70 protein-coding genes and 3 tRNA genes are annotated in these 84,167 nt (G+C 63.6%); 35 read left to right on the top strand and 38 right to left on the bottom strand.

Translation table 11 applies throughout. The features are described from left to right. From BG57_RS20045 to gcl, 3 genes are all read right to left on the bottom strand, one after another. Positions 1 to 691: NAD(P)-binding domain-containing protein (locus BG57_RS20045; protein ID WP_035967476.1), on the bottom strand; the 691-nt coding region annotated here is incomplete at its 3' end. Between the two features lie 20 nt (positions 692 to 711). After that, entirely contained in the window at positions 712 to 1,512 is an 801-nt protein-coding gene (gene hyi, locus BG57_RS20040; RefSeq protein WP_035967474.1) for a hydroxypyruvate isomerase, read from the bottom strand. Between the two features lie 48 nt (positions 1,513 to 1,560). Then, a complete protein-coding gene (gene gcl / locus BG57_RS20035) occupies positions 1,561 to 3,336 on the bottom strand; it encodes a glyoxylate carboligase (RefSeq protein WP_035967473.1) in 1,776 nt (591 codons plus the stop codon). 176 nt (positions 3,337 to 3,512) lie between these two features. Here gcl and BG57_RS20030 point away from each other — a divergent pair, with 176 nt between their 5' ends. The 8 genes from BG57_RS20030 to BG57_RS19995 all read left to right on the top strand — a co-directional run bounded on the left by BG57_RS20030 (position 3,513) and on the right by BG57_RS19995 (position 9,467). Further along, positions 3,513 to 4,466 carry a LysR family transcriptional regulator gene (locus BG57_RS20030; protein ID WP_035967472.1) on the top strand — a complete coding sequence of 318 codons (954 nt, stop codon included), beginning with the start codon at positions 3,513 to 3,515 and terminating at the stop codon, positions 4,464 to 4,466. Between the two features lie 123 nt (positions 4,467 to 4,589). Then, positions 4,590 to 4,961, top strand: a complete 372-nt coding sequence (gene rpsF, locus BG57_RS20025) for a 30S ribosomal protein S6 (RefSeq protein WP_035967471.1) — start codon at positions 4,590 to 4,592, stop codon at positions 4,959 to 4,961. A gap of 45 nt (positions 4,962 to 5,006) precedes the next feature. Further along, positions 5,007 to 5,306, top strand: coding sequence for a primosomal replication protein N (gene priB / locus BG57_RS20020; RefSeq protein WP_014191232.1), 300 nt, complete (start codon positions 5,007 to 5,009; stop codon positions 5,304 to 5,306). Between the two features lie 2 nt (positions 5,307 to 5,308). Next, a complete protein-coding gene (gene rpsR, locus BG57_RS20015; RefSeq protein WP_007000150.1) occupies positions 5,309 to 5,584 on the top strand; it encodes a 30S ribosomal protein S18 in 276 nt (91 codons plus the stop codon). 28 nt (positions 5,585 to 5,612) lie between these two features. Next, complete coding sequence (rplI, locus tag BG57_RS20010) at positions 5,613 to 6,068, top strand: 50S ribosomal protein L9 (protein ID WP_035967470.1); 456 nt, start codon at positions 5,613 to 5,615, stop codon at positions 6,066 to 6,068. Between the two features lie 122 nt (positions 6,069 to 6,190). Further along, positions 6,191 to 7,582, top strand: a complete 1,392-nt coding sequence (locus tag BG57_RS20005) for a replicative DNA helicase (protein ID WP_035967468.1) — start codon at positions 6,191 to 6,193, stop codon at positions 7,580 to 7,582. A gap of 147 nt (positions 7,583 to 7,729) precedes the next feature. Then, positions 7,730 to 8,356, top strand: a complete 627-nt coding sequence (locus BG57_RS20000; protein ID WP_035967466.1) for a DUF47 domain-containing protein — start codon at positions 7,730 to 7,732, stop codon at positions 8,354 to 8,356. A 100-nt stretch (positions 8,357 to 8,456) separates the two neighbouring features. Further along, positions 8,457 to 9,467 (top strand): inorganic phosphate transporter, encoded by a 1,011-nt coding sequence (locus BG57_RS19995; RefSeq protein ID WP_035967464.1) that lies wholly within the window; start codon positions 8,457 to 8,459, stop codon positions 9,465 to 9,467. A 50-nt stretch (positions 9,468 to 9,517) separates the two neighbouring features. On the opposite strand, the gene BG57_RS19990 is transcribed toward BG57_RS19995, so the two are convergent. The 12 genes from BG57_RS19990 to BG57_RS19935 form a co-directional block, all read right to left on the bottom strand. Continuing rightward, positions 9,518 to 10,324, bottom strand: a complete 807-nt coding sequence (locus tag BG57_RS19990; protein WP_035967461.1) for an SDR family oxidoreductase — start codon at positions 10,322 to 10,324, stop codon at positions 9,518 to 9,520. A gap of 79 nt (positions 10,325 to 10,403) precedes the next feature. Next, positions 10,404 to 11,564, bottom strand: a complete 1,161-nt coding sequence (locus tag BG57_RS19985) for a C40 family peptidase (protein WP_035967486.1) — start codon at positions 11,562 to 11,564, stop codon at positions 10,404 to 10,406. Positions 11,565 to 11,761: 197 nt separating this feature from the next. Continuing rightward, a complete protein-coding gene (locus tag BG57_RS19980) occupies positions 11,762 to 13,648 on the bottom strand; it encodes a PhoH family protein (RefSeq protein ID WP_035967460.1) in 1,887 nt (628 codons plus the stop codon). 399 nt (positions 13,649 to 14,047) lie between these two features. Beyond that, positions 14,048 to 14,509, bottom strand: a complete 462-nt coding sequence (locus tag BG57_RS19975; RefSeq protein WP_035967459.1) for a peroxiredoxin — start codon at positions 14,507 to 14,509, stop codon at positions 14,048 to 14,050. Between the two features lie 71 nt (positions 14,510 to 14,580). Beyond that, positions 14,581 to 15,477 (bottom strand): polysaccharide deacetylase family protein, encoded by an 897-nt coding sequence (locus BG57_RS19970; RefSeq protein WP_035967458.1) that lies wholly within the window; start codon positions 15,475 to 15,477, stop codon positions 14,581 to 14,583. A 10-nt stretch (positions 15,478 to 15,487) separates the two neighbouring features. Beyond that, positions 15,488 to 16,543 carry a bifunctional UDP-4-keto-pentose/UDP-xylose synthase gene (locus BG57_RS19965; protein WP_052005905.1) on the bottom strand — a complete coding sequence of 352 codons (1,056 nt, stop codon included), beginning with the start codon at positions 16,541 to 16,543 and terminating at the stop codon, positions 15,488 to 15,490. After that, positions 16,540 to 17,526, bottom strand: coding sequence for a formyltransferase (locus tag BG57_RS19960; RefSeq protein WP_035967457.1), 987 nt, complete (start codon positions 17,524 to 17,526; stop codon positions 16,540 to 16,542). Before BG57_RS19960 ends, BG57_RS19965 begins: the two co-directional genes overlap by 4 nt. After that, on the bottom strand, positions 17,523 to 18,563 hold the full coding sequence (locus tag BG57_RS19955) for a glycosyltransferase (protein WP_035967456.1): 1,041 nt from the start codon (positions 18,561 to 18,563) through the stop codon (positions 17,523 to 17,525). The genes BG57_RS19960 and BG57_RS19955 overlap by 4 nt, the downstream gene beginning before the upstream one ends. A 16-nt stretch (positions 18,564 to 18,579) precedes the next feature. Continuing rightward, positions 18,580 to 19,737, bottom strand: a complete 1,158-nt coding sequence (locus BG57_RS19950; protein ID WP_035967455.1) for a DegT/DnrJ/EryC1/StrS family aminotransferase — start codon at positions 19,735 to 19,737, stop codon at positions 18,580 to 18,582. 37 nt (positions 19,738 to 19,774) lie between these two features. Continuing rightward, positions 19,775 to 20,146 (bottom strand): DMT family transporter, encoded by a 372-nt coding sequence (locus BG57_RS19945; protein WP_035967454.1) that lies wholly within the window; start codon positions 20,144 to 20,146, stop codon positions 19,775 to 19,777. A gap of 60 nt (positions 20,147 to 20,206) precedes the next feature. Continuing rightward, a complete protein-coding gene (locus BG57_RS19940; protein ID WP_035967452.1) occupies positions 20,207 to 21,880 on the bottom strand; it encodes a glycosyltransferase family 39 protein in 1,674 nt (557 codons plus the stop codon). Between the two features lie 379 nt (positions 21,881 to 22,259). Next, positions 22,260 to 22,634: an Mth938-like domain-containing protein gene (locus BG57_RS19935; protein ID WP_035967449.1), complete on the bottom strand. Its 375-nt coding sequence runs from the start codon at positions 22,632 to 22,634 to the stop codon at positions 22,260 to 22,262. A gap of 420 nt (positions 22,635 to 23,054) precedes the next feature. Between BG57_RS19935 and BG57_RS19930 the strand changes: the two genes are divergently transcribed. From BG57_RS19930 to BG57_RS19915, 4 genes are all read left to right on the top strand, one after another. Next, the gene (locus BG57_RS19930; protein ID WP_174447237.1) at positions 23,055 to 24,293 is read left to right on the top strand and encodes a pyridoxal phosphate-dependent aminotransferase; all 1,239 of its coding nucleotides are present in this window, start codon (positions 23,055 to 23,057) and stop codon (positions 24,291 to 24,293) included. A gap of 24 nt (positions 24,294 to 24,317) precedes the next feature. Further along, complete coding sequence (locus BG57_RS19925) at positions 24,318 to 25,634, top strand: homoserine dehydrogenase (RefSeq protein WP_035967443.1); 1,317 nt, start codon at positions 24,318 to 24,320, stop codon at positions 25,632 to 25,634. Between the two features lie 13 nt (positions 25,635 to 25,647). Then, a complete protein-coding gene (gene thrC / locus BG57_RS19920; RefSeq protein WP_035967441.1) occupies positions 25,648 to 27,093 on the top strand; it encodes a threonine synthase in 1,446 nt (481 codons plus the stop codon). A 203-nt stretch (positions 27,094 to 27,296) separates the two neighbouring features. Further along, positions 27,297 to 28,889 (top strand): ABC-F family ATPase, encoded by a 1,593-nt coding sequence (locus BG57_RS19915; protein WP_035967439.1) that lies wholly within the window; start codon positions 27,297 to 27,299, stop codon positions 28,887 to 28,889. Between the two features lie 122 nt (positions 28,890 to 29,011). Here the strand turns inward: BG57_RS19915 and BG57_RS19910 are convergent, their stop codons facing one another. The 3 genes from BG57_RS19910 to BG57_RS19900 all read right to left on the bottom strand — a co-directional run bounded on the left by BG57_RS19910 (position 29,012) and on the right by BG57_RS19900 (position 31,920). Continuing rightward, complete coding sequence (locus tag BG57_RS19910; protein ID WP_035967438.1) at positions 29,012 to 29,215, bottom strand: DUF1289 domain-containing protein; 204 nt, start codon at positions 29,213 to 29,215, stop codon at positions 29,012 to 29,014. Between the two features lie 25 nt (positions 29,216 to 29,240). Beyond that, the gene (locus BG57_RS19905; RefSeq protein ID WP_035967434.1) at positions 29,241 to 30,419 is read right to left on the bottom strand and encodes a phospholipase A; all 1,179 of its coding nucleotides are present in this window, start codon (positions 30,417 to 30,419) and stop codon (positions 29,241 to 29,243) included. A 166-nt stretch (positions 30,420 to 30,585) separates the two neighbouring features. Next, complete coding sequence (locus BG57_RS19900) at positions 30,586 to 31,920, bottom strand: Nramp family divalent metal transporter (protein WP_035967433.1); 1,335 nt, start codon at positions 31,918 to 31,920, stop codon at positions 30,586 to 30,588. A gap of 589 nt (positions 31,921 to 32,509) precedes the next feature. On the opposite strand from BG57_RS19900, the gene BG57_RS19895 reads away from it, so the two are divergent. From BG57_RS19895 to BG57_RS19880, 4 genes are all read left to right on the top strand, one after another. Then, entirely contained in the window at positions 32,510 to 33,565 is a 1,056-nt protein-coding gene (locus tag BG57_RS19895) for a polyamine ABC transporter substrate-binding protein (protein ID WP_052005906.1), read from the top strand. Positions 33,566 to 33,686: 121 nt separating this feature from the next. After that, positions 33,687 to 34,844, top strand: a complete 1,158-nt coding sequence (locus tag BG57_RS19890) for an ABC transporter ATP-binding protein (RefSeq protein ID WP_035967482.1) — start codon at positions 33,687 to 33,689, stop codon at positions 34,842 to 34,844. Beyond that, a complete protein-coding gene (locus BG57_RS19885) occupies positions 34,841 to 35,743 on the top strand; it encodes an ABC transporter permease subunit (RefSeq protein WP_035967480.1) in 903 nt (300 codons plus the stop codon). Before BG57_RS19890 ends, BG57_RS19885 begins: the two co-directional genes overlap by 4 nt. Next, positions 35,743 to 36,561 carry an ABC transporter permease subunit gene (locus BG57_RS19880; protein ID WP_035967479.1) on the top strand — a complete coding sequence of 273 codons (819 nt, stop codon included), beginning with the start codon at positions 35,743 to 35,745 and terminating at the stop codon, positions 36,559 to 36,561. Before BG57_RS19885 ends, BG57_RS19880 begins: the two co-directional genes overlap by 1 nt. A 45-nt stretch (positions 36,562 to 36,606) precedes the next feature. Here the strand turns inward: BG57_RS19880 and BG57_RS19875 are convergent, their stop codons facing one another. From BG57_RS19875 to mfd, 3 genes are all read right to left on the bottom strand, one after another. Then, on the bottom strand, positions 36,607 to 37,611 hold the full coding sequence (locus tag BG57_RS19875) for a threonine/serine dehydratase family protein (protein ID WP_035967431.1): 1,005 nt from the start codon (positions 37,609 to 37,611) through the stop codon (positions 36,607 to 36,609). A gap of 21 nt (positions 37,612 to 37,632) precedes the next feature. Beyond that, entirely contained in the window at positions 37,633 to 38,856 is a 1,224-nt protein-coding gene (gene argE, locus BG57_RS19870) for an acetylornithine deacetylase (protein ID WP_035967429.1), read from the bottom strand. 900 nt (positions 38,857 to 39,756) lie between these two features. Then, the gene (mfd, locus tag BG57_RS19865; protein WP_035967428.1) at positions 39,757 to 43,236 is read right to left on the bottom strand and encodes a transcription-repair coupling factor; all 3,480 of its coding nucleotides are present in this window, start codon (positions 43,234 to 43,236) and stop codon (positions 39,757 to 39,759) included. A 201-nt stretch (positions 43,237 to 43,437) separates the two neighbouring features. Between mfd and ispD the strand changes: the two genes are divergently transcribed. Together ispD and ispF are read left to right on the top strand one after the other, a co-directional pair. Next, entirely contained in the window at positions 43,438 to 44,097 is a 660-nt protein-coding gene (ispD, locus tag BG57_RS19860; RefSeq protein ID WP_229753808.1) for a 2-C-methyl-D-erythritol 4-phosphate cytidylyltransferase, read from the top strand. Between the two features lie 46 nt (positions 44,098 to 44,143). Beyond that, entirely contained in the window at positions 44,144 to 44,635 is a 492-nt protein-coding gene (gene ispF / locus BG57_RS19855) for a 2-C-methyl-D-erythritol 2,4-cyclodiphosphate synthase (RefSeq protein WP_035967426.1), read from the top strand. Between the two features lie 40 nt (positions 44,636 to 44,675). Here the strand turns inward: ispF and BG57_RS19850 are convergent, their stop codons facing one another. The 4 genes from BG57_RS19850 to ompR all read right to left on the bottom strand — a co-directional run bounded on the left by BG57_RS19850 (position 44,676) and on the right by ompR (position 48,205). Beyond that, positions 44,676 to 45,200 (bottom strand): carboxymuconolactone decarboxylase family protein, encoded by a 525-nt coding sequence (locus BG57_RS19850; RefSeq protein WP_035967425.1) that lies wholly within the window; start codon positions 45,198 to 45,200, stop codon positions 44,676 to 44,678. 109 nt (positions 45,201 to 45,309) lie between these two features. Then, positions 45,310 to 45,858, bottom strand: coding sequence for a peroxiredoxin (locus BG57_RS19845; protein WP_035967424.1), 549 nt, complete (start codon positions 45,856 to 45,858; stop codon positions 45,310 to 45,312). Positions 45,859 to 46,039: 181 nt separating this feature from the next. Next, the gene (locus tag BG57_RS19840; RefSeq protein WP_035967422.1) at positions 46,040 to 47,410 is read right to left on the bottom strand and encodes an ATP-binding protein; all 1,371 of its coding nucleotides are present in this window, start codon (positions 47,408 to 47,410) and stop codon (positions 46,040 to 46,042) included. A gap of 69 nt (positions 47,411 to 47,479) precedes the next feature. Beyond that, the gene (gene ompR / locus BG57_RS19835) at positions 47,480 to 48,205 is read right to left on the bottom strand and encodes an osmolarity response regulator transcription factor OmpR (RefSeq protein WP_008349770.1); all 726 of its coding nucleotides are present in this window, start codon (positions 48,203 to 48,205) and stop codon (positions 47,480 to 47,482) included. A gap of 240 nt (positions 48,206 to 48,445) precedes the next feature. Between ompR and BG57_RS19830 the strand changes: the two genes are divergently transcribed. Both BG57_RS19830 and BG57_RS19825 read left to right on the top strand, forming a co-directional pair. Beyond that, the gene (locus tag BG57_RS19830) at positions 48,446 to 48,832 is read left to right on the top strand and encodes a hypothetical protein (RefSeq protein ID WP_035967421.1); all 387 of its coding nucleotides are present in this window, start codon (positions 48,446 to 48,448) and stop codon (positions 48,830 to 48,832) included. Positions 48,833 to 48,852: 20 nt separating this feature from the next. Further along, positions 48,853 to 49,851 carry a DUF1501 domain-containing protein gene (locus tag BG57_RS19825; RefSeq protein ID WP_035967420.1) on the top strand — a complete coding sequence of 333 codons (999 nt, stop codon included), beginning with the start codon at positions 48,853 to 48,855 and terminating at the stop codon, positions 49,849 to 49,851. Positions 49,852 to 49,854: 3 nt separating this feature from the next. Here BG57_RS19825 and BG57_RS19820 read toward each other — a convergent pair whose 3' ends face one another. After that, on the bottom strand, positions 49,855 to 50,691 hold the full coding sequence (locus BG57_RS19820) for a squalene/phytoene synthase family protein (RefSeq protein ID WP_035967419.1): 837 nt from the start codon (positions 50,689 to 50,691) through the stop codon (positions 49,855 to 49,857). Between the two features lie 202 nt (positions 50,692 to 50,893). Between BG57_RS19820 and BG57_RS19815 the strand changes: the two genes are divergently transcribed. Then, positions 50,894 to 51,280: a DUF5594 family protein gene (locus BG57_RS19815; protein WP_035967418.1), complete on the top strand. Its 387-nt coding sequence runs from the start codon at positions 50,894 to 50,896 to the stop codon at positions 51,278 to 51,280. A gap of 56 nt (positions 51,281 to 51,336) precedes the next feature. Here the strand turns inward: BG57_RS19815 and BG57_RS19810 are convergent. Continuing rightward, positions 51,337 to 51,423: transfer RNA gene (locus BG57_RS19810), tRNA-Leu, on the bottom strand. A gap of 249 nt (positions 51,424 to 51,672) precedes the next feature. Between BG57_RS19810 and BG57_RS19805 the strand changes: the two genes are divergently transcribed. From BG57_RS19805 to BG57_RS19795, 3 genes are all read left to right on the top strand, one after another. Beyond that, positions 51,673 to 52,140, top strand: a complete 468-nt coding sequence (locus tag BG57_RS19805) for a DUF2946 family protein (RefSeq protein WP_035967416.1) — start codon at positions 51,673 to 51,675, stop codon at positions 52,138 to 52,140. A 90-nt stretch (positions 52,141 to 52,230) separates the two neighbouring features. Continuing rightward, positions 52,231 to 54,603 carry a TonB-dependent receptor gene (locus BG57_RS19800; RefSeq protein WP_035967413.1) on the top strand — a complete coding sequence of 791 codons (2,373 nt, stop codon included), beginning with the start codon at positions 52,231 to 52,233 and terminating at the stop codon, positions 54,601 to 54,603. A 41-nt stretch (positions 54,604 to 54,644) separates the two neighbouring features. Next, positions 54,645 to 56,087: a PepSY-associated TM helix domain-containing protein gene (locus tag BG57_RS19795; protein WP_035967409.1), complete on the top strand. Its 1,443-nt coding sequence runs from the start codon at positions 54,645 to 54,647 to the stop codon at positions 56,085 to 56,087. A 21-nt stretch (positions 56,088 to 56,108) separates the two neighbouring features. On the opposite strand, the gene BG57_RS19790 is transcribed toward BG57_RS19795, so the two are convergent. Continuing rightward, positions 56,109 to 57,263: a glycerate kinase gene (locus tag BG57_RS19790; protein ID WP_035967408.1), complete on the bottom strand. Its 1,155-nt coding sequence runs from the start codon at positions 57,261 to 57,263 to the stop codon at positions 56,109 to 56,111. Positions 57,264 to 57,772: 509 nt separating this feature from the next. Between BG57_RS19790 and tig the strand changes: the two genes are divergently transcribed. The 7 genes from tig (at position 57,773) to BG57_RS19755 (ending at position 66,536) form a co-directional block, all read left to right on the top strand. Continuing rightward, positions 57,773 to 59,119, top strand: coding sequence for a trigger factor (tig, locus tag BG57_RS19785; RefSeq protein WP_035967406.1), 1,347 nt, complete (start codon positions 57,773 to 57,775; stop codon positions 59,117 to 59,119). Between the two features lie 138 nt (positions 59,120 to 59,257). Beyond that, positions 59,258 to 59,911 carry an ATP-dependent Clp endopeptidase proteolytic subunit ClpP gene (gene clpP / locus BG57_RS19780; RefSeq protein WP_014191278.1) on the top strand — a complete coding sequence of 218 codons (654 nt, stop codon included), beginning with the start codon at positions 59,258 to 59,260 and terminating at the stop codon, positions 59,909 to 59,911. Between the two features lie 170 nt (positions 59,912 to 60,081). Continuing rightward, the gene (clpX, locus tag BG57_RS19775; RefSeq protein WP_035967405.1) at positions 60,082 to 61,353 is read left to right on the top strand and encodes an ATP-dependent Clp protease ATP-binding subunit ClpX; all 1,272 of its coding nucleotides are present in this window, start codon (positions 60,082 to 60,084) and stop codon (positions 61,351 to 61,353) included. A 187-nt stretch (positions 61,354 to 61,540) separates the two neighbouring features. Beyond that, the gene (gene lon, locus BG57_RS19770; protein ID WP_035967403.1) at positions 61,541 to 63,964 is read left to right on the top strand and encodes an endopeptidase La; all 2,424 of its coding nucleotides are present in this window, start codon (positions 61,541 to 61,543) and stop codon (positions 63,962 to 63,964) included. Positions 63,965 to 64,183: 219 nt separating this feature from the next. Next, positions 64,184 to 64,259, top strand: a tRNA-Val gene (locus tag BG57_RS19765). A gap of 35 nt (positions 64,260 to 64,294) precedes the next feature. Beyond that, a tRNA-Asp gene (locus BG57_RS19760) sits at positions 64,295 to 64,371 on the top strand. 242 nt (positions 64,372 to 64,613) lie between these two features. After that, a complete protein-coding gene (locus BG57_RS19755; RefSeq protein WP_035967401.1) occupies positions 64,614 to 66,536 on the top strand; it encodes a SurA N-terminal domain-containing protein in 1,923 nt (640 codons plus the stop codon). A 114-nt stretch (positions 66,537 to 66,650) separates the two neighbouring features. Here BG57_RS19755 and BG57_RS19750 read toward each other — a convergent pair whose 3' ends face one another. Beyond that, the gene (locus BG57_RS19750; RefSeq protein WP_035967400.1) at positions 66,651 to 66,992 is read right to left on the bottom strand and encodes a hypothetical protein; all 342 of its coding nucleotides are present in this window, start codon (positions 66,990 to 66,992) and stop codon (positions 66,651 to 66,653) included. A 129-nt stretch (positions 66,993 to 67,121) separates the two neighbouring features. Then, entirely contained in the window at positions 67,122 to 67,775 is a 654-nt protein-coding gene (locus BG57_RS19745; RefSeq protein WP_371875835.1) for an arylesterase, read from the bottom strand. 40 nt (positions 67,776 to 67,815) lie between these two features. Here BG57_RS19745 and BG57_RS19740 point away from each other — a divergent pair, with 40 nt between their 5' ends. Then, on the top strand, positions 67,816 to 68,517 hold the full coding sequence (locus BG57_RS19740) for an ABC transporter ATP-binding protein (protein WP_035967395.1): 702 nt from the start codon (positions 67,816 to 67,818) through the stop codon (positions 68,515 to 68,517). Positions 68,518 to 68,547: 30 nt separating this feature from the next. On the opposite strand, the gene pgi is transcribed toward BG57_RS19740, so the two are convergent. From pgi to BG57_RS19725, 3 genes are all read right to left on the bottom strand, one after another. Beyond that, a complete protein-coding gene (gene pgi, locus BG57_RS19735) occupies positions 68,548 to 70,170 on the bottom strand; it encodes a glucose-6-phosphate isomerase (RefSeq protein WP_035967393.1) in 1,623 nt (540 codons plus the stop codon). Between the two features lie 181 nt (positions 70,171 to 70,351). Beyond that, complete coding sequence (locus BG57_RS19730) at positions 70,352 to 71,899, bottom strand: bifunctional ADP-dependent NAD(P)H-hydrate dehydratase/NAD(P)H-hydrate epimerase (RefSeq protein WP_035967392.1); 1,548 nt, start codon at positions 71,897 to 71,899, stop codon at positions 70,352 to 70,354. 74 nt (positions 71,900 to 71,973) lie between these two features. Then, complete coding sequence (locus tag BG57_RS19725; RefSeq protein ID WP_035967391.1) at positions 71,974 to 73,266, bottom strand: FAD-dependent oxidoreductase; 1,293 nt, start codon at positions 73,264 to 73,266, stop codon at positions 71,974 to 71,976. 390 nt (positions 73,267 to 73,656) lie between these two features. On the opposite strand from BG57_RS19725, the gene purL reads away from it, so the two are divergent. Together purL and BG57_RS19715 are read left to right on the top strand one after the other, a co-directional pair. Next, the gene (purL, locus tag BG57_RS19720) at positions 73,657 to 77,694 is read left to right on the top strand and encodes a phosphoribosylformylglycinamidine synthase (protein WP_035967390.1); all 4,038 of its coding nucleotides are present in this window, start codon (positions 73,657 to 73,659) and stop codon (positions 77,692 to 77,694) included. A gap of 202 nt (positions 77,695 to 77,896) precedes the next feature. Continuing rightward, positions 77,897 to 78,661, top strand: coding sequence for a bestrophin-like domain (locus BG57_RS19715; RefSeq protein ID WP_035967389.1), 765 nt, complete (start codon positions 77,897 to 77,899; stop codon positions 78,659 to 78,661). Positions 78,662 to 78,744: 83 nt separating this feature from the next. On the opposite strand, the gene BG57_RS19710 is transcribed toward BG57_RS19715, so the two are convergent. The 5 genes from BG57_RS19710 to BG57_RS19690 all read right to left on the bottom strand — a co-directional run bounded on the left by BG57_RS19710 (position 78,745) and on the right by BG57_RS19690 (position 82,690). Then, on the bottom strand, positions 78,745 to 79,527 hold the full coding sequence (locus tag BG57_RS19710; protein ID WP_035967388.1) for a peptidylprolyl isomerase: 783 nt from the start codon (positions 79,525 to 79,527) through the stop codon (positions 78,745 to 78,747). A gap of 94 nt (positions 79,528 to 79,621) precedes the next feature. Beyond that, complete coding sequence (locus BG57_RS19705; protein ID WP_035967387.1) at positions 79,622 to 79,936, bottom strand: BolA family protein; 315 nt, start codon at positions 79,934 to 79,936, stop codon at positions 79,622 to 79,624. Next, on the bottom strand, positions 79,933 to 80,472 hold the full coding sequence (locus tag BG57_RS19700) for a septation protein A (protein ID WP_035967386.1): 540 nt from the start codon (positions 80,470 to 80,472) through the stop codon (positions 79,933 to 79,935). Before BG57_RS19700 ends, BG57_RS19705 begins: the two co-directional genes overlap by 4 nt. A 126-nt stretch (positions 80,473 to 80,598) precedes the next feature. Next, complete coding sequence (gene msrB, locus BG57_RS19695; protein WP_035967385.1) at positions 80,599 to 81,021, bottom strand: peptide-methionine (R)-S-oxide reductase MsrB; 423 nt, start codon at positions 81,019 to 81,021, stop codon at positions 80,599 to 80,601. 67 nt (positions 81,022 to 81,088) lie between these two features. Next, complete coding sequence (locus BG57_RS19690; protein WP_035967382.1) at positions 81,089 to 82,690, bottom strand: protein adenylyltransferase SelO; 1,602 nt, start codon at positions 82,688 to 82,690, stop codon at positions 81,089 to 81,091. A gap of 130 nt (positions 82,691 to 82,820) precedes the next feature. On the opposite strand from BG57_RS19690, the gene BG57_RS19685 reads away from it, so the two are divergent. After that, a partial coding sequence (locus BG57_RS19685; protein WP_035967380.1) for a 3-(methylthio)propionyl-CoA ligase occupies positions 82,821 to 84,167 on the top strand: 1,347 nt, incomplete at its 3' end.

Below are 84,167 nucleotides of genomic sequence, written 5' to 3'. Positions count from 1 at the left end.
GGAAGCCCGGATTGAACGTGCGCTTCGTCATGCGCTCGCCATGCACTTCGAGAATGCGCGACGAGGCGAAACCGCCCATCAGCGCCTTGCGCACACGCTCGGGATCGGCGCCCGAGCGCGATGCGAACAGCAGTGCTTCCGCGACCGCTTCGATATTCAACGCGACGATGATCTGATTGGCGACCTTGGTCGTCTGCCCCGCGCCGTTGTCACCGATGAGCGAGATGTTCTTGCCCATCAGTTCGAAGAGCGGCTTCGCGATGTCGAACGACTTCTGCGGGCCGCCTACCATGATCGTCAGCGTGGCTTCACGTGCGCCGACTTCGCCGCCGGACACGGGCGCATCGAGATAATCGCAGCCGAGCGCGTTGATCTTCTTCGCGAACTCCTGCGTATCGAGCGGACTGATCGAACTCATGTCGATCACGAGCTTGCCCCTGGTCAGGCCGTGCGCGACGCCATCGTCGGCGAACAGTACGTTGGCGACATCGGGCGTGTCGGGCACCATCGTGATGACGATCTCGCTGGCTTGCGCGACGGCCGCCGAGTCCGCGACGACTTGCGTTTGTCCACGGATATCGTCGGGGACCGGATACTTGCCGTTCACGACGAGCGTGTGGCCGCCCTTGAGAAGATTGCGCGCCATGTGCGCGCCCATGATGCCAAGCCCGATGAAACCGATCGTTGCCATACTGTGTGCTCCTCCTTTATTCAAGCGGTAACGGCAGCTTCGACACCGCCGATGTTTTGCAGCCAGCCCAGGCCCGCTTCGGTGCCATTGAGCGGCTTGTATTCGCAGCCGACCCATCCTTCGTAGCCGATCGAATCGAGCAGCCCGAACAGGAACGGGTAGTTGATTTCGCCCGTGCCCGGCTCGTTGCGGCCGGGGTTGTCGGCAAGCTGAATGTGCCCGATCGACGGCAGGTTCTTCCTGATGGTCGCGGCCAGTTCGCCTTCCATGCGCTGCATGTGATAGATGTCGTACTGCAGGAACAGATTGTCCGATCCGACCGCGCGAATCACATCCAGCCCTTCCTGCGAACGGTTCAGCGCGAAGCCGGGAATGTCGTACGCATTGCACGGTTCGACGAGCAGCCTGATGCCTTCTCGCTTCAGCGCATCGGCGGCGAAGCGCAGGTTCTCGATGATCGTCGCGCGCGCCTGATCCGCCGATACGCCCGCCGCCGGAATCCCGACGAGGCAGTTCAGTTGCGGCACCTTCAGCGCCTTTGCATATTCGATCGCGCGCGGCACGCCTTCACGAAACTCCGCGACGCGATCGGGCAGGCACGCGATGCCGCGCTCGCCCGCATCCCAGTTGCCAGCGGGAAGGTTGTGCAGGACGATCTGAAGGTCGTTGTCCTTGAGGCGCGTCTGAATGTCGCTGATCGAGAAGCCGTAGGGGAACAGGAACTCGACCGCTTTGAAGCCCGCGTTCGCGGCCGCGGCGAAGCGGTCGAGGAAGGGGACTTCAGTGAAAAGCATCGTCAGATTCGCGGCAAATTTCGGCATGTGTTGTCCTGATTGTCTTGCTGATGGTCGGTCAGTGGCGTAGCGCGTTCAATCGAGCGGCATCACGGCGGTCGGTGCATCGGCCTTGCTTTCGGCGAGTTCCTCGAATTCGTTGATCGCGTCGATCTCGGTGCCCATCGCAATGTTCGTCACGCGTTCGAGAATCATCTCGACGACGACCGGCACCTGATGCTCCGCCGCCATTGCCTGCGCCTGCTTCAGCGCCCCGGCGATGTCTTCCGGCTTGAACACGCGCAGCGCCTTGCAGCCGAGGCCTTCGGCGACCGCGACGTGATCCACGCCATAACCGTCGAGTTCGGGCGCGTTGATGTTGTCGAACGCGAGCTGCACGCAGTAGTCCATATCGAAGCCGCGCTGCGCCTGACGGATCAAGCCGAGATATGAGTTATTCACGACGACATGCACATAAGGCAGCTTGAACTGCGCGCCCACGGCCAGTTCTTCGATCATGAACTGGAAGTCGTAGTCGCCGGACAGCGCGACGATCTTGCGCTGCGGGTCCGCCGCGCGCACGCCGAGCGCAGCCGGAATCGTCCAGCCGAGCGGGCCGGCCTGTCCGCAATTGATCCAGTTGCGCGCCTTGAACACATGCAGGAACTGCGCACCGGCGATCTGCGAAAGGCCGATCGTCGTCACGAAGCAGGTGTCGCGATCGAACGCCAGATTCATCTCTTCGTAGACGCGCTGCGGCTTCATCGGCACGTTGTCGAAGTGCGTCTTGCGCAGCATCGTGCGCTTGCGCTGCTGGCAATCGGCGACCCACGCGCTGCGGTCCTTGAGCTTGCCCGCGGCCTTCCATTCCTTCGCCACTGCCACGAAGAGTTCGAGCGCCGCCTTTGCATCCGACACGATTCCGAGGTCCGGTCCGAACACGCGGCCGATCTGCGTCGGCTCGATATCCACGTGCACGAACTTGCGGCCCTTCGTATAGACCTCGACACTGCCCGTATGACGGTTCGCCCAGCGATTGCCGATGCCGAGCACGAAGTCCGACGCCAGCATCGTCGCGTTGCCGTATCGATGCGATGTTTGCAGGCCGACCATGCCGGCCATCAGCGGGTGATCGTCGGGAATCGCGCCCCAGGACATCAGCGTCGGGATGACCGGCACGCCGAGCGTTTCCGCGAACGTCACGAGCAGGTCTTCCGCCGCCGCGTTGAGCACGCCGCCGCCCGAGACGATGAGCGGCTTCTCGGCGTCGTTGAGCATCGTGAGCGCCTTCTCGACCTGCGCGCGCGTCGCCTTCGGCTTGTAGACCGGCAGCGGCTCGTAAGTCTCGATATCGAATTCGATTTCGGCGAGCTGGACGTCGATCGGCAGATCCACCAGCACCGGACCCGGACGGCCCGAGCGCATCAGATGGAACGCCTGCTGGAACACGCGCGGCACGAGCGCCGGTTCGCGCACGGTGACGGCCCACTTCGTGACCGGCTTCGCGATCGATTCAATGTCGACCGCCTGGAAGTCTTCCTTGTACAGACGCGCGCGGGGCGCCTGACCGGTGATCGCGAGAATCGGGATGGAATCGGCGGAGGCGGAATAGAGACCCGTGATCATGTCCGTGCCCGCCGGCCCCGACGTGCCGATGCATACCCCGATGTTGCCGGGCGCGGCGCGCGTATAGCCTTCTGCCATATGCGACGCGCCTTCGACGTGGCGCGCGAGCACGTGGCTGATGCTGCCCGAGCGCTTCATCGCCGAGTAGAACGGGTTGATCGCGGCGCCCGGCACGCCGAACGCGGTGTCGATGCCTTCTTTCTCCAGCACGAGAACGGCTGCGTCGACGGCTCTCATCTTGGCCATGATTGTCTCCTTCGTTTGTCTCTATCCGTGAATGCTGTCTGCATCGAAGCAGGGTTTCGTTGCACTTTAGAACTGTGAAAAAGGTTTGATAAGATCAGCACGAGTCGCTTTTTCCCAAACTAAAAGTATCGAATGCAGATGTTGCGCGACTCGCTTCGAAGTCAGGAGACACGGAAATGGACCGCTTCAAGCAGATCGAAACCTTCGTGCGCGTTGCCGAGGCGGGCAGCCTCGCCGCTGCGGCGCTGGAAGAGGGCGTGTCGCCGGTGATTCTCGGACGGCGCATCGACGCGCTAGAGAAGCGTCTCGGCGTCAAGCTGATGTATCGCTCGACCCGGCGTCTCGTAGTAAGCGAAGAGGGCGCCGCGTTTCTCGACCGCTGCAAGAATCTGCTCGCGGAGTGGGATCAGGCGGAGAACGAACTCGCGGCGGGGCGTCGCGCGGTGGGCGGGCATCTGATCGTGTCGGCGCCGGCGGCGTTCGGGCGCATGCACGTCGCGCCGCACGCGCCCGCGTTCATCGCCGACAAGCCCGAATTGCAGATGTCGTTCAATCTGACCGATCGCGTCGTCGATCTGTTGCGCGAGGGCTATGACCTGTCGATTCGCATCGGCGGAGCGGTCGATCCGAATTTCGTCGCGGTGAAGCTGGCGGGCAACCGGCGCGTCGTCTGCGGCACGCCGGCGTACTTCAGGAAGCACGGCAAACCGAAGACGCTCGACGATCTGCCGAATCACAACTGCCTCGCGTTCAACCTGCAGGGCGGGCAGAACCGCGGCTGGTACTTTCAGCGCAATGGCAAGCTCGTGACCGTGCGCGTGGCCGGCAACCTCGATTGCAACGACGGCGAACTGCTGCATCGCTGGGTATCGGAAGGGCTCGGACTCGGCTGGCGATCCACATGGGAAATCCAGCGGCAACTGGAGGCGGGCGAACTGGAAACCGTGCTCGACGACTTCGAATTGCCCGCTTACGACATCCTCGCGGTCTACCCGCAACAGCGCTACGTACCGGCGCGAGTTCGCTACTTCATTGATTATCTGAAGGAAATCTACGCGCAGCCGGGATACTGGAGCAGGCGTCTGACCTTGCCCGGCGAGCCGCAGCCGCTCTACGCCCAGTCAAGCTAACTGCTTGAAAAGGCGTTTGAAATCGCATTTGCGTGAGCGCAGACAAGAAGCTATAATCTTCGGCTTCTCACTTGCCGCACCGGTCCGACGCCCGGGTGGCTTCTATCCACAAGGAGTGAATCTATGCGTCATTACGAAATCGTCTTCATCGTGCATCCGGATCAGAGCGAGCAAGTGCCCGCCATGATCGAGCGCTACAAGACCACGATCACGTCGCACGGTGGCCAGATCCACCGCGTCGAGGACTGGGGCCGCCGCCAACTGGCCTACATGATCGAGAAACTCGCGAAAGCTCACTACGTCTGCATGAACATCGAATGCGACCAGGCGACGCTCGAAGAACTGGAACACGCGTTCAAGTTCAACGACGCCGTTCTGCGCCATCTGATCGTCAAGATGAAGAAGGCCGAAACCGGCCCGTCGCCGATGATGAAGGAAGTGCAGCGCGAAGAAGCCAAGAAGGCGGCTGCTCAGCCGACCGAAGCGCAGGCTTAACGACAGCTCATCACTGTCAAGCCACCAGGAAACCGAAACGCTCTCGTGAACCGGCTGCAACTGACAGCAAGCGTCGTGGAACGCGAACCGGTGCGGTACACGCCCGCCGGCATCCCGATCGCAAGCTGCACGTTGCAACACGCAGCGGAAGTCGTCGAAGCGGGCATCGTCCGCAAGATCGAACTGACCCTGCAAGCGGTCGCGGCCGGCGAAGCGAGCGGCAAGCTGGAAAGCTGTCCGATGGGCGTCGAAACACGCTTCACCGGCTTTCTGGCGAAACGAAGCCGTAACGCGCGGACCCTGGTGTTTCACATCACAGAATTGCAGGACATTGGAAAGGACTGAACATGCCCCGCCCGACTGGTAAGAAATTCGACAAGCGTCGTCAGCAACAAAACCCGCTCTTCAAGCGCAAGAAGTTCTGCCGTTTCACGGCAGCCGGTGTCGAGTACATCGACTACAAGGACACGGAAACGCTGAAGGACTTCATCGGCGAAAACGGCAAGATCACGCCGGCTCGTCTGACTGGCACGAAGGCGCACTATCAGCGCCAGCTCGACACGGCAATCAAGCGCGCGCGTTTCCTGGCGCTCCTGCCGTACACCGACCTGCACAAGGCCTAATCAGACGACGCACTAAGGAAAGCCAAAAATGCAAATCATTCTTTTGGAAAAGGTCGTCAACCTGGGCAACCTGGGCGATATCGTCAAGGTCAAGGACGGCTACGCACGTAACTTCCTGATCCCCGGCAAGAAGGCTCGCCGCGCAACGAAGGACGCAATCGCCGAATTCGAAGTCCGCCGCGCCGAACTCGAAAAGAACGCCGGTGAAAAGCTGGCTGCTGCGCAAGCACAAGGCGAAAAGCTGAACGGTTTCACCGTGCAGATTTCGCAGAAGGCTGGCGTCGACGGCCGTCTGTTCGGTTCGGTCACGAACGCGGACATCGCTCAAGCGCTGAAGAAGCAAGGCTTCGCTGAAGTGGAAAAGGCGCAAGTGCGCCTGCCGCAAGGCCCGCTGAAGATGGTCGGCGACCATCCGATCCAAGTGGCGCTGCACACGGACGTCCTCGTCGACGTGACCGTGTCGGTGCTCGGCGAGCACGCGTAAGTCATCGTCGAGGCTTCGTGCCTCGCGAGCAGGAAAGAAGGGCAGGAACCTCCATTGGTTCCTGCCTTTTTTGTTGTCTGATTGAAGCACCGGCCGTCTGATTTCGTCGATAATTCCACCCCATGAACGCACCGTCAAAAGATCCGCAACTCGACGCGCTGAAGGTTCCGCCGCACTCCATTGAAGCCGAGCAATCGGTGATCGGGGGCCTGCTTCTGGACAATGCGGCATGGGACCGAATCGCCGACGTGATGGCGCAAAGCGACTTCTATCGCTATGACCATCGCATCATCTTTGAGCATATCGGCAAGCTGATCGCGGCGACGCGCCCGGCAGACGTCATTACCGTCTACGAATCGCTCAACATGGCCGGCAAGGCCGAGGAAGTCGGCGGGCTCGCGTATCTGAACGCGCTCGCGCAGAACACGCCGAGCGCCGCGAACATCCGGCGCTATGCCGAAATCGTGCGCGACCGCGCGGTGTTGCGCCGCCTCGTTTCCGTCGCCGATGAAATCTCCGCCGACGCCTTCAATCCGCAAGGCAAGGAAGTCCGGCAGATTCTGGACGAGGCCGAATCGCGCGTGTTCTCCATCGCCGAGGACGGTGCACGCGGCACGCAGGGCTTCCTCGAAATCGGCCCGCTCCTGACGCAAGTGGTCGAGCGCATCGACACGCTTTATCACACGGCCAATCCGAGCGATGTGACCGGCACGCCGACAGGCTTCGTCGACCTCGACCGCATGACCTCGGGCATGCACGGCGGCGAACTGATCATCGTCGCGGGACGTCCGTCGATGGGTAAGACTGCGTTCTCGATGAACATCGGTGAATACGTGGCGGTGGAGTATGGTCTGCCCGTTGCCGTGTTCTCGATGGAAATGCCCGGCACGCAACTGACGATGCGTATGCTCGGCTCGGTCGGCCGCCTCGACCAGCATCGCATGCGTACGGGCCGCCTCACCGACGAGGACTGGCCGAAGCTCACGCACGCGGTGCAGAAAATGAGCGAGGCGCAGCTTTTCATCGATGAAACCGGCGGTCTCAACCCGATGGAACTGCGCTCGCGCGCCCGCCGTCTGTCGCGGCAGTGCGGCAAGCTTGGGCTCATCATCGTCGATTATCTGCAGCTGATGTCCGGTTCCGGCAGCGGCGGCGAAAACCGCGCTACCGAAATCTCCGAAATCTCGCGTTCGCTCAAGAGTCTCGCGAAGGAACTCGATGTTCCCGTGATCGCCTTGTCGCAGTTGAACCGTGGTCTCGAACAGCGCCCGAACAAGCGTCCGATCATGTCGGACCTGCGCGAATCCGGCGCTATTGAGCAGGACGCGGACGTCATTCTCTTCATCTACCGCGACGAGGTCTACAATCCCGACAGCCCCGACAAAGGCACCGCCGAAATCATCATCGGCAAGCAGCGTAACGGTCCGATCGGGCCGGTGCGCCTGACCTTCCACGGGCAGTACACGAAGTTCGACAACTTCGCGGGCGTGCAGAACTTCTACGGCGGCGAGTAAGGCCCATCGGCCTTCCTTCGCTGCAAACTGTCAGACCGTTACGACACCTCGTTCGCGCGTCTCCATGGCGCGGTGCGCCACGTGCACCGCGCGGGTACAATACGACGGTTTGATGACAGCCTCATTGACCCATCTATCGGGATTTTCATGTTCGGTCGTTTCATGCCCACCGAGGGCAAATTCTTCGAGATTTTCAACGCCCATGCGAAATGCATGGTCGACGCCAGCCGCGAGCTCGAACTGCTGATAGACAACCTCCCCGAAGCCGAGGTCCACAAGCAGAACGTCCAGGCGAACGAGAAGCGTGCTGACAAGCTCACGCACGAAACCATCGACCTGCTGCACAAGACGTTCATCACGCCGCTCGACCGCGACGAAATCCACAAGCTCATCACGACGATGGACGACATCCTCGATCTGATGGAGGACGTCGCCACGGCCATTTCGCTGTACGACGTGCGCGCGGTGACGTCGGAGGCGAGCCAGCTTGCGCATATCTGCACGGCCACCTGCTTGCGCGTGCAGACCGCGGTCAGCCTGCTCGAGGACATGAAGCGCGCGAGCGAGATCCTCAAGATCTGCGAAGAGATCGACCGTCTGGAGTCGGACGCGGACCGCGTGCTGCGCTCGGCCATGTCCAAGCTCTTCCGCGAGGAAGACGACGTGAAGACGCTCATCAAGCTCAAGGCGATCTACGAGCTTCTGGAGACGATCACCGACAAGTGCGAGGACGTCGCCAACATCATCGAAGGCATCGTGCTGGAAAACGCCTGATCATGCCGCCCGAGCCCGCATGCGCAAGCTGAATATGCGCGGCGGGTCCTGACGACACAGACAGGCCCGTATCTGAGGCCAGTCAAAACAACACCAACTGATGCATTCGATTCAACTCGCCCTCTGGGCTGTCGCTACGCTCGTCATAGTCGCACTCGTGTTCGACTTCATGAACGGCTTCCACGACGCTGCCAACTCAATTGCGACGGTCGTATCGACCGGCGTGCTCAAGCCCCAGCAAGCCGTCGCGTTCGCGGCCGCGTTCAACGTTATTGCGTATTTCATTTTCCACCTGAAGGTCGCCGCGACCGTGGGCAAGGGGACGATCGACCCGAACATCGTCGATCACTACGTCATCTTCGGGGCGCTCGTCGGGGCCATCGGCTGGAACATCGTGACTTGGGTGTACGGCATTCCGTCGAGTTCGTCGCACGCGCTGATCGGCGGGCTGGTCGGCGCGGCGCTCGCCAAGTCGGGCTGGGGGTCGCTGAACTGGGACGGGCTGCTGAAGACCGTTGCGTTCATCTTCATCTCGCCGGTGCTCGGCTTCGTGCTCGGCTCGTTCTTCATGCTGCTCGTGTCGTGGATGTACTTCCGCACGCCGCCGTCGAAGGTCGACCGGCGCTTCCGCCGCCTGCAGCTCGTCTCGGCGGGCCTGTATTCGCTCGGTCACGGCGGCAACGACGCGCAGAAGACCATCGGCATCATCTGGATGCTGCTGATCGCCACCGGCTACTCCTCTGTCGGAGCCGACGCACCGCCGATCTGGGTGATCGCGCTCTGTTACCTGTCGATGGGCCTCGGCACGCTGTTCGGCGGCTGGCGTATCGTCCGCACGATGGGGCAGAAGATCACGAAGCTCAAGCCGGTCGGCGGCTTCTGCGCGGAGACGGGCGGGGCAATCACGCTGTTCGTCGCGTCCATGCTGGGCATCCCCGTTTCCACGACGCACACGATCACCGGCGCAATCGTCGGCGTCGGCGCGACGCAGAAGTTCAGCGCGGTGCGCTGGGGCGTCGCGGGCAACATTGTGTGGGCTTGGGTGCTGACCATTCCCGCGTCCGCCGCGCTCGCCGCTGCGGGCTGGTGGGTCGGCCATCACATTTTCTAGGCACCTGCTCTGCATTCGCCTGCGGCCCGGTCGTTCCGGGCCGCAGCGCATCAAATGATCGGCGACGACACCCCGTCCATCGGGATGATCGCGCCCGACACGTAACTCGCGCGGCGGCTCGCCAGAAATAGGGCGACGTCGGCGATTTCCTCCGGTTTCGCGTAACGTCCGAGCGGCACATTGGCCTGACTGTCGGCCAGCACCTGATCCCGCGTGACGCCTTGTCGCTGCGCCTCCAGTTCGAGCGCCTCTTCGACGCGCTCGGTGAGCGTCGCGCCCGGATTGATCGCGTTAATGCGGATGCCGAGCTTCGCGTAGTGATGCGCGAGGCCGACGGTATTCAGCATCAGCGCCGCGTTGGCCGCGCCGCCTGCGATATGAATGTCCGTCGCGATCTTGCCGCCCATCCCGATGATATTGACGATCGCGCCCGGCTCCGCGTCCGGCTCGTTGCGCAGGCGCTCGGCCATGCGCTTCAGCACGACTTGCTGCGGATAGACGTAGGAGAAGTATTTCGCGTCCATCGCGGCTTTGTAGGCGGCGGCATCGAGCGAATCGGGATCGTAGCGGCGGGCGGCGCCAGCGCTGTTGATCAGGACGTCGATGGGGCCGAGCGCCGCGCTCGCTTCCTCGACGACGTCCTCCGCGCTGTGCGCTTCGTGCAGATCGGCGCGGGCGAGATGGACGTGATGGCCGTCGGCGGCGAGCTGCTCGCGCGCCCGGGCGAGGTTGGCGGCGTCACGCGAGACGATCGCGACTTTGGCGCCTTCACGCGCGAATGCTTTCGCGCAGGCAAAGCCGATGCCCTTGCTGCCGCCCGTGATCAGGACGACCTTGCCAGCAAGACCCAGATCCATGGTGATTCGCTCCTATCGGTTCTTTCGTGCCGCTGTTGAAGATGAACCGGAACACGATAGCAGAGAGGCGCGGCGGGCGTCAGTCGCTGCCGGCCGCGAAGCGGGCAATGGGGTCGTCGCTCTGGGCGGGACGCGCCGGGACGAGCGAGCCGGTCGACGCACGCATCACGCGGACCGGCGGCTCGGCGGGTTCGGCCGGAACGGTCGCCGTTGCGGTGGCCTGTGCCGCGCGAGCCTGCTGGCGTGCGGCGCGCGAGGTGGGCGGCGGCGGCTCGAAGGCGTCGGCGGCAGCCTGGATGGGATCGGGCGCAGCGTCGATGACGACCGCGGCTTGCGCCTGTCGCCTGGCTGCGCTCGACGATGACGGCGGCGGCTCGAAAGCGTCGGCGCTGGCGGGTTGACGAGCGTACGAAGAAGCCGCGGTCGATGTTGGAACTGAACTCGGCGACGCCGATGGCGGCTCGAACGGGTCGACGCCAGCCGTTTGCCGCGCCGGTGCAGAAGCCGAAGCCGCCGCGACAGATTGGCTTCGCGCCGCGCTCGACGACGAGGGCGGCGGCTCGAACGCATCGGCGCGAGCGGCGATCGGGGAGGGCATCGGGCTAGACGCGGGAGCCGCCTGTGACCGCGCCCCCGGCTGAGGTTGCGACGCGATATAAGTCGGCTGATCGAACGGCGTCGGCGCTGTTTTCGCCGACGCGACACGGCGGATTCCGTCGAAACGCTTCGCCCAGTAGGGATTCGTCAGGTAATCGAGCCGCACGGTGCCGCCCGTCGAAGGCGCGTTCACGAACCGCAGCTTGCCCACGTAGATGCCGACATGGGAATGCGGCCGGCCTGTCGTGTTGAAGAAGATAAGATCGCCGGGCGCGACCTCGTCGGGCTGAATCGACTCGCCGCGCCCGCTCATCTCGGCGGTCGTGCGCGGCAGATTCACGGACGCAGCCCGATCGACGACATAGCGCACGAGCCCGCTGCAATCGAAGCCCGCGTCCGGCGTATTGCCGCCCCAGCGATACGGCACGCCGACGAGCGACATCGCCTGAATGGAGATTTCCTCGCGCCCGACGCTGTGATCGACGAAAGTGGGAAAGCCGGGCGGCGGCGCATAGGCCCGGGACGCGGCGCCGCTGCTGGTGCTGCTGCCGGCCGAGGCAGGTTTGCGCATAGCCTGCTGCGGCGCGGTTCCACACGCGGCAAGCATAACGGTGACGATGAGCGGCAGCCAGATTCGACGCATTTCGAGCATGCGGCGAGCCATGCTCGCCGGAACAAATCAATCCGCCGATACTAGCCCGCCGCACGGCCGTGCCGCAACAGGTCGTGACATTTCACTTTAAGTTTCCGCCCTGACTGTTGCGGCTTCGGGACGTTCGGACGAAAAAAAGCCCGATAAATTGCTCCACCGGGCTTTCGCAGCGAACGCGGTTCGACCGCTTAGAGAATGTCCGAAGCGTAGTCCGCGAGACGCGAGCGCTCGCCGCGCGCCAGCGTCACGTGACCGCTATGCGTCCATCCCTTGAAGCGATCGACGACATAGGTAAGCCCGGAACTGCCTTCGGTCAGATACGGCGTGTCGATCTGCGCGATGTTCCCGAGGCAAACGATCTTCGTCCCCGGGCCCGCGCGCGTGACGAGCGTTTTCATCTGCTTGGGCGTCAGGTTCTGCGCTTCGTCGATGATCACGTACTTGTCCACGAACGTGCGGCCACGCATGAAGTTCATGCTCTTCACCTTCAGGCGCGAGCGGATCAGTTCCTGCGTCGCGGCGCGGCCCCATTCGCCAGCGGCATCGTCGGTCTTTTGCAGGACTTCGAGGTTGTCGTCGAATGCGCCCATCCACGGCTGCATCTTCTCTTCCTCGGTGCCCGGCAGGAAGCCGATGTCTTCGCCGACCGGCACCGTCGCGCGCGTCACGATGATCTCGTTGTAGCGCTTGTCGTCGAGCACTTGCGCGAGGCCGGCGGCGAGCGCCATCAGCGTCTTGCCAGTGCCGGCCTGACCGAGCAGCGTGACGAAATCGACTTCCGGGTTCATCAGCAGGTTCAGCGCGAAGTTCTGCTCGCGATTGCGCGCCGTGATGCCCCAAACGTTGTTCTTGTGATGCCCGTAGTCACGCAGCGTCTGCAGGAGCGCGGTCTTGCCGTTCAGCTCGCGCACGACCGCGTGGAACGACGGCTCGCCGTTCTGAGGCTCGAGATAGACGAACTCGTTGACGAGCATCGACGAGCAGAGCGGCCCGGTCACGCGGTAATACGTGGTGCCGGTCTTGGTGTCCTGCCAGCTTTCCATGCCCTTCGCGTGCTTCGTCCAGAAGTCCTGCGGCAGCGGCCGGACGCCGGAGTAGAGCAGGTCCTTGTCTTCGAGAACCTGATCGTTGAAGTAGTCCTCGGCGGGCAGGCCGAGCGCATGCGCCTTGATGCGCATGTTGATGTCTTTCGACACCAGCACGACCTGACGATCCGGCCGCTCCTTCTGCAGCGCCCGCACGACGCCCAGAATCTGGTTGTCCGCCTTGCCGACGGGCAAACCCTCGACCGGCTCGATATCGGTGAGCGTCGTCTGGAAGTACAGGCGGCCGAGCGCGTCGCGATTGCCTTGCGCGGCAAGCGGGATGCCTTCGGACATCTGCCCGCCGTTGGCCACGAGACCATCGAGCGTGCGGCTCACCTGACGCGCGTTGCGCGCCACTTCCGACATGCCCTTCTTGTGATTGTCGAGTTCCTCCAGCGTCATCATCGGCAGATAGATGTCGTGTTCCTCGAAGCGGAACAGGGAACTCGGGTCGTGCATCAGCACGTTGGTATCGAGCACGAAGAGCTTGCGCAGTTCGTCCTCGACCGCGCCGCGCTGGCGGCGCCGGGTCTGCGTGCGGGAATCTTTAGCCGGTGCGGCGCTCGGGGCGGCAGGCGTCGTCGCGGGCTCTTCCGTGCGCGCTTCGCGTCTGGCGCGAGGCGCTTCGTTGCCGGCGTCGTCCGCCTGGCCAGCTTTGTCGTCGGCCTGATCGTTTTTCGCGTGCGCGTCCGGCACGCGCTGCAGCAGCGCGGCAGTCTGTTTCGTGCGGCGTCCGCGCGCAGCCGGCGCGGGCGTTTGCGTCGACGGTTCCGGCGCCGTCTGCGTCAGCACGTCGCTCGCGATGGCGCGCAGCGTATGCGCCGCGTTGGCTGCCTGGGGACGCTCGCTGGCGACGGTCTCGACGGAGCCGTTGGCGTCGTCATCGCTCGTCGCGCCTTTTTTTACTTGCTTCGATGGCCGGGCTTTGGCCTTGTACTCGTCGGCCGGAAGGAGATGGCCGAGCTTGGCCGGGGCGGTAGGCAAAGGCATGGTGTTCCCTCAGAAGGAATCGGGTCATGTATCGTGCGCCGCCTGTCGCATCCTGCTCGTTCGCCCATCTAGCGTTTAGCGCTAAGTGTCCCGCAGTTTGCGCCTGGTGGCGCGCTTCGTTGTCGAAAACGCCGGTCGCCTAGGTTTCGATCTGCTCCTCGGTGCGTGACTCGCGACGCACAGGCCGCCGATCCACCCGGCCGCCGCGCGACGCCAATAAAAAAGCCGCCGTCCGTGTTACCGGAACCAGCGGCTGACTTCTCTTTCGGAGCGCCTGCGCCGTGCCCGTCCCACGTAGCCCGGGTCCATGCCGACGGCGCCGGAAGGCGCGCGGCGGCAGGCGCGAAGGCGAAGGGAATGGGGTGGACAGGCGCTCATTGCAAACCAATATAACGTGCCTCAAATCGCTTGTACAGCCTCGACGATAGCCTCTACGTGCCCCGGCACCTTGATGCCGCGAAACTCGCGGCGCAGCACACCGTCCGCGTCCACCAGAAACGTCGAGCGCTCGATGCCGCGCACTTCCTTGCCATACATCTTCTTCATCTTGACGACGTCGAAGAGCGAGCAGATTGCCTCGTCGGAATCGGAGACGAGCGTGTACGGCAGCTCGAGCTTCGCCTTGAAGTTGTCGTGCGACTTCACGCTGTCACGCGAGATGCCGACGATTTCCGCCCCTGCGGCCTTGAACTGCTCGTAGTGGTCGCGAAAGCCGAGACTTTCCGTCGTGCAGCCGGGCGTATTGTCCTTCGGATAGAAGAACAGCACGACCTTCTGGCCGCGCAGGTTCGAAAGCGTGAACTCGCCGCCCGTCGCGGGCGCGGTGAAGTCGGGAACGGGCTGGTCGACTGCGACTGGCACGTAGGTTTCTCCTGTTGTCGTTGATTCTTGTTGAGCGGACGGGCGCGCGGCGCGATTTCGCTGTGTTTCGTTCAGCCGGCCTGGACGATCAGTTCGCCCGCACGGCCGGGAATCTCGCCCCACGTCACCGGATACGACGGCAGCGTGGCGCGATCCAGCGTCGCATGATAGTCGCCCATCGTGGCGAAGCTGTGTCCCTGCGCGCGCCAGCCGGCGAGCAATTGCTCGAACACCGGCGCGAGTTTCTGGCCTTCGAGTTCCGCATGCAGCGTGAACACCTGATCATGCGGGTTGTTCATCGTATGCCGCAAGACATGCGCCGCGACGTTGCTCACGTCGACGCCATCCACGCCCAGCACTTCGTCGAGCGTCGGGAGCGTGGTCGGCATCTGGATGTGATCGAGCGTGCGGCCATCCAGCACGGGAATATACGGCGTGTGCCCGCGTCCATCGGATGCATACCGCATGCCCCATGCGTCGATCTGCTCGAACGCATAGCCGTTCATCTGCCAGCCGGCCGCGCCGTGCGTGACGGGCGGTGCGCCGAAAATCTCGATGAAGCGTGCATGGCTCTGCTGCATCTGCGCGACGGTCCACGCGCGGTCGCGCGCGCGCACGTTGTCCTGCCAGTAGACGTGATCCCACGTGTGGATGCCGCATTCGAAGCCGGCTTCGTGGATTGCGCGCATCTCCGATACCGCCTGCCTGCCGATGTCCGGCCCCGGCAGCAGCACGCCATACATGAGCGTCTTGATGCCGTAGTGCTCGACCACCGACGTGCGCGACACCTTCTTGAGAAAGCCCGGCCGGAACACGCGGCGCAGCGCCCAGCCGGTGTGATCCGGACCGAGGCTGAACAGGAAGGTCGCGCGGGCGCTGTATTTGTCGAGCAGACGCCCGAGATTGGGCACGCCTTCGCGGGTTCCGCGCAGCGTATCGACGTCGATCTTCAGGACGATGCGAGCCACCCGTCGTCCCTCAGTTCTGGTCGGCCTGTTCGACCAGCTTGCGTGCCTCGCCCACGATCCCGCGATACGCTTCGAAAATCTTGCGCAGCGCGTCGTCCATGGTGGCGTGCGGGGCCCAGCCGAGTTCCTGCATCGTGTTGTCGATCTTCGGCACGCGATTCTGCACGTCCTGATAACCCGCGCCGTAGTACGCGCCCGACGATGTCTCGACGAGTTGCACCTGCTTCGCCGTTTCGGCGTATTCGGGGAACTCGTTTGCGAGCGTCAGCATCTTGTTCGCAAGCTCGCGCACCGAGAAGTTGTTCTTCGGATTGCCGATGTTATAGATCTTGCCCGTCGCGACGCCGCCCTTGTTCTCGATGATCTTCATCAGCGCGCCGATGCCGTCGTCGATGTCCGTGAAGGCACGCTTTTGCGCGCCGCCATCGACGAGGCTGATGTTCTCGCCGCGCACGATGTGGCCGAGAAACTGCGTGACCACGCGCGACGAACCTTCCTTCGGCGTGTAGATGGAGTCGAGGCCCGGGCCGATCCAGTTGAACGGACGGAACAGCGTGAAGTTGAGGCCTTCCATGCCGTAGCCCCAGATCACGCGGTCCATCAGCTGCTTCGAGCACGCATAAATCCAGCGCGGCTTGTTGATCGGGCCGTAGGAGAGCGTGGAGTTCTCCGGGTCGAACTGCTCGTCGGTGCACATGCCGTAGACCTCGGAGGTCGACGGAAACACCAGATGCTTGCCGTACTTCACGGCCGAACGGACGATCGGCAGGTTCGCCTCGAAGTCCAGCTCGAACACGCGCAGCGGCTGCTTCACGTAGGTCGCGGGCGTGGCGATGGCGACGAGCGGCAGAATCACGTCGCACTTCTTCACGTGATACTCGACCCACTCCTTGTTGATCGTGATGTCGCCTTCGAAGAAGTGCATCCGCTCGTGATTCGCGAGCTCGCCCAGGCGATCGGTTTGCATGTCCATCCCGAAGACTTCCCAGTCGGTGGTTTCGAGGATGCGCTTGGACAGGTGATGGCCGATGAAGCCGTTGACACCCAGGATGAGGACTTTTTTCATGAATGACGATTGGATTGAATGAGTCGGCCGAATTCGGCGGGATCGACGGCGCGTTCTTCGCCTAAGGGATGCGAAGCGGCGTCGAGCAGCCGATGGCGCAGTTCGTGCACGGCGATCACGCGGCCGTCGCCGCAGACGCCAAACAGCGCATTATCCGTCACCCTTAGGCCTGGCGGCAAACTCCGCAGTTCGGCGAGCTTCTGCGGCGGTGTGCCTGGCGCGCCGGTTTCGGGCACGAGGCGCGCGCGCGCGACGATGAAACGATGCTCGCCGATATCCGTGAAAGCGCCGGGATAGGGCGGGGCGACGGCGCGAATCAGGTTGTAGACGCGCTGCGCCGGCTGCGTCCAGTCGATGCGCCCGTCTTCCGGCTTGCGCCCGCCGTAGTAGCTGCCGGCGGCGAGATCGTTCGGCAGATGCGGCGCTTCGCCGGCGAGCAGCGCGGGCAGCACGCGCCAGAGCGTCTGCTCGGCGGCGACGACGGTTTTGTCGAAGACCTGGGCGGCGGTATCGTCGGGGAGGATAGGCACGGGCGTCTGCGCGACGATCGCGCCGGCGTCGGGCTTGGCCGCCATTTCGTGCAGCGTCGCGCCGGTCTCGGTCTCGCCGTTGATCACCGCCCAGTTGGTCGGCACGCGGCCGCGATACTTCGGCAGCAGCGAGCCATGCATGTTGTAAGCGCCGCGTCTGGCGAGCGCGAGCAGCGCGACCGGCAGCATGTGCCGGTAATAGAACGAGAAGATGAAATCGGGCGCGGCTTTCGCGACGGCGTCGTGCACGTCGGGCGACTTGGGATCGGCGGGCGTGATCACGTCGATGCCATGCTCCGCCGCGACCTGCGCCACGCTGCCGAACCAGATGTTCTCGCTCGCGCTGTCCTCGTGCGTGACGACGAGCGCGACATCGACGCCACGCGCGAGCAGCACTTGCAGGCAGCGCACACCGACGTTGTGATAGGCGAAGACGACGGCGCGCGGCTTCATCGGCCGTTGTCCTCGCGGCTGACGACGGCGGCGATCGGCTGCATCACGTTCTGCATCGGCCTTTCCGCGACCGGCAAGCCGTCGCGCTGTTCGAGGATCGTCTGCACGAGATAGCGCGGCCGTGCACGCACTTGCTGATAAATGCGGCCGATGTATTCGCCGAGCAGCCCGAGCGCGAAGATGATCACGCCGAGCATGAAGAACGTAATGGCGAACAGCGTGAACACGCCCTGGACTTCCGCGCCGAACATGAAGCGGCGAATCAGCAGCAGCACGAAGAGGCCCGCCGAGCCGACCGACAGGATCACGCCGATGAACGACAGCCATTGCAGCGGCACCACCGAGAAGCCGGTGACGAGATCGAAGTTGAGCCGGATCAGGCTGTAGAGCGAATACTTCGATTCGCCCGCGAAGCGCTCCTCGTGCGCCACGTCCACTTCGATCGGATTCTGCGCGAAGGTGTACGCGAGCGCGGGGATGAACGTATTGATCTCGCCGCACCGGTTGATCGTGTCGATGATGTGCCGGCTATAGGCGCGCAACATGCAGCCCTGATCGGTCATCTTGATCTTCGTGATGCGCTCGCGCAGGCGGTTCATCGCGCGCGACGCCTTCTTGCGCCACAGGCTGTCCTGACGCTGCTGACGGATCGTGCCGACGTAGTCGTAGCCTTCGCGCATCTTGGCGACGAGCTTGCCGATTTCTTCGGGCGGATTCTGCAGGTCGGCATCGAGCGTCACGACGATGTCCCCGCGCGATTGCTCGAAGCCCGCGAGAATCGCCATGTGCTGCCCATAGTTGCCATTGAGCAGGATCACGCGCGTGGTATCGGGACGCAAGTGGAACTGCTGCGCGAGCAGCGCGGCCGACTTGTCGCGGCTGCCGTCGTTGATGAAGATGACTTCATACGACGTGCCGAGCGCATCGAGCGCCGGGTAAAGGCGCTCGAACAGCGCGGCGAGGCCGTCCGCCTCGTTGTACACCGGAATGATGACCGAGACTTCGGGCGAATTCGCCGGAAAATCCGAATGACTCATGTGGCTGTGCATTTCGTTAACGGTTGAGGCCAAACTGTTCGCAGATTTCATCGACCGACTTCACGACATGCGCGACATCGTCCTCGCTCATCAGCGTGAAGAGCGGCAGCGTGACCGTCGATGCGCCGTATCGCTCGGCGTGCGGGAACATGCCTTCGGCAAAGCCGCGCGCGCGATACAGCGAAAACAGATGCAGCGCCGGATAGTGCACGCCCGCGCCGACGCCGCGTTCCTTCAACTGTTCCATGAATTGCGCGCGCGTCAGTTGCAGCTTGTCGAGCGGCAGCGCGATCTGGAACATGTGCCAGTTGCTGTCGGTGAAGTTGCGCGGCGGCAGTCCGGCGCCGAGCCGCACCGCCGCGCCGCCTTCGAACGCGTCGAAGTAGGCGCGCGCCAGTTCGCGGCGCTTCTGGGTGAAACGTTCCACTTGCCGCAACTGCCCGAGACCGACGCGCGCCGCGACATCGGTCAGGTTGTACTTGCCGCCGAGCACGTCGCAGTCCATGCCGTCGAATCCCGTGCGCGTGATGCCTTGCAGCCGGTACTTGCGCGCCAGTTCCGCTTCGTCCTCGTTGTTCATGATGAGGGCGCCGCCTTCGATCGACGTCACGTTCTTGTTCGCGTGAAAGCTGATCGACACCAGATCGCCGAACGAGCCAATCCGCTTGCCCTTCCACGTCGAGCCGAACGCCTGCGCCGCGTCTTCGATCACGCGCAGCTTGTGCTCGCGCGCAATCTCGTAGAGCCGGTCCATATCCACCGGCAAGCCCGCGAGATAAACCGGCATGACCGCTTTCGTGCGCGGCGTGATGGCCTTTTCTAGCAAGTTCAGGTCCATGTTCCGCGTGACCGGATCGATATCGACGAACACCGGCGTCGCGCCGACTTCGAGGATCACGTTCGCGGTCGAGACCCACGTCATCGGCGTGGTGATGACTTCGTCGCCCGCGCCGACGCCCGCGATGCGCAGCGCGATTTCCATCGTGCAGGTGCCGGAATTGAACGCGCGCACCGGGCGCCCGCCGAAATATGCCGACAACTCGGCTTCGAATTGCTGATTCTGCGGACCGGTCGTGATCCAGCCGGAACGCAGCACGTCGACGACGCCCTGAATGGTTTCCTCGTCGATCTCAGGCTTGACGAAGGGCAGGAACGGCCGCGAGGTCTGAGTCATGGAATGTCTGCTTAACAAAAAGGGAGTGAAACGGGAATCAGCCGCGCGCGAGCACGGCCACGCCGACGAGAATGATGCCGATACCGATGAGCCGCTGCACCGACAGCACTTCGCCGAACAGATACCACGCCGCGAATGCGTTGACGACGTAGCCGAGCGAGAGCATCGGATACGCGACCGACACATCGACCCGCGACAACCCGACGATCCACACGACGACGCTGACCACATAGCACGCGAGCCCGCCGATGATGGGCCATTGCGTCGCGATCCGGAAACCGACGGGCAGAATGTTCGCCGGGGTCATATCGAAATGGCCGACGGCGTTGACGCCTGCCTTGAGCAGCAACTGGGCGCACGCGTTCAACAATACGCCGATGACGATGCAAGTGAAGGAAATCGGATTCATCGATTGGACAATAAGGATACTCGGTTCATTGGCGGATGCCGGCGTCATCGACGCGCGCCGTCACGGCTGCGGCTTCTCGACGATCACGCGCCGCGCATCGCGGGCGATGACCTGCATCGGCACCCCGCGCGCGAGCATTTCGTCGTAGCGCCCCGGCGGCAGCAGCGCCAGCGCGTAACGATCGGCGTTCCAGCGCCGCACCCAGTCGTCAATGGTCGGCAGCCACTTCTGCGGTTCCGTCGTGACGCCGAACCTCAGTTCGTCGGATTCCTGCACCATCGTCATCGTGCGGCCGAGGTAGAAGGGCATCGTGTGGTCGAGCTTCGCGATCGAATAGAAGGGCGTGTCGGGCGGCAGCTTGGCCATCGCGGCCTTGACGGCCGGCACGAGTTTCACGCCGGAACTTTCGGTGCCGAAGACGTCGTGCCCCGTGCCCGCGATCGTGCCGAGCAGCAGCCACGCCGCGCCGAGTCCCGCCGCGCCCGCCAGCACACTGCGGCGGTTGAGCCACAGCGCGAAGATCGTCACGACGAACGCCACCGCAAGGCCCGCATACACCCAGACCTGAAACGCGCGATACAACGCGTTCGGCGTGCCCGCGCTTCCCGCCCGGCCGAGGAAGATCGCGCCGAACGCCGCCGCGATCAGCAACACCGCGTATCCGATCAGATGTCTGCGGTACTGGCTCTTCGTGAGCGACGGCAGATAGAGGCCGAGCACGAGCGCGATGGCCGGCGCGATCGGCAGCACGTACGACAGCAGCTTCGAATGCGACGCGCTGAAGAACAGGAAGATGAACGCCGACCAGACGAGCAGCATCGTGACGGGCGCGAAGCCGTTGGGCTGGCGCGGCGTTTTCACGCCGTGGCGCACGCTCTGCACCACGATCGACAGCCACGGCAGGAAGCCCACGATCAGCACGGGCACGAAGTAATAGAACGGCCCCGGACGGTTCTGCTCGGGCGTCAGATAGCGCTTGAACTGCTGCACGATGAAGAAGAAATCGAAGAACTCGGGGTTCTTCATCTGCACGAGCACGAACCACGGCGCCGCGACGATCAGAAACACGATCAGCCCGCTGCCGATATAAAGGCGCTTCCACAGCGCCCAGTCGCGCGACACGATCGAGTAGATGACGAGCACCGCGCCCGGCAGGATGAGGCCGACGAGCCCTTTCGAGAGCACGGCGGCGGCCATCGCGGCCCAGCAGAGCCACATCCAGAGCCGCACCTGGCGCGCGGGCAGGCCGGGGCGCTGGGCGAGCAGCAGGGCGCAGAGCGTCAGCTCCATCCAGAACGACAGGCCCATGTCCAGCGCGTTGAAGTGGCCCATCAGATTCCAGTAGGGGCACGTCGCGAGGATGACAGCGGCGGCGAAGCCCGTCATCGCGTTGAACACGCGCTTGCCGGTGAAGCCGATGAGCAGCACGCCAGCGAAGCCCGTCAGCGCCGTATAGAGGCGCGCCTGCCATTCGCCGATGCCGAACCACGCGAAGGTGAGCGCGTTGGCCCACGTCTGCAGCGGCGGCTTCTCGAAATACTTGTAGCCGTTGTAGCGCGGCGTGATCCAGTCGCCGGTGACGAACATTTCTCGCGCCATTTCGGCGTAACGGCCTTCGTCGCTCGGAACGAGATGGCGCAGACCGAGCGGCGCGAACCAGATGATCGCGAGCGCGAGGATGAGAAGCGTGAGCGAAAGGCGTGTGAGCGGTAGCCGCGAAGGCGTATCGTTCATGAAGTCGACCTGTCCGATGCCGCGATGCGGCGCTAGTGAATCAAGAAGGGCTTTGACGTTGTCGTGCTGTCGTGCTGCCGCGCCCGCGTGCCGGGGCGCGACTGCGCGCGTTCCGCATCCTCAGGCATGAAAATACGGCGCAAGTTCTCGCGCACGCTGCTCGAAGTGGGAAACCCAACGGAAAGCCCGATGAAAGGGCATGGCGCCGCCGCGCATGAGGCCTCGGCGCGAGCGCGACGGACGCCGGGCGGGAGTGTATCGCACGGCCGCCCCGATTCGTCATTTTGGCGAACGGCTGCCACTGGGGCGGCGTCCGGCCGCGCCGCGCGAGTGTCGCCGATGCTGGCTTAACGGACGCTTATCCGCGGCGAGTCGACACTCACGCCTCGATCAGCAACGCGGCCGCGACGCGCCGGCCTTCGGACATCAGAATGTTATAGGTGCGGCAGGCCGCGCCGAAGTCCATCGTTTCCACGCCGATGCGGTGCTTCGCCAGTTGCGCGACGAGGCGCGGATGCGGGAAGCGCAGCTTCGTGCCGCTGCCGAAAATCACGACCTCGGGCGCGGCCTCGACGAGGGCCTGGAAGTGTTCGGGGGTGAGCGCGTCGAACGACGAGACCGGCCAGTTCGTCACGGGCGCGTCGGGCATCACGAGGACGCTGCCTTCGTGCCGTTGCAGATTGATCGCGACGAAACCGTCTCCGTAACTCGTGATCGTATTGAGTGCGCCGCTCGATTCCTGATGAAGTTTCAAAACGAAGTTCCGGCAAGAGAAGAAGGGCGGACGCGGCTCCGAGGCAAGGCTGCGCGGCTAAGTTCGCGGCGCGCTTTGGTGCATTGCGGAACCGGGCCATAATCGGTAAATTATAACTTTCCGGCCGCCCGGTCTGCTTGCGCGGCAACCGTTGCGCTCGCGTGCCGCCACAAGCCGCCATCGACACGCAATCCGGCCGGCAGCGCCCGCGCCCTATCTGGCGGGGCGTCATCCGCAGCGCCGGAAGGCGCGAAATCCTGGCCGTGTCGGTTCCGCACAACCCCGTATCACCCGCTTTCGTCGATACTTCCAAGCGGTGCGCCGGCGTCCGCGCGTATCGCCGCGGCGAGCCGCGCCGCAAAAACCGCAAGCACGCCGCAAGAACCGCACCGTATTTGTCCATCATCAGAGCCGCCCGCCGTGAAACCGATCCTCAAATCCAATAAGCTGCAAAACGTCTGTTACGACATTCGCGGACCCGTGCTCGAACACGCGAAGCGCCTCGAGGAAGAAGGGCATCGCATCATCAAGCTCAACATCGGCAATCTCGCGCCGTTCGGCTTCGAAGCGCCCGACGAGATCATTCAGGACATGATCCGCAATCTGCCGGGCTCGTCGGGCTATTCGGATTCGAAGGGCGTCTTCGCCGCGCGCAAGGCGATCATGCATTACACGCAGCAAAAGGGCGTGACGGGCGTGGAGCTGGACGATATCTACATCGGCAATGGCGCGTCCGAGCTGATCGTGATGGCCATGCAGGCGCTCCTGAACGACGGCGACGAAGTGCTGCTGCCCGCGCCGGACTATCCGCTGTGGACGGCGGCCGTGAGCCTTTCGTCGGGCACGCCGCGCCATTACATGTGCGACGAGAGCAACGGCTGGATGCCAGATCTCGACGACATTCGCGCGAAGATCACGCCGAACACGAAGGCGCTCGTCGTCATCAACCCGAACAATCCGACCGGCGCGCTGTATTCGGACGAACTGCTGCAAGAACTCATCGGCATCGCGCGGGAGCACGGGCTCATCGTTTTCGCCGACGAGGTCTACGACAAGATCGTGTACGACGGCAAGACGCACACGTCGATGGCCGCGCTCTCGGAAGACGTCATCACCGTGACGTTCAACAGTTTGTCGAAGAGCTATCGCTCGTGCGGGTATCGCGCGGGCTGGATGGCGATTTCCGGGCTGATCGAAGAAAATCGCCGCCGCGCGAAGGACTATCTGGAAGGTCTCGGCATTCTGGCGTCGATGCGCCTGTGCCCGAACGTTCCCGGTCAATATGCCATTCAGACGGCGCTCGGCGGCTATCAGAGCATCAACGACCTGATCGTGCCGGGCGGGCGTCTTTTCAAGCAGCGCGACCTCGCGTACGACATGCTGACCGCCATTCCGGGCGTGACGTGCGTGAAGCCGCAGGCCGCGCTCTACATGTTCCCGAAGCTCGACCCGAAGATGTACCCCATCGCCGACGACCAGCAGTTCATCACCGACCTGCTGCTCGAAGAGCGCGTCCTGCTCGTGCAGGGCACGGGCTTCAACTGGCCGACGCCGGACCACTTCCGCGTGGTCTTCCTGCCGAACGTCGACGACCTGGCCGATTCGATCAATCGCATCGCGCGCTTCCTCGACGGCTATCGCAAACGGCACTCCGCTTAATCTCTCTATAAAGACTCGCGCAGTATGGAACCGATCAAAGTAGGACTCTTGGGCTTCGGCACGGTAGGCAGCGGCACGTTCACGGTGCTCAAGCGCAACCAGGAAGAAATCAAACGGCGCGCGGGACGCGGCATCGAAATCACGCGCGTTGCCGTGCGCACGCCGGCGAGGGCGCAGGCCGCAGAGGGCGTCGCGATTACCGATGACTTCCGCGCGGTCGTCGACGATCCTTCCATCGACATCGTGTGCGAAATGATCGGCGGAACCGGCTTTGCGCGCGAACTAGTGTTGCGCGCGATCGCGAACGGCAAGCATGTCGTGACGGCGAACAAGGCGCTGCTCGCGGTCCACGGCACGGAGATCTTCGAGGCGGCGCGCGCGAAAGGCGTGATGGTCGCGTTCGAAGCGGCGGTGGCGGGCGGCATTCCGATCATCAAGGCGCTGCGCGAAGGCCTGACGGCCAATCGCATCGAAGCTATCGCGGGCATCATCAACGGCACGACGAACTACATCCTGTCGGAGATGCGCGACCGGGGCATCGACTTCGCGACCGCGCTCAAGGGCGCACAGGAACTGGGCTACGCCGAAGCCGATCCGACCTTCGACATCGAAGGTGTCGACGCCGCGCACAAGGTCACGATCATGAGCGCGATCGCGTTCGGCGTGCCGGTGCAGTTCGATCGCGCGCATGTCGAGGGCATCAGCAAGCTGGCGGCCATCGACATCCGCTATGCGGGCGAGCTCGGCTATCGCATCAAGCTGCTCGGCATCGCGCGGCGCACGGAGAAGGGCATCGAGTTGCGCACGCATCCGACGCTGGTGCCGGAGAAGCTGCTGCTCGCCAACGTCGAAGGGGCGATGAACGCGGTCGTCGTCCAGGGCGATGCGGTCGGCACGACGCTCTACTACGGCAAGGGCGCGGGCGCGGAGCCGACGGCGTCGGCCGTGGTCGCGGACCTCGTCGACGTGACGCGCCTGCATACCGCCGATCCGGAGCATCGCGTGCCGCATCTCGCCTTCCAGCCGGATAGCCTGTCGAATACGCCGATCCTGCCGATCGAGGACATCACGAGCGGCTATTACCTGCGCCTGCGCGTGGCCGATGTGACCGGCGTGCTCGCCGACATCACGCGCATTCTCGCGCACAAGGGCATCTCCATCGACGCGCTCCTGCAGAAGGAATCCGAGCAGGTCGACGGCGGCAACAAGGGCGAGACGGACATCATCCTCATCACGCACGAGACGGTGGAAAAGAACGCGAACGCGGCGATCGCGGAGATCGAAGCGTTGTCCACGGTCGTCTCGAAGGTTACGAAACTGCGCATGGCAGTGCTGCACTAAACAGGTACGCGACATGAACTACATTTCGACGCGCGGCGCCGGCACGAACGAGCGCCACACGTTCTCGGACATTCTGCTGGGCGGCCTCGCGAAAGACGGCGGTCTCTATCTGCCGGCCGAGTATCCCCGCGTATCCGCCGATGAACTCGCGCGCTGGCGCACGCTGTCGTACGCGGACCTCGCGTTCGAAGTGCTGTCGAAGTTCAGCGACGACATTCCCGCCGACGACCTGCGCTCGCTCACGCGCAAGACATACACCGCGCAGGTCTACAGCAATGTGCGCCACGAAGAAGCCGCCGTGCAGATCACGCCGCTGAAGACGCTGGGCGTCGAGAACGGTGCGCCGCTGTCGCTGCTGGAGTTGTCCAACGGGCCGACGCTCGCCTTCAAGGACATGGCGATGCAACTGCTCGGCAATCTCTTCGAGTACGCGCTGGCCAAGCACGGCGAGACGCTGAACATTCTCGGCGCGACCTCGGGCGATACCGGCAGCGCCGCCGAATACGCGATGCGCGGCAAGACCGGCGTGCGCGTCTTCATGCTGTCGCCGCATAAGAAGATGAGCGCGTTCCAGACGGCGCAGATGTTCTCGCTGCAAGACCCGAACATCTTCAATCTGGCCGTGGAAGGCAACTTCGACCACTGCCAGGACATCGTGAAAGCCGTCTCGAACGACCACGCGTTCAAGGCGACGCACAAGATCGGCACGGTCAATTCGATCAACTGGGCGCGCGTCGTCGCGCAGGTCGTCTATTACTTCAAGGGCTATTTCGCCGCGACGAAGACCAATGACGAGCGCGTGTCGTTCACGGTGCCGTCGGGCAACTTCGGGAACGTGTGCGCGGGGCATATCGCACGCATGATGGGGCTGCCGATCGAGCAGCTGGTCGTCGCGACCAACGAAAACGACGTGCTCGACGAGTTCTTCCGCACGGGCGTGTATCGCGTGCGCGGCGCGGCGGAGACGTATCACACCACGTCGCCGAGCATGGACATCTCGAAGGCGTCGAACTTCGAGCGCTTCGTGTACGACCTGCTCGGCCGCGATCCGGCGCGCGTGTTGCAGCTTTTCCGCGACGTCGAAGAGAAGGGCGGCTTCGATCTGGCGGCAAGCGGCGATTTTGCGCGCGTGAAGGAATTCGGCTTCGTGTCGGGCAAGAGCGGTCACGACGATCGCGTGCAAACCATCCGCGACGTCTTCGAGCGCTACGACACCATGATCGACACGCACACCGCCGACGGCGTGAAGGTGGCGCGCGAAAACCTCAAACCGGGCGTGCCGATGATCGTGCTCGAAACTGCGCAGCCGATCAAATTCGGCGAAACGATCCGCGAGGCGCTCAATCGGGAGCCGGAGCGTCCGGCGGCATTCGTGGGACTTGAAAAACTGCCACAAAGGTTCGATATCGTTCCGGCAGACGCAGCCGTCGTGAAGGCGTTCATCGCCGAGCGCACCTGAGTTTCCAGATTCGCCGCTGTGACGCGCGGGGCGCGGTCCGGAAGGGGCCGCGCCCCGCGCTGCTTTTATCGCGGCGCTGCTGCTCCGTCTGCCGCGTGCACGATCCGGGTAGCCGCCCCGCTTGCGCCCCAACGCCGGAAAGCCCGGCTAAAAGCTGCTAAACTCTTAGGTTTTTCGTCGTACACCATTCAAAAGGACGCGCCGTGCTGTCTACCGCCAATATCACCATGCAATTCGGGCCGAAGCCTCTCTTCGAGAACATTTCGGTCAAGTTCGGCGAAGGGAACCGCTACGGCCTGATCGGGGCGAACGGCTGCGGCAAGTCGACCTTCATGAAGATCCTCGGCGGCGACCTGGAGCCGAGCTCCGGCAACGTCATGCTCGAGCCGAACGTGCGCCTCGGCAAGTTGCGCCAGGACCAGTTCGCGTACGAAGACATGCGCGTGCTCGACGTGGTGATGATGGGCCACACGGAAATGTGGGCCGCGATGACCGAGCGCGACGCGATCTACGCGAACCCCGACGCCACCGACGACGACTACATGCGCGCCGCCGAACTCGAGGCGAAGTTCGCCGAATACGACGGCTACACGGCCGAAGCGCGTGCGGGCGAACTGCTGCTGGGCATCGGCATCAATATCGCCGATCACACCGGGCCGATGAGCAACGTCGCGCCGGGCTGGAAACTGCGCGTGCTGCTCGCGCAGGCGCTGTTTTCGAAGCCGGACGTGCTGCTGCTCGACGAGCCGACCAACAACCTCGACATCAACTCGATCCGTTGGCTGGAAGACGTACTGAACCAGTACAACTCGACGATGATCATCATCTCGCACGATCGACACTTCCTGAACCAGGTCTGCACGCACATGGCGGACATGGACTACGGCACGTTGAAGGTCTATCCGGGCAACTACGACGACTACATGCTCGCCAGCACGCAGGCGCGCGAGCGCCAGCAGGCGGCGAACGCGAAGGCGAAGGAACGCGTGGCCGACCTTCAGGACTTCGTGCGCCGCTTCTCGGCGAACAAGTCGAAGGCGCGTCAGGCGACCAGCCGCCTGAAGATGATCGACAAGATCAAGATCGAAGAATTCAAGCCGTCGTCGCGGCAGAATCCGTTCATCCGTTTCGACTTCGAGAAGAAGCTGCATAACATCGCGGTCGTGGCCGATGGCATCACCAAGAAATACGACCGGACCATCTTCGAGAACTTCAGCCTGAGCGTGCAGCCGGGTGAGCGCATTGCGATCATCGGTGAAAACGGCGCGGGCAAGACGACGCTCCTCAAGTCGCTGAAGGGCGCCGTGGAACTGGACGGCGGTACGGTCAAGTGGGCGGAGAACGCGAACGTCGGCTACATGCCGCAGGACACGTACGAAGAGTTCCCGAAGGACGAGACGCTGACCGAGTGGATCGATCAGTATCGACAGGAAGGCGACGACGACCAGATGGTGCGCGGCACGCTCGGCCGGCTGCTGTTCAACGCAGACGACATCCGGAAGAACGTGAAGGTGCTGTCGGGCGGCGAGAAGGGCCGCATGATCTGGGGCAAACTGATGCTCGGCCGCCACAACGTGCTGCTGATGGACGAGCCGACCAATCACATGGACATGGAGTCCATCGAATCGCTGCAGATCGCGCTGGACAAGTACGAGGGTACGCTGGTGTTCGTGTCGCACGACCGCGAGTTCGTGAGCGGGCTGGCGAACCGCATCATCGAAGTGCGCACGGATGGCACGCTGCGCGACTTCGGCGGCAATTACGAAGATTTCCTGACGAGCCAGGGCATTCAGTAAGAAGCCGCAGGTTAAGACGCAGAATCGAAAAAAGCCGCGAAAGCGGCTTTTTTCGTTTGGAGCGCGGGTTTCGTCGTTGCTGGCAAGCCCACAACTCCGAGTTCACTCCGCCTAAAGGCGTCTCAGAGCTTGTCGTTTCTGAAGCGCATGGCCGTTCCCTCGCGCGTGATCCGCTCCCAGATCGCGCGCTTCTCTTCATCGTTCAGAAAGACCCAGTTCGATACTTCGCCGGCCGTGCGGCCGCAGCCCTTGCAGACGTCGTCGAAAAGCGTGGAGCAAACGCCGATGCACGGGCTGTCGGGGAGGTCGTGGAGAATCGAAGCCATGAGCGTAGAGGTCGGGAAAAAAGAATTAGCGGGCAATACTGTAGCCTATCCGCGCGATCCAGTGATGGCGCTGGTTGTAGTCCAGAATGTCCTCGCCATAGCCGTTGAAGTAGCTGACGAACACGTATCCGCCCCAGGCGCTGCCGATCAGCTTGGCGAGCGGATATGTCACGTTCGAATCGATGCTGCCGTACCAGTGCTTCGTGCCCTTGCGCAGCGTGGTCGCGAGCTGCCAGCCGTCGGGGCTGCCATATTTCACGAGAAAATCGACGTAGCCGCGATAGTCGGCGATATCCTCGTTACCGCTCTTCGACAGGTAGTAATAGAACTTCGGCGACAGCGTCAGGTGATTGCTTGCGATATCGCCGAAGTCCCACGTCGGCCGGACGAACGCGATGTTGATCGCACGCGACTCGTCACCGCTCTTGCCATTGGATTCATGTCCGATGCCCGCCGCCACGCCCATGCGCGTGAAGAGCGGGCTTTTCCAGCCGGTGTCGTCGACGGAATAGAAGACTTGAGGTTGATAGCTCGTGTCGCGAAACGGAGCAGACGGCGCGGACAGGTTCCAGATGGACGTCTGCGTGTAGGCGAAATAGAGGTTGTCGAGAAAGCCCCGCGAGCGCGGATCGTCGGGCAGATGCAGCCGGTACTTGAAGCTGAACTGGAACTTGGCGAGGTTGTCGCCGTTCTTGCCATCGGCGAAGTAGATCGGATCGAAGGTCGAGAAGCGGCCCGCGAGCATCGTATCGACGGTGGCCGGCGGCGTGTCGACCCGCGCAGCGGCGCTCGCCAGTTGCGCGGGCGTCGCCGCTTGCGCTTCGCGTTTTTCGGCCGCAACGACCTGCGTCTGGTTCTCGCCCCGGTTCAACGTGACGAGCATCGGCGATACGTCGAAGCCGACCGGATCGATCTTGACCGTGCCGCGCGCCGACTCGGGCCACGGCGCCGAATAACGGACCCGGCGATACTGCCCCGGCGCCAGGCGCAGACGATCGGGCGTCGCCGCATCGCGGGTCAGCACGAGCGGCGCGGGCGGCAAATCGCCGTTCGTCAGTTGCACGGTGAGTTGTTTCGGCAGGTCGATGGTGAGCGGCTGTTTGTCGTCGTCGGTGTAGAGCAGCGTGAGTTCGAGCGGTTGCGAGGCAGCCGCTTCGCGCGGCGGTTGCAGCACTGCGACTGTCGCTTGCGCGTGGGTCGCCATTACGAGAAGCGCGAATGCGAGACGCGCGTGGCGTCGAACAGGCGGGAAGGAGAGCATCGGTGAATCCAAAGCCATCAGGCGGGCATCCTTTGTCGAAGAGCGACGGTGCGCGACGAGGCGTCATCGTAACTGCGCGTCGCGAAACCTGCCTGTTACAGCGCAAACGTCATTGCCCGACCGCGGCCTGCCACAGCATCGAGGCATTGAGCACCACGATGAGCCCTGCGCACGTCCACGCGAGCGCGAGCGGCACCCGGGCGACGCGCCAGCGGCCCATCAGACCCGCATCGGAGGCGAAGCGCACGAGCGGAATCACCGCGAGCGGCAATTGCAGGCTCAACACGACCTGCGTGGCGACCAGCAGCGCGTTCGAGCCGTGCTGGCCGAAGCTCGCCACAGCCGCGAGCGCCGGGCCGATCGCCAGTCCACGCGTGAGCAGCGCCCGCGCCCAGCGAGCCATCTTCAGTTCGAGGAAGCCCTCCATCACCGCCTGGCCGGCCAGCGTGCCGGTGACGGTCGCGTTGAGTCCGCAGGCGAGCAGGGCCGTCGCGAACGCGATGCCCGCCCAATGACTGCCGACGAGCGGCGCAATGAGCCGATGCGCGTCCGCCAGATCGTCGACCTGGGAATAGCCGGACGTATGAAACACCGCCGCGGCGACGATCAGCAGCGACGCATTGACGATGAACGCAATCGCGAGCGAGGCAAACGTGTCGATGTTCACGCCGGTGAGCGCGTCGCCGATGGTCTCGTCGTCCCGCTGCGGCGCATGGTGCTTCACCAGCGACGAGTGCAGATACAGGTTATGCGGCATCACCGTCGCGCCGAGCACGCCGGCTGCGAGCCAGAGCATGCCGGCATCGCGCAGCAGCGCCGGCGGCGGCGCAAAGCCCATGAGCGCGTCGTGCCAGACGGGATGCGCGAGAACAAGCTGAACCACGAAGCAGAAGCTCACGAACAGAATCAGTGCGGTCACGGCGCGTTGCAGAGGCCGCTTGCCGCCGCGTTGCAGCGCGAGCATTGCGAAGGTGCCGACGGCCGAGCACAGCACGCCTGCCGTCAGCGAGAGCCCGAACAGCATCTGCAACGCGACCGCGCTGCCGACGACTTCGGCTACATCGCACGCAATGATCGCGACTTCGCACGCGAGCCACAAGACGACGGTCGTGCGCCGGCTATAACGCTCGCGGCAAAGCTGGGCGAGGTCGCGCCCGGTGACGACGCCCACGCGCGACGCGACCCACTGCAGCAGCATGCCCATCAGGCTCGCGAGCAGGACGACGAAGAGCAGTTGATACCCGTAGCGCGCGCCGCTCGACAGCGCCGTCGCCCAGTTGCCGGGGTCCATGTAGCCCACGGCGACGAGCGAGCCTGCGCCGGCAAACGAGTACCAGCGGCCGCGTGCACGGCGAGGCCGGTCGTCGCGCGCGCCAGAAGCCGGCGACGGCGCGCCGGACTTGGCGTTGGATAGCTGGGCAAGCGCGGACGGATTGGTGTTCATGCGGACGTTGGCCTCGAATAGCGGTGCAACGGCGCACTCGGGCGGCGGCGGGAACGCCGTGCCACGGTAGCGTGCGTTGCGGGTGATGGCGACGCTTTTCGCGACGCACGTCGAACTGGCTAGCAACGACTGTTCCGCTGGCTATTCGTCAGGCTGGCGCGTTCCCTTTATTCGCGATGCCGGCGAGCGGCGCGGCACAGGAACGGCCGTCACGAATAATGACATCGCAGAGCGTCCGCACACTGTCGTTCCACTTGAGCAAAGTGGTTTTATCGGGTGCCGCACGGCGGGATTAGGGGCTAAAATGCGCGCACTTTCCGTGGGCGGCAACGGCCAGCCGCAGCGCGAGGGGCGTTCGCTTCGTGTGCTTTGCGCGACAGGCGGCGCATTATTTTTTGTCGGCCTTCGGTTTAATGGTAGTTTTCGGGTTTTTAGGGGCGCTGCGAGCGGCACGCGCACGACAGAATCGCGCGGCGACGTCGTCGACCAAGTCGGACAAGGGAGAAAAGAGATGAACGGAAAACTGGCGGCTTGCGCTTTGAAGCGAGTCAGGCTGGGACAACTCGCGGGTGCGCTCGCCTGCGCGGCGATGCTGCTTCCGCTCGCGGCATCGGCGAAAGACACGCAGCTCAACGTGTACAACTGGTCGGACTACATCGCCAAGGACACGATCCCCAACTTCACCAAGCAGACCGGCGTCAAGGTGAAGTACGACAACTACGACAGCGACGATACCCTGCAGGCCAAGCTGCTGACCGGCAATTCCGGCTACGACATCGTCGTGCCGACGAGCAATTACGCCGGCAAGCAGATCGCAGCGAACATCTTCTCGCCGCTCGACAAGTCGAAGCTGCCGAACCTGAAGTATCTCGATCCCGAACTGATGAAGCTGGTCGCGGGCGCAGACCCGGGCAACCAGTACTCGGTGCCCTGGGCTTACGGCACGACCGGACTCGGCTATAACGTCGACAAGGCCAAGCAGATTCTCGGCGCGAACACCGCGCTCAACAACTGGGACATCCTCTTCAAGCCCGAGAACATCTCGAAGCTGAAGGCGTGCGGCGTCTCGGTGCTGGATGCGCCCGACCAGATGTTCGCGGCGGCGCTGCACTACCTCGGCAAGGATCCGATGAGCACGAATCCGGCCGATTATCGCGAAGCGCTCGCGATGCTCAAGAAGATTCGCCCGTACATCACGCAGTTCAACTCCTCCGGCTATATCAACGACATGGTCGGCGGTGATATCTGCTTCGCGTACGGCTGGTCGGGCGACGTGGTGATCGCGAAGCATCGCGCGATCGAAGCGAAAAAGCCGTTCAAGATCGAGTACTACATTCCGAAGGGCGGCGCGCCCGTGTGGTTCGACGTGATGGCGATCCCCAAGGACGCGAAGAACAAGGAAGCGGCGCACGAGTGGATCAACTACATCGAGACGCCGCAGGTTCATGCCGCGATCACCAACGCGGTGTATTACCCGAGCGCGAACCTCGAAGCGCGCAAGTACGTAGACAAGGACGTGGCGAACGATCCGGCGGTGTATCCGCCGCAGGACGTCATCAAGACCTTGTTCCTGCTCAAGCCGTTGCCGCCGGAAATCCAGCGTCTGCAAACGCGGCTGTGGACCGAATTCAAGTCCGGCCGCTGAGTTGAAACAGCCGGTTATTCATTGAAATGACGAAGCCCTCGGACCTCCGGGGGCTTTGTTCGTGATCCGTCGAACGCCGGCGGAGTCGCGGACGACAGATGCAGGAGTCGAACAGGCAATCATGAGTGAGCAGTCGAGCGCGTTGAAGGCAGCGCCACAATCGGGAAGTGCGTCATCCGGTCAGAGCACGGGCGACGACTTCGTGAGGATCGTCGATGTCGTGAAGAGATTCGACGAAACAGTGGCCGTGAAGGGCGTGAATCTGTCGGTGAGAAAGGGCGAGCTATTCGCGCTGCTCGGCAGTTCGGGCTGTGGCAAGTCGACGCTTCTGCGCATGCTCGCGGGCCTCGAGTCCGTGACCGAAGGGCAGATTCTGATCGACGGCGAGGACCTCGCGAGCATGCCGCCGTATCGCCGGCCGGTGAACATGATGTTCCAGTCGTATGCGCTCTTTCCGCATATGAGCGTGGAATCGAATGTCGCGTTCGGACTGAAGCAGGAGGGCGTGAAGGGCGGCGAGCTGAAAGACCGCGTGCACAACGCGCTGCAGCTCGTGCAGATGGCGCAATACGCGAAGCGCAAGCCGCATCAGCTTTCGGGCGGCCAGCAGCAGCGCGTCGCGCTCGCGCGCAGCCTCGTCAAGCGCCCGAAGCTGCTGCTCCTCGACGAACCGATGTCCGCGCTCGACAAGCAGATTCGCCAGCGCACGCAGATCGAGCTCGTCAACATTCTCGATCAGGTGGGCGTCACGTGCATCATGGTGACGCACGACCAGGAAGAGGCCATGACGATGGCCAATCGCATCGCCGTGATGAGCGAAGGCCGGATCGTGCAGCTCGGCACGCCGCACGAAGTCTATGAGTATCCGAACAGCCGCTTCTCGGCGCAGTTCATCGGCTCGACGAATCTCTTCGATGGCAACGTCGTCGAGGACGAACCGGATCATATCTTCATCGAATCGCCGGAACTGCCCGTGCGCCTCTATGTGAGCCACGGCATCACCGGGCCGCTCGGCATGCCGGTGACCATCTCGGTGCGGCCGGAGCGCATCGCGCTCACGCGCAAGCCGCCCGAGGGCGCGTTCAACTGGGGCCGCGGCAAGGTGACGAACATCGCGTATATGGGCGGCTATTCGCTCTATCACGTGATGCTCGAAAGCGGCAAGACGGTGGTCGCGAACGTGACGAGCCTCGCGCTCGGCGAGATCGATTCGCCTACCTTGGACGACGAAGTCTACGTGCGATGGAGCGCGCAGGCGGGCGTGGTGCTGACATCATGAAGATCGCCGAGCGTCTGGGTCTGTCGGGCCGCACCGCGGTCATCGCCGGGCCGTATCTGTGGCTGCTGCTGCTGTTTTTCGTGCCGTTCCTGCTGGTCGTGAAGATCAGCTTCGCGGACAGCCAGCTCGGCATTCCGCCGTACACGGAACTGCTGACGATGAAAGAGGGCGTGATGAACATTGCGCTCGATTTCTCGCACTACGCGTTTCTGCTGACCGACAGCCTGTACTTCGCGACGTACATGAATTCGCTGCTGGTCGCGGCGGTATCGACGGTGCTGTGCCTGCTGATCGGCTACCCGATGGCGTATTACATCGCGCGGTCGAATCCGGAAACGCGCAATCTGTTGATGATGGCCGTGATGCTGCCGTTCTGGACGTCGTTTCTCATTCGCGTGTATGCGTGGATCGGCATTCTGAAAAACAACGGATTGCTGAACAATTTCCTGATGTCGATCGGTCTGATTCATTCGCCGATCGAGCTGTATCACACGAACATCGCGGTGTATATCGGCATGGTGTACTCGTATCTGCCGTTTCTCGTGATGCCGCTATACGCGCATCTCGTAAAAATGGACCTGACCTTGCTCGAGGCCGCCTACGATCTAGGCGCGAAGCCGTGGAAGGCGTTCCTGCAAATCACGCTGCCGCTGTCGAAGAACGGCATCATCGCGGGCTGTCTGCTCGTGTTCATCCCGGCGGTGGGCGAGTACGTGATTCCCGAACTGCTCGGCGGCGCGGATACGCTAATGATCGGCCGGGTCATGTGGAACGAGTTCTTCGATAACGCCGACTGGCCGATGGCCTCCGCCGTCACCTGCGCGATGGTGCTGTTGCTGCTCGTGCCGATGGCGCTGTTTCAGCACTTCCAGGCGAAGCAACTGGAGGAGAAGCGATGATCAAGCCGAGCCGTTCGCTGCAGATCACCTCGCTCGGGATCGGATTCGCGTTCCTGTATATCCCGATCATCAGCCTGATCGTCTATTCGTTCAACGACTCGCCGCTCGTCACGGTGTGGACGGAATTTTCGTTGAAGTGGTATCGCGCGTTGTGGACCGACGAGGAACTCATCAACGCGGCGTGGCTGTCGCTGCGAATCGCGTTTTTGACGGCGTGCGCGTCGGTCGTGATCGGCACCTGGGCGGGCTTCGTGCTCGCGCGCATGGGGCGGTTTCGCGGCTTCACGCTGTACACGGGCATGATCAACGCGCCGCTCGTGATTCCCGAAGTCATTCAGGGCATTTCGCTCTTGCTGCTGTTCGTCGAAATGGCGAAGCTGATCGGCTGGCCGGCGGGGCGCGGACTGTTCACGATCTGGGTCGGGCACGTGATGCTGTGCATTTCCTACGTGGCGATCATCGTGGAATCGCGTGTGCGGGAGTTGAATCCGTCGCTGGAAGAAGCGGCGCTGGACCTCGGCGCGACGCCGCTGCGCGTGTTCTTTTCGATCACGCTGCCGCTGATTTCGCAGGCGCTCGTCGCGGGCTGGCTCTTGTCGTTCACGCTGTCGATCGACGATCTCGTGCTATCGGCGTTCCTGTCCGGACCCGGCTCGACGACGCTGCCGCTCGTCGTGTTTTCGCGTGTGCGTCTCGGGCTGAATCCGGAGATGAATGCGCTCGCGACGTTGTTCATCGCGCTGGTCACGGCGGGCGTGATCGCGGCGAATTACTTCATGCAGCGAAGTGAAAGAAGGCGGCTCGCAGCGGTGATGTGATCGCGAAGCGGCCCGTTCATAACGGGCCGCTTCGTCATGTGGCGATCAGGCGTGGGCCAGGTGCCGTCCGAAGGTCGCGGCATCGGTGTTGGTCCCGCAGAGCAGCACGCCGACGCGCTTGCCTTGCAGGCGTTCACGCAGCGGACCGAGCAGGGCGGCCGTGGCCGCCGCGCACGCCGGTTCCACCGCCAGCTTCAACTCGTTGAACAACTGCTGCATCCCGTGCCGCAATGCGTCGTCCGACACGGTGACGACTTCATCGATATGGCGCCGGCACAACTCGTAGCTGTACTGCTCGGTATGCGGCGCCATTAGCGAATCGGCAATGCTGTGCATCGCGCCCATCTTCACCGTATGGTTGGCGGCAAAGCTGCGGCTCATCGCGTCCGATCCTTCCGGCTCGACGCCGTACACATGCAGCGACGGATTGGCGAGACGCATTGCCGTCGATACCCCCGCAGCCAGCCCGCCACCGCCGATCGGCAGAATCACCGCTTCGAGATCCGGGGCCTGTGACGTCCATTCATAGCCGAGCGTCGCCGTGCCCAGCACCGTGCGATAACCATTGAACGGATGCACGAAGAAGCGTCCTTCTTCCGCTTCGATGCGCCGCACGATCTCGAACGCTTCCGCGACGTTATCCGCAAACACGACGTCCGCGCCGAAGCGGCGGCATAGCGCGACGCGCGCCGGGCTCGCGTTCTTCGTGATGACGACCTTCGCGCTCACTTCCATGCGGTGCGCCGCATACGCGACCGCGACCGCATGATTGCCCGCCGATACGCAGGTCACGCCGGCGGTGCGCTCGTCGCTATCGAGTGCAAGAAGGTTCGAGAACGCGCCGCGCGCCTTGAAGGTGCCGCTTGCCTGCAGCAGTTCGAATTTAAACGTGACCGGCGTGCCTTCGAGCGTCGGAAAGTCGTGACGTTCGAAGACAGGCGTGCGCGCGACCCAGGGCATGAGCGCCATGTGCTGCTCGGCGATGTCGTCGAGCGTGGGGATGGGCGTGCCGTCGATCGTATTGTCGGAATGCTGCGTGGCTGTGGACATGGCTCTTGTTGATCCGAAGATTCAGCGCGCCTGCGCTTCCACCGACATGCTGTGAATGAACTTGCCGAGGAACGCTTCGCACGCGGCAAGCTGCTCGAGCGAGACGTACTCGTTCGCCTTGTGAGCCTGTTCGATGTTGCCCGGCCCGCACACGATGCTCGGCACGCCGGCGAGCGCGAAGAGTCCTGCTTCGGTGCCATAGGCGACCTTGCGCTTCTCCTGATTCTCGGTGAGCGCGCGCACGAGTTGCGTGATGGCGGCCTGCTCGGTCGCGTCGAGCCCTGGCGCGGATGCGATCTTCGAGAATTCGATAGCCGCGTTGCCGTTCTCCTTGAGCATCGTCGGCACGAGTGTCTCGCGTGCATACGATTCGATGCGGGCGAAGATGCGCTCGGGGTCCATCGTCGGCAAGTTGCGGAATTCGAAGTCGAAGCTGCATTCGGCGGGCACGGTGTTGATCGCGTTGCCGCCCTTGATCGTGCTCGTTTGCGCGGTGGTGAAGGGCACGTCGTAGAGTTCGTCGAACGGACCTTGGGCGCGGAATTCGTCGGCCACATCGCGAATGAAGCAGATGAGCCGCGCGGCGTATTCGATTGCGTTCAGGCCTTTCGGCGTCAGCGACGAATGCGCTGCGGCGCCGCGCACGCAGCATCGGAATGCGTTGATGCCTTTATGCGCGATGATGGGTCGCATCGACGTGGGTTCTCCGACGATGCAGCCGTCGGGCCGCACGCCACGCTTTTGCAGGTCCGCGATCATCAGCGGGGCGCCGGCGCAGCCGATTTCTTCGTCGAAGGAAAGTGCGAAGTGGATGGGCTTGGCGAGCCTGGTTGCCTGCATCGTCGGGAGCAGGGCGAGGGACGCGCCGATGAAGCCTTTCATGTCACACGAGCCGCGCCCGTAGAGCAGGCCGTCGCGCACTTCGGGCTTGAAGGGATCGCTCGCCCAGTCCTGTCCGTCGACGGGTACGACATCCGTATGACCTGAGAGCACGATGCCGCCGTTCGTCTCGCCGTCGTGCGCTGGAACGGTCGCGAAGAGGTTGGCCCACTTGCCGCGCGGATCGGTCGTGATCGTCGATTCGATGCCCGCGGCGCGCAGTTCGTCGCGCACGGTTTCGATCAGGCCGAGGTTTGGGTTGCGGCTCACCGTATCGAAGGAGATCAGCCGTTTTGTCCACGGCAGGGATTTCAGGTCTTGCGAATCGGAGGCTTCGAGATGCGCCGAGGCAGCGATCTGTGACATTTTTTTACTCCTGCGGGTAGGGGTTGATCATAGCGCAAAGTTTTGGTGCTGGCCGGTATGGGGGGCGTGGGCGTTCTTTTGCGTGGCGGTTCTTCTTATTTGTGAACTTGTATTCGTGTCGGTCTATTAGCGCGCCCCTCCCCGGGGCAGGGGTCACTTTCTTTGCCGCTGCAAAGAAAGTAACCAAAGAAAGCAGCTTTTCTTGAACCGCACGATGCACTGACCTGCGTGGCCACTCCGTAGAACATCGGTGGCACTCAGCTTGTAAAGAGCCTTGAATCACCTTCCGCGCCCGCTGAGCATCAACGTCCTCCGAGCCCCTTGGCTCGTCAACACCAACGTACGTAACGCGCCACACATTAAAAGACGCCTCTAACGCAATTCGAAGCCCAAAAAGTACAAACCTAAAATCACAAGCCAGAAGCCAGAAGCCAGAAGCCAGAAGCCAGAAGCCAGAAGCTACAGCAATGCCAACGGTCACAAGAAAGCGGCAGGCACCGGCGAACAAGAAGCAAGATTAGCTTTGCGCCAGCGAGTGCCTGATGGCGCACGAGTCTAGAGTGACGATAAATGTCCGCGTAGCGGATGCGTTCCGCGTGGTGCCGAGCGTCCTGCTGGTTTTGACGAGCCAAGGGGCTCGGAAGACGTGGCGCTCAGCACGCGTGGAAGATAATTCAAGGCTGCTAATTAATTCGAGTGCCACCGACGTTGTACGGCGTGCTCACACAAGTTAGTGCATGGGCGGTTCAGAAAAGAGCCGTTTCTTTAATTACTTTCTTTGCATGGGACCAGAGGAAGGCGCTAAAGCGCCAGCTCTGGTCCACAGCACAGAAAGTGACCCCCGCCCCGGAGAGGGGCGCACTAACAGACCGACACGAAAAACCGAAGGCCTAAAAAACCTCACCGCGTAGCGACGACCGCAGCCTGCCGAACCGGCGCCCCCAACGCCCGCAGCGTCTCCTTAACCGTAGAAATCCTCACAGCAAGGTCCGGACTGCGAGATTCGATCCGCAACTTGTCCTGCCCAGCGAGCTTGATGTGCTTATGCTTCTGCACCATCTCGATGATCCGCATCGCATCGATCGGCGGATTCGGCACGAACTGCATCGAAATAGAAAGCTCCGCCGCATCGATCTTCGATATGCCAAGCGGCTTCGCCGCAAGCCGCAACCGATGCGTTTCCACCAGCGCATGCGCCTGCGCCGGCAGCTTGCCAAAGCGGTCCACGAGCTCTTCGAGAATGCCATCGATCGCATCGCTCGATTCGCAATTCGCCAGCCGCTTGTACAACGACAAGCGCTCCTGCACATCGCCACAGTAATCAGCAGGAAGAATCGCCGGCGCGTGAAGATTGATCTCCGTCGTCGCAGCGAGCGGCGCATTGAGATCAGGCTCGCGGCCATCCTTCAGCGCACGCACCGCATCGTTGAGCATGTCCGTATAAAGCTGGAAGCCAATCTCGTGAATCTCGCCCGATTGCTTGTCGCCCAGCACTTCGCCCGTGCCGCGAATCTCGAGGTCGTGCATCGCCAGATAAAAGCCCGAGCCGAGTTCCTCCATCTGCTGAATCGCCTCCAGACGACGCTGCGCCTGCTTCGTCAGCGATTGCGGATCATGCACCAGCAAATACGCATACGCCTGGTGATGCGATCGTCCGACGCGCCCGCGCAACTGATGCAACTGCGCAAGACCGAACTTGTCCGCGCGATGCATGAGAATCGTGTTCGCACTCGGCACGTCGATGCCCGTCTCGATGATCGTCGTGCACAACAGCACGTTCGCGCGCTGCCCGACGAAATCGCGCATCACGCGCTCGAGTTCGCGCTCGTGCATCTGTCCATGCGCCACCGCAATACGTGCCTCGGGCACCAGCGCTTCGAGCATCGCGCGCCGGTTCTCGATCGTCTCGACTTCGTTGTGCAGGAAGTACACCTGTCCGCCGCGCTTCAGTTCGCGCAGCATCGCCTCGCGGATCACGCCATCGTCCTCACGCCGCACGAAAGTCTTGATCGCAAGGCGCTTTTGCGGCGCAGTCGCGATCACGGAGAAATCGCGAAGACCCTCCAGCGCCATGCCGAGCGTGCGGGGAATCGGCGTGGCGGTGAGCGTCAGCACATCGACTTCGGCGCGCAACGCCTTGAGCGCCTCCTTCTGACGCACGCCGAAGCGATGCTCCTCGTCGATGATCACGAGCCCCAGCCGCTTGAACTTCACATCGCTCGACAAGAGCTTGTGCGTGCCGATCACGATATCGACGGTTCCTTCGTTGATCTGCTGCACCGCCGTCGACACTTCCTTGCTGCTCCGGAAACGCGATAGCTCCGCGATGCGCACCGGCCAGTCGGAGAAGCGGTCCGTGAACGTCTGCGTGTGCTGTTCGGCAAGCAGCGTCGTGGGCGAAAGTATCGCTACCTGCTTGCCGCCCATCACCGCGATGAACGCCGCGCGCAACGCAACCTCCGTCTTGCCGAAGCCCACATCGCCGCAGACGAGGCGATCCATCGGCTTGCCGCTCGTCATGTCGGCAATCACGGATGCGATCGCCGCCGCCTGATCGGGCGTCTCTTCGAAGCCGAAGCTCTCCGCGAACTTCGTGTAGTCGCGCGGTTCGAGCTTGAACGCAAAGCCCTGGCGCGACGCCCGGCGCGCATACAGGTTGAGCAGTTCGGCGGCCGTGTCGCGAATCTGCTGCGCAGCCTTGCGCTTGGCTTTGTCCCACTGACCCGAACCTAGCTGATGCAGCGGCGCGCTATCCGGATCGGCGCCGCTGTAGCGCGAAATCACATGTAGTTGCGCGACCGGCACATACAGCTTCGATTCGTTCTGATACTCGAGATGCAGAAACTCGGTCTCGCCTTCGCCGAGATCCATCGACACGAGGCCCATGTACCGGCCGATGCCATGCTGGGCATGCACGACCGGATCGCCGACCTTGAGTTCGGCCAGGTCGCGCACCATCGATTCGACGTTGCTCGCCTGTTCCTGGCGGCGCCGCCCCGCGCGGCGCGCAAGCGGGCCGTATAGTTCGGTCTCCGTAACGATGGAGAGCTTTTCCGCCGGCAGCGCAAAGCCATTGGCCAGCGGCGCGATGCCGAGCGTGAACTTCGCGTCGGACGCGAGCCACTCCTGAAACGTATCGTGCAACTCGCCGCGCAAGCCGTTATCCGCGAGCAGTTGCTGGATCGTCTCGCGGCGGCCCGCCGATTCCGCGACCAGCATCACGCGATTCTCGGTCTGATCGAGATAGTGGCGCAGCGCGAGCAGCGGTTCGTCGGCATGACGATCGATCGCGAGACCCGGCAAAGGCACGGCCCAGCCGCCTTCGGGCGTCGCCGGGAACTTCAGTTGCGCGAATGGCTTCGCGAACGTGAAAAAGTCGTCGTCGGTCAGGAAAAGACGACGCGGTTCGAGGAGCGGCCGTTCGCGGTCGTGCGAAAGGAAGTTGTAGCGCTGCTTCGTGTCGTGCGTGAAGCGCTTGATCGCCGCATCGAGATCGCCGATGAATGCAAGCTGCGAGCCTTCCGGGAGATAGTGGAAGAGCGTCGCGGTCTCGTCGAAAAAGAGCGGCAGATAATATTCGATGCCCGCCGACGGCACGCCATTGCCGATGTCCTTGTAAATCTGCGAGCGGCTCGGATCGCCCTCGAAGACTTCTCGCCAGCGGCTGCGAAACGCGGTGCGCGCCGCTTCATCGAACGGAAATTCGCGGCCCGGCAACAGGCGCACGTCCTTCACCGGATACAGGCTGCGCTGCGTGTCGGGATCGAACGCGCGGATGGAATCAACCTGATCGTCGAACAAGTCGATGCGATACGGCAGCGGCGAGCCCATCGGATAAAGGTCGATCAGCGAGCCGCGCACGCAATATTCGCCGGGACGCACGACCTGGCTCACGTGCTCGTAGCCCGCGAGCGTCAGTTGCGCCTTCAGCTTCGCTTCGTCGAGGCGCTCACCCTGCGTGAACGAAAACGTATAGGCCGCGAGGAACGAGGCCGGCGGCATGCGGTACAGCGCGGTCGTCGCGGGAACGATGAGGATGTCGCAGCGTCCTTCGCCGAGATCGTGCAGCGTGGCGAGACGCTCGGAGACGAGATCCTGGTGCGGCGAGAACGTGTCGTAAGGCAGCGTTTCCCAGTCGGGCAACAGGCGCACGCGGGCATCCGGCGCGAAGTAGGGCAGTTCGGCGGCGAGGCGCTGGGCATCGACCGCGCTCGCGCAGAGCACCGTCAAAAGCGGCACCGCTTCGAGATGAGCGGCGCGATAACGGGCGATGGCGAGCGCATCCGAGGAGCCGGAAGCGCCGTCGAACACGAAACGCTGGCCTGCCTTGACGAGCGCGATGGGAGACTGGGACTGCGCGGTAACGGCTTTCGAGGACATAAGGTGTGCATTGAACCGTCGGCGCGCAGCGTCAAAAGCCGCGCGCCGGACGTGGTCGCGAAAGACCTATTATAAAATCCGGGCTTCACTTTGACTTGGCCACATGATTCTCTCGTGACTTCGCCCGCCGCCCCGTCTACCACTGCGCGTCTGTTCGCGCTGATTCCCTGCGCCGGAACCGGCAGCCGATCCGGCGCGCCGATGCCGAAGCAATACCAGACGGTCGCGGGCCGGCCGATGCTCGGCTACACGCTTGCCGCATTCGACGCGTGTCCCGAATTCTCGCAGACACTCGTCGTGCTCGCACCGGACGATCATCATTTCGACGCGCGCCGCTTCGCCGGGCTGCGTTTCGTCGTCCAGCGCCGCGGCGGGGCGTCGCGGCAGGCGTCGGTGTACAACGGGCTCGTCGCGCTGCGCGAATTCGGCGCGCGCGACGACGACTGGGTGCTCGTGCACGACGCCGCGCGTCCCGGCATCACGCCGGAACTGATTCGCAAGCTCGTCACGGAACTGCGCGACGATCCCGTCGGCGGCATTCTCGCGCTGCCCGTCGCGGATACGCTCAAGCGCGTCGCACCGAACATGCCCGATGCGCCGTCGGGCGGCCCGCGCATCGCCCGCACCGAATCGCGCGATGGCCTGTGGCAGGCGCAGACGCCGCAGATGTTCCGCGTCGGCATGCTGCGGGAAGCGATCGAGCGTGCGCGTCACGACGGCCACGATCTCACCGACGAAGCCAGCGCGATCGAATGGCTCGGTCACTCGCCGAAGCTCGTGCAGGGCAGCCTGCGCAACTTCAAGGTCACTTATCCGGAAGACTTCGGTCTCGCCAGCGCGATCCTTTCCGCGCCGGTGTAATGCCCGCAACGACCGGTCACTCACTCATTACAGCAAGGTTGCATCGATGGATTTCAGAATCGGACAGGGATACGACGTGCATCAGCTCGTCGAAGGACGCGAGCTCATCATCGGCGGCGTGAAGGTTCCGTATGAACTCGGCCTGCTCGGCCACTCCGACGCCGACGTGCTCTTGCATGCCATCACCGATGCGCTGTTCGGCGCAGCCGCGCTCGGCGATATCGGCCGGCATTTTCCGGACACGGCGACCGAGTTCGCGGGCGCGGACAGCCGCGTGCTGCTGCGCGAAGCGGCCAAGCGCGTGTCGGAAGCGGGCTTCGCGATCGCCAACGTGGACAGCACGGTCATCGCGCAGGCGCCGAAGCTGGCGCCGCATATCGAGGCGATGCGCGCGAATATCGCGGCGGATCTCGATCTGTCCATCGATCGGGTGAACGTGAAGGCGAAAACCAACGAAAAGCTCGGCTATCTCGGCCGCAAGGAAGGCATCGAGGCGCAAGCCGCCGTGCTGCTGCGCCGTACGTCGATCGACCATTGAGCGGCACACGCCGCGCTCGCGAAGCGCGGCGCTGGACGGCTTATTTTCCCTCGGCCGCGATCGTCAGCGCGACTGCGCCGATCACCGCGGCGATGCGGCCTACGTCGCGCAGTTGCGTCAACGTCATGCCTTCGGTGACGAGATTTTCGTAGTGCGACTTTACGCAGAAGTGGCACTTGCCGATGATCGACGCCGCGAGCGCGTACATCTCGAAGCGCCGCTTGTCGACGCCGCCATGCGACGCATACGCGTTCATCCGCAATCCGGCGGGCTGGGTCTTGAGTTCGGCGTTGTCGGCCATCTCCAGATACGGATACCAGACGTTGTTCATGCCCATCAGCGCGGCGGCGGTCAGCGCGGCATTCGTCTCTTCCGGCGACAGCACGTCCGCGTTACGGATGATCTCCACGAGTTTCGTCGCTTTGGCGGCATACGCGGCGGCGAGCGCAACGCCGACCGCGTCATTGCCTTGCAGCGACGAACGCGCGATCGTGCCGTCGATGTTCAGGCGAATGTCCTTCGCGTAATCGGGGACCAGTTCCTTGATCGAGGAAAGGAATTCCACTGACTTCTCCTATTCGGTGGCAAGCGATGGCGACAAAAAACCCGCCGGCTCCCGAGCGTGGGCTCGAAAGAGGGCGGGCTTCACGCATGAGGCTCGAAGTGTCGCGCGCTTAGAGCGTCGCGCCGCCGACCGCGCGGTTGCACGGGCAGAGTTCATCGGTCTGCAGGCCGTCGAGAATGCGCAGCACTTCTTCGGGATTGCGCCCCACGTTCAGATTGTTCACGGACACGTGTTGAATGACGTTGTCCGGATCGACGATGAACGTCGCGCGCAGCGCCACGCCCGCTTCCTTGTCACGCACGCCGAGCTGATCGATGAGTTCGCCCTTCACGTCGCCGAACGAATAGTGGTTCAGCTTGTTGAGGTCCTTGTGCTCGCGACGCCATGCCAGCTTCACGAACTCGTTGTCGACGCTGCCGCCCATAAGAACCGCGTCACGGTCTTCGAAATCGTTCGCGAGCTTGCCGAATTCGACGATTTCGGTCGGGCAGACGAAAGTAAAGTCCTTCGGATAGAAGTAGATGATCTTCCACTTGCCCGGGAAGGACTGCTCGGTAATTTCCTCGAACGCCGACTGTCCGTTTTCTTCGTGGTGGTTGAAACCCGGCTTTGCAGCGGTGACGGTGAATGCTTCGACTTTATCGCCAACGGTCTTCATGCAAACGCTCCTGTGTTCGTTGAATGGACAACTCAAGCCAAACTACCGGAAAGCCGTAACGCGCGCATGACACCGTCCTGGGCGTTCACCGTGCGTCGAACCGAAACATCATAACCCCGCGAATTCGCGGCTTCAAAAGTTTATGCCTAATGAAGCGGATAGGTTTTTCAAATGGCGCCGCTCAGTCGCGCGGACCGTCGAACCGTGCGCCCTTCATTTGCGGGAAGTCGATCGTCACTTCGAAGCCGGGTAGCGGCGTGCGATTGCGCAGTCTCAGCGTGCCGCGCTGACGGGTGACGAGCCGCTGGACGATCGCCATGCCGAGGCCCGTGCCGTTCGCCTGCGTGCGCGCCGTGTCCACGCGATAGAACGGCCTCGTGATCAGCCCGATCTGGTCGTCGGGGATGCCACGTCCTTCGTCCATCACCGACAGTTCGACCCGACCATGCGCGACGCGCGTTTGCAGCGTGATTCGCGCAATATCGTCGCGCTCGCTGCGGCCATATTTACGCGCGTTTTCCAGCAGATTGCCGACGACACGGCGCGCATCGGTCGGATCGCCCTCGATGATCGCGCCGGGCGCGAGGTCCGTGCGCATCACGACGCCATCGTCGGCCTGGAAGCGCACGGCGAGTTCGCTGGCGATCATCGACAGATCGACGGCCTCGGGCATGCGCTGCATCGGCCGCGCATAGTCGAGGAAGCGCCCGATGATCATGTCCATCTGCTCGATGTCGTCGATCATCGCGAGCTTCGTCGCTTCGTCGGACGGGCTCATTTCGGTTTCGAGCCGCAGACGCGCGAGCGGCGTGCGCAGGTCGTGCGAGATGCCCGCTAGCATCAGCGCGCGATCGGCCTCCAACTGCTCGAGGTTCTGCACCATCTGATTGAAACTGCGATTGGTCTCGGCGGCGACGCCCATGCCGCGGTCGGGCAGCGGTTCCGGCGACTGTCCCGAGCCGACTTTGCGCGCCGCGAGCGCGAGACGTGCGAACGGACGGTTCACGAGACTCGTGATGAACGCCGCGCCGAACAGCGACAGCGCGAGCGCGAACACGCCCCAGCCGGCCCATTGAAGGCCCGTGACGGTGTCGAGCTGATCGCGGTCGAGCGCGACCCAGTAGTCGTCGTCGTCGATCTTGAAGCTGATCCACACGCCGGGAATATCGTTCACCGACTGCGCGATGATGGTGTCGTTGCCGAGCCGCCCGCGCACGTCGCGCTCGATCAGCCGGTTGAGCGATTCGTCGGGCTGAAGGCGATATTTGTCGGTCGTCTCGCGCGGATACACCCGCACGCCCTCGTTGCTTTCGAGGTCCTGAAGCAGCGCGCGGCGCAGGTCGGGATCGGAATAGAGAAGGGCAGTGCGCGTGAGTTTGACGACGGCGACGAGTTGAAGCGCCACGCGCTGCGCGCGCGGCTCCCGCTCGATTACGCGAAAGCTCTGGAACCATGCAGTGAGACTGACCGCGATGAGCAGCGCGATCAGCGCGAAGGTTCGCCAGAACAGGCCGCCGAACGCAAGCGCCAGTAGCCGCCTGTCGATGCGCATGGGTCTATCGGGTTCCGCCCGGTGAAGAAGATGAAGCGTATCGGACTCGCTTGAAGAGCGTGTGCAGGCTCAAGCCGCGCCGTCGGGAATGAAGACGTAACCGAGACCCCACACCGTCTGGATGAAGCGCGGGCTGCTCGGATCCGGCTCGATCAGCTTGCGCAGACGCGAGATCTGCACATCGAGGCTGCGGTCGAACACTTCGTATTCCCGGCCGCGTGCAAGCTCCATCAGCTTTTCACGCGAAAGCGGCTGGCGCGGATGACGCGCGAACACCTTCAGCACCGAAAATTCGCCGGTGGTCAGCGGAATTTCCTGGCCGTTCTTCGTGAGCGTGCGCGTGGCGAGATTCAGCGCGAATTCACCGAACTCGAACACTTCCGTGGTTTCCGACGGCGCGCCCGGCAGTTCGGACGGCGTCTGGCGACGCAGCACCGCATGAATGCGCGCAACGAGTTCGCGCGGATTGAACGGCTTCGGCAGATAGTCGTCGGCGCCCATTTCGAGGCCGACGATGCGATCCACGTCTTCACCCTTTGCGGTGAGCATGATGATCGGCGTGCGATCGTTGCTGCCGCGCAGACGACGGCAGATGGAAAGGCCGTCTTCGCCGGGCAGCATCAGGTCGAGCACCAGCAAGTCGAAGCGCTCGCGCACCCACAGCTTGTTCATCGACGGCGCGTTTTCGGCGACGTACACGTTGAAGCCCTGTTCGCCGAGATAGCGCCGCAGAAGATCACGCAGGCGAGGATCGTCATCGACTACGAGGATTTTTGAAGGGTTCTTGGTTTCCATGGAGGCATCTTAGCGCGTTTGTTCAAACGCCGAGTTTGTAACAAAAGCGAGTGTAACAGTTAGTTACAAAATTTACGGAGCCCGTGGCACGCCTCTTATCATCCGTGCGTACACTGCTTTACCTTGGCCCGCCATTCGGTAGATACTCCATTACACCTATGCGTCGCGCGGCGTGTCGCGCCTGTGCGAAAGCGTGAAAAGAATGAGGCTGTCCGGTTGTCGAGCAACGAAGGGAACAACATGAAGGGAGCGCGGCAGCGCGGACCTGTGCGCAGCAGGCGCATTTCCAGTAAGACGCTACTCGCAAGTGCGCTCTATGCCGCGCTGAGCGCGCCGCATGCCTATGCGCAACCTTCGACTTCCACCGGTTTCACGGGCGCGTTCAACCGCACCGTTCTTACACAGGATAGCCGCTCGGACGGCAAAATCGTCCGCGCGCAGCAGCGCAGCGGCAAAGGTTCGGGCAAGCGCGATCGCGACAGCAAGTCGGCCGTGCTGCAACCCGTGCAGCAGGTCGACGATACTCCGCCCGCGCGTCCGCCGCGGCACACCGTCATGACCGCCGACGAGCGCCGGCTCTTGCGCCAGCACATCGAAGAGGCCGTGCGCGATCTTTATAAACGCTGAACTGACCCAGGGCGAACGCGATGAACCGACGTGAATTCCTGTCGATCGCGGGCGCGCTGGCGGCAGGGCCGATGCCGGCGGCAGCCGCGCTGACGACAGCGCGTCCGGACGGTCCAGTCAAGGCGCTGATTTTCGTCGATTTCAACGGCGGCAACGACGGTCTCAACACGGTCATTCCCATCGCGGACGAGCGTTATCGCGCGCTCCGGCCGACACTGCACATTCCGCGCGACAAGGCGTTGCGTATCGACGAGCGAACCGGGCTTCATCCGTCGCTGCGTCCGTTGATGCCCGCGTGGAATGCCGGCGAATGGGGGATCGTGCAGGGAGTCGGCTATGCGCAGCCGAGCCGCTCGCACTACCGCTCGCAGCAGATATGGAACACGGCGTCGGACGCGGGCGATTATCGTCGGGAAGGCTGGCTCGCGCGGTCGGTTGCATCGCAAATGCATACGTTCGGCACCGCGGAGGCCGGGCCGTTTCCGGCTGGCGTCAACATGCCGCAGATGAACTTGCCTTTCGATATGCGTTCGTTCGCCGCATCCTGCGAGGCGGCTGTGCGTGTGGTTCGCGCCAGCCGTGCGCAGCGCGGCGTCACTGTGATTCGCCTCGCGCTGAACGGCTTCGATACGCACGAGCATCAGGCGGCGCGCCATGCATCGCTGCTCGCGCAGTTCGCCGATGGCGTCGCCTCGCTGCGTCAGGCATTGACCGCGAGCGGTGACTGGCGCCGCACGCTCGTGATGACTCGTTCGGAGTTCGGACGATCGGCGCACGAAAACGAGGCTCGTGGCACCGAGCACGGCGCAGCCGCGCCGCACTTCGTGCTGGGCGGCGCGGTTCGCGGCGGGCTGTTCGGCGACGCGCCGAACCTCGAACAGCTCGACGCGGACGGCGGCGTGCAGGCGTCCATCGACTTTCGACGGTTTTGCGCGACGGCGCTCGACGCGTGCTGGAGCGTCGCGTCGGCGCCGGTCATCGGGCAGTCGTTCGAACCGCTGCCTTTTGTGCGCGCGTAGCGGCTATCGCGTACGCCAGGTAATCCACAGTTTGCGGATCGGCGTGAGGGAGATGCGCTGATGCAGCACCTGAAAGCCTTCCCGTTCGATCTCATCGAAGCGCGCCAGCGCAAGCGCGGCCTGCGCGCGCAATACGCGTTGCGACGAGCGCTCGGCGGGTGGTATCGCGGCGAGCGCCTCGTGCAGTGAACGGCGGGCGCGTTCGGTCTGGAAGCGCATCAGGTCGGAAAACGCGTCGCTGTACTTGCGATTGATGATGTCCGCCGCCGTCACGTTGAAACGCTGCAACTCGTCGATGGGTACGTAGATGCGCCCGTTGCGCGCGTCGTCACCGATATCCTGCACGCGCTCGGCGAGCAACAGTGCAGCGCCGAGCGGCGCGGCCCATGAGGCGGCCTGCTCGGGATCGCGCGCCGTGGCGCTCGCGACGGCCGTGCCGAACGCGCCGCCGGTCTGATCCAGATAACGCCGCAGCCCGGGCCAGTCGAGATAGCGCGCCTGATCGAGGTCCATGCCGAAGCCATCGACGAGCATCGGCAGCGATGCGCGCACCGCTCGATCGAGCGCGCTGCCGGGCGGGCAGTGCGCCCGCAGCGCTTTGGTGACCGGATGCGTCGGCTCGCCGGCGTCGAGCTTGCCGAGTTCGGCTTGCCACCAGGCGTGCTTGGTGCGGCCGATGGTAGGGTCGCTGGTTTCTTTCACCGTCTCTTCCAGTTCCCGATAGAGCGCGTACAGCGCGGTCACGAGCGGCTGGCGCGCGACGGGCGCGCGGCGCAGCGCGTAGTACGCACTGGAGCCTTCGGGGGCGGCTTTTTTCTGGCAGTAGTCGTCGAAGTTCACGAAGGGGACTTGTGGGGTGTGCGATGGATGCGAAACGGCGGCCATTTTATCCGCCCGGGCGATGCAGCGCAGCCTGAGCGATCCAGACCACACTGGCCGCGCGATTGCACCGAGCCGATGTGCGCCGGCCCACTGACGGCGGTCATCGCCCGCGCAACACTGCGCAAAACACGCGAGAAGCGCGAACCTATCGGAGACGGCGATGCCCCTGAGCAAGACGGAGAACAAGCAGTTCGGCGACAAGTGCGTGCCGTTCCTGGTGAGAAGCGTGGCGAAGGACTTCGGCTTCGACTTTCGCGTGTGTCCGCGGCAGATGAGCGTATCGCCGACGCTCGGGCTGCACATCACGGCTGCGCGCCGTGCCGACGCGAAGCTGTCGTATCCGCTGAACGTGTTCGTACACTGGGAGCAGTCGAGCGTGCGTCGGTTTCTTTCGCATGTCGACAGGCCGATTGCCGCCGCGCAGGCGAGCGAGCGGGTCGCGGAGGAAATCAGGAAGCGGATCGGGCAGACGGGCGTCGACTTCGCGGGGCGATCGCAAGCGAAAGGCGAAGTGATGATGGTCGAGGTAGGCGATATCGTGCTGTAGCGCGCGACGCCGGGCCGGAAATGAAAAAACCCCTTCGGCGATCAAAGGGGTTCGTATGGTGCGAGGAGGGGGACTCGAACCCCCACACCATTGCTGGCGTCAGGACCTAAACCTGGTGCGTCTACCAATTTCGCCATCCTCGCAGCACGGGGGCTGTGCAACCGCCGTGTCCGGCACCGGTCCACTGTGCCAAGCCGCGCATTCTAACGCATTCGTCAGGCGATGTCTGCCAAATTGCATCGCACGCGGGCATCGGCTGCGCGGCGCATGGTCCGTACGCGAAGGACGAATGGCAGTCGATATCCGCCATGCGCGCCTGGCGATTGCGGCCCGGCAGCCCTCTGCCTAGAATCACGTCATTCTCGCCTTTCGCATCCTTCCTCTTCCTGCTCATGACCCGCAACGCGCGCAATCGCTTCGTCGCATGGCTCGGCATTGCCGCCATGTGGCTGGCTATTGTCGCGCCGGTCATCAGCCAGAGCATCGCCGCTCGCAATGCCGCGCTCGATACCGAAGCCGCCGCGTTCTGCACCGTCGATACGCTCCCCAGCGTCTTCTCGACCGCCGACGAGCACGCTCACCACCACGCAGACGCGGATGCCGACGACGATGCAGACGCAGACGCCGACGAACCCGCAGCCCACGCGTCTCACGCGGGCGCCGGCGAACACGCTGGCCACTTAGATGCCTGCTCGTATTGCGGACTGCTCGCGCATCATTTGCCGGTGGTTTTTGCGGCTTCGCATGCCGTCGCATCGATGGAGCGCGTCGCGCGCGTCGCGCCGGTCGTGCCGATCCGCATCGTCACGACGAAGTCTTTCAACGCCGCTTCACCGCGCGCGCCTCCCGTCCTTTCTTGAAGCCGTCTCCCGTCCGATCGCGTAGTCGTTCGCCCGGCGCATGAGCGCGCGGGCGACGCGGTCGCTCGCCAGCTCATTCAGGAATCCACGATGTTCACGCTCCTCAAGCGAGCGCGCCGGCATTCGCGCCGTCGCGCCGTCACGCCATGGCGCGCGGCTTTGCCGTTGTCGCTCCTGGCGCATGCGGCCTGGTCCGCTACGCCCGCCGCCGCCACGGCTACAGCCACCGCCGCCAATTCGCCCGAAGCCGAACCCGAAACCACGCTTGCGCCCGTCGTCGTGACGGCGCAGTCATCGTCGGCAGTACGCTCTCCGCTCGATCCGAACCTGCCCGCCAGCGTCAACACGGTGACCGCCGACCAGTTCCAGTACTGGAACGTCACGACGCCCGAAGACGTGCTGAAGTACGCGCCGAACATGGCCGTGCGCAAGCGTTTCATCGGCGATCCGAACGCGACCATCTCCGTGCGCGGCACGAGCAACGCGCAAACGGCGCGCGGCCTCGTGTACGCGGACGGCTTGCTGCTCAGCAATTTCCTCGGCAATACGTGGTCGTTCGCGCCGCGCTGGTCGATGGTTTTCGCCGACGACATCGCCCGCACCGACGTCATCTACGGGCCGTACTCGGCGCTTTATCCCGGCAACTCGATCGGCGCGACCGTCGCCATCACCACCCGCATGCCGACGCAGTTCGAAGCCGACGCGAAAGTGCAGGCGTTCACGCAACACTTCGATCTGTTCGGCATCAACCGCAGCTTCAACGGCACGAACACGACGGGTAAAGTAGGCGACCGCATCGGCAGATTCTCGTTCCTGATCGGCTTCGATCATCTGGAGAACACCGGCCAGCCGCTCCAGTTCGCGACCTTCGCGCAATCGCGCACGCCCGCCACCGCCGCCGATACGCCCGTCACCGGCGCGCGCTTCTACAACGACCAGTTCAACGCGCGCACAGCGGTTGTCGGCACGACGGCCGAAGGCATCGAGCGAACGTTTCAGGACCAGTTGCGCGTGAAGCTCGCCTACGACCTGACGAACACGCTGCAGGCCGGCTTCACGCTCGGCTACTGGCATCAGAAGTACAACAGCGACACTACAACCTTCCTGCGCGATGCCGCCGGCAATCCGGTCTATAGCGGCCGCGTGAACATCGACGGCTTCGAATACAACCTGCCCGTCGCCGCGTTCGCGCCGAGCATGGGGTCGAGCGAAAACTTCCTCTACGGCTTGTCGCTGCGCACGCACAACGATACGGGCTGGAACGCGGAAGCCGTCGCTTCGTACTTCGACATCACGCAGAGCATCGCGCGCACGGCGAATTCCGGCGTGCCCGGCGACGGCCCCGGCACGCTCACGGATGGTTCCGGCTCGGGATGGAAGTCGCTCGACCTGCGCACGAGCTGGACACCGTCGGCAAGCTCGGGACTGGCCGCGCACGCCGTATCGTTCGGCTATCACTACGACAACTATTTTCTCGACAACGTGACGTCGAACACGGCCGCGTGGCGCGATGGCCGGGGCGTGTCCTTCGCCAATGCGTTCGCCGGCCGCACGCGCACGCAAGCCCTGTACGCACAGGACGCGTGGCGGTTCCTGCCGCGCTGGGCGTTCACCTATGGCGTGCGTTACGAGAACTGGAATGCCTACGACGGCTCGCGCGCGCTCGGCGCCACGTCGCTCGCTTATGGCGATGTCAGCCAGAGCCACTGGTCGCCAAAAGCATCGCTGTCGTTCGACGCGACCAACGATCTGACGCTGCGGGCATCCATCGGGCGCGCGTATCGGTTTCCGACCGTCGGCGAGTTGTTCCAGGGGCAAATCAACGGCGTGTCGATCATCAACAGCAATCCGAACCTTCAGCCGGAGAACGATCTTTCGAAGGAACTCACCGCCGAATGGACGCATGGCAACGGCCTCTACCGCTTCACGCTCTTTCAGGATGACGTAAAGAACACGATCCTGAGCCAGACGAACACGACCGTCATTCCGAACGTCACGAACTTCCAGAACATCGGCAAGGTGCGGTCGCGCGGAGCCGAAGCGAGCTACGAAGGGCAGGACGTGTTGCTGCGCGGCCTCGATCTCGCCGCGAACGTGGCGTACACGCAGTCGAAGATCATCGAGAACAGCACTAACCCGGCGTCGGTCGGCAAGTATTTCTATCGCATTCCGTTGTGGCGCGTGAACGCCGTGGCGACGTATCGCGCGACCGCGAACATGGCGGGCACGCTCGCGCTGCGCTACTCGGGCCGCCAGTACAACACGCTCACCAACACCGACGTCAATCCGAATACCTATGGCGGCACGAGCACGTATGCCGTCGTCGATGCGAAGCTGACCTACAAGCCGACCAAGACGACGCAACTGGGCGTGGGCGTCGACAACCTGTTCGATCGACGCTACTACGTCTTTCATCCCTATCCGGGCCGCACGTTCTACGTGGAAGGGCGCATCGGCATCTGAAGCCGGTTTGTTCTCAACTCAAACATTCGACAGGACACGTCATGCACGCACCTCAATCCACACTCGCCGAACCGGATAGCGACGTCATCGCCGAGCGCCGCACGCTCTGGCGCTGGCACTTTTATGCGGGACTCTTCGTGATGCCGCTGCTGATCGTGCTGGCGATCACCGGCACGCTGTATTGCTTCCAGCCGCAAATCGAGCCGATGTTGTATCGCGACCGGATGATCGTCGCCGATACCCGCGCTCCGCGTTTTTCGCAGGATGCGCTGCTCGCAAAGGCGATCGCCGCCGAGCCGCGCGATGCAGTGGCGACGCTCGCGCAGATCGAGACCGATCCCACACGCAGCGCCGAGTTCGTGTTCCGGCTGCCGTCGGGCGAAAGCGAGAGCGTCTACGTCAATCCGTACGACGGCGCGGTGCTCGGAACGCTGAGCGTCGAGCACCGGTTGATGAGGCAGATTCGCAACCTGCATCGCGGGCTGATGCTCGGCAAGACCGGCGAACTGCTCATGGAACTGGCCGGCTGCTGGACGCTCGTGATGATCGGCACGGGCGTCGCGCTGTGGTGGCCGTGGGGCAGCGCGGGCCGCCGTGCGGCTGGCGTGTGGCTACCGCGCTTGTCGCTTAACGGGCGCGCGTGGTGGCGCGACCTGCACGCGGTGGGCGGCGTGTGGCTCGCTATCGGCGCGCTGTTCTTCGTGTTGAGCGGCCTGCCGTGGTCCAACTCGTGGGGCAAGCAGTTCAAGGCGCTGGCGACATCGGCATCCCTCGGCTATCCGAAAGGCGCGTGGGGCGAGGCGCACGTGCATTCGACCGCGCCCGGCAAGGCGTCACCCGAAGGCGGCGAACATGCGATGCACGGCATGGCGATGAAGATGGACGATTTGCCGCTGCACCAGACGCCGTGGGCCGTGGGCGCGACTGTGGTACCGGATAGCGCGGGCCACGCGGCTGCGTCGCGTGTGCCGCTCGACGACGTGGTCGCGCTGGCGGCGAAGCACGGTATCGCCGATGACTACGGCATCGCGTTGCCGTCCTCTCCGACCGGCGTGTACACGGTGTCGTACTTCCCCGCCGATCCGCAAGCGGAGCGCACGTTGCACGTCGATCAATACACCGGCCGCGTGCTGTCCGATATCTCGTATCAGAGCTACGGAGCGATCGCGCAAGTCATCTCGTACGGCACGTCGCTGCACATGGGACGCTACTTCGGGATGGCCAATCAGATCATCTGTTCCGCGATTTCGCTCGGACTGGCGGCGCTTTCGGTGACGGGCTTCGTGATGTGGCTCAAGCGCCGTCCGACGCGCACGCTCGGCGCGCCGTCGCGTCCGGCCAAGCGCCCGCCGATGCGCGCGTGGCGCGGCGGGCTGGCGCTCGTGGGCGTCGTGTTTCCGCTGATGGGTGCGACGATGCTTGCCGTATGGTGTTTGGATCGACTGGCGTTCGGACGTCGATCCGGGGCGCAGGCGCGAGCCTGACGCGCCGCGCTCCCGCGATGCTCAGACCGCGCCGAATCGCAAGCGTGTGAGCTGTTCGGCTTCGTTCGCCAGCAAGCGGGCGGCGTCGCGGATCGCGACATCGAGGGTGATCGGACCCGGCGCGGGCGAGAAGCATCCGCTGAAAAACTCCGACAGACGCGGCAGCGCCGCCGAATCGACGGCGCCCGACAGCAGCGACGCCGTCACGCCCGCCGCCCGCGCATGCTTGCAGGCGATGAAAGGCGCCTTGCCGTGCAGCGTCTGCACGTCCGAGCGGCCTTCGCCGGTGATGAGCCAGTTCGCGCCGGCGAGGGCATCGTCCAGGCCGATCTCGCGCGCCACGACTTCCGCGCCGGTTTCGAAGCGCGCGCCGAGCATGTGCAGCGCAAAACCGAGCCCGCCGGCCGCGCCCGCGCCCGGTTCGTTGCGCTTGACGACGCCCATCGCCGGTTCGAGCCGATCCGCGAAATGGGCGAGGGCGGCGTCGATCGCCGCGATCTGCTCGGGCGTCACGCCTTTCTGCGGGCCGAACACGGCGGTCGCGCCATGCTCGCCGGTGAGCGGGTTATCGACATCGGACATGCCGACGAACTCCGCTTCTTTCACGCGCGGATCCAGCCCCGTTGCATCGACACGCGCGATTTTCGCGAGCGACGACGGCGTCGGCGGCAATTCCTGACCGTCCGCATCGAAGAGCTTAAGCCCGAGGCCGACGAGCAGGCCCGCGCCGCCATCGTTCGTGCTGCTGCCGCCGAGCGCGACGAAGAACCGGCGCGCGCCCGAGTCGAGCAGGGCGCGGATCGCCTCGCCCATGCCGAGCGTGCTGCGCTCCGTGACCGGCACGGCCATGCCGTCGGGGTCCGTGATGCCGACCACTTCCGCCGTTTCGATGATCGCGCTGCCATCGGCAAGCAGACCCGTCGCCGCATCGCGCCGGGCGGACGCCGCGCCGCGCACGTTCAGGAGACGCCGCTCGCCGCCGGCGGCGAGCATCGCGTCGAGCGTGCCTTCGCCGCCGTCGGCCATCGGCCGAATGCGGATTTCCGCGTCCGGCCGCGCCCGCCTGATGCCTTCCGCGATGGCGTTCGCGACGCCTTCGGCTGAGAGCGATCCCTTGAACGAATCCGGAGCGATGACGACGACGGGAGCGGGCGCGGCTGGCGTGACGTTAGGCATGGTGTCTCGATGTTCTGATAGTAAAAGGTCGCTGAAGAGTCGATTGAAATGCTGCGGGCACGCCCCATTTATGCTGTTGTGGCATGCCTGTGATTCGCCGCGGCAATGCATGCCGCTTTCGCGAGCGGATTGCGCGGCCAAGCTTATCAGCGCGCTGCGCGCAGCAAAATAGCCGTGGCCTCATAGCGGGCATTGTGCGTCGGCCCGGCTTGCCGCGAAAACGCGGATTTACGCGAAAAGTCGGCCTTAAAACGGCCGAAAGCGCCTGAAACTCAGCATGGCCGTTCCCGCAGGCAAAGGCGGTTTGATTTGTTTGCTAGAATGGCTGGCTCTGTTGGCTGACTCGCTCGGCGACGGTCCGGGCGTTTTCTGAATGGCGCGTTTTTTCGCGCTCCGCGAACGTCGGCCGTTGAAGAGAAGAGCGCCGGCGGCCCTCCACGGACCCGCGCCTTTAGAACCGCGGAAGAACCGAACACCGAACATCGAATTACTCTAGGACGATTGAAGCCATGGCTAACGTAGTTGAAAACCTCGGCAAGCTCGAACGCCGCCTGACCATTTCCCTGCCGAAAGACTCGATTCAGAAGGAAGTGGAGTCGCGCATCCGCCAGCTGGCCAAGAACGTGCGCATGCCGGGTTTCCGCCCGGGCAAGGTGCCGCTCAAGATGGTCACGCAGCAGTACGCCGGCCAGGTCGAGGCCGAAGTGCTGAGCGACAAGGTCGGCAAGGAGTTCTTCGATGTCACGCGCGCCGAGAACCTGCGCGTCGCGGGCCAGCCGAGCTTTGCGCCGAAGGGCGAAGCGGCTGAAGATGCCTACGCATTCGACGCGACCTTCGAGGTCTATCCGGAAGTCAAGCTGGGCGACGTCGCGACCGCTGAAATCGAGCGCACCGTGACGACCATCTCCGAAGCGGAAGTCGACCGCACGCTCGAAATCCTGCGCAAGCAGCGTGTTCATTTCCACGCACGCGGCGAAGGCGGCGAGCACGGCGACGGCGGCACGGACACGGCAGCCAAGGACGGCGACCGCATCACGCTGGACTTCGTCGGCAAGCTGGATGGCGTCGAATTCGAAGGCGGCAGCGCACAGGACTTCGCGTTCGTGCTCGGCGAAGGCCGCATGCTGCCGGAGTTCGAACAAGCTGCGACGGGCCTGAAGGTCGGCGAATCGCGCGAATTCGACCTCAAGTTCCCGGACGACTATCACGGCAAGGACGTCGCCGGCAAGACGGCGCAGTTCACGATCACCGTGAAGAAGATCGAATGGCCGCATCTGCCGGAAGTCGACGCGGACTTCGCGAAGTCGCTCGGCATCGAAGACGGCGATCTCACGAAGATGCGCGCCGAAATCAAGGACAACCTGGAGCGTGAAGCCAAGCGCCGCACGCAGCAGATCGTGAAGAACCAGGTCATGGACGCGCTGCTCAAGATTTCCGAGCTGGACGTGCCGAAGGCGCTCGTCGAGCAGGATCAGCAGCGTCTGGTCGAAATGGCGCGTCAGGACCTGCAGCAACGCGGCGTGCCGAACGCAGCGGATGCGCCGATTCCGGCCGAAATGTTCGCCGAGCAGGCAGAGCGCCGCGTGAAGCTGGGCCTGGTTCTCGCCGAACTGGTGAAAGTCAACGATTTGCAGGCAAAGCCGGAGCAGATCCGCGCTGAAGTCGACGAGTTCGCGAAAAGCTACGAAGACCCGAAGGAAGTCGTCCGCTGGTATTATTCGAACCAGCAGCGCCTCGCCGAAATGGAAGCGTACGTCGTGGAAAGCAACGTCGTCGAATTCGTGCTCGGCAAGGCCAAGGTGACCGACAAGGAAGTCAGCTTCGAAGAACTGTCCAGCGCAACGGCGCAGGCCTGACGCGAACGGCCAAGGGGCGTGCGGTGTCGTCGATGGCGGCCCGCACGCCTTTTTTGCATTAAAGTTCGAGCGTGCCCATGCCGTTTGAATGGCTGTCTCTTCGTCGTTCAGTATCCCTATTCCGAACAAGGAAATTGCATGACCTTTCGCGCTGAATTGCTCGACACGTTGGCGTCCCATGCTCCACGGGACTTCGAAGCCCAGGCGCTCGGCCTCGTTCCGATGGTCGTGGAGACGAGCGGCCGTGGCGAGCGTGCCTATGACATCTACTCGCGCCTGCTCAAAGAGCGCGTGGTTTTCCTGGTTGGCGAAGTCAACGACCAGTCGGCGAATCTCGTCGTCGCGCAGCTGCTGTTTCTCGAGAGCGAGAATCCCGACAAGGACATCAGCCTGTACATCAACAGCCCGGGCGGCTCGGTCTCGGCCGGCATGGCCATCTACGACACGATGCAGTTCGTGAAGCCGGACGTTTCCACGCTGTGCATGGGCCTTGCTGCGAGCATGGGCGCGTTCCTGCTGGCGTCGGGTGCGAAGGGCAAGCGCGTGGCGCTGCCCAATGCCCGCGTGATGATCCACCAGCCGCTCGGCGGCGCACGCGGCCAGGCATCCGATATCGAAATTCAGGCGCGGGAAATTCTGTACCTGAAGGAACGTCTCAATCAGCTGCTGTCGCATCACACGGGTCAGCCGGTCGAGCGCATTGCGCGCGACACGGATCGCGACAACTTCATGTCCGGCGACGACGCGCAAGCCTACGGCATCGTCGACCAGGTGCTGCACAAGCGTCCCTGAAGGCGTCCGGAGCGGCGCTGCATCGGGCCTGCCAATCAAGGCCGGTCGAACTCGGACGACGGATGCGGCGCAACGCCAAAACGCCCTTCGGCCGGGCCGCGCGGGGTAATCTGCGTGCCCGGATCGATGGGCGTATCATGTAACAAGAGTGTCCGGAGGCTTACACATCTATGGCGGACAAGAAAGGTTCCAGCAGCGAAAAGCTGCTGTATTGCTCGTTTTGCGGAAAGAGTCAGCATGAGGTGAAAAAACTCATCGCTGGCCCGTCGGTATTCATCTGCGATGAATGTATCGACCTGTGCAACGAGATCATTCGCGACGAGGCGGCCGGCGCGGCGGAAGAGGCCGGGCTGACCAGGTCCGACCTGCCGAGCCCGCAGGAAATCAGCGATATCCTCAATCAGTACGTGATCGGCCAGGAACGCGCGAAGAAGATTCTCGCGGTGGCCGTGTACAACCATTACAAGCGGCTCAAGCATCTCGACAAGAAGGACGACATCGAGCTGTCGAAGAGCAACATCCTGCTGATCGGGCCGACCGGCTCCGGCAAGACGCTGCTCGCGCAGACGCTCGCGCGCATGCTGAACGTGCCGTTCGTCATCGCGGACGCCACCACGCTTACCGAAGCGGGGTATGTCGGCGAGGACGTCGAGAACATCATTCAGAAGCTGCTGCAGAACTGCAACTACGAAGTCGACAAGGCGCAGCGCGGCATCGTCTATATCGATGAAATCGACAAGATCAGCCGCAAGTCGGACAACCCGTCCATCACGCGCGACGTGTCGGGCGAGGGCGTGCAGCAGGCGCTTCTGAAGCTGGTCGAAGGCACGATGGCGTCGGTGCCGCCGCAAGGCGGACGCAAGCATCCGAATCAGGATTTCATCCAGGTCGATACGACCAACATCCTGTTCATCTGCGGCGGCGCATTCGACGGGCTCGAGAAGGTCATCACGGATCGCACCGAGAAAACCGGGATCGGTTTCGGCGCGAGCGTGAAGAGCAAGCAGGATCGCGACGCCGGCGAAGTGCTGCGCGAAGTCGAGCCGGAAGATCTGATCAAGTTCGGCCTGATTCCGGAACTGATCGGCCGTCTGCCCGTCGTGGCCACGCTCGGCAAGCTGGATGAAGCCGCGCTCGTCAAGATCCTGATCGAGCCGAAGAACGCGCTGGTGAAGCAGTATCACAAGCTCTTCGCAATGGAGCGCGTGGAACTGGAGATTCGCCCGGCTGCGCTGCAGGCCATCGCGCAAAAGGCGATTCGCCGCAAGACCGGCGCGCGCGGACTGCGTTCGATTCTGGAACAGGCGTTGCTCGACGTGATGTACGAGTTGCCGACGATGAAGGGCGTGTCGAAGGTCATCGTCGATGACAACACCATCGACGGCGACGGCAAGCCGCTGCTGATTTATGAAGACGCACCCAAAGTAGCAGGGTCGAATTAATTCGGGCTGTGTGTCGGCGAAAGGCCGTTCATGGCAACGTGAACGGCCTTTGTTTATTTTTTCGGTTTATCTTGTGGACGTTTGCTGACGATCTTGGACTACCGACTTTTCACTTCCGATAAAGGCTTGCAATAGCTCTTAACGGCCTTACTTACGAACGAACCGATTCCATTCATGGGGAAATGAAATGTCAGGAACCCAACTCCTCCCGCAGGAACGCATTACGCTGCCGCTGCTCCCGCTGCGCGACGTAGTCGTATTCCCGCACATGGTAATTCCGCTCTTCGTTGGGCGGCCCAAGTCGATCAAGGCGCTCGAAGCCGCTATGGAAGGCGGCAAGCACATCATGCTCGTCGCCCAGAAAACCGCGGCGAAAGACGAGCCGACCGAAAAGGACATGTACGAAGTAGGGTGTGTCGCCAACATCTTGCAAATGCTGAAGCTGCCGGACGGCACGGTGAAGGTGCTCGTCGAAGGCTTGCAGCGCGCGAAGACGCTTTCCATCGAAGAACAGGAAACGCAGTTTTCCTGCGATGTGATGCCGCTCGAACCGGACCACGCGGATAGCGCCGAGACCGAAGCGCTGCGCCGCGCGATCGTCTCGCAGTTCGATCAGTACGTGAAGCTGAACAAGAAGATTCCTCCGGAGATCCTGACGTCGCTGTCGGGTATCGACGAAGCGGGTCGTCTGGCTGACACCATCGCAGCGCATCTGCCGCTCAAGCTCGACCAGAAGCAGCACATTCTCGAGATGTTCCCGGTCATCGAGCGTCTGGAGCATCTGCTCGCGCAGCTGGAAGCCGAAATCGACATTCTGCAGGTCGAAAAGCGCATCCGCGGGCGCGTGAAACGCCAGATGGAGAAGAGCCAGCGCGAGTACTACCTGAACGAGCAGGTCAAGGCCATTCAGAAGGAACTGGGCGAAGGCGAAGAGGGCGCGGATCTCGAGGAACTCGAGAAGCGCATCACCGCCGCGCGCATGCCCAAGGAAGCCAAGAAGAAGGCCGACGCCGAACTGAAGAAGCTGAAGCTGATGTCGCCGATGTCCGCGGAAGCGACCGTCGTGCGCAACTATATCGACACGCTGATCGGCTTGCCGTGGCGCAAGAAGAGCAAGGTCAACAACGACCTGTCGAACGCCGAGCGCGTGCTCGATGAAGACCACTTCGGTCTCGAGAAGGTCAAGGAACGCATTCTCGAGTATCTCGCGGTCCAGCAACGCGTCGAGAAGGTGAAGGCGCCGATTCTGTGCCTCGTCGGGCCTCCGGGCGTCGGCAAGACCTCGCTCGGGCAGTCGATCGCCCGCGCGACGAATCGCAAGTTCGTGCGCATGGCGCTCGGCGGCGTGCACGACGAGTCCGAGATTCGCGGTCACCGTCGCACGTATATCGGTTCCATGCCCGGCAAGATTTTGCAGAGCCTGGCCAAGGTCGGCGTGCGCAATCCGCTCTTCCTGCTCGACGAAGTCGACAAGATGGGCATGGATTTCCGCGGCGATCCGGCATCGGCGCTGCTCGAAGTGCTGGATCCGGAACAGAACCATACGTTCGCGGATCACTACATCGAAGTGGACTTCGACCTGTCGGACGTGATGTTCGTGGCGACGTCGAACTCGCTGAATATTCCGCCGCCGCTGCTCGACCGGATGGAAGTCATTCGCCTCTCGGGTTACACCGAGGACGAGAAGGTCAGCATCGCGCAGCGCTATCTGCTGCCGAAGCAAAAGCGCAACAACGGCCTGAAGGAAGGCGAGATCGACGTCACGGAACAAGCCATCCGCGACATCATTCGCTACTACACGCGTGAAGCGGGCGTTCGTTCGCTCGAGCGTGAAGTGTCGAAGATCTGCCGCAAGGTCGTGAAGATGCTGCTGCTGAAGAAGGCGGAAGGCGCGGTGAAGGTCGACGGCTCGAATCTCGATACCTTCCTCGGCGTGCGCAAGTACGACTTCGGTCTCGCCGCGAAGGAAAATCAGATCGGCCAGGTAACGGGTCTCGCGTGGACGGAAGTCGGCGGCGATCTGCTGACGATCGAAGCGGCGGTGATGCCCGGCAAGGGCGGCGTGATCCGTACCGGTTCGCTCGGCGACGTGATGAAGGAATCCGTCGAAGCCGCGCGCTCGGTGGTGCGTTCGCGTTCGCGCCGTCTTGGCATCACGGATGAGTCTTTCGAGAAGAAGGACATTCACATCCACGTGCCGGAAGGCGCGACGCCGAAGGACGGTCCGTCCGCCGGTATCGCGATGACCACGGCGCTGGTGTCGGTGCTGACGGGCATTCCGGTTCGCGCGGATGTCGCGATGACGGGCGAAATCACGCTGCGCGGTGAAGTGCTGCCGATCGGCGGGTTGAAGGAGAAGCTGCTGGCGGCGCATCGCGGCGGCATCAAGCTCGTGCTGATCCCCGAGGAAAACACGAAGGATCTGGCCGACATTCCCGACAACGTGAAGAACGCCATCGAGATCGTGCCGGTGCGGTGGATCGACCGCGTGCTCGAACTGGCGCTGGAACGTCTGCCGGAGGCGCTGCCTGAAGAGGAAGCGAAGGCGGCGCCGGTCGCTGCGGAAACGCAGAAAGACCAGCCCGCATCGGGCGACGTCGTGAAGCACTGAGGCATCGCGTCGAAGCGCTGTTATAAGAACCCGCGGGCATTTGTCCGCGGGTTTTTTATTGGCGCTTCATTTGATGCCCATGATGGCGAACAAAGCGGCAGAATTTCCCCATTCTTCACTGGCAAACGCCAGAACAATGCGCTAGACTAGCGGACTCGCTGGATACGGAACTTCTAACCGGGCCGTACAAGCGGGCGCGAGCCGAAAGAATGGCGGAACGGGTGCTTAGCTCAGTTGGTAGAGCGGCGCCCTTACAAGGCGTAGGTCGGGAGTTCGAGCCTCTCAGCACCCACCAGTTTCCCGTTCTTCGTTTCGTGGCGCATCGAATTAGGAGCGGTAGTTCAGTTGGTTAGAATACCGGCCTGTCACGCCGGGGGTCGCGGGTTCGAGTCCCGTCCGCTCCGCCAAGTTAATCGAAAGTCCCGCAAGCTTCGCCGCTTGCGGGATTTTTGTTTTGCGCGCGCATAGTTAAACGTCCTAACGGCCTGGTGCGCGCATCGGCCGATGCATTTCGTTGTCGCCAACCGGCTGCAAGTGACTGATAACAACGCCTCGCGACCGTCCTCGGGTGCGAATCATCCCCGCCTTTCGCCTTTTCCCGTCCCACTGTTGTAATATCGGGCGTTTTGTCTAACACGCAGCGCTAAGCATGCTCCAATTCTTCCGCAGTCACCAGCGCCTGGCGATGGCCTTGCTGATGCTCTTCATCTTGCCCGGTCTGGGCATCGTGGGGATTCAGGGCTTCAACAGCTTCTTCGACGAAAACGCGTACGTCGCCAGCGTGAACGGTCACAAGATCACGCGCGCCGAATACGATAGCGCGTTCAGGCAGCAGGTCGAACGCGCCCGCTCGATGCTGGGCGCGCAGTTCGACGCCAAGATGTTCGATACGCCCGAGACGCGCAGCGCAATGGTCGATAGCCTCGTGCAACAGCGCACGCTGTCGGACGAGACGCAGCGCTTGCATCTGACCGCATCGGACGACGCGGTGCGCCGTGCGCTGCTGGCCGATCCCGGCATTGCGTCGCTGCGCAAGCCGGACGGCACCATCGACGTCGAGCGATACAAGCAGTTGCTCGCGATGCAGGGCATGACGCCCGCGCAGTACGACGAACGCATGCGCTACACGATCGCCAATGAGCAGATTCCGGCCAGCATTCAGCAAACGTCGTTCACGTCGAAGGCGCTCGCTCAGAACCTGACCGAACTCGCCGAGCAGCGCCGCGCCGTGCAGGGCCTGCTGCTGCGCACCGCCGACTTCGCCGCGAAGGTCCAGCCGACCGACGCGCAGTTGCACGCTTATTACGACGCCCATCGCAATGATTTCGCGACGTCGGAGACGGCCACGATTCAATATCTCGTGCTGTCGCCGTCGACGCTCGCGGCTGCATCGAAGCCGAGCGACGCCGATCTCAAGAAGTACTACGACGACAATATCCAGCGCTATCGCACCGAAGGCGAGGTCCGCGCGAGCCATATTCTCGTGAATGCGCCGAAGGACGCGAGCGCAGCCGACAAGGCGAAAGCGAAACAGAAGGCCGAGTCGCTGCTTGCGCAGGTGAAGGCGCATCCGGATCAGTTCGCGCAAGTCGCGCAGAAAGATTCGGAGGACCCGGGCTCGGCGAGCAAGGGCGGCGATCTGGGCTACTTCACGCGCGGGCAGATCGCGGGCGGCAAGGCTTTCGACGACGCTGCGTTCAGCCTGAAGAAGGGCGAGGTGAGCAACATCGTCGAATCGGACTTCGGTTATCACATCATCCAGGCGACGGACGTGAAGCCTGCCGCGACCAAGCCCTTCGATGAAGTAAAGGATGCGATCGCGAAGGACTACGCCGCGCAAGAAGGATCGAACGCATTCACCGCAGCCGCGACGGGACTGAACGACATCGTCTATGAAAAGGCCAAGTCGCTTCAACCGGCGGCGGACAAGTACAAGCTGACGATCCAGACCGCGACGGTCACGCCGAAGCCGAACCCGCAACTGCCGCAGGACAACCCGCTCAACAATGCGAAGTTCCTCGCCGCCGTGTTCGCGCCGGATTCAGTGAAGGAACACAACAATACGCAGGCCATCGACGTCGGCAACAGCACGCTGATCGCAGCGCGCGTGACCGACTACAAGGCGTCTACCGTTCCCGCATTCGACGCGGTGAAGGACGCGGTGCGCGGCAAGGTCGTGGCCGACATGGCGAGCGCGCAGGCACGCAAGCAAGGCGAGGCGAAGCTCGCGGAACTGCAGAAGTCGAAGTCGACCGAAGGCTTTACATCGGCGATCACGGTATCGCGCAACGATGCACAAGGTCTGCCGCCCGCGGCCCTCGGCGCCGTCTTCAAGGCCGATGCCTCGAAGCTGCCCGCGTACGTGGGCGTCGATCTGGGCGCGGACGGCTATGCGATCTATCGCGTGAACGGCATCGAGAAGGGCGCGCCGGTCGCGGCGGACCGTCTGGCCGGCGCCCAGCAGCAGATCGCGCAGCGCTACGCCGAAGCCGAGATGACCGCGTATATGGACTCGCTCAAGGCACGTTCGAACGTCAAGCTGAGCCACGCGCCGGCGCCGTCGTCGAACTAAGGCGCAGCGGCATCAGCGAAGGCTGAAACAAGAAGCCCCGCTTCCGGAAGGAAGCGGGGCTTTTTTATCGGCGTCACCGGGATCGCACGCCGGTGACGCGTCACATTGGCGCGCTTACAGGCAAGCCTGAATGTCGCCGGTCGTGTCGCTGCCGGCCGCACCCGCTGCGCGGAAGCCGACCCACGAGCCCGGACCCGACCACGACGGACGCACCACGGCTGCTGCGCCGTTCGGCGGCTGCTGGCCCGGAACGAACACGTCGAGCGCCTGGTCATTGGCGAGCGTGTCTTGCGAGATGACCTGCTGCTGCGATTTCTGCGCCCATTTCTCGGCGACGCATTGCGCAACCGCCTTCGGCGCCTTCTGGCTCGTGCCGACTTGTTGCACGCCTGCAGGCGGCTGTGCGGCGCAAGCCGAGATCGCAACGGTCAATGCGAGCAGGGAGAAATATTTCACGTGACCTCCTTGTTGATTCGCTCCGTACTGAGCGGTGATATTAGAGTGAGTGACGCGAAAGTCTCAGAGTACTGAATCGTGGCCGTCTTTTTCGCGCTTGGTCGAAGGGCTGGCGCGGCTGGCATCCGGTTACTGCGACGCGCCCGCGGCCAGCAACGGTTTCAACGTTGGCCAGACGTTGTTCAATAGCAAAGGCTGGGCCTGAACGGTGGGGTGAATCTGGTCGGACTGGAACATCGACGGCTTGTCCTCGATGCCCGCGAGCAGAAACGGCACGAGCGATACCTTCTTGTCTTTCGCGATGCGCTCGTACACCGCATGGAACTTCTGCGAATAGTCGGGGCCGTAATTGGGCGGAACGTACATGCCGACGAGCAGCACCTTCGCATGGGCGGCCAACGAGGCATCGACGATGCCGCGCAGGTTCGCCTCGGTGGTCGCGAGGGGCACGCCGCGCAACGCATCGTTCGCGCCGAGCTCGACGATCACCACAGCCGGCTTGATGCGCGTGAGCACCGCGGTCAGCCTCGCGCGTCCACCGCTCGTGGTGTCGCCGCTGATGCTCGAATTGGCGACGCTATAATCGAAGCGCTCTTTCGCCAGCCGCTCCCGCAGCAGATTGACCCAGCCGGTATCGCGCGGCAGGCCGTATTCCGCCGACAGGCTATCGCCCAGCACCACGATCGCGGGCTTTGTCGGCGGCGCTTGGGCGGCCTGGGCTTCCGCAGCGTTCACGCTCGACGATGCGGCCGCCGCGAACATCGCGCTCGCGACAGCGGCCATGACGAAACCACGCGCGCTCCAGTTATTTTTCAAGGTGTCCATGCAAAACGATATCGAGCCGGTCATCGAAGTACGGGGATTAAGCAAGCGGGTGAAGGACGCAACGGGCGAGCTCACGATTCTCGATCAGATCGATCTGTCCATCGCGAAGGGCAGCAGCGTGGCGATCGTCGGGGCATCGGGCTCGGGCAAGTCGACACTGCTCGGCCTGCTCGCGGGATTGGACAGCGCGAGCGAGGGCTCGGTTCGCCTGTTGGGCAAGGAACTGACGACGCTCGACGAAGATCAGCGCGCCGCGCTCAGAAGCGGCGCGGTCGGCTTCGTGTTTCAGTCATTCCAGTTGATGCCGCATCTGACCGCGCTCGAGAACGTCATGCTGCCGCTCGAACTGCGCGCCGAGATGCCGCATGATCAGATCGCGCAGCGCGCCCGGTCGCTGCTGGAGCAAGTCGGGCTTTCACAACGTACAGGCCATTATCCGAAGCTGCTGTCCGGTGGCGAGCAGCAACGCGTGGCGCTGGCGCGCGCCTTCGTCACGCATCCCGCAGTCCTGTTCGCCGATGAACCCACGGGCAGCCTCGACGCCGGCACGGGCTACGCGATCATCGACCTGATGTTCGAGATGAACAGCCGCAACGGTGCGACGCTCGTGCTCGTCACCCACGATGCCGAACTCGCCGAACGCTGCGACGCGACGGTGACGATCGAAGCGGGGCGGCTCGTCAACGGCCTGAGCGTCTAGCCGCAGTCGAGCCGCCGCCGCCATCGGCGTTCAGCGCTTGAGCGCCTTGCGCGCGCGTTCGATCAGCGCGGACGTCGACGAATCATGCTTCGATGCATCGACGCTCGCAGCGGTGATATCCGCTTCGACGACCTTGCCGAGAATCTTGCCCAGCTCCACGCCCCATTGGTCGAACGAGTTGACGTTCCACACCGTTCCCTGCACCAGCACCTTGTGCTCGTAAAGCGCGATAAGCGCACCAAGCGATTGCGGCGTGAGCGCATCGAGCATGATGGTCGTCGTGGGCCGGTTGCCCGGGAAGCTCAGATGGGTCGCGAGCGCCTCCTTGCCCGGGCCCGCGACCTTCTTCGCTTCTTCCAGCGTGCGTCCGAGCATCAACGCTTCGCTTTGCGCAAAGCAGTTGGCGAGCAGTTTCGCGTGATGATCGACGAGCGGATGCTCGGGCGTCAGCACGGCGATGAAGTCGATCGGAATGAGCGTCGGCCCCTGATGCAGCATCTGGAAGAACGCGTGCTGGCCGTTCGTGCCCGGCTCGCCCCAGATCACCGCGGCCGTGGGGTAATCGACCATGCCGCCGTCGAGCGTCGCGGACTTGCCGTTGCTCTCCATCTCCAGTTGCTGCAGATACGACGGCAGATAGTGCAGCGCCTGCGAGTAAGGCGCGATCAGATCGCTCTGCGAGCCGAAGAAGTTGCGATACCAGATGCCGATCATTCCCATCAGCACCGGCAGATTCTCGGCCAGCGGCGCTTCGCGGAAATGGCGGTCCATCTGGTCCGCGCCTTCCAGCAGCGCGTCGAAGTTCTTCGGCCCGACCGACAGCATGATCGACAAGCCGACCGCCGACCACAGCGAATAGCGGCCTCCGACCCAGTCCCACATCTCGAAGACGTTTTCCTTCGCGATGCCGAACTTCACGACCTCCGCCGGATTCGCCGACACGCCGACGAAATGCTTCGACAGTTGATCTTCCGGACAGCCCTGCTGAATAAACCAGTTGCGCATCGAATGCGCGTTGGTCATGGTTTCGAGCGTGGTGAACGTCTTCGAGACGATAATCGCGAGCGTCTCTTCCGCGTCGATCTGCTCGAGCACGTTGTAGAGATCGGCGCCATCGACGTTGGAGACGAAATGCGTATCCAGTTCCTTCGACGCCAGATGATGCAGCGCATGCACGACCATCTTCGGCCCGAGATCGGACCCGCCGATGCCGATGTTCACCACATGGCGAATGCGCTTGCCGGAGTAGCCGGTCCACGAGCCGTCGCGAACCTTGTCGGCGAACGCGGCCATCTTCGCTTTTTCGGCTTGCACTTGCTGATGGAACGGCGCGTCGGGCGACTGAGCGCGCAAGGCGGTGTGCAACACGGCCCGTTCTTCGGTGATGTTAACGATGTCGCCATTGAACATCGCGTCGCGGCGCTTCGTGACGCCGGCCTGCTCGGCCAGCTGAATCAGCAGTTCGAGCGTCGCGTCGGTGATGCGGTTCTTCGAGAAATCGATGGTGAGTCCGCCGCCGTCGAACGTCAGGCGCTCCGCGCGCGTCGGTGCGGTGTCGTTTTGCGGCGCGAACCAGTCGCGCAGGCGCTCGCCGGAGATGGCATCGTAATGCGATTGGAGCGCCGACCAGGCGGGAAGCGAATTGAGCGTCATAGCGGTCCGATAGTCGTGATTAACAGAAAACTTTCGTGCGATGCGGTTCGGCCAGGTGCGTGCTCTGCGGCCATCGAGGTTCGTCGAACGCAGCCCGTGCCGCCGCGGATGCCCGAATCAAGGGAGCAAAAGGAAACAAAGGGAGTATAGCGACGATGCGTGAACGGATGCTTGCAACGCGTCACACGCTGTCGGCATAGAAGCGGCGATTGATGAGCTTGCGCACTTGCGGCGCGAGTTCGCCGGCGGTGAGTCCGGCGGGCCCCGTGCCTTCCGCGGTCAGCGTCTGTGCCGCCAGCCCGTGCAAGTAGACGCCCGCGAGCGCGGCTTCATGCGCCGGCAGCTTTTGCGCAAGCAATGCTCCGATGAGACCGCCGAGCACGTCGCCGGTGCCGCCGGTCGCGAGTCCGGCGTTGCCAGTCGGATTCACCGCGACGCGGCCATCCGGCGATGCGATCACCGTTCCCGAGCCTTTCAGCACGGCGACGGCGGCATAACGCGCCGAAAGCTGGCGCGCGGCGACGATGCGGTCCGCCTGCACGCTCCTCGCATCCGTTTGCAGCAGGCGCGCGGCTTCGAGCGGGTGCGGCGTCAGGATGCACGGATCGCCCGCTTGCCCGCGCGCGGCGACTTCGCGGGCGAGGGCGTCGTCTTCGGCGACGAGGTTGAGCGCATCGGCGTCGAGCAGCTTCGGCATGTCGAGCTTCAACACGTCGGCGAGCACTTTCTTCGCACGATCGCTTTTGCCCATGCCGCAGCCGATGGCGAGCGCGTCCATCTTGTCGAGGGCGAAGCCGTCGACGTGATGCAGCATGAGTTCGGGATGCGGCGGATCGTAGGGCGGGCCGCCTTCGCCGAGAAACGCGACGTGGACCTTGCCCGCGCCGCCATAGAGCGCCATGCGGGCGGCCAGAATCGGCGCGCCGCACATGCCGGTATCGCCGCCGACGACCGCGAGCGTCCCGAACGTGCCCTTGTTGGTCGCGTAGTCGCGCGGCGGCAGATGCGCGCGAAACAGCGACGTTGCGTTGAGCACGACGGACGGCGCCGCGAGCGGCTCCACGTCCAGCGTCGCGACATGCAGCGTGCCGCACAAATCGCGGCCCTGCGCGGTGACGAGGCCCGGCTTCGCGCCGATGAAGGTCATCGTGACAGTCGCGCGCACCGCGTCGCCGCCGCCGACGGGCGTGCCGGTATCGCTGTCGAGGCCGCTCGGCACGTCGAGCGCCAGCACGCGGCCCGACTCGCGCCCGCGACGCGACATGCGCACCGCGATGTTGGCGAAGACGCCATCGAGCGCACGCGTGAGGCCGATGCCGAACATCCCGTCGACGAGCCAGCCGAGGCCATCGAACGACGCGGGCGGCTCGCTTTCGATCGTGACCCGGGCGGCGCGTGCGGCGTCGAGCGCCCAGCGCGCGTCGTCGGGCTTGACTTCGCTCGGCATGCTGACGCGCACGGCAACGCCCGCACGATGCAGCCGTTCAGCGACGACGAGCGCATCGCCGCCGTTGTTGCCGGGGCCGGCCGCGATCCAGACCGGGAGCGTGGCCGCGTCCGGATCGCGGGCGAGGGCGTCTAGCAGATAGTTCGCGGCGGCCTCGCCTGCACGCGCCATTAGCGTATGCGGCGGCAGCGCGGCAGCGGCGCGCGCCTCGACCGCGCGCAGTTCGTTCAGCGTGAGCAGCGCGAGGGCGTCGTCGTCGGGTGTGAAGTAGGAAGCGGTCATGGGTGGCGCGGAGCAGATGAGCGGGCGGTCGACGGAAGGTGATCCGGCTCGCACCCTTCATGCCACCCCGCGGCTCAGAAGCGTTCGATGTTGAGCGCCGCGAGCGTGTCGGCGGGGATGTCGGGCGTCACACCCGAGACCAGATCCGCGACCACTTTAGCAGAGCCGCAGGCCAGGCCCCAGCCGGCCGGGCCATGCGCCGCGTTCACGAAAAGGCGCGGATGCTGCGTCGTGCCGACGACCGGCAGGCCATCGACGGACAAGAGGCGCAAGCCGTCCCACGCGCGCGCCGCCGAGACGCGCGCCGCGCCCGGAATCCAGTCGTGCGTGCCCTGGCCGAGCACATCGTGCGCGCGGCGGGCGAGGGCGGCGTCGAGCGGCTTGTCGGCTTTCGAGAGGCTCTGGAAGACCCCCGCGCCGCCGACGCGCAGGCGCTGATGCACGCGCGTCATCGTGATGCGCTTCACGGAATCGACGACCGTCGTGTGCGGCGCGCGCTCGTCGTAGGCGACCGGCGCGGTCAGCGTATGCACCCGCACCGGATACAGCGACGGCGTCGACCGGAAGCCGCTCAGCAACGCGGGCGTATCGGCGCCGGCCGCGACGACGATGGCATCGGCGGAAATCAGTTCCACCTCGCTCGGACGCTTCACGCTGCCCTTCGCGCCCGACAATTCGACCACCGCGCGGCGCTCCTCCAGGCGCACCGCGGCGACATCCCGGTTCATGCGGAACTGCACGCCGCTGTCTTCGAGAAGCTGCTTGAGCTGTTTCGTGAAATGCGGGCAATTGGCGGTGCGCTCGGCGGACAGCAGCACGCCCCCGGCGAATGCCGGATCGTCGGGCACGGACGGCTCGAAGGCGACGCATTCCTCCGGCGTCAGGACCCGGTGCGGCACGCCGACGTCTCTCAGCAAGTCGATCGCCGGCTGCGCGTCCTCCAGCTCGCGGGCATTGCGGAACACGTGCAGCAGGCCGACGCGCTGCTCGAACTCCAGCTCGTGTTTCGTTTCGATTTCGGCGATGCAACGCCGCGACAACGCGACGAGCGGCTGAAGCAGCGCATATTGCGCGGCGAACGCCTCCGGCTTGCGCAGCCGCCCGAGCTGCTTCAGAAATTCGCGGGCCGCGCCGTCGAAGCCGGTCTTGACCAGCATGCCGCTCTGTTTCGCGCGGGACGACGCCATGAACGTCGGGCCGAACCAGACGTCGAGCGGCGAGGGCAGCAGCGCGCCGCCCTGGCCGTAGGTCGCACCCTGGGCGACGGTCGCGTGGCGTTCGATCACGCAGACGCGATGCCCGGCCGAGTGCAACTGATAGGCGGTGGCGATGCCGGCGATTCCTCCGCCGATGACGATGACATCCATGATTTTTTGTGCCCGAAGGCGGGTATAGCACGGCCGGGGCGGCGCATCGCGCGCCGGAAAAGCCGCATGTTCTAACGGCAGGACGGCGAGCACGGCGGCATGCCGCGCCCCTGGAAAGCGCGCCATGATAGCGCCAAATTCGCTGCCTAGGGACCGCCAATCGGGCCTCGCCGCGCGTGCGGCCCGGGCGTCCGGCTATTTCGGGAAACGCGCCGAAGAACGCGCGTCGCCCGCGGCGTGGACACGACAGGCCGCCCGCGCCGCAGCCCTCCGATTTCGAGACGCATCCAGGGTATAATCGCGGTCTTCCTTTCGCCTCACGCCGCTTTGCACACTCGGCGCTCCGAGTGCCGTCGAGCGGCTCACAGACGTCATCGACGCATCGTCACAATGGCCCACTTCTCGTGTTTTCCCGGCGCTTCGGCTCTCTCCGATTTCCGTCAGACCCGTCTTCTTGAAACGCTCGTCAAAATCGATGCGAATATCGTCGGCGTGCGCGGGCAATTCCTGCATTTCGTCAACTCGTCGGAGCCGCTCTCCGATGAGGACACGAACCGCATCCACGCGCTGATGCACTACGGCGCCCCGTTCGAGGAGCCTAAGGAACGCGGCCACGTCGAGACCTTCATGGTCGTGCCGCGTTTCGGCACGGTGTCGCCGTGGGCGAGCAAGGCCACCGACATCGCGCATCATTGCGGACTGACGCAGGTGCGGCGCATCGAGCGCGGCGTCGAATATTCCGTCGTCATGAAAAGCGGGCTGCTCGGCGGCAAGAAGACGCTGTCGGACGAAGCGCGCGCACAAGTGGCCGACGCGCTGCACGACCGCATGACGGAGAACGTCGCGGCGTCGCGCGATCAGGCACTGCATCTCTTCGATGAGCTGCCCGCGAAGCCGCTGCAAACGGTCGACATCATCGGCACGGGACGCCGCGCGCTCGAAGCCGCGAACATGGAACTCGGGCTCGCGCTGGCCGACGACGAGATCGACTATCTGGTGGACGCGTTCAAAGGACTGAAGCGCAATCCGACCGACGTCGAGCTGATGATGTTCGCGCAGGCCAACAGCGAGCATTGCCGCCACAAGATTTTCAACGGCGAATGGACCATCGACGGCGAGAAGCAGGACATGTCGCTGTTTCAGATGATTCGCAACACCGAGAAGCTGAATCACGAAGGGACGATCGTCGCGTATTCCGACAATTCGGCGATCATGCAGGGCGGCATCGCGGAGCGCTGGTTCCCGCGCGGCGACAGCGAGCACTACGGGCGCCACGTCGAGCTGACGCACACGCTGATGAAGGTCGAGACGCATAACCACCCGACGGCCATTTCGCCGTTCGCCGGCGCGGCGACGGGCTCGGGCGGCGAAATCCGCGACGAAGGCGCGACGGGCCGCGGCGCGCGTCCGAAGGCCGGTCTCGCAGGCTTCACGGTCTCGAATCTCGACTTGCCCGATGCGCGGCAGAAGTGGGAGAACGCCCGCGACTGCGCAACGCCGCTGCCGTCGCGCAACCCCGCCGATCAGCACGAGCCGTATGGCCGGCCGGAGCGCATCGCATCGCCGTTGCAGATCATGATCGACGGCCCGATCGGCGCGGCCGCGTTCAACAACGAATTCGGCCGCCCGAACCTCGGCGGCTACTTCCGCACCTACGAGCAGAACGCCGCGGGCCGCGTGTACGGCTATCACAAGCCGATCATGATCGCCGGCGGCATCGGCAATATTTCGGATCAGCATACGCACAAGCACGACTTGCCTGCGGGCACGCTGCTGATCCAGATCGGCGGGCCGGGCATGCGCATCGGCATGGGCGGGGGCGCGGCGTCGTCGATGGCGACCGGCGCGAACACCGCCGAACTCGATTTCGATTCGGTCCAGCGCGGCAATCCGGAAATTCAGCGCCGCGCGCAGGAAGTCATCAACGCGTGCTGGCAGCAGGGCGAGCGCAATCCGATTCTGTCGATCCACGACGTCGGCGCGGGCGGCATCTCCAATGCATTCCCCGAACTCGTCGATGGCGCGGGCAAGGGCGCGCGCTTCGATCTGCGCAAGGTCCAACTGGAGGAAACCGGCCTGTCGCCGCGCGAAATCTGGTCGAACGAAGCGCAAGAGCGTTATGTGCTGGCGATCGCGCCGGCCGATTATCCCGCGTTCGAAGCGATCTGCGAGCGCGAACGCTGCCCGGTCGCGGTCGTCGGCGTGGCGACGGACGAGCGTCAGCTCAAAGTCGTCGACGATGACAACGAAGGCCAGCCGCCCGTCGACATGCCGATGGACGTGCTGCTCGGCAAGCCGCCGAAGATGCATCGCGACGTCAAGCGCGAAACCGCGCGTTTCGAGCCCGTCGACGTGACGGGCCTGCTGCTGTCCGAAATCGCGGTCGATGTGCTGAAGCATCCGAGCGTCGCGAGCAAGTCGTTCCTCATCACCATCGGCGACCGTTCGGTGGGCGGCACGACCGCACGCGACCAGTTCGTCGGGCCGTGGCAAGTGCCCGTCGCCGACTGCGCGATCACGACGATGGACTACGCGGGCTTCCGCGGCGAAGCCATGACGATGGCCGAACGCACGCCGCTCGCCGTGATCGACGCGCCCGCATCCGGCCGCATGGCGGTGGGCGAGGCGGTGACGAACATCGCGTCCGCGCCGATCGAATCGCTGAACAAGCTGAAGCTGTCGGCCAACTGGATGGCCGCGTGCGGCAGCGCGGGCGAAGACGCCGCGCTCTACGACACCGTGAAAGCAATCGGCATGGAACTGTGCCCGGCGCTCGGCATCAGCATTCCGGTCGGCAAGGATTCGCTGTCGATGCGCACGAAGTGGCAGGATGCACGCGGCGCGCAGAAGGAAGTGGTGTCGCCGGTGTCGCTGATCATTTCGGCGTTCGCGCCGGTCGAGGACGTGCGCCGTCACCTGACGCCGCAACTCACCGCCGATACGGACACCGTGCTGATCGCGATCGACCTCGGCCGCGGGCGCAATCGCCTTGGCGGCAGCATCCTCGCGCAGGTCACGCAGCAAGTCGGCGACACGACGCCGGACGTCGACGATCCCGAAGACCTGAAGCGCTTCTTCGCCGCGATTCAGGCGCTCAACGCCGATGGCAAGCTGCTCGCTTACCATGACCGCTCGGACGGCGGCCTGTGGGCGACGGTCTGCGAAATGGCGTTTGCGGGCCACGTGGGGGTGTCGCTGAACGTCGACATGCTGACGCTCGACGCGAATCACGAATTCGATTACGGCGACGCGAAGGACTGGACCAAGCAGACGAGCGGCCGCCGCGACGATCGCACGCTGCGCGCGCTTTTTACCGAAGAACTGGGCGCGGTGGTGCAGGTGCGCGCATCGGACCGCGACGCGGTGCTCGCCGCGCTGCGCGAACACGGGTTGTCGGCGTGCTCGCATGTCATCGGCAAGCCGAACGAGCGCGATGCGATCGAAATCTATCGCGACGCCAAGAAAATCTACGATGCGCCGCGCGTCGAGCTGCATCGTGCGTGGAGCGAAGTGAGCTGGCGCATTGCGCGTCTGCGCGACAACCCCGCGTGCGCCGACGCCGAATACGACGCCCTGCTCGATGCGAACGATCCGGGTCTGTCGCCGGTGCTGACCTTCGATCCGGCGGAAGACGTCGCAGCTCCCTTCATCGCGACGAACAAGCGCCCGCGCGTGGCGATCCTGCGAGAGCAGGGCGTGAACTCGCATCTGGAGACGGCTTACGCATTCGATCGCGCCGGCTTCGACGCGCACGACGTCCACATGAGCGACCTGCTCGAAGGCCGCGCGACGCTCGCCGATTTTGCGGGCGCGGTGGCATGCGGCGGCTTCTCGTATGGGGACGTGCTCGGCGCGGGCGAAGGCTGGGCGAAGACGATCCGCTTCAATCCGCGTCTCGCGGACATGTTCGCGGCGTTCTTCGGCCGCCAGGACACGTTCGCGCTCGGCATTTGCAACGGTTGCCAGATGTTGTCGAGCCTGGCGTCGATCATTCCCGGCGCGGAGGCCTGGCCGAAGTTCACGCGCAACAAGTCGGAACAGTTCGAGGCGCGCTTCTCGCTCGTCGAAGTGCAAAACTCGCCGTCGATCTTCTTCGCGGGCATGGAAGGCTCGCGCATTCCGGTGGCGGTCGCGCACGGCGAAGGCTTTGCGGACTTCTCGCAACAGGGCGATGCAGCCAGCGCACTCGTGTCGATGCGCTATGTCGATCATCGCGGCAACGCCACGGAAAGCTATCCGCTCAACCCGAACGGATCGCCGCAGGGCATCACGTCGGTGACGACGCCCGATGGCCGTTTCACGGTGCTGATGCCGCACATGGAGCGTGTGCATCGCAATGTGCAGATGAGCTGGACGCCCGATGACTGGACCACGGACGCCAGCCCGTGGCTGCGCGTGTTCCAGAACGCGCGGCGGTTCATGGGGTAAGCTGCGCGTCGATGGCGCCTTGAAACAGGACGGTTCACCCGAGCCCGCCTGACGCCCTCGAGAAAGTCGGACTCCTGTTCGACGTTCCCGAGGGCTTTTTGCATCCGGCGGCGATGACTTGTCGCGGCTGACAGGAAGTGATATCGGTGGGCAGGACGCCGCGCGTTTCAGCGAGTGAGCGTCGATATCCGGAGGCCATCGCATGGCAGGATTCGTCGCTCATCCAGCGTTTCTTTTCGTGGTGCTTCTCGTGGGTTTCATCGCGGCGGTGGCCCTCGGAGGTTTCGTTCGCCGACGCATCCGCGAACTCTCCGCCGAAGAACGCGAAGACTTCAACGTCGTTCAGACCGCAACGCTGACCCTGCTTGCGCTGCTGATCGGCTTCTGTCTCTCGATGGCCGTTGGCCGCTACGACACGCGCAAGACGCTCGAAGAAGCGGAAGCGAACGCGATCGGCACGGAGTACGCGCGAGCGGACCTGGCGGGTGCGCCCGTCGATAGCCGTATCAAAAGCTTGCTGATCGACTATGCGCGGCTACGAGCCGCTTACTATCGGGCGAGCGATCGCGCCCGCATGACGCAGATCGGAATGGAAACAGCGGCGCTGCAGACCCGGCTGTGGGACCTCGCGAAGCAGGTCGCCAAGGCTCAGCCGACGCCGATCGGCGGCATCGTCGTAACGGGCATGAACGACGTGCTCAACTCGCAGGATTATTCGGAAGCAGCCCGAATCAATCACATTCCGTTGGGCGCGTGGTTTCTCTTGATCGCCATCGGAGGCTTTGCGTGCGTCGTGCAAGGTTACGGTGCGCGAGGCGCGCTTCGGAAGGGATGGCTCATCACGATCCTGCCGGTGACGGTTTCATTGTCCGTCGCGCTTATCGCCGATATCGACAGCCCGCAGAGCGGCATCATCCGCGTGCAACCGCAGAATCTGAGCAGGCTCCTGCTGTCGTTGGGCGCGTAGCGGACCGCGCTCCAGGCGCAAGAAACGACAAAGCCGCCCGAGGGCGGCTTCGCTTTGCAACGCGTGAATGCCGAAAAGCGCGCTTACTTGATCACGGCCTTCTTGCGCAGTTCCTCTTCGAAATCCTGCAGCTTCTGCTGCTGCATCTGCTGCGCAATCTGCGCCTTGACCTGATCGAACGGCGGCGGGGCGACTTCGCGGCTATCGTCCAGACGAATGACGTGCCAGCCGAATTGCGTCTTCACCGGCGCGGCCGTCACTTCACCCTTCTTGAGCTTCTCCGCCGCTGCGCCGAATTCCGGCACGTAAGCCGACGGCGACGACCAGTCCAGATCGCCGCCATTCTTGCCCGATCCCGGGTCCTTCGAATACTGCTTCGCGAGATCCTCGAAGCTCGCGCCGCCCTTGATCTTCGCGATCAGGTCCTTTGCCTGCGCTTCGTCTTCCACGAGGATGTGATGCAGATGCAGTTCCTTGCCGCCGCCCGTCTGCTTCACGAGCTGGTCGTAGCGTGCCTTGACTTCGGCATCGCTCGGCTTGTTCTTGGCGACGAAGTTCTCGATCAGCGCGCGCAGCACCACGGTCTGCTGCGCGACGGCGATTTGCGCCTTCACGTCCGGGCGCATTGCGATGCCTTCGCGTCCGGCTTCCTGCATCAGGATCTCGCGATTGATGAGTTCCTCACGCACCGCCTGCTGCAGTTGGGGCGAATCCTGCTGACCCTGCTGGACGAGCTGCTTCACGAGCGCATCGGCGCGCGCCGTGGGAATCGGCGTGCCGTTGACGACGGCGATGTTTTGCGCAAACGCGGGAGCCGCCGCGCATGCCGCCAGCAACACCCAGACGCGGGTTTTTTTCAAAGTCATCGGAGGTTCCTAACTGAGCAAACTGACGCCTTAACAGGCGAGATTAGCGAAGATAAACCAGGCGCCGGTCCGAGCGAACCGGCACGCCGTGAATTCATTGGAATTGTTCTGCGAACTCTTGCGGCGTGAATGCCCGGATGGCGAGCGCATGCACGCCGCGCCGCATTTCATCGGCCAGCGCATCATACACCAGCCGATGCCGAGCCACGCGCGCCTTGCCGGCAAAGCGTTCGGAGACGACCGTCACCGTGTAATGGCTGCCCGACGCCGCACCGGCGTGGCCCGCATGCGCGGCGCTGTCGTCCTCGATATGCACGGCCTGCGGTTCGAGCGCGGCGGTGAGAAGCGCTTCGAGATGCGTGATCTTCTCTTGCGCGCTTGCGTTGATGAAGTCGAACGATTCGCTCATTGCTTGTCCTCCTCCTTCATGTATTTCGCGAGCCAGAAGCTCTGCGCGACGATGAACAGCACGAGACAGCCCGTCGCGCCGAAGAGCTTGAAGTTGACCCACTGATCGGTGGTGAAGTTATACGCGACGAACAGGTTCACGACGCCCAGCAGCGCGAAAAACACCGCCCACGCGACGTTCAACTGTCCCCACACGCGATGCGGCAAGACGATCTGCTTGCCCATCATCGCTTCGATGAGATTCTTCCTGAAGCCGATCTGCGCGACGATCAGCGCGAACGCGAACAGCCAGTAGAGCGCGGTCGGCTTCCATTTGATGAAGGTGTCGTTATGCAACACGAGCGTCGCGCCGCCGAACACGACAACCACGCCGAGACTGACCCACAACATCGGATCGACCTTGCGGTGACGGAACGCGACCCACGCGATCTGCACGAGCGTCGCGGCGATCGCGACGGCCGTCGCCGTGTAGATGCCCCAGATCTTGAATGCGACGAAAAAGAGGATGATCGGAAACAGATCGAACAGGAATTTCATTGGCGGCCGGAAGTGGTGGGCATCGGATGGTGCGGGTGCAGGAGACACGGCAGCGATAAGCGAACGCCCGCTCGAAAAGCGGGCGTGGATGACACGCGATGCAAGCCCATCGATACCTGCGAGCCCTTACTTGGGTTCGAATTGTAGCGCAGCCGAATTGATGCAATACCGCAGGCCGGTCGGCGCGGGGCCGTCTTCGAACACGTGGCCGAGATGCGCGCCGCAGTTCTTGCAGAGCACTTCGATGCGCAACATGCCGTGCGTGCGATCGGTCTTTTCCTGGATCACTTCGCCGTTGATCGGCTTGAAATAGCTCGGCCAGCCGCAGCCGGCATCGAATTTAGTATCCGACTCGAAAAGCGGCGTGCCGCAGCACACGCAGTCGTAAATGCCGCGCTCGAAATGATCCCAGTACTCGCCGGTGAACGGCCGTTCAGTCGCGGCGTGGCGCGTCACGCGATACTGCGTTTCGCTCAGTTCGCTGCGATAGGCGTCGTCGTCCTTTTTCAGCGGATAGTCGGCGGCGGCGGGGGTGTCGTCTCTGTTCATAAGTATCCTTGGTCGTTTCTTGCGTCCGGTGGACAACGAAGATGGGGGCGGCGCGATGAAGCGCAACTCACGAAGAGCAGCTCACTTCGAGATCGCCCGCCCAGTCTGGCGGAAGGCCGGCGTATGCCTCGTATTCCGGTTGCTCGTCGTACGGGCGGCGCAGCACATCCAGAAGACGTTCGACCTCCGAGAAGTCCTTCTCGTTCGCCTGGCGGATCGCCTGTTCGGCGAGATGATTGCGCAGCACGTACTTCGGGTTCACGCGATTCATCGCCGCGGCGCGCGACGCATCATCGCGCGATTCATGTGCAAGCCGCTCGCGATAGCACACGGCCCACGCATCGAAAGCCGCGCGGTCGAGAAAGAGGTCGCGCACGGCCGCATCGTTCGACGCATCCCCCTTCGATACCTTCGACAGATTGCGGAACGTCAGCGTGAAATCCGCGCGATTCGCATGCATGATTTCGAACAGGGCGTTGGCGAGCTTGTCGTCGCCATCGCGGATGGTTTCGAGCCCGAGCTTCGCGCGCATCTTCGCTTCGAGCGCCGGCGCGAACGCGGTCTTGTACTGCTCGAGCACTTTCTGCGCCTCTTCCACGACGCGTTCCGCGCGGCCTTCCTCGGGCAGATTCGCGCCAAAAAGCGGCACCAGCGCCTGCGCGAGGCAGAACAGGTTCCAGTAACCGACTTGCGGCTGACGGCTATACGAATAGCGGCCCTGCGTATCGGAGTGATTGCAGATGTGATGCGCGTTGAAGCCGTCCATGAAACCGAACGGACCATAGTCGATGGTCAGGCCGAGAATCGACATGTTGTCCGTGTTCATCACGCCGTGGCAAAAGCCGACGCCCTGCCAGTGCGCCATCAGCTCGGCGGTGCTTCGCACGGCTTCACCGAGCAGCGCGAGATACGGGTCGTCCGCCTCGCGGCACTGCGGATAGAAGCGGTCGATGACGTGATCGGCCAGCGCCTTCAGTTCGTCGACGCGATCGTTCGAATAGAAATGCTCGAAGTGTCCGAAGCGCACGAAGCTCGGCGCGATGCGCGTGGCGATCGCAGCCGTCTCGATGGTTTCGCGGCGCACCGGCATGTCGGAGCCGATGACGGCGAGCGCGCGCGTCGTCGGAATGCCGAGATGATGCATCGCCTCCGAGCACAGAAATTCGCGGATCGACGAGCGCAGCACGGCGCGGCCATCGCCCATGCGGGAATAGGGCGTGCGGCCCGCGCCCTTCAGTTGAACTTCGAGGCGCGCGCCGGCGTGTTCCACTTCGCCGAGCGTGATCGCGCGGCCATCGCCCAACTGGCCCGCCCAAACGCCGAACTGATGCCCCGAATACACGGCGGCGTAGGGCATGGCGTCGCGCGGCCACTGCGGCGTCGGATTGCCGGCGAAGTACGCGGCGAATGCGGCGTGTTCCGGGCCGGAAGCGACGCTTGCATCGAAGCCAAGCGAATCGGCGGCTTCGCGCGAAACGGCGACGACGTAAGGATCGGGAACCGGTGTGGCGGGAAGGCGGGTCAGGAACGCGGAACCGAGCGCGGCGAAGGAACCGGGACGGCCGCTCCGGACGGCATCGGCGATGCGCTGCATGGAGCCGGCGGGGGACGCGAGTTCATCGGCTTCGTCGGTCGTTGCGCGCACCGCATTGCTTGGGGAAAACGACATATTGAGCGCCTCAGAGTTAAACGATATTGTAATTCCGCGCCCGCCGGCCTGCAGGACCGCCCTCGCGGCGGCAACCATGACGGTCACCATCGCGTAGCCAACCGCATTCCACTCGTCGAGGACTTCCCTTATGGCGGCACCGCTTTACGGTCAGATGATGGATGTACCGCTGCTCGCGTCGTCCCTGTTGGCTCATGCAGCACGGCATTTCGGCGATACGGAAATCGTGTCGCGCCGCATCGAAGGCGATGTTCACCGTTACACGTATCGCGATTGCGAGAAACGGGCGAAGCAGCTCGCGCAGGCGCTCGGTGCGCTGGGCGTCGAACAGGGTGATCGCATCGGCACGCTGGCATGGAACGGTTATCGGCATCTCGAGTGTTACTACGGCGTGAGCGGCATGGGCGCCGTCTGCCATACGATCAACCCGCGTCTTTTTCCGGATCAGGTCGCGTTCATCATCGACCACGCCGACGATTCCTACGTGTTCTTCGACATGACCTTCCGGCAGCTCGTCGAGAACATCGCGCCGCAATGCCCGAACGTCAAAGGCTGGATCGCGCTTGGCGACGCTGCATGCATCGCCGAACATCTCGGCGACATGAGCGTGCCGGTGATGAGCTACGAGAGTCTCATTGCGCCGCACGACGGCATCTATGACTGGCCGGTGCTCGACGAGCGCCAGGCCTCGTTTCTCTGCTACACGTCGGGCACGACCGGCAATCCGAAGGGCGCGCTGTACTCGCATCGGTCGACGGTGCTGCATGCGTATGGCGCCGCGTTGCCGGACGCGATGGGTGCATCGTCGAGCGACGCGATCCTGCCCGTCGTGCCCATGTTCCATGTCAACGCGTGGGGCATTCCGCACGCGGGGCCGCTCGTCGGCGCGAAGCTGGTGTTTCCCGGCAAGGACCTGGACGGCCAGTCGCTCTATGAATTGATGGAAGCGGAAGGCGTCACGTATTCGGCGGGCGTGCCGACCGTCTGGCTCGGCTTGCTCGCGTACATGAAGCAGGCAGGCAAGCGCTTTTCGACCTTGAAGCGCACGGTGATCGGCGGTTCGGCCTGTCCGCCGGCGATGCTGCGCGCTTTCGAGGACGATTACGGCGTCGAAGTAATCCACGCGTGGGGCATGACGGAAATGTCGCCGCTCGGCACGCTCGCGCGCCTGAGCTTCAGGCAGAAGCAGCGCTCGCCGGAAGAGCAGCGCGCATCGCGCGAGAAGCAGGGACATGCTCTTTTTGGCGTCGATATGAAAGTGGTCGGCGACGATGGCCGCGAGCTGCCCTGGGACGGCGCATCGTTCGGCGATCTGCACGTGCGCGGCCCGTGGGTCATCGACCGCTATTTCCGCCGCGACGATTCTCCGCTCGTCGACGGCTGGTTCCCGACGGGCGACGTCGCGACCATCGATGCCGATGGCTTCATGCACATCACCGATCGCAGCAAGGACGTGATCAAGTCGGGCGGCGAGTGG

The sequence above is a fragment of the Caballeronia grimmiae genome (assembly GCF_000698555.1).
Lineage (GTDB): Bacteria > Pseudomonadota > Gammaproteobacteria > Burkholderiales > Burkholderiaceae > Caballeronia > Caballeronia grimmiae.
Note: the sequence above shows the minus strand (reverse complement) of the source record. Positions and strands in the feature narration are given on the sequence as shown.

What these genes read in the sequence shown, in the direction of transcription:
- ompR (WP_008349770.1), bottom strand. Translation starts at nt 48,205, where the DNA reads ATGGAAACCAAGAACCCTTCAAAAATCCTCGTAGTCGATGACGATCCT.
- BG57_RS19690 (WP_035967382.1), bottom strand. Translation starts at nt 82,690, where the DNA reads ATGTCGTTTTCCCCAAGCAATGCGGTGCGCGCAACGACCGACGAAGCC.
- BG57_RS19900 (WP_035967433.1), bottom strand. Translation starts at nt 31,920, where the DNA reads ATGAACACCAATCCGTCCGCGCTTGCCCAGCTATCCAACGCCAAGTCC.
- BG57_RS19815 (WP_035967418.1), top strand. Translation starts at nt 50,894, where the DNA reads ATGCCCCTGAGCAAGACGGAGAACAAGCAGTTCGGCGACAAGTGCGTG.
- BG57_RS19945 (WP_035967454.1), bottom strand. Translation starts at nt 20,146, where the DNA reads ATGAATCCGATTTCCTTCACTTGCATCGTCATCGGCGTATTGTTGAAC.
- BG57_RS19965 (WP_052005905.1), bottom strand. Translation starts at nt 16,543, where the DNA reads ATGAAAAAAGTCCTCATCCTGGGTGTCAACGGCTTCATCGGCCATCAC.
- BG57_RS19845 (WP_035967424.1), bottom strand. Translation starts at nt 45,858, where the DNA reads ATGAAGACCGTTGGCGATAAAGTCGAAGCATTCACCGTCACCGCTGCA.
- BG57_RS19905 (WP_035967434.1), bottom strand. Translation starts at nt 30,419, where the DNA reads ATGGCGACCCACGCGCAAGCGACAGTCGCAGTGCTGCAACCGCCGCGC.
- BG57_RS19715 (WP_035967389.1), top strand. Translation starts at nt 77,897, where the DNA reads ATGGCAGGATTCGTCGCTCATCCAGCGTTTCTTTTCGTGGTGCTTCTC.
- ispD (WP_229753808.1), top strand. Translation starts at nt 43,438, where the DNA reads ATGCCGAAGCAATACCAGACGGTCGCGGGCCGGCCGATGCTCGGCTAC.
- BG57_RS19700 (WP_035967386.1), bottom strand. Translation starts at nt 80,472, where the DNA reads ATGAAATTCCTGTTCGATCTGTTTCCGATCATCCTCTTTTTCGTCGCA.
- rplI (WP_035967470.1), top strand. Translation starts at nt 5,613, where the DNA reads ATGCAAATCATTCTTTTGGAAAAGGTCGTCAACCTGGGCAACCTGGGC.
- BG57_RS19725 (WP_035967391.1), bottom strand. Translation starts at nt 73,266, where the DNA reads ATGGATGTCATCGTCATCGGCGGAGGAATCGCCGGCATCGCCACCGCC.
- msrB (WP_035967385.1), bottom strand. Translation starts at nt 81,021, where the DNA reads ATGAACAGAGACGACACCCCCGCCGCCGCCGACTATCCGCTGAAAAAG.
- BG57_RS19710 (WP_035967388.1), bottom strand. Translation starts at nt 79,527, where the DNA reads ATGACTTTGAAAAAAACCCGCGTCTGGGTGTTGCTGGCGGCATGCGCG.
- BG57_RS19705 (WP_035967387.1), bottom strand. Translation starts at nt 79,936, where the DNA reads ATGAGCGAATCGTTCGACTTCATCAACGCAAGCGCGCAAGAGAAGATC.
- BG57_RS19925 (WP_035967443.1), top strand. Translation starts at nt 24,318, where the DNA reads ATGGAACCGATCAAAGTAGGACTCTTGGGCTTCGGCACGGTAGGCAGC.
- BG57_RS19985 (WP_035967486.1), bottom strand. Translation starts at nt 11,564, where the DNA reads ATGCGTCGAATCTGGCTGCCGCTCATCGTCACCGTTATGCTTGCCGCG.
- pgi (WP_035967393.1), bottom strand. Translation starts at nt 70,170, where the DNA reads ATGACGCTCAATTCGCTTCCCGCCTGGTCGGCGCTCCAATCGCATTAC.
- clpX (WP_035967405.1), top strand. Translation starts at nt 60,082, where the DNA reads ATGGCGGACAAGAAAGGTTCCAGCAGCGAAAAGCTGCTGTATTGCTCG.
- BG57_RS19745 (WP_371875835.1), bottom strand. Translation starts at nt 67,775, where the DNA reads ATGGCCGCTGTCGCGAGCGCGATGTTCGCGGCGGCCGCATCGTCGAGC.
- BG57_RS19990 (WP_035967461.1), bottom strand. Translation starts at nt 10,324, where the DNA reads ATGGATCTGGGTCTTGCTGGCAAGGTCGTCCTGATCACGGGCGGCAGC.
- BG57_RS20000 (WP_035967466.1), top strand. Translation starts at nt 7,730, where the DNA reads ATGTTCGGTCGTTTCATGCCCACCGAGGGCAAATTCTTCGAGATTTTC.
- BG57_RS19980 (WP_035967460.1), bottom strand. Translation starts at nt 13,648, where the DNA reads ATGCCTTTGCCTACCGCCCCGGCCAAGCTCGGCCATCTCCTTCCGGCC.
- ispF (WP_035967426.1), top strand. Translation starts at nt 44,144, where the DNA reads ATGGATTTCAGAATCGGACAGGGATACGACGTGCATCAGCTCGTCGAA.
- BG57_RS19895 (WP_052005906.1), top strand. Translation starts at nt 32,510, where the DNA reads ATGCTGCTTCCGCTCGCGGCATCGGCGAAAGACACGCAGCTCAACGTG.
- BG57_RS19790 (WP_035967408.1), bottom strand. Translation starts at nt 57,263, where the DNA reads ATGCCTAACGTCACGCCAGCCGCGCCCGCTCCCGTCGTCGTCATCGCT.
- clpP (WP_014191278.1), top strand. Translation starts at nt 59,258, where the DNA reads ATGACCTTTCGCGCTGAATTGCTCGACACGTTGGCGTCCCATGCTCCA.
- purL (WP_035967390.1), top strand. Translation starts at nt 73,657, where the DNA reads ATGGCCCACTTCTCGTGTTTTCCCGGCGCTTCGGCTCTCTCCGATTTC.
- BG57_RS19755 (WP_035967401.1), top strand. Translation starts at nt 64,614, where the DNA reads ATGCTCCAATTCTTCCGCAGTCACCAGCGCCTGGCGATGGCCTTGCTG.
- BG57_RS19950 (WP_035967455.1), bottom strand. Translation starts at nt 19,737, where the DNA reads ATGACTCAGACCTCGCGGCCGTTCCTGCCCTTCGTCAAGCCTGAGATC.
- BG57_RS19730 (WP_035967392.1), bottom strand. Translation starts at nt 71,899, where the DNA reads ATGACCGCTTCCTACTTCACACCCGACGACGACGCCCTCGCGCTGCTC.
- BG57_RS19805 (WP_035967416.1), top strand. Translation starts at nt 51,673, where the DNA reads ATGACCCGCAACGCGCGCAATCGCTTCGTCGCATGGCTCGGCATTGCC.
- BG57_RS19830 (WP_035967421.1), top strand. Translation starts at nt 48,446, where the DNA reads ATGAAGGGAGCGCGGCAGCGCGGACCTGTGCGCAGCAGGCGCATTTCC.
- BG57_RS19885 (WP_035967480.1), top strand. Translation starts at nt 34,841, where the DNA reads ATGAAGATCGCCGAGCGTCTGGGTCTGTCGGGCCGCACCGCGGTCATC.
- BG57_RS20005 (WP_035967468.1), top strand. Translation starts at nt 6,191, where the DNA reads ATGAACGCACCGTCAAAAGATCCGCAACTCGACGCGCTGAAGGTTCCG.
- gcl (WP_035967473.1), bottom strand. Translation starts at nt 3,336, where the DNA reads ATGGCCAAGATGAGAGCCGTCGACGCAGCCGTTCTCGTGCTGGAGAAA.
- BG57_RS19740 (WP_035967395.1), top strand. Translation starts at nt 67,816, where the DNA reads ATGCAAAACGATATCGAGCCGGTCATCGAAGTACGGGGATTAAGCAAG.
- BG57_RS19960 (WP_035967457.1), bottom strand. Translation starts at nt 17,526, where the DNA reads ATGAAGCCGCGCGCCGTCGTCTTCGCCTATCACAACGTCGGTGTGCGC.
- BG57_RS19795 (WP_035967409.1), top strand. Translation starts at nt 54,645, where the DNA reads ATGCACGCACCTCAATCCACACTCGCCGAACCGGATAGCGACGTCATC.
- BG57_RS19940 (WP_035967452.1), bottom strand. Translation starts at nt 21,880, where the DNA reads ATGAACGATACGCCTTCGCGGCTACCGCTCACACGCCTTTCGCTCACG.
- thrC (WP_035967441.1), top strand. Translation starts at nt 25,648, where the DNA reads ATGAACTACATTTCGACGCGCGGCGCCGGCACGAACGAGCGCCACACG.
- BG57_RS19995 (WP_035967464.1), top strand. Translation starts at nt 8,457, where the DNA reads ATGCATTCGATTCAACTCGCCCTCTGGGCTGTCGCTACGCTCGTCATA.
- argE (WP_035967429.1), bottom strand. Translation starts at nt 38,856, where the DNA reads ATGTCACAGATCGCTGCCTCGGCGCATCTCGAAGCCTCCGATTCGCAA.
- BG57_RS19825 (WP_035967420.1), top strand. Translation starts at nt 48,853, where the DNA reads ATGAACCGACGTGAATTCCTGTCGATCGCGGGCGCGCTGGCGGCAGGG.
- BG57_RS19910 (WP_035967438.1), bottom strand. Translation starts at nt 29,215, where the DNA reads ATGGCTTCGATTCTCCACGACCTCCCCGACAGCCCGTGCATCGGCGTT.
- tig (WP_035967406.1), top strand. Translation starts at nt 57,773, where the DNA reads ATGGCTAACGTAGTTGAAAACCTCGGCAAGCTCGAACGCCGCCTGACC.
- rpsF (WP_035967471.1), top strand. Translation starts at nt 4,590, where the DNA reads ATGCGTCATTACGAAATCGTCTTCATCGTGCATCCGGATCAGAGCGAG.
- BG57_RS19840 (WP_035967422.1), bottom strand. Translation starts at nt 47,410, where the DNA reads ATGCGCATCGACAGGCGGCTACTGGCGCTTGCGTTCGGCGGCCTGTTC.
- BG57_RS19890 (WP_035967482.1), top strand. Translation starts at nt 33,687, where the DNA reads ATGAGTGAGCAGTCGAGCGCGTTGAAGGCAGCGCCACAATCGGGAAGT.
- BG57_RS19875 (WP_035967431.1), bottom strand. Translation starts at nt 37,611, where the DNA reads ATGTCCACAGCCACGCAGCATTCCGACAATACGATCGACGGCACGCCC.
- BG57_RS19800 (WP_035967413.1), top strand. Translation starts at nt 52,231, where the DNA reads ATGTTCACGCTCCTCAAGCGAGCGCGCCGGCATTCGCGCCGTCGCGCC.
- hyi (WP_035967474.1), bottom strand. Translation starts at nt 1,512, where the DNA reads ATGCCGAAATTTGCCGCGAATCTGACGATGCTTTTCACTGAAGTCCCC.
- BG57_RS20030 (WP_035967472.1), top strand. Translation starts at nt 3,513, where the DNA reads ATGGACCGCTTCAAGCAGATCGAAACCTTCGTGCGCGTTGCCGAGGCG.
- mfd (WP_035967428.1), bottom strand. Translation starts at nt 43,236, where the DNA reads ATGTCCTCGAAAGCCGTTACCGCGCAGTCCCAGTCTCCCATCGCGCTC.
- BG57_RS19955 (WP_035967456.1), bottom strand. Translation starts at nt 18,563, where the DNA reads ATGAGTCATTCGGATTTTCCGGCGAATTCGCCCGAAGTCTCGGTCATC.
- rpsR (WP_007000150.1), top strand. Translation starts at nt 5,309, where the DNA reads ATGCCCCGCCCGACTGGTAAGAAATTCGACAAGCGTCGTCAGCAACAA.
- lon (WP_035967403.1), top strand. Translation starts at nt 61,541, where the DNA reads ATGTCAGGAACCCAACTCCTCCCGCAGGAACGCATTACGCTGCCGCTG.